The sequence below is a fragment of the Nocardioides sp. 503 genome (assembly GCF_004522095.1).
Classification (GTDB): domain Bacteria; phylum Actinomycetota; class Actinomycetes; order Propionibacteriales; family Nocardioidaceae; genus Nocardioides.
The window spans coordinates 560,579-675,921 of record NZ_SPUI01000003.1; the positions used below are offsets into that span (position 1 = coordinate 560,579).

A 115,343-nucleotide genomic window follows, 5' to 3' on the forward strand; every position below is an offset into this window, starting at 1 on the left:
TCGCCGACTCCGACGGTGACGGCGTGGGCGACCTGCCCGGCATCACCTCGCGGCTGCCCTACCTGCGCGACCTCGGCGTCGACGCCGTGTGGATCACGCCGTTCTACCGCTCGCCGCAGCACGACCACGGCTACGACGTCGCCGACTACGTCGACGTCGACCCGCTCTTCGGCACCCTCGCCGACGCCGACACCCTGGTCGCGCGCGCCCACGAGCTCGGGCTGCGGGTGATCGTCGACCTGGTGCCCAACCACACCTCCTCGGACCACGCATGGTTCCAGGCCGCGCTGGCGGCGGAGCCCGGCAGTCCGGAGCGCGCGCGCTACCTGTTCCGCACCGGCCGCGGTGCCGACGCGAGCGAGCCGCCCAACAACTGGCGCTCGGTCTTCGGCGGGCCGGCGTGGACCCGGGTCGGCGACACCGACCAGTGGTACCTCCACCTCTTCGACTCCACCCAGCCCGACCTCGACTGGCGCAACCCCGAGGTGCCGGCGATGTTCGCCGACGTCCTGCGCTTCTGGCTCGACCGCGACGTCGACGGCTTCCGGGTCGATGTGGCCCACGGGCTGCTCAAGGCGGAGGGGCTGCGCGACCAGCGCGGCCAGGAGGCCTCCTCCGACACCTTCGACGTCGGCGGTCTCGCCGAGGACGCCCCGATGTGGGACCAGCCCGAGGTCCACGACGTCTACCGTCAGTGGCACGCGATCCTGGCGGACTACGACGGCGACCGCATGGCCGTGGCCGAGGCCTGGACCAAGACGGTGGAGTCCAACGCCGCCTACGTCCGACCCGACGAGCTGCACCAGGCGTTCAACTTCGACTGGGTGATGGCCCCGTGGTCGGCCACGGCGTTCGCCGAGGTCGTCGAGCGCACCCTGCCCGCCCTCGCGGCGGTCGGCGGCACCCCCACGTGGGTGCTCAGCAACCACGACGTCCAGCGCCACGCCACCCGCTACGGCGGGGGTGCCGCGGGCCGGGCGCGGGCGCGCGCCGCGACCCTGCTGTCCCTGACCCTGCCCGGCTCGGCCTACCTCTACCAGGGCGAGGAGCTCGGCCTCGAGGACGTCGAGGTCGCCCCGGAGCACCGGCAGGACCCGTCGTGGTTCCGCACGGGCGAGCCCGGCCGCGACGGCTGCCGGGTGCCGATCCCCTGGGCGGGCGACCGCGCGCCCTACGGCTTCGGGCCAGGTTCTGAGCAGCCGTGGATCCCGCAGCCCGACGGGTGGGCGGCGCTGAGCGTCGCGGCCCAGGACGGCGACCCCACCTCGACGCTGGAGTTCTACCGGCGGGCGCTGGCGCTGCGGCGCGAGTGGCTGCACGACGCCGGCGACGAGGTGTCGGTCAGCGTGCACGACGACGTCCTGACGGTGCGCCGGGGCGACGTCACGCTGGCGGTCAACTGCGGCACCGCCGCGGCGGTGCCGCCGGCGGGCGAGCCGCTGCTGGCCACCGGGCCGGCCGACGGCGGGCTGCCGCCCGACACGGCGATCTGGGTCAGGACCGGCTGAGCGCCTCGTTGTAGGCGGCCAGCTCGGAGGCGAACTCGTCGAGCCGGGCGTCGGTCCAGTCACCGAGCTGCTCGCCCAGCCACTTGCGGCGGTGGCGGGCCACCTCCTCGAGTCGGCTGACGGCCTCGTCGGTCGCGGAGACCAGCGAGGCCCGTCGGTCGTCGGGGTCCGGGACCCGCGCCACGAGACCGAGGTCGACCAGATGCTGCACCTGCCGGCTGATCGCGCCCTTGTCGGTGGCGAAGATCTCCGCCATCGACGAGGCGCGCAGCGGGCCGTGCTCGGCGACGTAGCCGAGCATGAGGTAGGAGGCCGGCTGCAGGTCCTCGTGGACCAGCTGGGCCCGCACGCCGACCACGCGACGCACGCGTCGGATCATCACGCCCACCTCCTGCTCGAGGTGGCGCAGGGACTCGGCTCGGGTCATCGCACGACCGGCTCCTCGGCCTGGGTGGGCTCGTAGTTGGAGGTCCGCAGCGGGACCTCCTTGATGAAGAGTACGCAGATCAGCGCGGCGACGGCGAACGGCGCGGCCACCAGGAACAGGTGCCCCACGGCGTCTCCGAAGGACGCCTCGTAGAGCGCGCGGATCGGCGCCGGGAGCTTGTCCAGGTCGGGGATCGAGTGGCTGGCGTGCGCGTCGGGCTTGATGCCCATCGTGGCCAGGCCGTCGCGGACGCTGTTGGCCACCTGGGTCGCGAGCACCGCGCCGAGGGCCGAGACGCCGATCGAACCACCCATCGAGCGGAAGAACGCCACGACCGAGCTGGCAGCGCCCATGTCCTCGATGCGGGTGTTGTTCTGCACCGACAGGACGAGGTTCTGCATGGTGGCGCCCAGACCCAGGCCGACCAGCGCCATGAAGGCGCCGACGAGGACCAGGTTGGTCTTCTCGTCGATCGTGCCGAGCAGGAACAGGCCGACGATCACGAGGACCATGCCGCCGACGAGCCAGCGCTTCCACAGGCCGGTGTCGCTGATGATGCGACCGGTGACGATCGAGGAGACCAGCAGGCCGCCGACCATCGCGATGGACATCAGGCCGGCCTCGGTGGGGCTCATGCCGCGGGCGAGCTGGAAGTACTGGCTGAGGTAGACCGTCGCGCCGAACATCGCGATGCCGACCATGACCGAGGCGCCGGTGGCCAGCGCGGTGGTGCGGTCGCGGAAGAGCCGCAGCGGGATGATCGGGTCGGCGGCGACGCGCGCCTCGACGTAGATGGCCAGCGCGATGATCGCGACGCCCGCGGCGAGCATGAGCGCGGTGGTGGTGGAGACCCAGTCGAAGTCCTGGCCGGCCAGCGACACCCAGATCAGCAGGATGCTGACGCCGCCCATGATGAGCGAGGCGCCGAGGTAGTCCACGTGCACCTCACGCCGTACGACGGGGAGGTGGAGGGTGCGCTGCAGCACGACGAAGGCGAGCGCGGCGATCGGCAGGCCGACGAAGAAGCAGCCGCGCCAGCCGAGCGGGCTGTCGACGATGAGGCCGCCGATGAGCGGGCCGCTGACGGTCGCGAGGGCGAAGACGGCACCGATGTAGCCGGAGTAGCGGCCACGCTCGCGCGGGCTCACCATCGTGGCGATGACCACCTGGACCAGCGCGGTCAGACCGCCGACACCCAGGCCCTGGACGGCGCGAGCGCCGATGAGGACGCCCATGTTGGGCGCGAACGCCGCGACCAGCGAGCCGATGGAGTAGACGACCAGCGCGCTCTGGACGAGCAGCTTCTTGCTGAACAGGTCCGCGAGCTTGCCCCACAGCGGCGTGGTGGCCGTCATCGTCAGGAGCGTGGCCACGACGACCCAGGTGTAGCCGGTCTGGCTGCCGTCGAGGTCGGTGATGATCGCCGGCAGCGCGTTGGTGACGACGGTGCTGGAGAGCATGGCGACGAACATCGCGAGCAGCAGGCCGCTGAGGGCCTCCAGGATCTCGCGGTGGGTCATCTGGTGGTTCTCCTCCGCCGTCGGGGCGACGGTGGAGGGCGGGGTCACGTCCTGGGACACGGGTGCTCGATTCATACCGACTAGAAGGTTGACTCCGGCAACTATATTCCGGAACTACCCCTCCTGGTATCCCCTGTGTCCGGGAACACTCCGCGTCCGGCCGGGTAGTCCCTGACGTTCGTGTCGGTTTCTGGGTCCGAGACTGGCACGTTCGTCAGGGACTACCCCGGACGACGGACCCCAGGAAAAAGCAGCGACCCGCAGGCGTGGCCTTCGTGTGAAGACCGCTCCGGGGGACGTGAAGCCCGGATCGCCTGCGGGTCGGGTAGCTGCTAGGAATTCGTCAGCAGCCTGCCGGGCATCTCGTCCCGGCATGATGCTGGGCTGCTAGCGGGCAGCCACCTCACGCGTCCTTGAAGAACTCATTCTTCGGACCACCTCCTTTCCCGTGTACGACAACCGTAGGTCGCCGTCGCCGGCCGGACAAGGGCTTTTCCACCGACCCTCACCCGACCCCTGTGCGGCCCCACGCGACACCTCAGGCCAGGGCCGCGGCGAACTGCGACTGGTAGAGCCGGCTGTAGGCGCCGCCCGCCGCGAGCAGCTCGTCGTGGGTGCCCTGCTCGACGATCCGGCCGGCCTCCATGACCAGGATCAGGTCGGCGTCGCGGATCGTGGAGAGCCGGTGGGCGATGACGAACGACGTCCGGTCGCTGCGCAGCGCGGCCATGGCCTGCTGGAGCAGCAGCTCGGTGCGCGTGTCCACCGAGCTGGTGGCCTCGTCGAGGATCAGCAGCGCCGGGTCGGCGAGGAACGCGCGGGCGATCGTCACCAGCTGCCGCTCGCCGGCCGACAGGTTGCCGCCGTCCTCGTCGACCATCGTGTCGTAGCCCTCAGGCAGCGAGTGCACGAACCGGTCCACGAACGTCGCCCGCGCGGCCTCGAGGATCTCCTCCTCACCGGCGTCCGGCCGGCCGTAGGCGATGTTGTCGCGGATGGTGCCCTCGAACAGCCAGGTGTCCTGCAGCACCATGCCGATGCCACCGCGCAGCGTCGCGCGCGGCATCGAGGTGATGTCGACCCCGTCGAGGGTGATCCGGCCGGCGTCGAGCTCGTAGAAGCGCATCACCAGGTTGACCAGGGTGGTCTTGCCCGCCCCCGTCGGCCCGACGATCGCGACCGTCTGCCCGGGCCGGGCGACCAGGGACAGCCCGGAGATCAGCGGCTCGTCGGGGTCGTAGGAGAACGCGACGTCCTCGAAGGCGACCTCGCCGCGCCCGGCGTGCGGCCCCTGACCGTCGCCGACGGCGGGGACCGCGTCAGGAGTCTGCTCCTCGGCGTCGAGCAGCTCGAAGACCCGCTCGGCCGAGGCGACGCCCGACTGGAGCAGGTTCATCATCGAGGCCACCGTGGTGAGCGGCTGCGTGAACTGGCGGGTGTACTGGATGAACGCCTGCACCTCGCCCAGCGACAGCGAGCCGTTGGCGACGCGGAGCCCGCCGACGACGGCGATGACGACGTAGTTGAGGTTCCCTACGAACATCATCAGCGGCATGATCAGCCCGCTCACGAACTGCGCCTTGAAGGAGGCCTCGTAGAGCTCGTCGTTCTCGACCGCGAAGGTGCGCTCCACCTCGGGGCGGCGGCCGAAGACCGTCACCAGCGCGTGGCCGGAGAAGGTCTCCTCGATGTGCGCGTTGAGCCGGCCCGTACGCCGCCACTGGGCGATGAACTGGCCCTGGGAGCGCTTCATGATCTTGGCGGTGGCGTACATCGAGACCGGTACCGAGACCAGGGCGATCAGCGCCAGCGTCGGGGAGATCCAGAACATCATCGACAGCACGGCCAGGACCGTCAGCAGCGAGGTGAGCAGCTGGCTCATCGTCTGCTGCAGGGTCTGGCTGACGTTGTCGATGTCGTTGGTCACCCGGCTGAGCAGCTCGCCGCGGGGCTGGCGGTCGAAGTACTGCAGGGGCAGGGCGTTGACCTTGTCCTCGACGTCGGAGCGCATGACGCTGACGGTCTGCTGCACGACGTCGTTGAGCAGGTAACCCTGCAGCCAGCCGAGCACCGACGCGCCGGCGTAGATCCCCAGGACGCCGAGCAGCACGTCGCGGACGCCGTCGAAGTCGATCGGCTGCCGGGAGAGGTAGCCGTCGAAGATCAGGTCGGTCGCGTGGCCGAGCAGCCGGGGTCCGAGCGCCATCAGCGTGACGCTGACGACGGCCAGCGCGACGACCGCGATCGCCTTGTGGCGCTGAGGTGTCAGCAGTCCCACGAGCCGCCGGGCCGACGGCCCGAACGTCATGGCCTTCTGGCCGACCATGCCGCCGCCCATCGGGCCGCGACCGGGGCCGCCGACCGGCGCCTCGATGCGCTCGGTCTCCTTCATCGTGCCCGCGGGCTTCTCGTCGCTCATTCGGGGTCCCCGCAGAAATGGGTGCGTAGCGAGCATTTGTGTGGGGTGTTCATGCTGCCTCCTCCGCGCTCAGCTGGGACGCGACGATCTCCTGGTACGTCGCGTTGCCGGCGAGCAGCTCGTCGTGGGTGCCGCGGCCGACGACGCGGCCGTCCTCGAGCACCAGGATCAGGTCGGCGTCGCGGATCGAGGAGACCCGCTGGGCGACGAGGACCACGGTGGCGTCGCGGGTCTCCGGCCTCAGCGCGGCGCGCAGCCGCGCGTCGGTCGCGAGGTCGAGCGCGGAGAACGCGTCGTCGAACAGGTAGATCTCCGGGCGGCGCACGAGCGCGCGAGCGATCGCGAGCCGCTGGCGCTGGCCGCCGGACACGTTGGTGCCGCCCTGGACGATCGGGGCGTCCAGGCCCTCCGGCATGGCCTCCACGAAGTCACGCGCCTGCGCGATCTCCAGCGCGCGCCAGAGCTCCTCGTCCGTGGCGTCGGGCTTGCCGTGGCGCAGGTTGGTCGCGATCGTGCCGGTGAAGAGGAAGGCCCGCTGCGGCACCAGGCCGATCTTGGCCCAGAGCAGGTCGGGGTCGAGGTCACGGACGCCGACCCCGTCGATGCGCACCTCCCCGGCGGTGGCGTCGAAGAGCCGCGGCACCAGGTTGACCAGCGTGGACTTGCCGGCGCCGGTGGAGCCGATGACGGCGACGGTCTGCCCGGCGTGCGCCTCGAACGTCACGCCGCTCAGGACCGGCTGCTCGGCGCCGGGGTAGGTGAAGCCGACGTCCTCGAGCTCGAGCCGGCCGCGGCCGGTGACGTCGCGCACCGGAGCGGCGGGCGGGACGACCGAGGACTCGGTGTCGAGCACCTCGCTGATGCGGTCGGCGCAGACCGAGGAGCGCGGCACCATCATCAGCATGAACGTCCCCATCATCACCGACATGAGGATCTGCATGAGGTAGCTGAGGAACGCCGTCAGGGCGCCGACCTCCATCTGGCCCTGGTCGACGCGGTGGCCGCCGAACCAGATGACCGCGACGCTGGAGACGTTGACGACCAGCATCACCAGCGGGAACATCGTCGCCATCCAGCGTCCGGCGCGCACCGACACCTCGGTGAGGTCGGCGTTGGCCCGGCCGAAGCGGCGGGTCTCCTGCGGCTCGCGGACGAACGCGCGGACGACCCTGATGCCCGTGATCTGCTCGCGCAGCACGCGGTTGACGCCGTCGATGCGCTCCTGCACCAGCCGGAAGCTCGGCACCATCTGGGACACGACGACGCCGACGGACAGGAAGAGCGCGGGGACGACGATCGCGAGCAGCCAGGACAGCCCCAGGTCCTCGCGCATCGCCATGAGGATCCCGCCGACCATCATGATCGGCACCGAGACCGCCATCGTGCAGGTCATCAGCGTCAGCATCTGGACCTGCTGGACGTCGTTGGTGTTGCGGGTGATCAGCGACGGCGCCCCGAACTGCGCGAGCTCGCGCCCGGAGAACGACCCGACCCGGTGGAAGACGTCCGCGCGCAGGTCGCGCCCGAACGACATCGCCGTGCGCGCCGAGAACCAGACGGCCACCACCGAGCAGGCGATCTGGAGCAGCGAGACGCCGAGCATGATCGCGCCGACGCGGACGATGTAGTCGGTGTCGCCGGTGGCGACGCCGTTGTCGATGATGTCGGCGTTGAGGCTGGGCAGGTAGAGCATCGCGACCGTGGCCGTGAACTGCAGGGCCACGACGATCGTGAGCCAGGTGCGGTAGGGGCGCAGGTAGGTGCGCATCAGGCGGAGCAGCATTCAGTCCCTCTTCCGGAGCCCGAGGAGGACGGTCTCGACGATCTGCTCGGGCGTGAGCAGCCGTCCGTCGGCGATCCTGGGGTGGCTGCCGGCGAAGGTCAGCAACCGCAGGACGTGCAGGAAGTGCTCGACCGGCACGGCGAGCTGGTCGGCGTCGTCACCGACGACGTCGATGAGCAGGAGCGTGAGCCGGGCCCGCCACGCCTCGGCCTCCTCGGAGTCGTGCAGGTGACCCGGAGGCCCGACCAGCTCGACCTTGAGCATCAGGTCGAACGTCGCGCGGAAGCGCTGCTGGAGCAGCGCGACCAGGGAGAGCAACCGGGCGCTCAACGGCTGGTCGCGGTCGATGCCCTCGATGCGGGCCACGACGTCGCCGGGCTCGAAGGCGCGGGCCAGCGCCGCGTCGACCAGCTCCTCCTTGGACTCGAAGACCCGGAAGATCGTCCCCTCGGCGACCTCGGCCGCCTCGGCGATCTGGCGCGTGGTCACGGCGCGCCCGTGGACGCGCAGCAGCCGCAGCGTCACGTCGGTGAGCTGCTCGCGGCGCTCCTCGGGCGAGAGCGGTCGGGCACGGGGTGGCATGCCGTCGACGATAACTGAGTGAGCACTCACTCACAACTGGGATTCCGACGCGGTAGGTTGCGCCGGTGCGCAGGCGGTCGGCGGGGGTCGTGGTCGTCCTCGTCCTGCTCGCGCTCATCGGGACGCTGCTGGCGCTGGGGATCTCGGCCACGCTCGGCATCCGCAGCGAGACCAAGCAGGTGCCCGTCGAGCACGCCGCCGTCGCGCCCGCACGTCCGAGCGCCCCCGCTCCCCGGCTCACCTCGGTCGACGCACCCCACGACCTGCGCACCCGCACCGCGGTCGCCGAGCTGCGCGACGCCGTGGCCGACGCCGCCGGCACCCGCGGCACCCGCGGCACCGCGACGCTCGTGGTCGAGCACGGCGACGGGCCCGACGACGACGAGACCTACCGGGTCACCGGCACCCCGAGCGCCCTGCGGGTCACCGCGTCCAGCCGCACGGGCGCCGTGCGCGGGGTCTACGACCTCGCCCTCGACGTGCGCGAGGGTCGCTCGCCCGCCGACCGGATCGGCACGCGGGTCGCCTCGCGACTCCCCTTCCGGATGGCCGACCTCGGCGCCGCCGGCGTCCTCCCCGACCCCGAGACCTGGCGGCGGGGGACCGACTACTCCCACCGCTCGGGCGCCTTCGAGGACGTCATCCTGCCCGGCGCCCCCTACGTCGACACCGCGGCGATGGCGAGGGCGGCCGCCTCGGTCGAGGAGTACGTCGAGCACGTGCTGGCCGAGGGCTACACCGCCATCGCGGTGCCGGGGTTCCTGGAGTACCTCACCTTCTCGGAGGTGCCCGGCGTCTACGACGATGCGGACGAGCACGTGGCCCGCGCCGAGGCGATGCGCGCGGCCTTCGGCCCGGTGTGGCGGCACGCGCGCGACCTGGGCCTCGACGTCTACCTGCGCACCGACATGCTCGCGCTCAGCACGCCGCTGGCCGACTACTTCGAGCGCGAGCTCGGCGGCCTCGACACCGAGGACCCCGCCCTGTGGGACGTCTACCGTGCCGGACTCGAGGAGCTCTACGCCGCCATGCCCTCCCTGTCCGGCGTCGTGGTCCGGATCGGCGAGGCCGGGCGCGTCTACGACCTGCCGGGGTGGGACTACTACTCCGAGCTCGGCGTGACGACCGTGCCGGCGGTGCGGCGGATGCTGACCGCCTTCACCGACCAGGCCGAGGCGGCCGGCAAGGAGGTCGTCTTCCGCACCTGGAGCGTGGGGGTCGGGGCGGTCGGCGACATGCACACCGACCAGGCGTCGTACGACGAGGTGCTGGCGGGCCTGGACTCCCCTGCCCTGGTCGTGTCGACCAAGTACACCCTCGGCGACTTCTACAGCCACCTGCCGCTCAACGACACCCTCACCCACGGCGAGCAGCGACGGATCGTGGAGCTGCAGAGCCGACGCGAGTTCGAGGCGTTCGGGTCGCTGCCCAACGACCTCGGCGACCTCTACCGGACCGCGCTGACGACGTTCCTCGACGCCAACCCGCACGTCGAGGGCATCTGGACGTGGACCCAGGACGGCGGTCCGTGGCGAGCCGGTCCCATGAGCCTGGAGCTGACCAGCGGCTTCTGGCAGCTCTACGAGCTCAACACGGTGCTGGCCGCCCGGCTGGCGCGCGACCCCGGCACCGACGTGTCCCAGGTGACGGCCGACTGGGTGCGCCGCTGGTTCACCGACGACCCCGCCGCGGTCGTCGCCGTCGCCGGCGCCATGGCCCGCTCCCGCGAGGCGGTGACCCGGGGCCTCTACATCGGTCCCTACGCCGAACAGCGCGTCTTCGCGCTCGGCCTCGAGCCGCCGCCGATGATGTGGCTCTTCGAGTGGGACATCCTCACCGGCGACAGCGGCGTGCTGGACATCGTCTACGCCGTCAGCCGCGACCGTTTCGACGAGGCGGTGTCCGAGGGCGACGAGGCCGTCGCCGTGGCCACGCGCATGCGCGACGCCGTGGCGGCAGTACCCGACACCAGCTTCAAGGACCCCGTCCTGCGCGACCGGCTGCGGGCGACGCTCGACTACCAGGTCGACCTCTTCACCGTGCTGGGCGCCTACCGCACGATGGTGCTCACCCACGCGCGCTGGCTCGACACCGGTGCCGGCCGCGACGACTGGGCCGACGCGCGGGACCGGTTCGAGGCGGCAGCCGCCGCCCACGAGACCCGCTACGCCGGCGACCTGGACCTGCCGGCGTTCAACCTGACCGCGGCGCGGATCGGGACCGAGCGCGCCGCGCGCGACCTGCCGATGGCCTGGCTCGCCCGCGCGGGGCTGCTGCTCGTGCTCGGCTGGCTGGTCCTCGGCGCCACCGGTCGGGTCAGGGCGGCTCGGGCGACCTGGCTGGCCGGCACCCGGCCGTGGCGGGCGGTCGAGGCGGTGCGCGACCTGACCGGGCGCGATCGCGCGCTCGTGGCCGCGGTGCCGCTGCTCGCACTGGTGTCGAGCCGGCTGGTCCTGACGTGGGCCGCCGCGCCCGCGCACCTGCTCGTGACCGGGCTGGCCTGGACCGTCCTGCTCCTGGGGCTGGCGCTGGCGCTGCGCGGTCGGGACCCCTGGCCCGTCGTGGCGGCGCTCGGCGGGGCGGTGCTGCTGCGCGTGGTGCTGCTGCTGGCGGCGCTCGCGCCGCGCGGCCCGGGTGGCTACTGGTTCTGGTTCTGGACCGACCCGACCCGCCGCACGGCGTACGTCGTGGTGGCGTCCATGGCCTTCGGGTGGGTGCTCGTGGCGGCGACGTGGGCGCTGCGCGTCTCGCTGGGCCGGCGGCGGGCGGCCGCCGCCGTGCTGGCGACCGTGGGTGCAGCGCTCGGCGCGAGCGGCGCGCTGGTCGGCGCGATCGGCCTCGAGGAGGCGCTCACGACGTGGAACGACCAGATGGCGCTGCTGCCCTGGGGGCTCTCGCGCATCCTGGGGATCACCGTCTACCTCGGCATCCCCACCGCGCTGCCGTGGTGGGTGGCCGGCCTCGGCGGGAGCCTGCTGCTGGTCGGGCTCGCCACCGGCCGGCGCCGGCCCGCGGTCACGGCGCCAGGCGCTCCGTGACCCACCCGTGCGCCGTGCGCCGATAGACCAGCCGGTCGTGCAGCCGGCCGCGCCGGCCCTGCCAGAACTCCACGAGCTCGGGCGCCACGAGGTAGCCGCCCCACTCGGGCGGCACCGGGACCTCGTCGGGGAAGCGGCGCTCGGCCTCGGCGTAGGCGGCGTCGAGCTCCTCGCGGCCCGCGACCGGCGACGACTGGTGGGAGGCCCAGGCGCCCAGCTGCGAGCCGCGGGGCCGTGAGGCGAAGTAGGCCTCGACGTCGGCGCGGGGCAGCAGCGAGGCGGTGCCGTCGACCCGCACCTGGCGCTCCAGCAGGTGCCACGGGAAGAGCAGCGAGCAGGCGGGGTTGGCCGCGAGGTCGGAGCCCTTGTGCGAGGAGGTGTTGGTGAAGAACCGGAAGCCGTCGTCGGCGACGCCCTTGAGGAGGACCATCCGCGAGGACGGGCGACCCTCGGCCGAGACCGTCGACACCACCATCGCGTTGGGCTCGTGCAGGTTGGCGGCGCGTACGTCGGCGAACCAGCCGCCGAACATCGCGACCGGGTCCGCGGCCAGGTCGTCCTCGGCGAGACCGCCGGCGGCGTACTCCTGGCGGAGCGCCGCGATGTCCCCGTCGTCGTGCGTGTTGTCTCCCATACGAGCCACGGTAGGGCGTGGTGCACAATGCCTGCGGCGCGCCCACACACCCGGGCGCCGGACGAAGGGGCACGTCATGACCGAGGTACACCACGGGCTGGAGGGCGTCGTCGCCTTCGAGAGCGAGATCGCCGAGCCCGACAAGGAGGGCTCCGCGCTGCGCTACCGCGGCGTCGACATCGAGGACCTCGTCGGCCGCGTGCCCTTCGAGAACGTCTGGGGCCTGCTGATCGACGGCTCCTACACCCCCGGCCTGCCGCCGGCCGAGCCCTACAACCTCCCGGTCCACACCGGCGACGTCCGCGTGGACGTGCAGGCGGCCGTCGCGATGCTGGCGCCGGCGTTCGGCTTCGGCCAGACCTACGACATCTCCGACGAGCAGGCCCGCGAGGACCTCAGCCGCGTCGCCGTCATGGTGCTCTCCTACGCCGCCCAGTCGGCGCGCGGGCTGCAGCAGCCCGTGGTCCCGCAGCGCCTCGTCGACGCGGGCGGCACGCTCGCCGAGAAGTTCCTGATCCGCTGGAAGGGCGAGGCCGACCCGGCCCACGTGCAGGCCATCGACGCCTACTGGTCCTCGGCCGCCGAGCACGGCATGAACGCCTCGACCTTCACCGCCCGCGTCATCACCTCGACCGGCGCCGACGTCGCCGCCGCCTTCTCCGGCGCGATCGGCGCCATGAGCGGCCCGCTGCACGGCGGGGCGCCCTCGCGGGTGCTCGGCATGATCTCCGACGTCGAGGAGTCCGGCGACGCCACGGGCTACGTCAAGGGCCTGCTCGACCGCGGCGAGCGGCTGATGGGCTTCGGTCACCGCGTCTACCGCGCGGAGGACCCGCGTGCGCGCGTGCTGCGTCGTACGGCCAAGGAGCTGGACGCGCCGCGCTACGAGGTCGCCGAGGCGCTCGAGAAGGCCGCGCTCGCCGAGCTCAAGGAGCGCCGCCCCGACCGCGTGCTCGAGACCAACGTGGAGTTCTGGGCCGCGATCGTGCTCGACTTCGCCGAGGTGCCGCCGCACATGTTCACCTCGATGTTCACGTGTGCGCGCACCGGCGGCTGGTCGGCGCACATCCTCGAGCAGAAGCGCACGGGCCGCCTGATCCGCCCGTCCGCGATCTACACCGGCCCGAGCGCCCGCTCGGCCGACGAGGTCGACGGCTGGAAGTCGGAGTGGGCCGGCTGAGCCGACCCGGCTGAGGCCGAGCGGCTCGCCCGAGCCGCTCACGGTCGCGCCCCCACTGCTCGCGCACGCGCGAGGGGTGGGGGCTTTCGGCGTCTTGAGGGTTGCTTGAGCCAACCTGCGGGCTTTGCCCCCGAGGGGCTTGATCTGAGGGCGGCAGAGTTCTGGTCATCAAGCACCGGCCACCCAGGGCCACCTCAGACCAGAAGGAAACGTCACCATGAAGAAGTCGGCCCTCACCGCCAGCTCCACCAAGATCCTCGCCTCCGTCGTCCTCGTCGCCGGCGCCGCCTCCGTGGCCGGCCTGGGCACCTTCGGTGCCTTCACCTCCACCACCTCGGCCAGCGAGGCCGTGGGCACCGGCAAGGTCGTCCTGGGCCTGACCCAGCACGCCACCCTCGGCACCACCGTCGCCGCGACCAACCTGGTCCCCGGAGACACCGTGCAGCGCGCCGTGGTCCTGACCCGCTCCAGCGACACCGAGGCCTTCGGCTCGGTCAAGCTCACCACCGCCGGCGGCACGGCCAACAAGCTCACCACCGAGCAGACCGACGGCCTGCAGCTCGCCGTGGACCAGTGCTCGATCGCCTGGACCAAGGCCTCGGGCAGCAACGACCTCGTCTGCGGCACCGGCGGCACCGTGACCAACGTCGTGGCCTCGCGCCCCGTGGTCGGCACCAACCTCGACCTCGCCGCGGCCACCACCGCCCTCAACTCCGGCGCCGCGGCCGCCAACCTGCGCGTCACCCTCACGCTGCCCCCCGCCGCGGACAACACCTTCCAGGGCCTGTCCAACACGGTCGCCTTCACCTTCGACGCCACCCAGCGCGCCGCGCAGGCCAAGTAGCCCCTGACCACCCGCACCCTCACCACCGCCACCACAGACCAGGGACAGGAGCCACGCCATGAGTGCCACCACCGCCGCCCCACACACCGGCATGGTCGGACGCCACCGCGTGGCTCCTGCTCCCGCCCCCGTACGGCGCGCCTCCACCCGCCCCGCCGTCGCGCCCGGCACGACCGGCGGCACGCCGCAGCAGGCCGCCGCGCAGGACCTCGAGCAGGTCGACGCATGAGCGCCCTGGACCGCACCTGCCTGGAGCGCCTGGCCCACGACGTGGCCAGCCACCCGTTCATGGTCACCTTCGCCGAGAAGTACCGCCTGCTCCTGCCCCAGCGGATCCGCCGGGTCCTGGCCGCCCTCGCCGAGGGCGACCTCGAGGCGGCGCTCGACGCCGCCTTGTCGCTGCGCGTCGCCTCGGCCTACGTCGGGGCGCTCGAGCTGGTCGAGATCGCCCGCCACCTCGAGTCCCACCTGCGCACCGGCGACCTCACCGGCGCCGTCGTCCGCGCCGGCACGATGGACGCCGCCGCGCACCGCACCGAGCTCGCCCTCTCGACCTACCTCGCCGAGCTCGCCCTCGCCGCCTGAGGCCCCGGCGACCGTTCGAGCGGTCCTCCTCGACGGGTCCAGACCACTGGATCCGTGGGGTCGATCCTCTTGACAGAGGTTTGTTAGTCCGCTGAACTAACAAACGTGACCCAGCTCTCACCCCTCGGCCGGCCGCTGCGCCCCAGCGGCAAGCTGCTGCAGGAGGACACCCGGCGCCACCACCGGGCCCTGCTCCTGCAGCGCCTCTTCCGGGACGGCCCGGCCAGCCGGGCCGACCTCGCGCGCACCACCGGGCTGACCCGGGTCACGGTCTCCGAGCTGGTCGGCACGATGGTCGCCGACGGCCTCGTCGAGGAGCTGGGCGCTCCGGCCGAGAGCCGTGTGGGCAAGCCCCCGACGCTCGTGGGAGTGGCCGCGGAGTCCACCCACATCGTCAGCCTCGACCTCTCCGCCGACGACCGGCTCACCGGCGCGGTCCTCAACCTGGCCGGCCACGTCGTGGCCCGCTGCGAGCGGCCGCTGGCGGGACGCAAGGGCGCGGCGGCCACCGCACTCGTGCACGAGCTGGCCGACGAGCTGGTCGCGATGACGTCGCGGCCCGTCCTGGGCATCGGCGTGGGCTCCCCCGGCGTGGTGGACGCCCTCGGCACGGTGCTCGACGCGCCCAACCTCGGCTGGCACGGGACCGCCCTCGCCGAGGGCCTGCGCGAGCACACGGCCCTGCCGGTCTTCGTCGCCAACGACGCCAACACCGCCGCGCTCGGCGAGCACACCTTCGGCCACGCCCAGGGCGGCGGGCTCATGGTGCTGCGGGTCGGCAACGGCGTCGGCGCCGGGCTGATCCTCGAGGGCACCCTGCTGCACGGGCACCGGGCGGCGGCCGGCGAGATCGGCCACGTCGTCGTCGACCCGCGCGGCGAGCCGTGCGCCTGCGGCCGCACGGGCTGCCTGGAGACGCTGCTCGCCGTACCCCACCTGCGCCGCCGCCTCGCGGCGTCCACGTCGCGCACCCGCGTGCTCGCCGACACCGGCCGGCGCCTGGGCGCCGCGCTCGCCCCGGTGGTGGGCACCCTCAACCTGCACGAGCTGGTCCTCAGCGGACCGGTCGAGCTCCTGGACGGACCGCTGCGCGACGCGGTCGAGAGCACCATCCGGCGGCGCACGATGCCGGTGATCGGCGACGAGCTGGTGGTCCGCACCTCGACCCTCGGCGACGACGTCGTCCTGGCGGGGGCGGCCGTGCTCGTCCTCGCCGGCGAGCTGGGCGTCTCGTGACCCGCCTCCCCACCAGCCCCGTTGCTGACCACAGCCGACGGCAGATGAAAGGAACCATCCGGTGCGCATGAAGACAACCCTGGGCCTGGCCCTGTCGGCCGTCCTGGCCCTGTCCGCCTGTGGCGGAAGCGATGACGAGAACAGCGCAGGCGGCGGTCCGGACAAGGCCGACATCCGCGTGTGGCTCAACGGCGCCGACACCCCGCAGGCGGCCCGCGACTGGCTGAAGAAGACCTTCGAGGAGCAGCACGACGGCTCCACCCTCACCATCGAGGAGCAGCAGTGGGAGGGCCTCGTCGAGCGCCTGACCACCGCGCTGTCGAGCGGGGACGAGACGCCCGACGTGGTCGAGGTCGGCAACACCCAGAGCGCGACGTTCACCACCGCCGGCGCCTTCTCCGACCTGACCGGCGAGCTGGGCGACCTCGGCGGCGACGACCTGCTCCAGGGGTTCGTCGAGGCCGGGACCGTCGACGACAAGACCTACGCCGTGCCCTACTACGCGGGCGGCAAGTACATCTTCTACCGCAAGGACCTGCTCGAGAAGGCGGGCCTCGAGGTGCCGACGACCATGGAGGAGTTCGTGGACGCCGCGGTCGCGCTCAAGAAGGACAACCCCAAGCCTGCGAGCTTCTCGGGCTTCTGGTTCCCCGGGCAGGACTGGCGCAACGCGGTCAGCTTCGTCTGGGCCTCCGGTGGCGACCTCGCGGTGGAGGACGGCGGCCAGTGGCAGGGAGCCCTGTCCACGCCCGAGTCGCAGGAGGGCCTCGAGGTCGTGCAGCGGCTGATGACCGAGGCCTCGGGCGCCGCCAAGGACGGCAACGAGACCGACCCGCAGGTGCCGTTCTGCAACGGCGAGGTGGGCATGATGTCCACGCCCAGCTGGATCAAGGGCCTGCTCGAGGACCCCAAGACCGGGTGCCCCGAGATGATGGACAAGGTCGGGGTCTTCGCCCTCCCCGGCGCCGAGGGCGAGCCGGCCCCGGTGCTGCTCGGCGGCTCCAACATCGCCGTGGCGGTGAAGTCCCCCCACCAGGACCTCGCCAAGGACGCCGTGGCGCTGATGCTGAGCGAGGACTACCAGACGATCCTGGCCGAGAACGGTCTCACGCCGGCCAAGCAGTCGCTCGCCCCGCTCCTGGGCGACGACGAGTTCGCGGCCGCCACCATCGAGGCGGCCAGCAACGCCCGGCTCACTCCCCCGGCCGCCGGCTGGGCCGGCGTGGAGGGTGCGCGCATCCTCGAGGACCTCTTCGTCGCCATCGCCAAGGGCGGCGACGTCGCCGAGCTCGCGGGCAAGGCCGACGAGGCGATCACCGAGCAGCTCGGCTCCAGCTGAGGCCACCGTCCTGACCGACCGGGGCGGCGGTGACGCCGCCCCGGTCCGGTCGCGCCCAGAAGGGTCGAGAATGACCAGCACGACCGTGACGGCCGCCGCCGTCGACGCTCCGTCCGAGCCCGCGAGGGGAGGGACACCCGTGGCCCGACCCGGCCGGCGACGTACCCGCCGCGCACCGCTGCCCTACGTCCTGGTCCTCCCGGCCCTCGTCGCCCTCTGCGTCGGCCTGGGCTACCCGCTGGGGCGCCAGCTCCTCCTGTCCTTCCAGGACTACGGCCTGGCCCAGCAGTTCGGACAGCCCGCCACGTGGGTGGGGCTGGACAACTACCGACGGCTCGCCGGTGACGGCTACCTGTGGAGCCTGGTCCTGCGCTCGGTGCTGTTCTGCTTCGTGTGCGCCGCGGTGACGATGGCGCTCGGGGTCGGCGTGGCCCTGCTGCTGCGGCTGATGTCGCGGCCGGTGCGGCTCCTGGTGCAGACCTCCCTGCTGCTGGCGTGGGCGATGCCCGTGCTGGCGGTGCTCACGGTGTGGCAGTGGCTCTTCGACAGCCAGTACGGCGTCGTCAACTGGGTGCTGACGCGGCTCGGCGGCGACTTCGCCGGTCACTCGTGGCTGCTCGAGCCGATGTCGTTCTTCATGGTCGCGGCCGTCGTCGTGGTGTGGATGAGCGTGCCGTTCGTGGCCTTCACCGTCTACGCCGGCCTGACCCAGGTCCCCGAGGAGCTGCTCGAGGCGGCGGCTGTCGACGGCGCCGGACCCCGGGCCCGGCTGCGGCACATCATCGTCCCGGTCATCCGCCCGGTGCTGCTCGTCGTCGGGCTGCTCCAGGTCATCTGGGACCTGCGCGTCTTCACCCAGATCTACGTCCTCCAGCAGGCGGGCGGCGTCACGCGCGACACCAACCTGCTGGGCACCTACATCTACCGCTCCGGCATCGGCGAGGGCCGCTTCGGCACCGCCGCGGCGGTGGCGGTCTTCATGCTGGCGCTGACCGTCGTGCTGACCTCGCCCTACGTCGTCCGCATGCTGCGCGAGGAGGAGTCATGAGCCGCGTGTCCCCCACCGCCCGGACGGCCGCCAACCTGGTCGGCCTGGCGATCCTGCTGGTCTTCGCGTTCCCGGTCTACTGGATGGTGTCGACGTCGTTCCAGACGCGCGCCGAGATCCGCGCCCCCGAGCCGACGTGGCACCCCTTCGGCGGCAGCCTGGACAACTACCGCCGGCTCTTCACCGACGGGGGCGGCTTCACCGACGCCCTGCGCGTCAGCCTGTCGGTGACGGTGCTGACCGTGGTCGTCGCGCTGCTCTTCGCCTTCCTGGCGGCGCTGGCGGTCTCGCGCTTCCGCTTCCGCGGCCGCAAGAGCTTCGTGGTCGTGCTCCTGCTCGTGCAGATGATCCCGACCGAGGGCCTGTTCATCTCCCAGTACAAGATGCTCGAGGCGGCCGACCTGACCAACACCGTCATCGGCCTGACCGTGCTCTACGTCGCCGCGGTGCTCCCCTTCACCATCTGGACCCTGCGCGGCTTCGTCGCCGGGCTGCCGGTCGACCTGGAGGAGGCGGCGATGGTCGACGGCTGCACGCGCACCGGCGCCTTCTTCCGCATCACCTTCCCGCTGCTCGCGCCCGGCCTCGTGGCCACCGGGGTGTTCGGCTTCATCCAGGCGTGGAACGAGTTCACGGTCGGCCTGGTCGTGATGACGCGCGAGGACAGCAAGACGCTGCCCGTGTGGCTGAGCACGTTCACCGACGTCAACCGCGGCACCGACTGGGGTGCGGTCATGGCGGGGTCGACGCTGATCGCGATCCCGGTGATCGTCTTCTTCCTGCTCGTGCAGGGGCGGATGGTCGGCGGCCTGACCAGCGGCGCGGTGAAGGGATGAGCCGCGACCGGCTCGAGCGGCTCGCGCTCGCGGTCCAGCTCCCCGGGTTCCCCGGCACCACCCTCGCCGACGACGTACGGCGGATGCTCGCCGACGGCCTCGGCGGGATCTGCCTGTTCGCCGGCAACACCGCCGACGGCCCGGACGCGGTCGCGCGCCTGGTGGCCGACGTCCACGCGACGGCCGACGGGGCCGTGGTCGCGACCGACGAGGAGGGCGGCTCCGTGACCCGCCTGCACGTCGGGGCCGGCAGCCCGGTGCTGGGCCCGGCCGCGCTCGGCGTGGTCGACGACCCGGACCTGACCGCGGCCGCCGGCCGCGCGGTCGGTCACGACCTGGCCGCCCTCGGGATCGACCTGTGCCTCGGCCCGGTCGCCGACGTCAACAGCAACCCCGACAACCCGGTCATCGGGGTGCGCAGCTTCGGGTCGGCCGCGGGGCCGGTGGCCGCCCACGTCGCCGCGTGGGTCGGCGGGCTGCAGTCGACCGGCCCGGCGGCGTGCGTCAAGCACTTCCCCGGGCACGGGGACACCGCGGTGGACAGCCACCTCGCGCTGCCGGTCCTCGAGGCCGACCTCGACCTGCTGGCCCGGCGCGAGCTGGTCCCCTTCGCCGCGGCCGTGGAGGCCGGGGCCGCCGCGGTGATGACGTCCCACCTGGTGGTGCGCGCCCTGGACCCGGATCGGCCGGCGACGACCAGCCCGCCCGTGCTGGCGCACCTCCGCGAGCGGCTGGGCTTCGAGGGCGTCGTCGTCACCGACGCCCTCGACATGGTGGGCGTGTCGGGCCGCACGGGCGTGCCCGAGGCCGCCGTCCTCGCGCTCGCGGCCGGCGCCGACCTGCTGTGCCTGGGCGCGGACAAGGACCCGGCGCTCGTGCGGGCGGTGCAGTCCGCGATCGTGGAGGCCGTGCGAGGCGGGCGGATCGACGAGGAGCGGCTCGCCGACGCCGCTGCGCGTGCCACCTCCCTGCGCCGCCGTGGCCACCGAGGCCCGGCCGGGCACGCCGAGGAGGACGAGCACGCGCAGTCGCTCGCCGCGCCGCGCTCGCTCGTGGTCGACGGCACGCTGCCGGACCTGGCAGGCGCGGTGCTGGCGCGGGTCGACACCGCCCCCAGCATCGCGGTGGGGCCGGGGTCGTGGGGGCTGCCGACAGCACTGGCCGTGCGCCCGGACGAGGCCGGTGCCGCCACCCGTCTGACCCGCGCCGCGGGCGGTCGTCCGCTCGTGCTGCAGGTGCGCGACGCCCACCTCGAGCCGGCCACGGCCCGGCTGGTGGCGGACCTGGCGGCCACCACGACGGTGGTGGTCGTCGAGCTCGGGTGGCCGGGCCCGCTCCCGGTGCCCGTCACCAGGATCCGCACCCACGGCGTCTCGCGCCCCACCCACGCGGCGCTCGCCCGGCTGCTCTCGGAGAAGGGATGGTCCGCGTGACCAGCTTCGGACTCGACATCGGTGCCACCAAGACCCTCGGCATCGTCCTGGACGCCGACGGGGCGGTGCTCGCGCAGGTGCGCGAGCCCACGCTGCTGGGCGCCGCCGGGGTCCTCGAGACGACGGCGCGGGTGGTGCACCGGCTCCGCCAGGTCGGCGAGCCCCACGGGCCCATCGGGGTCGGGGTGCCGGGGCTCGTCGACGTGCGCACCGGCTCGGTGACCCACGCGGTCAACCTCGGGCTCGACGGCGAGGTCCTGCCGCTGGAGAGCCTGCTGGCCGAGCGCCTGGGCCACCCCGTCGTGCTCGAGAACGACGTCAACGCCGCGACGCTCGGGGCGGCCTCGCTGACCGGCGCCGACGACCTCGCCTACCTCAGCATCGGGACCGGCCTCGCGGCCGGGCTGCTCCTCGACGGGCGCCTGCGTCGCGGCACCCGGGGCGCCGCCGGCGAGATCGGCCACCTGCCGGTCGACCCGGCCGGCGCCCGGTGCCAGTGCGGGCAGCGCGGCTGCCTGGAGACGGTGGCCTCGGGTGCGGCCCTGTCCGCGGCCTGGCCCTCGCCCGACCGGCCCGCGGCCCAGAGCCTGTTCGCGGCCGCCGCCGCCGGGGACCCGGCCGCCGTCACCGCACGCCGTACCTTCGTCGGGGGTGTCGCGCAGGCCGTGATCATGCTGGGCCTGACCGTCGACGTGGACACCGTCGTGCTCGGAGGCGGCGTCTCGCACCTCGGGGAGTCCCTGCGCGCGGCCGTGGCCGAGGAGCTGCACGAGCGCGGGTCGACCTCGCCGTTCCTCGCCTCCCTCGGGCTCGCCGACCGGGTGCGGGTGCTGCCCGACGACCTGCCGGTGGCGGCCGTCGGCGCGGCGCTGCTCGGCGACGACCGTCGCCTGGCGCTCGGGTGAGCGGGACGCGTCAGGGGCGGGTGGTCCGCGCGAGGTAGGCCACGCCGCGCGGCGACAGCTCGTAGCCCACGTCGAAGCTGCGCGTCAGCCCGAGCCGCTTGAGCTTGCGGACGTCGATCTTGAAGGGGTCGCGCTCGCGGCCCACCTCCGCGGCGAGGTCCGGCGCCCGCACGCGCGGCCTGCGGCCGATGAGCTCGAGGGTCTGCCGGGTCCACGGCCCGTGGCTGCTCGCGCGGTCGAGCCGGGTCAGGCGGGCGTCCAGGTCGGTCACGTCGGCCTCGCTCAGGTCGGCGTCCTCGCGCAGCGCGATGCGGGGGTCCTCGCCGGCCCACACCATCCGCACGCGGTACGTCGCCAGGCTGGTGTCGGGGGCCAGCCGGGCGCGCAGCCGGTCGGCGTCGGGGTGCCCGGCGCGGCGGGCGTCCTCGTCGCTGATCGTGTCCGGGTCGACGACGCCGACCTCCTCCACGCGCACCATCCCGGGCACCGTGGTGAACGTGTGGCCCGGCTGCACGTCCTGGCGCCGCCAGCGTCGGAACGCCAGGTCCATCGACCCGTCGGCCACACCGTGGGCCACCTTCACCGGGAGCAGCACCGGGGCCTCCTCAGACGAGTCGCTTGCCGAGCGTGCGGCTCAGCGGTGAGCCACGGTAGTAGCCGTAGCCGGGGATCGCGACGTAGCCCGACGACTCGTAGAGCGCGATCGCCTCGGGCTGCTTCATGCCGGTCTCCAGCACCAGCGCCTCGGCCCCCGCCGCGCGGGCCGACTCCTCCAGGTGCGCCAGCATCCGGCGCGCGTGGCCGTGGCCGCGTGCCGCCGCCACGACGTACATCCGCTTGATCTCGCAGGTGACGGTGGTGCCGAACGCCTCCACCGTGGAGCGCCGCCAGGCGCCGGTGGCGACCGGCTCCCCGTCGACGTAGCCGACGAAGAAGCTGCCGTGCGGTGGCTCGAACTCCAGCGGGTCGACCGGGGAGTCGTCCTGGCTGCCGTAGCGCACGACGTACTCGGCCTGGACGTCGGCGACCAGGCGGACGGCGTCGGGGTGGCCGTAGCCGACGCGCTGGAACAGCACAGGGGACCTCCGATTTATCGCGGGCGCAACGGTGCTGACACACTAGGGCCGTACCTGACAGCGTCGTCAGCACCCACCCCTCCCACCCGGAAGGTTGCCACGTGAGCGACGCCCTTCAGATCCCCGCCGACCTCCTGCCCGCCGACGGCCGCTTCGGCGCCGGCCCCTCGAAGATCCAGACCAGCCACCTCGACGCGCTGGCCGCGACCGGCTCCTCGCTGATGGGCACCTCCCACCGCCAGGCGCCCGTGCGCGACACCGTCGGCCGCGTGCGCGAGGGCCTGGCGGCGCTGTTCGCGCTGCCCGAGGGCTACGAGGTCGTGCTCGGCAACGGCGGCGCGACGGCGTTCTGGGACATCGCGACGTTCGGCCTGATCCAGCAGAAGAGCCAGCACCTGTCGTTCGGGGAGTTCTCCTCCAAGTTCGCCAAGGCCGCCGCGGACGCCCCGTGGCTGGACGCGCCCTCGGTGCTGAAGTCGGAGCCCGGCTCGCGCCCCACCCCCGAGGCGGAGGCCGGCGTGGACGTCTATGCCTGGGCCCACAACGAGACCTCGACCGCCGTGATGGCGCCCGTCGTCCGCCCCGAGGGGACCGACGAGGGCTCGCTGGTGCTCGTCGACGCGACGTCCGGCGCGGGCGGCCTGCCCGTCGACCTGACCCAGGTCGACGCCTACTACTTCGCCCCGCAGAAGTGCTTCGCCTCCGACGGCGGCCTGTGGGTCGCCCTGATGTCGCCGGCCGCGCTCGAGCGGGCCGCCGCGATCGCGGCCACCGACCGGCACATCCCGGCGTTCTTCGACCTGCCGACCGCCATCGACAACTCCGGCAAGAACCAGACCTACAACACCCCGTCGGTCGCGACGCTGTTCCTCATGGCCGAGCAGCTCGACTGGATGAACGCCCAGGGCGGTCTCGACGGCATGGTCGAGCGCACGACGGCCTCCTCCGACGCCCTCTACGGCTGGGCGGAGAAGACCTCCTACACGACGCCGTACGTCGCGGACCCGGCCTCCCGCTCGCTGGTCATCGGCACCATCGACTTCGACGACGCCATCGACGCCGCCGCGATCGCCAAGACCCTGCGCGCCAACGGCATCGTCGACACCGAGCCCTACCGCAAGCTCGGCCGCAACCAGCTCCGCATCGCGATGTACCCCGCCGTCGACCCTTCCGATGTCCAGGCCCTCACCGCCTGCATCGACCACGTCGTCGAGCACACCGCCTGAGCCGCACCGCCGGGATAGTCCCTAACGAATTCGTGGTTGTTCGTGGTCGCGGACCACGATTTTGTTAGGGACTATCCCGACGGCGACGCCCCTCAGGTCTGCTTGAGGAGCTTGAGGGTGGCGCGCTCGAGGGCGGCCTGGCGCTCGTCGGGGGTGTCGTAGGTGCGCCGCGTGGTGCCGCGGATGGTCTTGCCCTCCTCGTAGGCCTCGATCACCCGCGGGTCGACGTAGGAGGAGCGCGCCAGCGTCGGGGTGTTGCCGAGGAACTCCGAGACCTCCTTCATCGCGCCGGCCACCGCTCGCTTGCGCGAGGCCTGGGTCTCGCCGTGCTCGGTGGTCTCGGCCAGCGCGGCCGCGGCGAGGACCGTGGCGTGCCAGGTGCGGAAGTCCTTGGCCGTGGCCTCGAGGCCGGTGCTGGCGCGGACGTACTCGTTGACCAGGTCCGGCAGGATCGAGCGCCAGGACCGTCCGTTGCGGTACGCCAGCAGCCGCAGGTCGCCGCCCCGGCGACGGCGCATGATCTCGATCGCCTCGATGACCGTGACGTCGTCGATCTCGATGCGGTGGTCGACGCCGGACTTGCCGACGAAGGTGAACACCAGCCGGTCCTGGTGCTTCTTCACGTGCCGGCGCTCCAGCGTCGTCAGCCCGAAGCTGCCGTGGGTGTCGGCGTAGACGTCGTTGCCGATGCGGAAGTAGCCGAGGTCGAGCAGCCGCACGGCCGCCGCGCAGGCCCGCTCCAGCGGCATGCCCTCGCGGCCGAGGTCGGTCAGGACGAGCTCGCGGGCCTTGACCAGCGCCCGCCCGAACTCCTGCATCCGGTCGAACTTCTCCGCGTCCCGCTTGGCGCGCCAGACCGGGTGGTAGAGGTACTGACGCCGCCCGGCGTCGTCGGTGCCGACCGCCTGCAGGTGGCCGTTCTCGTGGGGCGTGACCCACACGTCCTTCCACGCCGGCGGGATCACCAGGTCGCGCACGCGCTGCGCGTCGTCGGGCGGGAGCCGGTCACCGGCCTGGTCGAGGTAGACGAAGCCCTTGCCGGCTCGGCGGCGGGTCCAGCCCGGCTGGTCGGGCGACGTGCGGCGGAGTCGTGGCACCCCGCGAGCCTATGTCGCAGGGCCCCGGGCCCTGCTCACCCGCAAGGGTTCAACGACGACGCAGGGAGCGGAGCAGGACGACCAGCGCGCCCGCCCCGAGCACCCCGGCGAGCAGCCACGGCCACACCGGCGCGTCCGTCGAGACGCTCTCCGGCAGCTCTTGGCCCTCGCGGGTCGTCGGCTCGGCCGAGGGCGTCGGCGAGGGTGTCGGCGTCGGAGAGGCCACCGGCGCCGGAGGCAGGACTACGTCGCGCAGCGCGCGCGGGAGCGCGACGCGCAGCACCGCGCTCCGCTGCCCCTCGGTGCTGACGTAGACGGTGCCGTCGTCGTCGACGGCGATGCCCTCGCCCTGCTCCTGGTCGGGCAGCTCGACCTCCGCGACCCGCTCGAGCGCGGGGTAGGAGTAGACGACCGCCCGGCCGTAGTCGCGCAGCACCAGATGTCGCCCGTCGGGGAAGAAGGCGCCGTCGGTGACGAAGCCGATCACCGGGCCGAGCGGCCGGAGCACGTTGTCGCGCGACGCGCTCAGCTCGCGCGGTGCGGCGTACAGCGTGCCGCCCAGGAGCTCCTTCGACGCGACGAGCACCTGCCGCGTGACCGGGTGGACGAGCAGCGCCTCGGCGTCGCGCGGCCCGCCGGGGTAGCGCAGCGCGAAGACCTCCGGCTCGACCTCGCGGGTCTCCCGCTCGACGGGCACGCGCAGGAGCCGGACCGAGTCGCGGTTGCCGCGGTTGTCCCCGATGTCGCCGACGAGCACGCGGTCCTCCCCCCAGGGGGCGACGGCCTCCACGTCCGTGGCCTCGCCCCAGGTGGCGCCCCCGACGGTGTCGCCCGCGCCGTCGACCACGAAGGTGCGGCCCGTGTCGCCGGAGTCGTTGACGGTGACGAACAGCGGACCGGTCGCGACCAGGCCGCTGGACTCCACGATCTGCGGGTCGGAGAAGCGGAACGCCACGTCGCGGCGCGCGCCGTCGCCGGAGGTCATCCCGAGCACGAACGGCACCACCATCACGCCGGCGAGCAGCCGCTCGACGACGAGCATCACGCGTCGAGCAGCGCGGCCAGGCGGGGGCTGATGCCCCAGGTCGCGACGAGCTCGTCGTACTCGCCGCGCACGCCCGGGTCGGCGTCACCGGCTCCGGTGCGCACCGCCCGGAGCAGGGTGTTGCGCGGGGTGTGCTTGCTCTCGACGAACTGCACGACGTCGACCCGGTAGCCCCGGGTGCGCATCAGCGTCGACCGCAGCCCGTCGGTGAGGGTGTCGGCCAGGCGCTCGCGCAGGATCCCGTGGCGCGTGAGCATGGAGTACGGCGTGGGGGTCGCGGTGGTCCGCAGCTGGGCCGCGATGTCGTGGTGGCAGCACGGGGCGGCGAGGACCAGGCTGGCCTGCCACTCCACGGCGCGGGCCAGTGCCTCGTCGGTGGCGGTGTCGCAGGCGTGCAGGGCGAGGACCACCTCGGGGGCCGGGTCGAGGGCGACGCCGGAGATCGAGCCCACCACGAACTCCGCGGCGACGCCGAGCTGGGCGGCGATCGCGTTGTTGTGGTCGCGCGACTGCTCGCGCACGTCGACCCCGGTGACGTGCACCGGCAGCCCGCGGACCTCGGTCAGGAACCGCTCGGCCGCGAAGGTGAGGTAGGCGTTGCCGCAGCCGAGGTCGGCGATGCGCAGGGGCTCCTCGACCGTGGGGCGGCGCAGGTGGCCCTTCGCGACGGCTTCGGTGACCGAGGAGTCGAGGAGCCGGAGGAACTCCTCGACCTGGCGGTACTTGGCCTGCCGGCTGGGCTTCATCCGGCCCTCGGCGTCGCTGAGCCCCAGCGCGCGGAACACCGGGTCGCTCTCGGGGAGCAGCCGGTCCTTGCCGCGGTCGTGGTCGCGGTCGACCTCGGGTGCGGCGGAGCGGGCGCTGGTGTGCACCATCGCCTCGAGCTTCTTGGTGACCCGCACCTGGTGGGTCTGCGTCATCGTCTCGACGTGCCAGTTGCCGAACGGCTCGCGCAGCAGCTCGTCCACCGCCGAGGCCGCGGCGTCGACGGCGTGGTTGCTGGTGTGGGCCTGGGTGTCGTCGTAGGCCACGACCTGGAGGTGCCGGCCGGCCTTGAGGTCGACGTAGCGCAGCTCGACGCGGCGCCAGCGCGGCGGCGCCTGGCCCTTGTGGCGACCCGAGGCCACCGCCCGCACGAGCGACTCGGGGTCGAGCAGCCACGCGCGGACGCGGTCGAGCGCGACCAGCAGCGGCTCGCTCATCCGCGCACCACCGCCATCACGACGACGAGGAGCAGCAGACCCACGAGCGCGACCGGGATCACGAGCCGGCGGTGTCGTGGGTTCATCGCCCCAGTCTAGGTTCGGACCGCTCGCCCGGACGCATCGTCGAGTCCCCGACGGGGACCCTCACCAGTGCTCCATCGACCCCCGGAAGACGGCCGCGAGGTCCTCGGGCGTGACCGGCTTGGGCGCGGTCGCCAGCAGGCGCTGCTGCTGCATCGACCCGGCCACGAGGTCGTCGACGTCGGCCTCGCCGTAGCCGACCTCGGCCAGCCCGTTGGGGATCGCGATGTCGCGCATGAGCCGCGCCAGCACGCCGGGCAGCACGTCCGGCCCGTCGCCGGCGACGTCCGGCTCGAGCAGCCGCGCAGCGTGCAGGTGCCGCTCGGGGGCGGCGTCGAAGGTGAACCGGAAGGCCGCGGGCGCGGTCAGCGACACCGCCATGCCGTGCGGGACGATCGGCTCGTCGTCGGGGTAGCCGTCGGGCCGGAAGGAGCGCACCCGTCCGGCGACCGGGTAGGCGTTGGCGTGGGGGACGTGGACGCCCGCGTTGCCGAAGCCGAGCCCGGCGAAGGTCGCGGCCATCGCCATCTGCTCCCGCGCGCCCTCGTCCGCCCCGTCGCGCACGGCGCTGCGGAAGGCACCGGACAGCAGCGAGAGCGCGCGCTCGGACCACATGTCGGCGATCGGGTTGGCGCCGCAGTAGGGCACCCGCTGCTCGGGCCGCTTGGCGTCGAAGTCGCCGAACCACCGCGCGGTGTAGCTCTCCAGCGCGTGGCACAGGATGTCCATCCCGGCAGCCGCCGTCACCATCGCCGGCTGGGTCGCGGAGAGCGCGGGGTCGACCACCGCGAGCCGCGGGCGCAGCGCCGGGTGGCTGATCCCGGTCTTTACCTTCAGCGACAGCACGTCGAGCACGCAGATCGTCGTGCTCTCGCTGCCCGTGCCGGTCGTGGTGGGCACCGCCACCAGCGGCAGCAGCGGCGCGACCGGGGTGCGCGCCTTGCCGACGGGGGCGTTGACGTAGTCCATGAGCTCGCCGGGGTTGGTCGTCAGCAGGTTGACGGCCTTGGCGGTGTCGATCGCCGAGCCGCCGCCCACGGCCAGGATCGCGTCGAAGGGGCCCGCGTCGCGCGCGAACGCGATCGCCTCGCCCAGCGACGCGTCCGTCGGCTCCACCCGCGCGCCGTCGTACGTCGTGACGTCGATGCCCTGCGCGGCGACCTGCTCGGCGATCCGCGCGGGGTGCCCCGTCGCGGCGACCCCGGCGTCGGTGACGAGCAGGACCCGCCGGGCGCCGAAGCCGGCGAGGTCGTGGCCGATCTCGCCCGAGGCCCCTCGGCCGAACTTCAGGGCCGGGGCTGCGTAGGTGAAGACGGTCTCGGTCACACCGTCAAGGTATCCCCGGAGCGGCGCGCAGCGCCGAGCGCACCAGCGGCACCACCGGCACCGCCCCGCTCTCGACGTCGGCGCGGGGCACCCACGCGACGGCGTCCGTGGTGCCGTCGACCTCGGTGGTCAGCGGGCCGGGCTCGCCCACCACGCCGGCGGCGAAGACCAGCCCGATGGCGTGCAGCTCCTCGTCGCGGCCGGACGGCGCCGTCCCGCGGACCCGCTCGTCGTCGACGGTGACCAACCCGCCCACCTCGACCGCCAGGCCCGTCTCCTCGCGCACCTCGCGGACGACCGCCTCGCGCGGCGGCTCGCCGTGGTCGATCCCACCGCCGGGCAGCGACCAGAGGCCGGTGTGGAAGCCCCGCGGCGAGACCCGCGTCAGCAGCACCGCGCCCTCCCGCTCGACCAGCGCGTAGGCCGCGACGCGCTGCAGCCGGAAGGGCTCGTGCACGGCCAGCGCCTCACGGACCAGCGACACGGTGGGCACGGTCCCGTCGACCACGTCGGCCACGGGGTGCCAGGCGGCGTCGACCGTCGAGCCGTCGACCTCGACGACGTGCGGCTCGGGCGCGTCCACCGGCACCCACCCGTCGTAGACGATGCGCACGCTGTGGGCGTCCGCGCGACGCCCGTGGCGCCAGGTGTCGGGCAGGTGCAGGGAGAAGGTGTGGGCCGTGTCGCCGATGCTGACGGGCAGGCCCGTCTCCTCGTGGACCTCGCGCACGACGGCCTCGCGCGGGTCCTCCCCGTGGTCGATCCCACCGCCGGGCAGGGTCCACATCTCGCCGCGCGACAGCCGGGGGGAGAGCCGGCTGAGGAGGATGCGCCCCTCGCGCAGGATGACGGCGTACGCCGCCACCCGCTGCACCTGGTCGCCGGAGCGGCTCATGTGAAGGGCGGCCGACTGTCGCGGGCCAGCGAGCGGCGCCCGGCCCAGCGCCACACGCGGGCCGCCCGGTCGCGGTCCTCGTCGGTGACCAGGTTGCCCATCCAGCGCAGCGCCAGGGTCATCAGCCAGTCCGACCGCATCCCGGCGGGACCGAGCGCGGGGAGCAGTCGCGGCACGGTCACGAGCCCGGCCAGCCGGCGCGCGATCGAGAACGACTCGCCGTAGTGCTCGCGCAGCAGCGCCGGCCACACCGTCGCCAGGTCGTCGGTCTCGGTCATGACCTCCGCCAGCAGGCGGCCGGTCTCGAGGCCGTAGTCGATGCCCTCGCCGTTGAGCGGGTTGACGCAGCCGGCGGCGTCGCCGATCAGCGCCCAGTTGGCCCCGGCGACGTGCGAGACCGCGCCGCCCATCGGCAGCAGGGCCGAGGTCGGCAGCCGCAGCTCGCCGGACAGGCCGAACTCCTCGCGGCGCTCGTCGGCGTAGAAGGACATCAGCGGCTTGATCGCGATGTTGGCCGGACGCTTGGCGGTGGCCAGCGTGCCGACGCCGACGTTCACCTCACCGGTGCCGAGGGGGAAGATCCAGCCGTAGCCGGAGAGGATCTCGCCGTCCTCGCCGCGCAGCTCGAGGTGCGAGCTGATCCACGGGTCGTCGGACATCGTCGAGCTCACGTACGCGCGCCCGGCCACGCCGTAGACGGTGTCGCGGTGCCACTCGCGACCCAGGATCTTGCCCAGGGGCGAGCGCACGCCGTCGGCGACGACCAGGCGCCGGCAGGCGATCTCGAAGCGCTCCTCGCCGCGCTGGAAGACCACTGCCGCGACGCGCGCGCCCTCACGCCGTACGTCGACCGCGCGGACGCCGTCGATCGCGTTGGCGCCGGACTTGATGGCGGTGGTGCGCAGGTGGTCGTCGAGCTCGGTGCGCGCGACCGCGCTCCCCCAGTCCGGCAGCGTGCCGCCGGGCCAGGGCAGCAGCAGCGTCTGGCCGAAGCCGTGGGCGCGCAGGCCCCGGTTGACGGTGTGGGCCCGCAGCCAGTCCTCCAGCCCGAGCCGCTGCAGCTCGCCGATGGCGCGCGGGGTGAGCCCGTCGCCGCAGGTCTTGTCGCGCGGGAAGACCGCCGCGTCGGCGAGGACCACGTCCGCGCCGCCCCGCGCCGCCCAGGCCGCGGCGGCCGAGCCGGCGGGGCCGGCGCCCACCACCAGCACGTCGGTCCGGGTGGGGGGCGTGGTCACCCCTCGATTCTCTCAGCCGGGCGGTGAGGGCGCCGAATCAGGGCGTGATCTGGCCGTCGTAGCGGCAGTAGGCGCCGTCCTTCGCGCCGTTGAGGGTCAGGTGCACGCTGGTGCCGGACGCCAGGTCGGTGACGATCCCGTCGAAGTACGTCGTGGGGTGGTAGCTGCCGGCGGCGTACGGCAGGAACAGCGACAGCTCGCTGCTCTCCTGGCGGTAGACGCTGGGCGCGGTGGTGCCGTAGCCGACCATCCCCGCCACCCGCATGTCGGTCGTGTTGTCCTTCTGGAGCAGGTAGAACGTGGCGCCGTAGACGTTGCAGTTGGCGTAGACGCCGAACTTCTCGGTCTGCGCGATCGAGTAGGGACCCTCGGTGAGGTAGACGTCGAAGTCGGTGCTCCCCGGGCCCTGCGGTCCGGTGGGTCCGTCGGGTCCGACCGGCCCACGGGGGCCTGCGGCGCCGCGGGGGCCCTGGACCGAGATCGCCTTCAGCTTCGCCCCCTTCGCGCACCGGCCGTTGGTCTTCGGCGCCACGACCAGCGACGACCCGGTCACGCAGGCCTTGACCGTGCCGCCGGAGGCGACGGCGTAGCCGACGGTCGAGGCGCCGGCGACGAGCACGGCGGCGGCGAGCACGATCAGGGCGGGCCGCGAGAGGGAGGTGTTCACCTCCGCACGCTAGCCACGCCCGGACGTCGTCGTCATGGGTGTTCTGGGCTATTCACGGGCCCGATGGCTGAGGAGGTTGCGCAGCAACCGTCTCGACACCACCTTCGCGAACGACGAAGCCCCGCCACCGTACTGGTGGCGGGGCTGGTCGTACTGCTGACGCCGGTCGGTTTCGAGACGTGTCGCACGGCCCGCGCTGACGCGCGGTCCGTGCCGACACTCCTCAACCTTTGCGGCTAGGTCTCTCCCGCCGCGAGCGGCGGGAGAGGCCGCTAATTCTGGTAGGACCCGAAGTCGAAGTCGTCGAGGGCGACGGCCTGACCCGAGGCGGCGTTGCCGAACTCGTAGTCGTAGGAGTCGTAGCCGGTGACGGAGTACGCCGCGGCGCGGGCCTCCTCGGTGGGCTCCACCCGGATGTTGCGGTAGCGCTCCAGTCCGGTGCCCGCCGGGATCAGCTTGCCGATGATCACGTTCTCCTTCAGGCCGCGGAGCGAGTCGGAGCGACCGTGGATCGCCGCGTCGGTGAGGACGCGGGTGGTCTCCTGGAAGGAGGCCGCCGACAGCCACGACTCGGTGGCCAGCGAGGCCTTCGTGATGCCCATGAGGACCGGACGGCCCGAGGCCGGCTTGCCGCCCTCGGAGACGACCCGACGGTTCTCCTCCTCGAAGCGCACCCGGTCGACCAGGTCGGAGGGGAGCAGGTTCGTCTCCCCCGACTCGATGACCGTGACCCGGCGCAGCATCTGCCGCACGATGATCTCGATGTGCTTGTCGTGGATGGACACGCCCTGGCTGCGGTAGACCGCCTGGACCTCGTCCACCAGGTGCTCCTGCGCCTTGCGGACGCCGAGGATGCGCAGCACGTCCTGCGGGTCCGGCGTACCGGACGTCAGGTGGTGACCGACCTCGATGTGCTCGCCGTCCTCGACGTTGAGGCGCGAGCGCTTCGAGACGGGGTACTCCTGCACCTCGGAGCCGTCGTCGGGGGTCACCAGGACCTTGCGGGCCTTGTCGGTGTCCTCGATCTCCACGCGACCGGCGGACTCCGAGATCGGGGTCCGGCCCTTGGGCGAGCGGGCCTCGAAGAGCTCGACCACGCGGGGCAGACCCTGCGTGATGTCGTCGGCCGAGGCCACACCACCGGTGTGGAAGGTACGCATGGTCAGCTGCGTGCCGGGCTCACCGATCGACTGGGCGGCGATGATGCCGACCGCCTCGCCGATGTCGACGAGCTTGCCGGTGGCCAGCGAGCGGCCGTAGCACTTGGCACACGTGCCGGTCTTGGCGTCGCAGGTCAGCACGGAGCGGACCTTGACCGTCTCGATGCCGGCGGCCACGAGCTCGCCGATCTTGACGTCACCGAGGTCGCCGCCCGCCTCGACCAGCACGTCGCCGGTCTCGGGGTGGGTGACCTCGCTGGACGCGGACCGGGCGTAGGCCGCGGTCTCGGCGTTGTCGTCCTTGCGGACCACACCGTCGGAGCCCTTGACGCCGATCACCTTCGGCAGGCCACGCTCGGTGCCGCAGTCGTCCTCACGGATGATGACGTCCTGCGACACGTCGACGAGACGACGCGTCAGGTAGCCCGAGTCCGCCGTGCGGAGCGCGGTGTCGGCCAGACCCTTGCGGGCACCGTGGGTCGAGATGAAGTACTCGAGCACCGACAGGCCCTCACGGAAGTTGGCCTTGATCGGGCGCGGGATGATCTCGCCCTTCGGGTTGGCCACGAGGCCACGCATGGCGCCGACCTGGCGGATCTGGTTCATGTTTCCGGACGCGCCCGAGTCGACCATCATGTAGATCGGGTTGGAGCGCTCGAACGTCGCCTCCATGGCGTCGCCGACCTCCTTGGAGGCCTCCGTCCAGATCTCGATGAGCTCCTGGCGACGCTCGTCGTCGGTGACCAGACCGCGCTCGAACTGCTTCTGGACCTTGGCGGCCTGCTCCTCGAAGCGCGAGAGGATCTCGATCTTGTTCGTCGGCGTCGTGACGTCGTCGATGGAGACCGTGACGCCCGAGCGGGTCGCCCAGGTGAAGCCGGTGTCCTTGAGGGCGTCGAGCGAGGCGGCGACCTCGACCTTGGTGTAGCGCTCGGCCAGGTCGTTGACGATCGCGCCCAGGGCCTTCTTGCCCACCTCGTAGTTCACGAAGGGGTAGTCGGCCGGCAGGGTGTCGTTGAACAGCGCGCGTCCCAGGGTGGTGTCGAGGGTCAGGGTCTGACCCTCCTCCCACTCCGAGCCGAGCTCGAGGTCCAGCGGCGGCACGATGTCGTTGAAGCGGATCTTGACCTTGCTCTGGACCGAGATCTCGCCCTTGTCGTAGGCCATGATCGCCTCGGCCGGCGAGGAGAACGCGCGACCGGCGCCCGGCTCGTCCTCACGGTCGGTCGTCAGGAAGAACAGGCCGATGATCATGTCCTGGGTGGGCATGGTGACCGGACGGCCGTCCGACGGCTTGAGGATGTTGTTGGTCGAGAGCATCAGGATCCGCGCCTCGGCCTGGGCCTCGGCCGACAGCGGCAGGTGCACCGCCATCTGGTCGCCGTCGAAGTCGGCGTTGAACGCCGTGCAGACGAGCGGGTGGATCTGGATGGCCTTGCCCTCGATCAGCTGGGGCTCGAAGGCCTGGATGCCGAGGCGGTGCAGGGTGGGCGCACGGTTGAGCAGCACCGGGTGCTCGGTGATGACCTCTTCGAGGACGTCCCACACGACCGGGCGGGCGCGCTCGACCATGCGCTTGGCCGACTTGATGTTCTGCGCGTGCGACAGGTCGACGAGGCGCTTCATCACGAACGGCTTGAAGAGCTCCAGCGCCATCTGCTTGGGCAGACCGCACTGGTGCAGCTTGAGCTGCGGGCCCGAGACGATGACCGAGCGGCCGGAGTAGTCCACGCGCTTGCCGAGGAGGTTCTGACGGAAGCGACCCTGCTTGCCCTTGAGCATGTCGGAGAGCGACTTGAGCGGGCGGTTGCCCGGTCCGGTCACGGGGCGACCACGGCGACCGTTGTCGAATAGCGAGTCGACGGCCTCCTGGAGCATCCGCTTCTCGTTGTTGACGATGATCTCGGGCGCGCCGAGGTCCAGCAGCCGCTTGAGGCGGTTGTTGCGGTTGATCACGCGACGGTAGAGGTCGTTCAGGTCGGAGGTGGCGAAGCGGCCACCGTCGAGCTGGACCATCGGGCGCAGGTCCGGCGGGATGACCGGGACGGCGTCCAGGACCATGCCACGCGGCTCGTTGCCGGTCTTGCGGAAGGCGTCGACGACCTTGAGGCGCTTGAGGGCGCGGACCTTCTTCTGGCCCTTGCCGTTGGCGATGGTGTCGCGCAGCGACTCCACCTCGGCCTCGATGTCGAAGCTCTCGAGGCGCTTCTGGATCGCGGTGGCGCCCATGTGGCCCTCGAAGTACTTGCCGAACCAGTTCTTCATCTCGCGGTAGAGCAGCTCGTCGCCCATCAGGTCCTGGACCTTGAGGGACTTGAAGGTGTTCCACACCTCGTCGAGGCGGTCGAGCTCGCGCTGGGCGCGGTCGCGGACCTGCTTCATCTCGCGCTCGGCACCGTCGCGCACCTTGCGGCGCGCGTCGGCCTTGGCGCCCTCGGACTCGAGGGTCGCCATGTCCTCCTCGAGCTTCTTCATGCGGTCGTCGAGCGTGCTGTCGCGACGCTTCTCGAGGCGCTCGCGCTCGAGCTGGACCTTGCCCTCGTTGGAGGACAGGTCGCGGTGGCGGGCGTCCTCGTCGACGGCGGTGATCATGTAGGCGGCGAAGTAGATGACCTTCTCGAGGTCCTTCGGCGCCAGGTCGAGCAGGTAGCCCAGTCGCGACGGGACACCCTTGAAGTACCAGATGTGGGTCACGGGGGCGGCCAGCTCGATGTGGCCCATGCGCTCACGGCGCACCTTGGAGCGGGTCACCTCGACGCCGCAGCGCTCGCAGATGATGCCCTTGAAGCGCACGCGCTTGTACTTGCCGCAGTAGCACTCCCAGTCCCGGGTGGGACCGAAGATCTTCTCGCAGAAGAGGCCGTCACGCTCGGGCTTGAGCGTGCGGTAGTTGATGGTCTCCGGCTTCTTGACCTCGCCGTGGCTCCACGTACGGATGTCGTCCGCGGTGGCCAGGCCGATCTTGAGCTGGTCGAAGAAGTTCACGTCGAGCACGATGGCTGCAACCCTTCGTAGTACTTAAGAGAAAAGAAGAAATGGGGGGCGGAGGCCGGCGCCCCTGACGGTGCAGGGGCGCCGGCGGCTCACACCTCTTCGACCGAGCTGGGCTCGCGGCGCGACAGGTCGATGCCGAGCTCCTCGGCGGCGCGGAAGACGTCCTCCTCCGCGTCGCGGAGCTCGATCTGCGAGCCGTCCTGGCTGAGCACCTCGACGTTCAGGCAGAGGGACTGCATCTCCTTGACGAGCACCTTGAACGACTCGGGGATGCCCGAGTCGGGGATGTTCTCGCCCTTGACGATCGCCTCGTAGACCTTGACGCGACCGGGCACGTCGTCGGACTTGATGGTCAGCAGCTCCTGCAGCGCGTAGGCGGCGCCGTAGGCCTCCATCGCCCAGACCTCCATCTCGCCGAACCGCTGGCCGCCGAACTGGGCCTTACCGCCCAGGGGCTGCTGCGTGATCATCGAGTAGGGGCCGGTGCTCCGCGCGTGGATCTTGTCGTCCACGAGGTGGTGGAGCTTGAGGATGTACATGTAGCCCACCGAGACCGGGTCCGCGAACGGCTCGCCGGAGCGGCCGTCGAAGAGGTTGGCCTTGCCCGTGTCGCCGATCATCCGCACGCCGTCACGGTTGGGCGTGGTCGCGCCCAGCAGGCCGGTGATCTCGTCCTCGCGGGCGCCGTCGAACACCGGCGTCGCCACCTTGGTGTTGGGGGCGGCCTTGTCCGCGTGGATCTTGATCAGGCGCTGCTTCCAGTCGGCGTCGGACTTGTCGTCCATGAAGTCGAGGTCCCAGCCCTGCTTGGCGAGCCAGCCGAGGTGGAGCTCGAGGATCTGACCGATGTTCATCCGTCGCGGGACACCGAGCGGGTTGAGGACCACGTCGACCGGGGTGCCGTCCTCCATGAAGGGCATGTCCTCGACCGGCAGGATCTTCGCGATGACGCCCTTGTTGCCGTGGCGACCGGCGAGCTTGTCGCCCACCGAGATCTTGCGCTTCTGGGCGACGTAGACCCGCACCAGCTGGTTGACGCCCGGGGGCAGCTCGTCGCCGTCCTCGCGGTCGAAGACGCGCACGCCGATGACCGTGCCGGACTCACCGTGGGGCACCTTCATCGAGGTGTCGCGCACCTCGCGCGCCTTCTCGCCGAAGATCGCGCGCAGCAGGCGCTCCTCGGGGGTGAGCTCGGTCTCGCCCTTGGGCGTGACCTTGCCGACCAGGATGTCGCCCGTGGTGACCTCGGCGCCGATGCGGATGATCCCGCGCTCGTCGAGGTCGGCCAGCATCTCCTCGGAGACGTTGGGGATGTCGCGGGTGATCTCCTCGGGGCCCAGCTTGGTGTCGCGGGCGTCGACCTCGTGCTCCTCGATGTGGATCGAGGTGAGGACGTCCTCCTGCACCAGACGCTGGCTGAGGATGATCGCGTCCTCGTAGTTGTGACCCTGCCACGGCATGAACGCGACCAGCAGGTTCGTGCCGAGCGCCATCTCGGCGTTGTCGGTGCACGGGCCGTCCGCGATCGGGGAGCCGATCTCGAGCCGGTCGCCCTCGGCGACCAGCGGGCGCTGGTTGATGCAGGTGCCCTGGTTGGAGCGCTTGAACTTGGCCAGCTTGTAGGTGGAGTAGGTGCCGTCGTCGTTCATCGTCTCGATGAGCTCGGCGGAGACCTCCTTGACTACACCGGCCTTGTCGGACACGACCACGTCGCCGGCGTCGACCGCGGCGCGGTACTCGATGCCGGTGCCGACCAAGGGCGAGTCGCTCGTGATGAGCGGCACGGCCTGGCGCTGCATGTTGGCGCCCATGAGCGCGCGGTTGGCGTCGTCGTGCTCGAGGAACGGGATCAGAGCGGTCGCGACCGACACCATCTGACGCGGCGAGACGTCCATGTAGTCGACCTCGCCGGCCAGGATCTCGGAGACCTCGCCGAAGCGCTGGCGCACCAGCACCCGCTCCTCGACGAACTTCTTGTTCTTGTCGAGGGCGGCGTTGGCCTGGGCGATGACGTAGCGGTCCTCGTCGTCGGCCGTGAGGTAGTCGATCTTGTCGGTGACGGTGCCGTTCTCGACCTTGCGGTAGGGCGTCTCCACGAAGCCGAACGGGTTGATCCGTCCGTAGGAGGCGAGCGAGCCGATCAGGCCGATGTTGGGGCCTTCCGGGGTCTCGATCGGGCACATGCGGCCGTAGTGCGACGGGTGGACGTCGCGGACCTCCATGCCGGCGCGGTCGCGGGACAGACCACCGGGGCCCAGCGCCGACAGGCGACGCTTGTGCGTCAGGCCGGAGATGGGGTTGGTCTGGTCCATGAACTGCGAGAGCTGCGAGGTCCCGAAGAACTCCTTCAGCGCCGCGACGACGGGGCGGATGTTGATCAGGGACTGCGGCGTGATCGCCTCGACGTCCTGGGTCGTCATCCGCTCGCGCACCACGCGCTCCATGCGGGCCAGGCCCGTGCGGAGCTGGTTCTGGATGAGCTCGCCGACCGTGCGCATGCGGCGGTTGCCGAAGTGGTCGATGTCGTCGGGCCCGATCTCGAGGTCGCCCTGGGGCGTCTCGAGCTGCTCGCGGCCGTCGTGCAGCGCCACGATGTAGCGGATGGCGGCGACGACGTCGGCGATCGTCAGCGTCTGGTGGTCGAACGCCTCCAGCAGGCCGAGCTTCTTGTTGATCTTGTAGCGGCCGACCTTCGCGAGGTCGTAGCGCTTGGGGTTGAAGTAGTAGTTCTTCAACAGCGTCAGCGCGGCCTCGCGCGTGGGCGGCTCGCCCGGGCGCAGCTTGCGGTAGATGTCCAGCAGCGCGTCGTCCGGCCCCTGGGTGTTGTCCTTCTCCTCGGTCAGCTGGATCGACTCGTACTGGCGCAGCTCGGCCATGACGGCGTCGTAGTCGTACTCCTCGCCGATGTCCTCGGCGACGGCCTGGAGGGCCTTGAGGAGCACGGTGACGTTCTGCTTGCGCTTGCGGTCGAGGCGGACGCCGACCAGGTCGCGCTTGTCGATCTCGAACTCGAGCCAGGCGCCGCGCGAGGGGATCAGCTTGGCGGTGTAGATGTCCTTGTCGGACGTCTTGTCGGCGGTGCGCTCGAAGTAGACGCCCGGCGAGCGGACGAGCTGCGAGACGACGACGCGCTCGGTGCCGTTGATGACGAAGGTGCCCTTGGGCGTCATGAGCGGGAAGTCGCCCATGAAGACCGTCTGGCCCTTGATCTCACCGGTGTCGTTGTTGGTGAACTCCGCCGAGACGTAGAGCGGAGCGGAGTAGGTGAAGTCCTTCTCCTTGCACTCGTCGACGGTGTACTTGGGGTCGTAGAAGACGGGGTTCTCGAAGGCGAGGGACATCGTCTCGGAGAAGTCCTCGATCGGCGAGATCTCCTCGAAGATCTCGGTCAGACCGGACTTGGCGGAGACGTCCTCGCCCTCGGCGCGGCGGCGCTCGACGACGGCGTCCCACTTCTCGTTGCCGATCAGCCAGTCGAAGGCGTCGGTCTGGAGTGAGAGGAGCTGAGGAACCTCGAGGGGCTCATCGATCTTTGCGAAAGAGATGCGAGGGGAGTAACCGGAAGTGCTGCGCGCGGCCAAGATTTGTCCTTCGACGTGTCGCTGTGAGAGACGCGCCCACCCACCACAGGCTCAACCACCGGGCAGGATGACAAGTATTTGAGGGCAGGCGCAATGCGCTACCATACACGACTCACGGGCGCACAACAACCTCTGCATGCACCGCAACGATGAGCGTCGCGAGGATCATGCGCCAGCAGCGCGCTCAGGTCAAGCACCCGGGCCGGGTGCGGTGCATCGGCGCGTCCCCACGCCGCTCCCCCGCGCCTGCCGGCGGCCCGCTACCGCTGGGCGCGGTCGGTGCGCAGGTCGTCCACGAGCCACTTCCCGTCGACCAAGCGCATGCTCAGCGTCACCTGGTTGCGGAAGGTCACCGAGCCCTGCGCGTTGCTGGTCGGCTGGTTGACGTAGAGCAGCACGTCGACGTGGTCCTCGCCGGAGCGCACGACGGCGTCCGCCAGCGGCTCCTCGACCGACACCACCGTCTTGGTGCGCGGTGCGTTCTCCTCCAGGAGCGTGAACGTGTCGTCGTAGTCCTTGCGGAAGGAGGGGGTGAGGTAGGTGCGCGCTGCGGCGGCGTCCTCGTCGAGCGTCCGGTAGTCGTAGGACAGCACCGGGACGACGGCGGCCCGGGCGGCCGCGCGGGCGGCGTCCTCGTCCACGGGGCCGGGACGGGTCCAGGCGAAGACCGTCGCGGCGACGACGGCCAGGGCCAGCACGGCCAGCGCCGCCGCCAGCCACACCGGCACGCCGGAGCGGGCGGTGTCGTCGTCGGCCGGGCGCTCCTCGGGTCCAGCGGCGGACGGGGGTACGCCGTCGTCGGGGCCGTCGGGGCCGTCGGGGCCGTCGCGGTCGAGCCCGTCGTCCTCGGACCGCTCGCGGTCGAGCAGCGGCCCCTGCGGCGCGGCCGCGACGGGCTCGTCCTGCTCGGGCACGACCGGCGCGTCCTGCTCACGCACGTCCTCGTCGAGCTCGACGGGCTCCTCGGGCTCGTCCGGCGGCAGGGTCGCGTCGTAGGCGGCGCGGCGCTCGGGGTCGAGCAGGACCGCGCCGGCCTCGTTGAACACGCGGAAGCGCCGGTCGTCGGGCTCCAGGTCGGCGATGGCGGCGCGCCAGGCGGCGCGGATCTCCTCGGGCGTCGCGTCGCGCTCGACGTCCAGCAGGTCGTACCAGTGCGGGGTCACGGCGCGACGCTCCCCTGAGGCGCCTGCGGCTCCTGGGGCTGGCCCCCCGCGGGCTGCTCGGGCTCACCGGTCAGGTCCTGGAAGGAGTCCACCAGCCACTCCCCCTCGATCTTCTTCAGCGAGACCTCGTAGCGGAACGGGATCGCGTCGGTGTCGATGCGCTTCTCGGAGTCCTCGGGGGCCTTCGGGTCGGGGTAGGAGGTGGTGAACGAGCCGGCCACGAGCACCGAGGCGGAGTCGCTGTCGATCGTGGAGGTGCCGTAGGAGAACACGTCGGCGGTGCGGGCCACCCCCGCCTGGGCCACGGTCGCCTCGGCGAGACCGGCCTGCTCCTCGAAGTCGGCGGCGAACTTGGGCGTCATCACCTCGGTGACCAGCTCGCGGTACTTCGGCATCGCGTTCTTCTCGTCGAGCAGCTGGGGTCCGTAGGTGTGCACGCGCAGGACGAACTGCTCGGCCTGGGACATCGCGCTCTCCCGCTCGCGCACGTCCCCGTCGGTCTGGCCGAAGACGGCGTCGAGCCGCTCGCCCAGGGACGCGCCGTCCTCGGGGCGGGACACGGCCAGGAAGGCGAGCGAGACCAGGCAGCCCACGATGAGGACGACGGAGACGGCGAGCACGAGCACGACCGCGCGCCGCGCACCGGAACGGCGGTCGGGCGGGCGGGACGTGGAGGGCTCGGAGCTGTCGGTCACCGGCGGTTCGTCGCCAGCGGCTGGAGGTACAGCCACTTCCACGACTCCTCTCCCAGTGACGGCGGGGCCACGCTACCGGTCGGAGCCTCGGTGCCGGGGTCGCCCCAGGTCAGCCGGCCCGTCCCCTGGTCGAACGAGCCGACCACGCGGTTGAGGTTCTGCGAGCCGCGGGCGTTGCTCTGCGCCGCGGCCTCCGCGCACCGGGCCTTCTCGTTCATGGGGCGGTTGGAGCCGTCCTGCGGCTCGCGCCGGTCGGTGCTCTCGTAGCCCTTGCGGCACACCGGCTCGGTGGTCAGGATCATGCCGAAGTGCGCGTCGTAGAGGCCGCCGGGCGACTTGGAGACGACGGTGAAGCCGCCCTCGACGACGTAGGGGTAGATCACGAGCACCTGCGCGATGCCGTCGAGGTGCTTGACGATGACGTTGCCCGTCGTCACGAGGTTGTTGATCAGGCTGCCCAGCTCGACCCGGTTGTCCTCGAGGAAGGTCCGCAGCTGCGTCGCGGTGGCCGAGCCGGTGTCGATGACCTTGCGCAGGTCGCCGTCGGCGTCGGCGAGGGTGCCGCTGAAGAGCGCGAGCTCGCGGGCGAAGGTGCGCAGCGCGCTCTCGGAGCGGATCTGGCCGTTGAGGACGACGTTGCTGTCCTCGATCAGGCGGGAGGTGACGTCGAAGTTGCGGTTGGCGACCTCGATGAACGACGTCCCGGAGTCGATGATCGTCTGGAGGTCGTCGCCGCTGTCGGCGAAGGCCAGGCCGAACTCGTCGACGGTCGTGCGCAGGGCGTCCTGGTCGACCGAGGAGACGGTGTTGGAGAGGTTGGTGAGGAGCTGGTTGGTCGAGATGGGGACCCGGGTGTCCGCCACGGCGATCTCCGAGTCGGCCTCGAGGTAGGGGCCGTCGTCGACCTTCGGCTGCAGCTCGACGTACTGCTCGCCGACCGCGGAGCGGTTGCCGACGACCGCGAGGGTGTCGGCGGGGATCTCGTCGAACTCGTTGTCGATGCCGAGGTGGACGTCCACCCCCTCGTCGGTGAGCACCAGCTCGTCGACGGTCCCGACCTTGACGCCGCGGTAGCTGACCTCGCCGCCCGCGAAGATGCCGCCGGACTCGTCGAAGTGGGCGACCACGGTGTAGCTGTCGTCGACCAGCAGCCGGTCCAGCTTGGCGTAGCGCGCACCGACGTAGGTCACGCCCAGGAGCGTGATGACGACGAAGATCAGGAGCTGGACCTTGGTGCGGCGGGTGATCACCGGATCACCATCCCCGGCACGAGCAGCGACACCAGGTCGGGGTCGTAGGCCTCCATGAGCTGTCCCATCGTGGGTCCGCCACCCTTCGGTGGGGCGTCGTCGCCGAAGCCGGTGCGCCCCAGCCCGCCGAGCGCGCCGGGCAGGTCGGGCAGCGGCAGCGGCAGGTCGGGCAGCGGGATGGTGCCGCCGCCGCCGGAGCCCGTGCCCCGGGGGCACAGGACGGGGATCGGGATCGCGCTGGCGGCGCACACGGCAGAGACGACGCCGCCGGGCAGACCCTGGCAGGCCGCCACCGTCTTCTCGGTGAGGCACTTGTTGATCGCGTCCGAGGCGCCCTGGCACAGCTTCGGCAGGTCCAGGATCTGGTCGAGCGGCAGGTTGTTGGGGATCTCGTTGAGCGCGGTGCAGGGCACCCCGACCGACGGCAGGCCCGCGCCCAGGTCGAGGTCGAGGGTGATCGAGAGGTTCGTGTAGTCGCCCATGTGCAGGTTGCGTGCGACCTGCGGGTCGCGGCCGACGACCTCGTCGACGAACGGGTAGGTCAGGAAGACGTTGAAGGCCTTGACGAAGCTGTCGCCGGAGTTGGCCAGCTCGGTCAGGACCGGCTGCAGCTGGCGGATGGAGTCGATCGTGACGTCCTTGGACTCGCGGATCACCCTCACGCCGACGTCGCCGAGTCGGTTGAGCGCCTGGAGCATCTTGACCAGGTCGCCGCGCTGGGCGTCCAGCGAGGTGAGGGCGCTCGGCAGCTCCGCGAGCGCGGAGTTGATGACGCCCTGCTGCTTGTTGGCGGCGACCGAGAGCCGGTTGAGGGACTCGATGGCGTCGACGATGCCGTCCTTGTTGTCGGCCAGCTGCCCCATCAGCTGGTCGATCTGGGTGAGGACCGACTTCGCGCTGTCCTCGCGACCCTCGAGCGCGAGGTTGAGCTCGCGGGTGATCGTCTTGAGCTGCGCCACGCCACCGCCGTTGAGCAGGAGGCTGAGCGCGCCCAGGACCTCCTCCACCTCCGGGTTGCGACCGGTGCGCTCGATCGGGATGACGTCGCCGTCGCCGAGCTCGCCGGTGCCGCCGCCCTCCGGCGCCTTGAGCGACACGAACTTCTCGCCCAGGAGGCTGGTCTGGCGGATCTCGGCGATGGGCTTGTCGGGAAGCTCGGTGTCACCGCGCAGCTCGATGGTCACCTTGGCGACCGTGCCCTCCAGCTCGACGTCGGTGACCTGGCCGACGCTGACGTCGTTGACCTTGACCGTCGACTGCGGCACCAGGTCGAGGACGTCGGCGAACATGACCTCGACCCGGATCGCGTCGTCGCCGGCGCTGGTGCCGCCAGGCAGCGGCAGGCTGTAGACGTCGAAGTCGCAGGCGCTGAGGAACAGGCTGCCGAACATCAGGGCCACGAGCAGCCGCAGCCTGACCTTCATCGGGGCCCTCATCGGTCCACCTCCACGAGACCGCCGAGGGTCGGGTCGAAGGAGGCGCCGTAGCCGGTACCGGTGCCGGCGCCGAACGGGGCGCGCTTGGGGAACGGCAGCGACTTGATGAGGTCGCACAGGCGGCCGTTGCCGTCCTGCTCGGCCACGAGGCTGCACAGCAGGACCTCGGGGTTGCTCACGATCTCGTTGGCCAGGTTGCCGATGTTGGCGTTGGTGTCGAGCGTCCCCGCGTCGGGGTTGTAGGTCAGCGCCAGGTTGTTCAGCGCGAGCGGGGCGAGCTTGAGGGTCTCGTCCAGGGCGCCACGCTGCTTCACCAGCACCTTGGCGACCCGGTTGATCTTCTTGATGTTGCGGCCCAGCACGTCCTTGTTGTCGCGCACGAAGGTCCCGACCTGGCCCAGGGCCTCGGCCAGGTTGCTCAGGGCGGCCGCCAGCTCCTGGCGCTCGCCCGACAGCATCGTCGACACCGAGCCGAGCGAGGAGTTGAAGCGCTGCACCGTGGCGTCGTTGTCGGCCAGGGTCTCGATGAACTTGCCGAGCTGCTCGGCGGAGCCGAAGAGCTCCTCCTTGTTGTTGTCCAGCGTCTTGGTGAGCGTGCTGAAGTCCTCGATGGTCTGGTTGAGCTGCTGGCCCTGGCCGCCGAAGTTCTCCGCGGTGGTCTCGAGCAGGTCGGTCAGCGCGCCGTCGGCGTTGGCGCCGTCGGGGCCGAGGGCGACGTTGAGCCGGTCGAGGCTGGAGTAGATCTGGTCGAGCTCCAGCGGCACCGCGGTGCGCTCCTCCTCGAGCTCCACGTCGTCGGCCAGCACCTTGCCCTCGGTGTAGACCGGGGTGAGCTGGATGTAGCGGTCCCCGACGATGGACGGCGCGATGATGACGGCCTTCGCGTCCGCGGGGATCTTGACCTCGGCGTCGTAGGTCATCGTGACCTCGACGTCGGTGCCCGAGGGCTTCACCCGCTCGACGGTGCCGACCGGGACGCCGAGGACCCGCACCTCGCTGCCCTCGTAGACCGAGATCGTGCGCGGGAAGTGGGCGGTGAGGCGCTTCTGGTCGTCGCCGCCGGTCATGGCGAGGACCGCGGCCACGACGAGGCCGAGCACCAGCAGGGGGACGAGGTACTTCTTCAGCGTCGTCATGGCTGGACCGTCCCGACCGGCGGCAGGTTCTGGATGTAGGTGTCGAACCAGGGACCGTTGCCGAGCGTGTTGGCGAAGACCCGGTAGAAGGGCGCCATCAGCCGCAGGCTGTTGTCGAGGTTGTCCTCGTTCTTGTTGAGCACGTCGACGACCTCCTCCAGCTTGAGCAGGGCCGGCTTGAGGTCCTGGCGGGTCTGCCTCACGAGCAGCGTCAGCTCGCGCGAGAGCGTGGAGGTCGAGACCAGCAGGTCGTGGACCGCCTCGCGGCGTGCCACGAGCGCCCGGAAGAGGACGTCGGAGTCGCGCATCAGGCCGATGATGTCCTCGTCGCGCTCGTCCAGGACCGTGGTGACCCGGTCGAGGTTCTGCAGCAGGGAGTTGATCTGGTCGTCGCGCGAGGCGATGGTGCGCGACAGCGCGGAGACGCCGCCGAGGGCGGCGCGGAACTCCTCGGGGGTGTTGCGGGTCAGGTCGGCCAGCGTGGTCAGCGAGGCGGCGAGCCGGTCGGTGTCGATGTCGGCGGAGGTCTCGGCCAGGCCGGAGAAGGCCTCGACGACGTCGAACGGCGAGCTGGTGCGCTCGACGGGGATCTCGCTGCCGTCGTCCAGCTGGCCCTTCCCGGCAGGCTCGAGGGCCAGGAACATGGCGCCGAGCAGCGTCTTGACCTTGATGGCGGCCTGGGTCTGCGTGCCGAAGTCGGAGTCGGTCTTGACCCGGAAGGTGACCTTGACGTGGTCGCCGGCCAGCTCGACCTTCTCGACCTTGCCGACGCGGACACCGGCGATGCGGACCTCGTCGTTGGCCTTGAGGCCCCCCGCCTCGGTGAAGGCGGCGTAGTAGGTGTCGCCACCGCCGATCAGGGGCAGGTCCTGCGCGCGGAAGGCGGCGACGAGCATCAGCAGCAGCACGGTGATGCTGACGGCGCCGATCATGACGGGGTTGCGCTCGCGGAAGGGCTTCATCCGAGGTCACACCTCGCAGCTTCGGTCTGGTACCCGACAGTGATCGGGTCCACGCCGGGCAGGCGGATCTGGCCCTTGAAGTTGCAGAGGTAGAAGTTGAACCACGAGCCGTAGATCGCGGTGCGTCCCACCTTCTCGAGCTTGATCGGCAGCACCTGGAGCGCGCGGTCCAGCTCGCCCTTGTTGCGGGCGACGTTCTCGGTGAAGCGGCGCAGCTGCTTGATGTCCTGGACGAACGGCGGCCGGATGCCCTTGACCAGGTCGGCGGTCTCCACCGAGAGCGAGGAGATCTGGTCCAGCGAGTCCAAGATGGCGTCCCGGTCCTTGTTGAGCCCGCTCACGAAGGTCCGGAAGGTCTTGATCAGGTCGGTGAGCTGGTCGTCGCGGTCGGCGAGGTTGTCGAGCACCTGGTTGAGGTTGGTGATCAGGTCCCCGATGACCTGGTCGCGCGCGGCGAGGGTGTTGGTGATGGAGGCGGTGTTGCCCAGCAGGCTCTCGAGCGTCCCGCCCTCGCCCTGGAAGACCTGGACGATCTCGTAGGAGAGCTTGTTGACGTCCTCGGGCGAGAGCGCCTCGAAGAGCGGCTTGAAGCCGTTGAAGAGCACGGTCAGGTCGAGGGCCGGCGAGGTGCGCTCGACCGGGATGGTGTCCCCCTCGTCGAGGGTGTCGCCCTCCCCGATCTCCGTGGTGAGCGAGATGTAGCGCTGCCCGACCAGGTTGCGGTACTTGATGAGGGCGTGGGTCGACTCGGTCAGCCGGGTCTCGTCCTCGACCGAGAACGACACCCGGGCCCGGGTGCGTCCGACGATCTCGACGCTGTTGACGGTGCCGACCTTGACCCCCGCGATGCGGACGTCGTCGCCCTTGACGACGCCGGTGGCGTCGACGAACTCGGCCTCGTAGTCACGCGAGCCGCCGAACGTGAGGTTGCCGATGGTGACGACCAGGACGCCGGTGGCCAGCGTCGTGATGACGATGAAGACCATCAGCTTGACCAGGTCGTTGAGGGTGCGCTTGTCGAGGTAGGCCATCAGCGCAGGCTCACTTCGGCGCCGCGCGCCATCGGGGCGACCAGCATGACGCTCAGGTCGGAGACCTCGGACGCGGGCACACCGAAGCCCGGCCCGATGAGCGACTTGAGCAGGTCGGCCTCCTCGACGCTGCCGGGCTCACCGGCGCCGTCGAAGAAGTAGCCCGGCGACACGCGCGAGGTGCCCTTGCCCGTGGGCTCGTCGACGCCGTCGTCGAAGTCGGGCTGGCGGCGCAGGGGGTTGGACTGGCTCCACGGCGGGTTGGGCAGGTGGAGGCAGTCGGGGCCGCGGTCCTCGGCGACGCGCGGCTTGTCCTGCGGGCCGTAGGCGCGCGGCTGGCGCGGCAGGGTCTCCAGGACGATGTTCAGCGTGAAGCCCCGGAACGCCTCGGCCTGCAGCTTGCCGGCATTGACGATGCCGGCGGTCAGGCAGGGGAAGACCGGGGAGTAGCGCGCCAGGACCCGCAGCTGGGCGGAGCCGACCTCGCCGAGCCGGACGAGGTTGTCGCCGTTGTCCTGGAGGAACACCTTGGCGGTGTCGGAGAAGGACGCGACGTCCTTGAAGAGGGCGTTGAGCTGGACCGAGCGGTCCTCGAGGGTCCCGGTGGTCGTCACCGTGTTCTCCAGGATCTGCGCCACCTCGGGCAGGACGTCGGCGTAGATGTCGGAGACCTGGGCGGTGAGTCGGAGGTCCTCGACCAGGCCGGGGATCTGCGGGTTGAGGCGCTTGAGGTAGGCGTCGACCGTCTCCAGGTTCTCGCCGATGAGCTCGCCGCGGCCCTCGAGCGCGGTGACCAGCGCGTTGAGGGTCATGTTGATGTCGGCCGGCTGGACCGCACGCAGCAGCGGGTAGAGGTCGGAGAGGACCTCCTCCACCTCCGTGCTGACCTCGGTGCGGGTGATGACGTCGTCGGTCGTGAGCTGTCCCTCGGGGCCCGACTCGGGGATCTCGAGGCTGACGTACTTCTCCCCGAAGAGGGTCTTGGGCACGATCGAGCCCGTCACGTTGGCCGGGATCGTGTCCATCTTCTCCGGGAAGATGCCGAGGGTGATCTCGGCGCCGTCGGAGCGGGTGTCGGTGGCGAGCACCTCCCCCACGATGACGCCGCGGATCTTGACGTCGGCGCGGGTCGGCAGCTGCAGACCGATCGAGGAGGTCTCGAGCTTCACCTCGTCGTAGTCGACGTACTTCTTGGTGAACACCGCGAACGTCGCGTAGACGCCCAGGACCAGCAGCGCCAGGAAGGCGACGCCGAGGACCTTGTGGTTGGCGAGGATCTTCACGCGCTCACCCCGCCAGTCTCACGGTGGTGGTCGTGCCCCAGATGGCCATCGACAGGAACAGGTCGATGACGTTGATGGCGACGATGCTCGTCCGCACGGCGCGGCCGACGGCCACGCCCACGCCGGCGGGACCGCCGGAGGCGTTGTAGCCGTGGTAGCAGTGGATGAGGATCACGACGACGGCGAAGACCAGCACCTTGCCGAAGGACCACAGCACGTCGCCGGGCGGCAGGAACTGGTTGAAGTAGTGGTCGTAGGTGCCGGAGCTCTGGCCATAGAACTGGGTGACGATCAGCCGGCTGGCGAAGTACGACGACAGCAGGCCCACGACGTAGAGCGGCACGATCGCGACCAGCCCGCCGACGACGCGGGTGGCGACGAGGAACGGCATCGAGGGGATGGCCATCGTCTCGAGCGCGTCGACCTCCTCGGAGATGCGCATGGCGCCGAGCTGGGCGGTGAAGCCGCAGCCCACGGTGGCGGCCAGGGCGATGCCGGCGACGAGGGGCGCGATCTCGCGGGTGTTGAAGTAGGCCGAGACGAAGCCGGAGAAGGCGGCGGTGCCCAGCTGGTTGAGCGCGGCGTAGCCGGACAGGCCCACCTGGGCGCCGGTGAAGAACGTCATGCCGGCGATGACGCCGACGGTGCCGCCGATGACGGCCAGCGACCCGGACCCGAGGGTGACCTCGGCCAGGATCCGCAGGATCTCCTTGGGGTAGCGCTTGACCGAGCGCGGGATCGCGCGGAGCACGCCGAGGTAGAACGCCAGCTGGCCGCCGAGCTCGTTCAGCGAGCCCAGCGGCTTCTCGTAGACCGCCCGGAGGTGGACGGAGCTCTTCCCCATGTCCGTCACCCCGTCTTCGGTGGGATGACTTGGAGGTAGATCGTGCTCATGACGAAGTTGACGACGAACAGCAGCAGGAAGGTGATGACCACCGACTCGTTGACGGCGTCGCCGACGCCCTTGGGGCCGCCGCCGGCGTTCATGCCCTTGTAGGCGGCGACGATCGCGGCGATGAAGCCGAACACCAGCGCCTTGAGGAGCCCGACCCACAGGTCGGGCAGCTGGGCCAGCGCCGTGAAGCTCGCGAGGTAGGCGCCCGGGGTGCCGTCCTGGAGGACGACGTTGAAGACGTAGCCGCCGGCGACGCCCACGACGCTGACGAGGCCGTTGAGGAAGAAGGCCACCATCATGCAGGCCAGGACCCGGGGCACCACGAGGCGCTGGATGGGGTCGATGCCCAGGACCATCATGGCGTCGAGCTCTTCGCGGATCTTGCGCGCGCCGAGGTCAGCGGCAATCGCGGACCCACCGGCGCCCGCGATCAGCAGCGCGGTCGCGATGGGCCCGGCCTGCTGGATGACCGCCAGCACCGACGCGGAGCCCGTGAACGACTGGGCGCCGAACTGCTTGATCAGCCCACCCACCTGCAGCGCGATGACCGCGCCGAACGGGATGGCGACCAGCGCCGTCGGGATGATGGTGACCGAGGCGATGAACCAGGCCTGCTGCAGGAACTCCCGCATCTGGAAGGGTCGCCGGAAGAGCGCTCGCCCGACGTCGAGGCCGAAGGCGAACAGCTTGCCGGCGGTGCCGACCGGGGCGAGGACCCGGGTCGCGGTGGATGCCACGAGGTGTGTGTCCCCCCGTCACTTACCGATAGTCATGTTCATGTTCTCCTCGAACGACCCCGGAGGCGGCGTCACTCCGTGGTCGCGGCACCACGCACCGGGCTCGCGCTGGCTGCGCCGCGGGATCCCGTTGGAGGGCTCCTGCTGGAGCGGGATCGGCGGCAGCGGGGGCAGCTCCTGGTCCTTCTCGGACTCCAGCTCGTCGGCGTCCTTCTCCTCGGACATGCCGATGGGCCCGACGCGCTGGGCGTTGAGGAACTGGCGCACCACCGGCTCCTCGGAGCTGAGCAGCATCTCGCGAGGCCCGAACATGGCCAGGTGCTTGTGGTAGAGCAGGCCGATGTTGTCGGGCACCGTGCGGGCGGTGTTGACGTCGTGGGTGACGATCAGGAACGTCGCGTCGATCTGGGCGTTGAGGTCGATGATCAGCTGGTTGAGGAACGCCGTGCGCACCGGGTCCAGGCCGGAGTCGGGCTCGTCGAAGAGCACGATCTCGGGGTCCAGCACCAGGGCCCGCGCGAGGCCGGCGCGCTTGCGCATGCCGCCGGAGATCTCACCGGGCAGCTTGTCCTCGGCGCCGAGGAGGCCCACCAGGTCCATCTTCTCCATGACGATGTCGCGGACCTCGGACTCGGACTTCTTGGTGTGCTCGCGCAGCGGGAAGGCGACGTTGTCGTAGAGGTTCATCGAGCCGAACATGGCGCCGTCCTGGAACAGCACGCCGAAGAGCTTGCGGATCTCGTAGAGCTCCTTCTCGGAGCAGCTCGCGATGTCGGTGCCCTCGATGATGATCGAGCCCTTGTCGGGCTTGAGCAGGCCGATGAGGGTCTTGAGGAAGACCGACTTGCCGGTTCCGGAGGGCCCGAGCATCACGCAGATCTCGCCGGCCGGGATGGTCAGCGAGACGTCGCCCCAGATGAGCTGCTTGCCGAACGACTTGGTCAGGTCGTCGACCTTGATCTCCACGCCCATGCCGTCCCTCTCCCCCTCGGACCCTGCGGTCCGTCCCCTGATGCGGGCGCGTCAGTGCACACACGACCCCACTCGTCAGTAACAACGGTGCTACGGCGGCGAGGTTACGCGGCTTTGTGCTTCCCGTCACTGACCGGGTCGGTCTTGAGACCGAGGCGTGACCCGGGGGGTCACCTGCGCAAACGCGATCCGGGCCCCGGGAAGCACGAAGGGCGGCCACCCCCGGAGGGATGGCCGCCCGTCGTGGCGGTGCGGTGCCCGTCGAGCGGCTGGATCAGCCGCCGGCGAGCGGGCGGGTCACTTGAGGGTGACGGTGGCCCCGGCGCCCTCGAGCGCCTCCTTGGCCTTCTCGGCCGTGGCCTTGTCGACCTTCTCGACGACAGCCTTCGGCGCGGCCTCGACCAGCTCCTTGGCCTCCTTCAGGCCGAGGGAGGTCAGGGCGCGCACCTCCTTGATGACGTTGATCTTCTTCTCGCCGGCAGCCTCGAGGATGACGTCGAACTCGTCCTGGGCAGCCTCCTCCTCGCCACCGCCGGCGCCGCCGGCAGCAGGGGCGGCGGCAACCGCGACGGGAGCAGCGGCGGTCACGCCGAAGGTCTCCTCGAACTGCTTCACGAACTCGGAGAGCTCGATGAGGGTCATTTCCTTGAACGCGTCGAGCAGCTCGTCAGTGCTGAGCTTCGCCATGGTGGCGTTTCCTTCCATTCGGTGGCCGGTCGCAGCGCGACCGTCCGGGTTTCAGGTGGTGGGTACCGAGGTCCTGGGTCAGGACTCGGTGGCTTCGCCCTCATCGGAGGTCTCGGCGTCGGCGGCGGGGGCCTCCTCGGCTGCGTCAGCAGCCGCGGGGGTCTCGTCGACCGGAGCCTCGGCCTCGTCTGCGGGGGCCTCGTCGGCAGGGGTCTCGACCTCTGCCTCGGGAGCCTCCTCGGCGGCGACCGGCCCAGTGTCTGATTCCTGGGAAGCACCACCTGCGAGGATCGAGGGGTCCTGCTCGGCCTTCGCCTGGAGTGCGCCGGCGAGCCGGGCAGCCTGGGCGAGGGGGGCGTTGAGCAGGTAGACGGCCTGGCTGAGCGAAGCGAGCATGGCGCCCGCGAGCTTGCCCAGGAGCACCTCGCGCGACTCGAGATCCGCCAGCTTGGCGATCTCCTTCGCGTCGAGGATGTTGCCGTCCAGGACCCCGCCCTTGATGACCAGGGTGGGGTTGGCCTTGGCAAAGTCACGCAGACCCTTGGCCGCCTCGACGACGTCACCGCTGATGAAGGCGATGGCGGTCGGGCCGGTCAGCAGGTCGTCGAAGCCGGAGATGCCCACCTGGTTGGCGGCGATCTTGGCCAGCGTGTTCTTGACCACGGCATAGTTGGCGTTCTCACCGAGGGAGCGGCGCAGGTTCTGCAGCTCCTTGACGGTCAGACCGCGGTACTCGGTCAGCACGGCACCGGCGGAGTCGTTGAACGAGTCAACGATCTCCGCGACGGCGGCGTCTCTGTCTGCCCGCGCCATGGGTCTCCTTCCGGACTGGGAGACCACCGCGCCGGGTCCGTCACAATGACGAACGCCCTGAGCGCAGATGCTCAGGGCGTGGACTGCGGCGGACCGCGGGTCTTGCTCTGTCACCTGCGCAGGCCGTCCGCATCGCTGCGGAACCTTCGGTCTGGCTGCTGATGCAGCCGGACAACCGGCGGTCTCTGGATTCAGGTACGAACTGTACGGCGGTCCGGGGCGGGCGCCAAATCGCGTCAGGTCAGGAGCCGGACCGGCTCCCCCGCCCTCCAGGCGGCGACGTCCTCGACCGCCTCGGTGAAGTAGGTGCGGTAGTTGCCGGCGCTCACGTAGCCCAGGTGGGGCGTGGCCAGCACCTGCGGCAGCGAGCGCAACGGGTGGTCCACCGGCAGCGGCTCCTCGTCGAACACGTCGAGCCCCACCCCGGCGATCGCGCCCCTGCGGAGCACCTCGACGAGCGCGTCGGTGTCGACCAGCCCGGCGCGCGAGGTGTTGACCAGGCGCGCCGCCGGCCGCATCGCGGCGAGCTCGGCGGCCCCCACCAGCCCTCGGGTGCTCTCGGACAGGACGAGGTGCAGGGTGACGACGTCGGAGGAGCCCATCAGCTCGAGCAGGCTGCCGGCCCGCCGCACGCCCGCCTCGGCGGCGCGCTCGTCGGTCAGGTGCGGGCTCCAGGCGAGCAGGTCCATGCCGAACGCCCGCCCGACCTCGGCCACGCGGGTGCCGAGCCTGCCCAGCCCCACCACGCCCAGCGTCGCCCCCGCCAGGTCGACGCCGACCGTGCGCTGCCACGGCCCGCCCTCGCGGAAGGCCGCGGACTCCGTCGTCAGGTGGCGCACCAGCCCCAGGATCAACGCCCACGTCAGCTCGACCGGCGGCGCCGAGCCGCTCGCCGTACCGCACACGGCGACGCCGCGCTCGCGGCACGCCTCCAGGTCGATCGAGGCGTTGCGCATCCCGCTGGTGACCACCAGCCGCAGGTGCGGGAGCCGCTCCAGCAGCTCGCGGGTGAGCGGCGTCCGCTCCCGCATCACCACCACGACCGAGGCTCCCGCCAACGCCCCCACCAGCGCCTCGCCGGCGAGGTGCTCCGACACCGAGCTCACCTCGACCCCCTCGAGCACCGACCAGTCGGCGTACGACGTAGCCACCTGCTGGTAGTCGTCCAGGATCACGCAGCGCATGGGGCCAGCCTGCCAGGGGCCGGCGTCTCTTGGGTTGCCGGTGTGAGGGGCGCGCGGCGTCCACCCTTCCCGCGCTGCGCTCGGGCGCGGCAGGTGCGCAGGGTCACCGGGTCTCGACTGGCGCTCCTCGCTGGCGCTCGTCGCTGCTCGACCACCGGCGCGGGGAAATGGCGGACGGCCGCCACCCCTGGGGGGTGACGGCCGTCCGGCGTTCGTCGGGAGGGTGGCCTCAGGCCGGGCCCTCCTCCTCCGCGGCGACGTTGCGCGTGCGGTTGGGGTCGACCTGGACGCCGGGGCCCATGGTCGTGGAGACCGTGACCTTGCGCAGGTAGCGGCCCTTGGAGCTGGCCGGCTTGAGCCGCAGCACCTCCTCGAGGGCGGCGGCGTAGTTCTCGGCCAGCTGGGCCTCGTCGAACGACGCCTTGCCGATGATGAAGTGCAGGTTGGCGTGGCGGTCGACGCGGAACTCGATCTTGCCGCCCTTGATGTCCGTCACGGCCTTGGCCGGGTCGGGCGTCACGGTGCCGGTCTTCGGGTTCGGCATGAGGCCGCGGGGGCCGAGCACGCGGCCGAGGCGGCCGACCTTGCCCATCATGTCGGGGGTCGCGACGACGGCGTCGAACTCGAGCCAGCCGCCGTTGACCTTCTCGATCAGCTCGTCGCCACCGACGACGTCGGCGCCGGCCTCACGGGCGGCCTCGGCCTTGTCGCCGTTGGCGAAGACCAGGACGCGGGCGGTCTTGCCGGTGCCGTGGGGGAGGTTGACCGTGCCGCGGACCATCTGGTCGGCCTTGCGGGGGTCCACGCCGAGACGCATGACGACGTCGACGGTCTCGTCGAACTTCTTCTTGCTGGAGGACTTGGCGATCTTGATCGCGGAAAGCGGGCTGTACAGCTCGTCCTTGTCGAACGTGTCTGCCGCCGCGCGGTAGGTCTTGCTGCGCTGCATGTCTGGTTCTCTCGATTCTTTCGGTGCCAGTCGTGGTCAGGTGAGCCAGCGCGGCTCTGCCACAGGTGCGGGATGGTGCCTGGGGCGGGCCCTCGCGGGCCCGGTCAGGGCTGTCAGTCGGTGGTGACGCCCATGGAGCGAGCGGTGCCCTCGACGATCTTCATCGCGGCGTCCAGGTCGTTGGCGTTGAGGTCGGGCAGCTTGGTCTGCGCGATCTCGCGGATCTGGTCCTTGCTGAGCTTGCCGACCTTCTCCTTGTGCGGGACGCCGGAGCCCTTCTTCAGGCCGGCGGCCTTCTTGATCAGCTCGGCGGCCGGCGGGGTCTTCGTGATGAAGGTGAAGGACCGGTCCTCGTAGATGGTGATCTCGACGGGGATGACGTTGCCGCGCATGGCCTCGGTCTGGGCGTTGTACGCCTTGCAGAAGTCCATGATGTTGACGCCGTGGGGACCGAGGGCGGTACCGACGGGCGGGGCCGGGGTGGCGGCACCGGCCTGCAGCTGCACCTTGACCAGCGCAGCGATCTTCTTCTTGGGAGGCATCTGTTCTGTTCTCTTCCTGTTCTGTGGTCATGACGAGGACGTCCGGCGCCCTCTGCCACTTGCTGTTCTGAGCAGCCGGACCATTCTCCGCTGTCCGCGGTGAATGGCAAAACTGCGGTCTTGGTGTTGCTCGTGCTGCACTTCGACTGTGGTCTCGACAGGCTCGACCGCAGCGCGGGACTCTGACTCCTGAGCTCCGCTCAGGGGTCAGACGCGCTGGATCTGCGAGAAGCTGAGCTCGACGGGGGTCTCGCGACCGAAGATCTCGACGAGGGCCTTGACGCGCTGCGACTCGGCGTTGATCTCGGTGATCGTCGCGTGCAGCGTGGCGAAGGGGCCGTCCACGACCATGACCGAGTCGGAGATGTCGAAGTCCGCGACCTCGACCTGCTTCTTGGCGGCGGTGGTGCTGCCGCCCTTGGCGGGCGTGCCGGCGGCGACGGCCTCGGCCTCGGCGCGCGCGATGACGCTCGGGGCCAGCATGTTCTCGACCTCGGACATGCTCAGCGGCACCGGCTGGTGGCTGTGGCCGACGAAGCCGGTGACCGACGGGGTGTGGCGCACGGCCGACCAGGACTCGTCGGTGAGGTCCATGCGGACCAGGACGTAGCCGGGCAGCGAGGGCTTGGTGCGGGTGCGGCGCTGGCCGTTCTTGATCTCCACGACGTCCTCGATGGGGACGACGATCTCGTGGATGTAGTCCTCCATGTTCAAGGAGATGATGCGGTTCTCCAGGTTGGACTTCACCCGGTTCTCCATGCCGGAGTAGGTGTGGACCACGAACCAGTCACCCGGCTTGGCCCACAGCTCGGCGCGGAAGGCCTCCAGCGGGTCGACGTCCTCGTCGTCCTCGGTGGCCTCCGCCTCGCCCTCGGCGTCCTCGTCGGACGGCGCGTCCGTGGGCTCGGACGGCTCCACGGCGGAGTCGTCGACGGCCTCGTCGGGCGCGACGTCCACGGGCGCGTCGTCGGTGGCCTCGTCGACGTCAGGCGTCGCCTCGGCGTCCGCCGCCAGCGGCGTCTCCTCGGTCTCGACCTGCTCGTACTGCTCCGACACGTGTTGCTCCATCACATTGCTCGCTGAGTTGCGGGGTGCTGTCTTGGTGCCCGGCGCGTCCGGACCGAGGTCACGGGCCGCCGGGGCGGGGTCAGGCGTCCGGGCCGTCGAAGACGGCGAGCGCGAGCTTGCCGAGACCGAGGTCCAGCGCCGAGATCAGCGCCATCATGAAGACCACGAAGATCATGACGACGAAGAAGTACGTGACCAGCTGCTCCTGCGTCGGGTAGACGACCTTGCGGAGCTCGGCCACGACCTGGCGGTAGAACGTCGGGAGGCTGGTGCGCTTGTCGGTCTTGGTGTCGCGCGGTCGGGGACCGCCGCCGACTGCCTTGCTGTCCGACACGCTCTCACCTCTCTCTTCTCGTCCTGCCGGGTCTTGCCTGCTGTCGTGCTGCTACGCAGGGCACGAGGGACTTGAACCCCCAACCTTCGGTTTTGGAGACCGATGCTCTGCCAGTTGAGCTAGTGCCCTCCGAGGATCCCCACTCGCGAGACCCAGGATCAGGGCGCGCGACAACATGTGGGAAACCACCAAACGTGGAGTCTACGGTGCGGGTGCTGACCTCGTCCAAACGACTCCGCCGAACGACTCCGACCACGCCCCGGATCTCGGGTGAGACACCTGGGCGGACGCCTCTACGATGACAGACATGTCAGACGCGCCCACGTCCCCGTCCCCCGCCACCCCGGCCGAGAGTCCCTCCGACATCCCGGAGGTCGCCGTCGGCACCAACCCGCGCGAGCGCCGGGTGTCGCGCCGCATCGGTGCGATCGCGGAGTCGGCCACGCTGAAGGTGGATGCGCGGGCCAAGGCGCTGAAGGCCGAGGGCCGGCCCGTCATCGGCTTCGGCGCCGGCGAGCCCGACTTCCCCACGCCCGACTACATCGTCGACGCCGCCGTCGACGCCTGCCGCGACCCCAAGAACCACCGCTACACCCCTGCCGGCGGTCTCCCGGAGCTGAAGAAGGCGATCGTGGCCAAGACCCGGCGCGACAGCGGCTTGGAGGTCGAGCCGAGCCAGGTCCTGGTCACCAACGGCGGCAAGCAGGCGATCTACGCCGCCTTCGCGGCGATGATCGACCCCGGCGACGAGGTGATCGTGCCGGCGCCCTACTGGACGACGTACCCCGAGGCGATCCAGCTGGCCGGCGGGGTGCCCGTCGAGGTGCTCGCCGACGAGACCCAGGACTACAAGGTGACCGTCGAGCAGCTCGAGGCGGCCCGCACCAAGCACACCAAGGTGCTGCTGTTCGTGTCCCCCTCCAACCCCACCGGCGCGGTCTACACCTCCGAGGAGATCCGGGCGATCGGCCAGTGGGTCGAGGACCACGACCTGTGGGTGCTCACCGACGAGATCTACGAGCACCTCGTCTACGACGGCGCGGACACCGGGTCGATGCCCGTGCTGTGCCCGTTCCTCCAGGACAACTGCGTCGTCGTCAACGGCGTCGCCAAGACCTACGCCATGACCGGCTGGCGCGTCGGCTGGATGATCGGCCCGGCCGACCTCGTCAAGGCCGCGACCAACCTGCAGTCGCACGCCACCTCGAACGTCGCCAACGTCGCCCAGCGGGCGGCCATCGCCGCCCTCGAGGGCGACCTCTCGGCCGTCGACACCATGAAGGCCGCCTTCGACCGGCGCCGCAAGACGATCGTGGCGATGCTCAACGAGATCGACGGCGTCGTCTGCCCCACGCCCGGTGGCGCGTTCTACGCCTACCCCCAGGTCAAGGGGCTGCTCGGCAAGGAGCACGGCGGTCAGCTCGTCGAGACCTCCGCCGACCTCGCCGCCTACATCCTGGACGCCGCCGAGGTGGCGGTCGTCCCCGGCGAGGCCTTCGGATCGCCGGGCTACCTGCGGCTCTCCTACGCGCTCGGCGACGACGACATCGTCGAGGGCATCACCCGCCTGCAGAAGCTCTTCGCTTGAGGGACCTGCACGCCCTTCCCAAGGCCCACCTGCACCTGCACTTCACGGGGTCGATGCGGCACGCGACGCTGCTCGAGCTCGCGGAGCGCGACGGGATCGCGCTGCCCGACTCGTTGGTCTCGGAGTGGCCGCCGCGGCTGAGCGCGGCCGACGAGAAGGGCTGGTTCCGCTTCCAGCGGCTCTACGACGTCGCGCGCTCGGTCCTGCGCACCGAGACCGACGTACGTCGCCTGGTCCGGGAGGCCGCCGAGGACGACGTGCGCGACGGCGGGCGCTGGCTGGAGATCCAGGTGGACCCCAGCGGCTACGCCGCCCGCTTCGGGGGCATCACCGCCTTCACCGACCTGGTCCTGGACGCGGTGCGCGAGGCCTCGGAGCTGACCGGGCTCGGGATGGCGGTCGTGATCGCGGCCAACCGGACCCGGCACCCGCTCGACGCCCGCACGCTGGCGCGGCTCGCCGGGCAGTACGCCGGTCGCGGGGTCGTCGGCTTCGGGCTGTCCAACGACGAGCGCCGCGGCCGCACCGCGGACTTCGCCGGCGCCTTCCAGATCGCCGAGCGGGCGGGGCTCCTGCTCGCGCCCCACGGCGGCGAGCTGCTGGGACCCGACAGCATCCGCACCGTCCTGGACTCCCTGCACGCCCACCGGCTGGGTCACGGCGTGCGAGCGGCCGAGGACCCCGAGCTGCTCGACCGCATCGTGCAGGCCGGGGTGGCCCTCGAGGTCTGCCCGGTGAGCAACGTGGCGCTGGGCGTCTACAGCGACCTCACCTCGGTGCCGCTGCCCACGCTGCTCGCCGCCGGGGCCACCGTGGCGCTCGGTGCCGACGACCCGCTGCTGTTCGGCTCCCGCCTGGCCGGGCAGTACGCCACGATGCGCGCCGCCCACGACCTGAGCGACGACCAGCTCGCGGAGCTCGCCCGGATGTCGGTGCGCGCCTCGCGCGCCCCGGACGACGTGCGGGCAGCGGTGCTGGGCGACATCGACGCCTGGGCGGCCTGACCACCGTCGTTTGTCCCGAGGGGCACCGGGGAAGATGCTCCTCGTGACCACCCAGGGGCCCGACGAGCCGGACGAGACGCAGCCGTTCACCCACCGCCCCTACGGCGAGCGCCACGACGAGCCGTTCGCCTCCCCCTCGGGCACCGACCGGCCGCAGCCGGAGTCGCCCGCGTGGCCGACGTACGGGCAGCCCACGACGCCGGTGCCCGAGACCCCGGCGCCGCCGGCGGGCGGGCCCACCCCGACGCCGTACGCCCCGCCCGCGGGCCCGCCGAACCCCTACCTGCAGCAGCCCTACGGGCAGCCGCCGTACGGGCAGCCGGCATACGGCCAGCCGCCGTACGGCGTCCCGCCGGGCTTCTCGGGCTACGGCCAGGCGGCTCCCGGCTACAGCTACGCCCAGTCGCTGGGCACGGCCACGACGTCGATGGTGCTGGGGATCGTCGCCCTGGTCTCGCTCGCGCTGACGCCCTTCTGCTGCGTCACGCTGCCCGGCCTGCTCGTGGGGCCCTTCGCCCTGTGGACCGGGTGGAGCGCCAAGCGGGAGATCGACCGCAACCCGGGCGCCTACAACAACCGGGGCCAGGCGCTCGCGGGCTTCATCATGGGCATCGTCGCGAGCGCGCTGGCCGTCCTGGCGGTCATCCTGATCATCGTCTTCGTCGGCAGCTGGTCCAGCAGCTACAACAACCTCTGAGCCGCACCTCGCCGTCGCCACGCCGTCGCCGTCGCCGTCGCCGAGGAGATTCACCGGGTACCCGGTGAAACTCACGCTCCCGGCATGAAGCTTCGTACCGGAAGCATGAGTTTCGGGCGGGCAGTGGGACGTGGGGGGTCGGCTCAGAGCTCGCAGCCGACGAGCACCGGCTCGTTGACCAGCGTGATGCCGTACGCCGCCGCCACGCCGTCGCGCACCTCGCGAGCGAGGTCGAGGAGCTCGGCGGTGGTGGCGCCGCCGCGGTTGGTCAGCGCCAGCGGGTGCTTGCCGGACAGGGCGACCCGCGCGTTGCCGTGGCCCTTGTCGAACCCGGCGTGCTGGATCAGCCAGGCCGCGCTGGTCTTGACCCCGCCGTCGGCGGGCCACGACGGCGCGCCGGCGGGCACGGCCTCCGGCGCGACCACCGGGTTGGTGAAGAAGGACCCCGCGCTCCAGGTGTCGTGGTCGGCGGCGTCCAGGACCATGCCCTTGCCCCGGCGCAGGCCCAGCACCGCCTCGCGGACCTCGGCCAGCGGCGCGCGGGCGCCCTCCTCGATGCCGAGCGTCCGGGCGAGCTCGGCGTAGCGCACCGGGGCGCTCAGCGGCCCCTGGGCGAGCTGGAAGGTCACGTCCAGCACGACGTGGCGGCCCGGGTCGGCCTTGAAGCGCGAGTGGCGGTAGCCGAAGCCGCAGTCGGCGTTGGCGAAGGTCCGGACCCCGCGCAGGGTGCGGTCCCACACCCGCACCGACGCGATCGTCTGGGCGACCTCCTGGCCGTAGGCGCCGACGTTCTGGATCGGGGTCGCCCCGACCGCCCCCGGGATGCCCGAGAGGGCCTCGACGCCCACCCAGCCGCGCGCCACGGCCGTGGCGACCAGCTCGTCCCACGACTCCCCGGCCGCGACCTTCACGAGCACGCCGCCGCACGAGGCGTCGTCCTCGGCGTCGGGGGTCACGCCGCGGGTCGCGACCCGGACGACGACGCCCGGGAAGCCCTCGTCGGCGACCACGAGGTTGCTGCCGCCGCCGAGCACGAGCACGGGCTCGCCCGCGGCGTCCGCGGTGGAGACCGCCTCGACCAGCTCGGCCTCGGTGGTCGCGGTCACGAGGAGGCCGGCAGGCCCCCCCAGGCGCAGCGTGGTGAGGTCGCGGAGCTCAGGCACGGACCACGGCCTTGGGCATGCCCAGGACCTTCTGGCCGCCGCTGGTGACCGTGAGCGCCACCGTGGTCAGGTCGCCCTCGGTGCCCTTGACCTCACCGGCGATCTCCAGCTCGACGCCGCCCTCGGCGGGCACGACGACGGGGTTGGTGAACTTGCAGGCGAGGCTCACCACCTGGGCGCCGGGGAACCAGTCGCCGACGGCGCGGGCCGCGAGTGCCATCGTGTACATGCCGTGGGCGATGACCCCGGGCAGGCCGACGCTGAGCGCGACCGTCTCGTCCTGGTGGATCGGGTTGTGGTCGCCGCTGGCCTGCGCGTAGCCGACGAGGTCGGCGCGGGTGATCGTGAACGTGCGGGTCTCGAGGCTCATGCGTCGGCTCCCCGGTGGACGAGCGTGGCGGAGGTGCGGCACACGACCGCACCCGTGGCGTCGGCGATCTCGCTGGTGGTCCCGATGATGTCGTTGCCGCCGATCTGGCGCAGGCTCGCGACGGTCAGCGTCGCGCTCAGCACGTCGCCGGGCAGGACCGGGCGCTCGTAGACGAAGTCCTGGGCGCCGTGGACGATGCGGTGCAGCTCGATCGCCTCCGCCTCGAGGAAGGCGTTCATGGCGTCGAAGGCCAGGACGATCGGGAACGTCGCGGGGGCCGGCCCGCCGGCGTACTCCCCGCCCGTGGCGGCCACGAACTCACGCACCCGGTCCTCGGAGACCTCGAGACGGGGGGTCGGCGGGAAGACCCGGCCGACGAGGGACTGGTCGACTGGCATGGCTCGAATCTAGTCGCTGCACGGGGCGCCGCTAAATGCGACCGACCCGCCGCGGGTCAGCGGCGGGTCGGTCGGCAGGTCTGGATCAGCGGGTCTCGCGGTGCGCCTTGTGGCAGCGGCAGCGCGGGCAGAACTTCGCCAGCTCCAACCGGTCGGGGTCGTTGCGGCGGTTCTTCTTGGTGATGTAGTTGCGCTCCTTGCAGTCCACGCACGCGAGCGTGATCTTGGGGCGAACGTCGGAGCTCTTGCTGGCCACGGGAAGTCCTTTGTCGTATTCAGTCGTCTTGCGTAGCGGGGGCGGGACTCGAACCCGCGACACCACGATTATGAGCCGTGTGCTCTAACCACCTGAGCTACCCCGCCATGGGGAAGGGATCAGGCTCATCAGAGCCTACCCAGAGCCCCTTTACGGAATCGAACCGTAGACCTTCTCCTTACCATGGAGACGCTCTGCCGACTGAGCTAAAGGGGCAACGACGGAGAACGATACACAGGGGGGTGACGGAAGGAGAAATCGGTCCGGCCGCCGCCCCGACGCCCCGTTCTCAGGCCTGGATGCGGGCCCACGGACGGGCCTGCTCGAGCTCGTAGGACAGCTCCAGCAGCGTCGCCTCGCGACCGGCCCCGGCGCCGAACATGACGCCCAGCGGCAGCCCGTCGGAGGTGCTCGCGAGCGGCAGCGAGACGGCCGGGTCGCCGGTGGCGTTCTGCAGCGGCGTGAAGGCCACCCAGTCGAGGAGCCGGCCCATGATCGTGTCGAAGTCCTGGGTGGGGTCGAGGTGCCCGACCTCGGGGGTCGCGGTGGCCAGGGTGGGCGTCAGGAGGACGTCGTAGCGGCGGAAGAAGACCTCCGACTGGGACTTCGTGCGGCGCAGCCGGGCGATCGCGCGCGGGAGCCGGTGCAGGTTGCGCCGGCAGTGGCGGTCCAGTCCGAGCGTGAGGTTGTCGAGGTTCTGCGGAGCCCAGGAAGCACCGTGGGTGCGGCGCCCGGTGCGGACCAGGAACATCGCCAGCATCGACCAGTAGAGCAGGAAGTCGTCGGGGAACGTCGACGGCACCATCATCGCCTCGACCGGCTCCACGTGGTGGCCCAGGTCCTCCAGCAGCGACCCGACGTCCTCGGTGAGCGCGGCCACCTCCGGGCTGGCCGGCATCCCCATCCCCGTGGTGTTGAGGGCGACCCGCAGCCGACCCTTGCCGGGCCTGGTGATGTCGCCGATCGGGGGCAGGTGGAGCGCGCGGTAGACCTTCTCGGCCTCCCGGAGGAACGCCGCCGTGTCGCGCACGGAGCGGGTCAGCACCCCGTCGGAGACGATCCGGATCGGCATGTCGCGGGCCATCTTGTCCTGCGCCAACCGGTCGCGGGTCGGCTTGAGGCCGACCAGCCCGTTGACGGAGGCCGGGATGCGGATGGAGCCGCCGCCGTCGTTGGCGTGGGCGAGCGGCACCGCGCCGGCCGCCACGAGCGCCGCGGACCCGGCCGAGGACGCCCCGGCCACGTGGTCGGTCGACCACGGTGAGCGCACCGCCCCGAGACGGGGGTGCTCCGCCGCGGCGGAGAAGCCGTACTCGGACAGCTGGGTCTTGCCCAGCGGCACCAGTCCGGTCGCGAGGTACATCCGCGCGAAGTCCCCGTCGGCCGCCTGCGGGCGAGCGACGTAGGAGTCGGTGCCGGCCTGGGTCGGCATCCCCTGCACGTCGACGTTGTCCTTGACGAACGTCGGCACGCCGGCGAAGTAGCCCGGCCGCGGCGCCCGGGCCTCCGTCCGCGCCCGGTCGTAGGCACGGAACGCCACCGCGTTGAGGTCGGGGTCGACCCGCTCCACCCGCGCGACCGCGGCCTCCACCACGTCCGGCACCGACACCGCCCCCGCGTGCAGGGCCTCGACCAGCCCGACCGCGTCGAGCTCTCCCAGGGCGTCGTCGGTGAAGGCGTGGATGCGGTTCATGCAGTGCAACCTAGTCGCGTCCGGCGCTCGAGGAGGGGCGAATCCGGGTCGCGGCCCCGCGGCGGTGGCAGCCGACCAGGTGGGGGTCGAAGAGGCCGATGGCCTCGCTCAGCGCGTACATCGTGGTGGGGCCGACGAAGGCGAAGCCGCGCTTCTTCAGCGCCTTGGAGAGCGCGACCGACTCCGGGGAGGTCGTGACCATCTCCTCGGTCGTCGCCGGCGACGGCGCGACCTCCGGACGGAAGCCGAGGACGAACGCCTCCAGGCCCATGTCGTCGCGCAGCGCCACCGTGGCCCGGGCGTTGGTGAGGGTCGCCTGGATCTTGAGCCGGTTGCGGACGATGCGCGGCTCCTGCATGAGCCGCTCGACGTCGCCCTCGTCGAAGGCAGCGACCGCGTCGGCGTCGAAGCGGTGGAAGACCTCGCGGAAGGCCTCGCGCTTGTGCAGGATCGTCGACCAGGACAGGCCGGACTGGAAGGCCTCGAGGGTCAGCCGCTCGAGGTAGGCGGCCTCGCCGCCGACGGGGTCGCCCCACTCGGTGTCGTGGTAGTCGCGCATGACCCCGGGCCCGCCGGCCCACGGGCACCGCAGCACCCCGTCCTCACCCTGCACCGGTCCCATGACCGGCATCCTGCCACCGCGCCGACGGCTCAGCGGCGCTCCCGCAGGCGGGCGTTGGGCAGGCTCGGCGCCGGGATGGGGGCGAGGTGCTCCCCGACGACGACGCCGAAGCGGCCGTCACGCACCTGCTGGCCGTCGGGCACGACCCGCTGCCGGCCGTCGCCCTCGCGGAGGCCGCCGGCCTCGTCGGGGTCGACCGGGACCCCACCGTCGTCCAGGATCTGCGCCTGCCACTGCTCGCGGAAGCCGACGATCTCCTCGTGGCTGCGCCCGACGAAGTTCCACCACATCACGATGGCCTCGCCGAACGGCGGTCCGCCGAGCAGCAGCACCCGGACCGGCTCGTCGTGGGCAGCCAGCCGGAGCCGGTCCTGGCCCGGCGGCACGAACGCGAGGTCGCTGCGCTCGGCGGTCGTGCCTGCGACGTCGAGCCGGCCGAGGTCGACGAGCACGGCGAGCTCGTAGGAGGGGTCCACGTCGAGCTCGAGCGCGGCGCCGGGCTCCAGCAGCAGCTCGGCCCCGAGCAGCGGCGTCGCGGTCGGCACCGGGGAGGTGTCGCCCAGCAGCGAGCCCAGGAAGACCCGCGCCTCCCAGCCCTCCCCCGACACCGGGGACGGCGCGTGGTGGGCGAAACCGGGCGGCTGGTCGCGGGCCGCGTCGGGCAGGGCCACCCACAGCTGGGCGCCGTGCAGCGTCCGGGTCTCGGCGGTGGACACCTCCGAGTGGCTGATCCCGTGACCGGCGGTCATCAGGTTGACCTCGCCGGGGCGGACCATCGCCTGGTTGCCGGCGCTGTCGCGGTGCTCGATCTCGCCGGTGAACAGCCAGCTCACGGTCTGCAGGCCGGTGTGGGGGTGCGGCGCCACCGACATGCCCCCGGAGTCGGCGACGTCGTCGGGGCCGTAGTGGTCGACGAAGCACCAGGCGCCGACCAGCGAACGCTCCCGCTGCGGCAGGGTACGGCGCACGGTCATGGCCCGCGGGCCGCCGAGCGGCACCTCCCGCGGCGTCAGCAGCTGCACCCCCGCGCCCTCCTCGGCGGCGCACGTCACGACGTCGGGCCGGTCGTCGAGGTTGCTCATGCTCGGCACCCCTGCGCCACGACCCGCACGGTCGAGGCCGGGTTGGTCGTCAGCAGCGCGGCCGGTCGGATCGGGCGCGGCACGAGGTTGCCGCCGCAGTTGCGGCAGGCGCCGCGCAGCACGGTCTCGGCGCAGTCACGGCACCACGTGCACTCGAACGTGCAGATGACGGCGTCGGGCGAGTCCGGCGGCAGGTCGCGGTCGCAGCACTCGCAGTTGGGACGGAGCTCCAGCATGCCCCCAGTCTGCCCGACGGGTCAGGACAGCTGGGGCGGCTCGATGTAGCGCTTGGTCTCGTCGCCCCTCGCGTAGGAGTGGGCGTCGCTGGTGTGCACGACACCCGTCCGGCCCCCGTCGGACTTCTTGAGGTGCACGATCACCGACTTGTACGCCGGCTGGTTGCTGCCCTCGGCGGTGTGCTCGAGCGCGACCAGCGGGTTGGCCTCGGGGTAGTAGGCCGCCGCGCAGCCACGGGGCTGGTCGTAGGCGACGATCCGGAAGGTCGGCACCTGGCGGACCGAGCCGTCCTTCCACTCGCTGATGATGTCGACGAGGTCGCCCTCCTCGAAGCCGAGCGAGGTGATGTCGTCGCGGTGCAGGAAGACCACCCGGCGGCCGCCCTCGATCCCGCGGTAGCGGTCGCTGAGGCCGTAGATCGTGGTGTTGAACTGGTCGTGGGAGCGGATCGTCTGCAGCACGAGCTTGCCCTCGGGGATCTGCAGGACCTCGAGCGGGCTCACCTGGAACATCGCCTTGCCCGCGTCGGTGGGGAAGGTCCGGGTGTCGCGCGGCGGGTGGGGCAGCACGAAGCCCCCGGGCTGGCTCGACTTCTCGTCGAAGGCGGCACATCCCGGGACGACGCGGGAGATGGAGTGGCGGATCTCGCTGTAGTCGGAGCGGAACCTCGCCCACGGGACCGGGCTCGACTCACCGAGCGTGGCCAGCGCGAGCGAGCAGACGATGTCGACCTCGGAGCGCAGGTGCGGCGAGGCCGGCTTGAGCGGGCCGTGCGAGGTGTGCACCGCCGACATCGAGTCCTCGACGGTGACCTTCTGCAGGCGCCCGCCGGTGAGGTCGCGCTCGCTGCGGCCCATCGCCGGGAGGATCAGCGCCTCGCGCCCGTGGACGACGTGGGACCGGTTCAGCTTGGTCGAGACCTGCACGGTGAGGTCGGCCGAGCGCATGGCGTCCTCGGTGACGGAGGTGTCGGGCGCGGCGGAGACGAAGTTGCCTCCGAGGCCCATGAAGAACTTGGCGTCCCCGTCGTTGAGGGCCTTGATCGAGGCGACGCTGTCGAGGCCGTGCTCGCGCGGCGGGTCGAAGCCGAACTCGGCCTGCAGCGCGTCCAGGAAGTGGTCGGGCACCCGCTCCCAGATGCCCATGGTGCGGTCGCCCTGCACGTTGGAGTGGCCGCGCACCGGGCACAGGCCGGCGCCGGGCTTGCCGATGTTGCCCTGGAGGAACGCGACGTTGACGATCTCCTTCACCGTGGCCACCGCGTTGTGGTGCTGGGTGATGCCCATCGCCCAGCAGGTGATGGTCTTCGACGACGCCTGGAACATCCGCGCCGCCTGCTCGATCTCCTCGCGGGGGAGGCCGGTGGACTCCAGGACCTGGTCCCAGTCGAGCTCGCCCAGCGCGGCGGCGTACTCCTCGAAGCCGGAGGTGTACTGCTCGATGAAGTCGCGGTCGACGCTCCCCCACTCGAGCAGCAGGGCGCCGATCGCCTGCATGAGCGCGAGGTCGCCGTTGGTGCGCACCTGGAGGTAGAGGTCGGCGAGGCCGGTGCCGGGGCCGACCATCCCGCGCGCGGTCTGGGGGTTCTTGAACCGCACCAGCCCCGTCTCCTTGAGCGGGTTGACGGCGATGATCTTGGCGCCGTTCTGCTTGGCGATCTCGAGCGCCGAGAGCATCCGCGGGTGGTTGGTGCCGGGGTTCTGGCCCATGATCACGATCAGCTCGGCCTTGTGCACGTCGTCCAGCGACACCGAGCCCTTGCCGATGCCGATGGACTCGGCCAGGGCGACCGAGGTCGACTCGTGGCACATGTTGGAGCAGTCGGGCAGGTTGTTGGTGCCGTAGGCGCGCACGAAGAGCTGGTAGAGGTACGCCGCCTCGTTGGACACCTTGCCGGAGGTGTAGAAGATCGCCTGGTCGGGCTCGATGGCCCGCAGGTGACGTGCCATGAGGGCGTAGGCGCCGTCCCAGTCGATCGGCTCGTAGTGGGTGCCGCCGGCGCGCAGCACCATCGGCTCGACGACCCGGCCCTGCTGGTTGAGCCAGTAGTCGGTGTGCTCGGCCAGGTCGGCCACGGAGTGCGCGGCGAAGAACTCGCGGCCGATCAGGTCACGGGTCGCCTCGTCGGCCACGGCCTTGACGCCGTTCTCGCAGAACTCCGCGGCATGGCGGTGGTCCGGGCTCGGGTCGGGCCAGGCACAGCCCTGGCAGTCGAAGCCGTCGGTCTGGTTGAGCTTGAGCAGGGTCCGCCCCGAGCGGACCACCCCCATGTGCTCGACCGCGCGCTTGAGCGCCACCGCGACCGCGACCGGTCCCGCGGCCGCACTCGATCGGTGACCGACCTCGACGTCGGCCTCGTTGATCTCGGTCTCTCGTGCCCGTCGTCCCATGCTCCGCATGTACCCATCCTGACAAGCCTCCATGAGCACGACCCCGACACGTCGTCCCGGACCCTGTCGGGCGGGGCCCGGAACCGCTAGTTTCAGGCTCAGCCCAGCGCACCCCCGACCCTGCGCGGGCCCACCGAAGGAGCCTCGATGTCGAACTACGGACCCGCAGGAGACAACCCTCCCCCCGAGACGCCCAGCGGCGGTGGCGAGACCCCGCCTCCCCCGCCGCCGCCGGCCGAGGGGTACGCCGCCCCGCCGCCGCCCCCCGCGGGCGGCTACGGCGCACCGCCCCCGGCCCCGGGCTACGGCGCGCCCCCTCAGCCCGGCGGCTACGGCGCGCCCCCGCCGGGCGTCGGCGTGCCCCGCCCCGGCGAGCTCATCGACCGGTTCCTGGCCCGCCTCATCGACGGGCTCCTGATCGGTGTCGTCTACGGCATCCTCTTCACGGTGCTCGGCGCGATCCTCATCGTCGACGCGAGCGTGAACTTCCAGACCGGTGAGGTCGACGACGGCAGCAGCCTGCTCTTCTACATCGTCTGGGGCATCGTCTCCGCCGCCCTGGGCCTGGGCTACTTCGCCTTCATGGAGTCCTCGCGCGGCGCCACGGTCGGCAAGCAGGTGCTCAAGCTCCGGGTCTACGGCCCCGACGGGGTCAGCAACCCGACGATGGAGCAGGCGATCCGCCGCAACATCTTCAACGCGTTCCCGATCGCCTACGTCGTGCCCGTGGTCGGCCCGGCCATCGGCGGCCTGGCCGCGCTGGTCGGCGAGATCCTGATCGCCGTCGGCATCAACGGCGACCCGGTCAAGCGCCAGGGCTGGCACGACAAGTTCGCCGGCGGCACCACCGTGATGAAGGTCGGCTGAGCCTCTCCGAGGGAGCCGCTAGGAGTTCGAGAAGACGGCGGGGTCCGCTCCGCCGTCCTCTCGCCCCTGACCGAGGGAGCGACCCGCCCACGTCCAGGCGTAGGCGGGGTCCTCGCACGCCAGCGCGGCCTCGCCGAGATCCAACGGCGCGAACGTGTCGACCATGACAGCCGACTCCTCGAAGAACTCCACGCCCAGGGACGCCTCGATCGCGGAGGGCTGCGGCCCGTGGGCGTAGCCGCCGGGGTGCAGCGAGATGGAGCCCAGCCCGATGCCTGAGCCCTTGCGCGCCTCGTAGTCGCCGCCGACGTAGAACATGACCTCGTCGCTGTCGACGTTGGAGTGGTAGTAGGGCACCGGCACCGACAGCGGGTGGTAGTCGACCTTGCGGGGCAGGAAGTTGCACACCACGAAGCGGTGGCCCTCGAAGACCTGGTGCACCGGCGGCGGCTGGTGGATCTTGCCGGTGATCGGCATGTAGTCCTCGACGTTGAACGTGTAGGGGTAGAGGCACCCGTCCCAGCCCACGACGTCGAAGGGGTGCGTCGCGTAGGTCATCCGGGAGCCGAGGACCCGGCCGCCCGCGCGGTGCTTGACCAGCACCTCGACATCCGTGCCCTCCTCGAGGTGTGGCGACGTGGGGCCGTGCAGGTCGCGCTCGGAGTACGGCGCGTGCTCGAGCAGCTGCCCGTAGCGCGAGAGGTAGCGCTTCGGCGGCGCGATGTGGCTGTTCGACTCGATGGCGTAGAGCCGGCTGGACTCCGAGGGCACCCATCGGTGGGTGGTCGCGCGGGGGATGACGACGTAGTCGCCGGTGCGGTAGGGCACCACCCCGAAGACGGTCTCGACCGTGCCCGAGCCCGACTCGACGTAGACGCACTCGTCGCCGGTGGCGTTGCGGTAGAGCGCGGAAGGGTCGGTGCCGGTCACGACGTAGCCGATCCGGACGTCGCTGTTGCCGAGCACCAGGCACCGCCCCGTGACGGCGTCCCCGGTGGTCTCGACGTCGTGCAGCCGGAGGTGGCGTGGCTTGAGGGGGTGGTTCGGGGTGGTGGTCTGGTCGGGCAGCTCCCAGACCTCGCTCGCCACGATCGCGGAGGGCACGCCTCGGTGGTAGAGCAGCGCAGAGTCCGAGGAGAACCCCTCCTCGCCCATCAGCTCCTCGTAGCGGAGGCGACCCTCGGGGTCGCGGAACTGGATGTGCCGCTTGGGGGGCACCTCGCCCACCTGCCGGTAGTACGCCATCGCCGTCTCCGTCCCATCCGCCCGCGTTCGCTGAGCGGACGCTTGCGTCCGCTATCTGATCTCTGGCTAGAGTAGCCCGGTGTCCTCCTCCTCGGAACCCGTGCTCGACGACCGCTGGGCAGGCCTGGTCGACGACGCCGCCATCTTCCCGCCGGGCGACGCGCCGCTGAGCGAGGCGACGGCCGCCTTCACCGCGCGCACCGCCGCTGAGGGCGCCGGCCTGGTCGGCACCTTCGTGCTCCGCGACACCGACCTGCCGCAGGTGCGCGGCCTCGACGCGCCGCTCTCGGTCGTCGTGACCGGCGGCGCCGGCCAGGTCGCCGGCCCGGCCGCGCTGTGCCGTCGCCTCGGCCTGCGCCTGGCTGGGCTGGAGATCGCGCTGCGCGACCTCGACGACCTGGCCGGCAACGCCCGCCGTGTCGTCGCGGCGGTCGACGCGGCCCGCGCCGAGGGCTCGCTCGACGAGGACGTGCCCGTGTTCGTGGAGCTGCCGCAGACCGAGCCGGGCCACTCCTGGCTCCTGGCCGCCGACGAGGTGGCGGGCGCCGAGCTGCGGCTCAAGCTCCGCACGGGCGGGCTCGAGGCGCACCAGGTGCCCTCGGCCGCCACGCTGGCCTCCTGGATCGACGCCGCGCTCGACCGCGAGACGCCGTTCAAGTGCACCGCCGGGCTGCACCACGCGGTGCGCCATCGCTCAGGCCACGGGTTCGTGAACGTCCTGGCGGCGACCGGGCTGGCCTTCGACGGGGCGGCGCCGGACGAGGTGGTGGCCACGCTCGAGGAGCGCGATGCCGACGCCCTCGTCGGCCTCGACCTGACCGGCGCGCGGCGCTGGTTCACGTCGTTCGGGTCCTGCTCGGTCGCCGAGCCGCTCGCCGACCTGCGCGCCCTGGGGCTCCTCCCGTGAGCCCCGAGCTCAGCCATCTGCCCTACGGCGTCTTCTCCCCCGCCGGCGAGGAGCCGCGGGTCGGGGTCCGGGTCGGGAGCCGGGTCCTGGACCTGCACGTCGCCACGGGCCGCCGCGAGCTGGCCACCGGCTCGCTCAACGCCCTCATGTCACAGGGACCCGACACCTGGGCCGAGGTGCGCGAGCAGGCGCGCGCCGCCGTCGAGGCCGACACCAGGTCCTACGCCCTCGACGAGGTCTCGCTGCACCTGCCGTTCGAGGTCGCCGACTACGTCGACTTCTACGCCTCGCTGCACCACGCCTCCAACGTCGGCCGCATCTTCCGCCCCGACCAGGAGCCGCTGCTCCCCAACTGGCGCCACCTCCCGGTCGGCTACCACGGGCGCGCCGGCACGGTCGTGCCCAGCGGGACCCCGGTGGTGCGCCCGAGCGGCCAGCGCAAGGCGCCGAGCGACGACGCCCCGGACTTCGGGCCCAGCCGCCGCCTCGACATCGAGGCCGAGCTCGGCTTCGTGGTCGGCGCCGGCTCGCCGCTGGGCACGTCGGTGTCCCACGACGACTTCGCCCGCCACGTGTTCGGCGTCGTGGGGCTCAACGACTGGTCGGCGCGCGACATCCAGGCGTGGGAGTACGTCCCGCTCGGGCCGTTCCTCGGCAAGTCCTTCGCCACCTCGATCTCCCACTGGGTCACCCCCCTGGCCGCCCTCGACGCCGCGTGGGTCGACCTGCCCGGCCAGGACCCGCGCCCGCTCGACTACCTCGCCCCCGACCGGGCCCGAGGCCTCGACATCGACGTCGAGGTGGAGATCGGCGGCGAGGTCGTGAGCCGACCGCCGTACGCGTCGATGTACTGGTCACCGGCGCAGATGCTCGCCCACCTGACCGCCAACGGCGCGTCGCTGCGCCCGGGTGACCTGTTCGCCTCGGGGACCATCAGCGGACCCGAGGCCCACCAGCGCGGCTCGCTGCTCGAGCTCAGCTGGGGCGGGCAGGAGACGTGGGGCGACGGGCGGACCTTCCTCGAGGACGGCGACGAGGTGGTGCTGCGCTACTCCGCCCCGGGCACCGAGGGCGGTCGCATCACGCTGGGCGAGGTCCGCGGACGCATCGAGCCGGCCGTTCACTAGAACAGGTTCTCGTTTCCGCCCTACGCTGAACCCCATGGGACTGCTGACTCCGCTCGCCGTGCGCATCGGCGCCCTCTCCTGGATGCCGAAGCTGCTGCCCCAGGTGGTGTGGACCGACACCCGGCTGCAGCGGCTCACGCGGGGGCGGGTCACGATCCTCGACGTCGCCGGGCTGCCCAACCTCGCGTTGACCGTGCCCGGCCGCAAGAGCGGGATCCCGCGCACCACCCCGCTGCTCTGCGTGCCACATCTGGACGGATGGCTGGTGGCGGGGTCCTACTTCGGGGGGCCGAAGACACCGCTGTGGGTGGCCAACCTGCGCGCCACGACGACCGCGACCATCCGGTTCAAGGGCGTCGAGCGCGAGGTCACCTGGCGCGAGGTCGAGGGCGAGGAGCGCGCCGAGCTCTGGCAGGTCATGCTCCGGACCTGGCCCAACTTCGCCAAGTACGAGGAGCGCACGACCCGCGTCATCCCGGTGTTCTACCTCCAGCCCGCCTGACTAGGGTTTCGGGCATGTACTCGCAGTTCGGCCAGTACGCCGCTCCCTCGCACGTGATCGCGCACCTGAGCGACCCGCACCTGCTGGCCGGCGGCGTGCGGCAGTACGGCGTGGTGGACCCCGAGGCCGGCCTGCGCCTGGCGCTCGAGCGGCTCGGCAACCTCGAGCTGCCGCCGCAGGTCCTGGTCTTCACCGGCGACCTCGCCGACAAGGCCGAGCCGGCGGCGTACGCCCGGCTGCGCGAGCTGGTCGAGCCGGCGGCGGAGGCCATGGGGGCCCAGGTCGTCTGGACGATGGGCAACCACGACGAGCGCTCGGAGTACGCCGCCGCGCTGTTCGGCGAGGAGGCCCACGGCCCCCAGGACCGGGTGCACGAGGTCGCCGGGCTGCGCATCGTCGCGCTCGACACCAGCGTGCCGGGCTACCACCACGGCGAGCTCGAGGAGGGTCAGCTCGCCTGGCTCGCCGACGTGCTCGCCACCCCGGCCGAGCACGGCACCGTGATCGCCATGCACCACCCGCCCATCCCCGTGCCGATGCTGCGTGCCGCCGAGCTGATCGAGCTGCTCGACCAGGAGCGGCTGGCGGAGGTCGTGCGCGGCACCGACGTGCGCCAGATCCTGGGCGGCCACCTGCACTACTCGACGTACTCGGAGTTCGCCGGCGTGCCGGTCAGCGTCGCGTCGGCCTCCTGCTACACCTCCGACCCGGCGCCGGACAGCCGCTTCGTGTCCGGGGTCGACGGCCACACCGCCCTGACCATGACCCACGTCTACGCCGACCGGCTCGTCCACACGGTCGTCCCTCTGGCCCACGCCCCCGAGGTCAGCGGCTACCCCTCCGACGTCATCGCCCAGCTCGAGGCCCTGACGCCGGAGGAGCGCCGCGAGGCGCTGTCGCGCAAGGACTCCGACTTCAACAACCAGCACGAGGACCACGCCCCGCGCTGACGCGCGTCAGGCGGCCGGCGCGACGTAGTCGGACGAGTCGCCGGTGAGGATGACGTAGAAACGCTTGTGGTTGTTGGGGTTGGCCGCGGTGCCGTCGCCGGTGACGGTCACGGTCCCGTCGCTCATCCGGGGGCTCACGACCAGGTGCTGGTCGTTGTCGGCGCCGGTGGGAGCGCACGCCACGATCGACGGGATGTTGCACTTCGTCGCACTGATCTCCCCGGCGAACTCGGGGTTGGCGTCGGCCAGGGGCGCGCGCCCGTTGAGGACCGTGTCGTTGTTCTGGTCGAGCTTGTTCTGCAGCGCGATGGAGACGACGATCCCGTTGTCGCCGAGGTCCTCGTTGGCGTCGAGGTAGACGTTGCCCAGGGCGCCGCCCGGCACGGGAGCGCCCGTGTTGTTGACGAGGTCGTAGCCGGAGCGCACCTCGAAGCCGCCCGACTGCGCCACGATGCCGGCCTCACGGTCGACCAGCGCCCAGCGCCCGATCCCCGCCGCGCCCGGCTCACCCTGGGCGCCCTGCGCGCCCTGCGGCAGCTGGCCCCGGGCGAAGTCGCGGGCGCGCAGCGCACCGTCCTTGACGTCGCGACTCAGCAGCGACTCGTTCTGCACGTCGACGGAGCGGATCGAGTTGTTGCGGATGTCGGCCGAGCCGATGGTCGCGACGGCGTAGGACGTGCCGCTGGCGGCGACGACGAGGGCGGCGACGCTGACGAACATCGAGGGACTGGGCAGCTTCATGGTGGACCTTCCGGTCGTCCCGGTGGCCCCGAGTGGGCCGCCGTACCCCCTCTTCGTCGCGGGTGCCGCCACGGATTGGCCCCCGGGCCGAGTCGCGCAGGCCGAGCGCTCAGCCGACCGCCTGCGCCGCGGCGCGACCGGCGACCCGGCCGGAGAAGAGGCAGCCGCCGAGGAAGGTGCCCTCCAGCGCGTTGTAGCCCATCATTCCGCCGCCGCCGAAGCCGTTGACCTCACCAGCGGCGAACAGCCCCGGGAACGGCGAGCCGTCGGCGCGCAGGCAGCGGCCCTGCAGGTCGGTCTCGAGCCCGCCCAGGGTCTTGCGCGAGAGGATGTTGAGCCGGACGGCGATGAGCGGGCCTGCCTTCGAGTCCAGGATCTTGTGCGGCGTCGCGACCCGGATCAGCTTGTCGCCCCGGTAGCTGCGGGCGCCGCGGATGGCGGTCACCTGCGCGTCCTTGGTGAAGTCGTTGTCGAGCTCGCGGTCGCGCGCCTCGATCAGGGTGCGCAGCGAGGCCTCGTCGATCAGCGGCCCGTCGCCCACGCGGTTCATGCCCGCGACCAGCTCGCCCAGGGAGTCGGCGACCACGAAGTCCTCGCCGTGCTCCTTGAACCTCTCGACCGGGCCCGGCGCCCCCTTCTTCACCCGCGACAGCAGCAGCTTGACGTCCTTGCCGGTGAGGTCGGGGTTCTGCTCGGAGCCCGACAGCGCGAACTCCTTCTCGATGATCTTCTGGGTCAGCACGAACCACGAGTAGTCGTAGCCCGTGGTGCGCAGGTGGGTCAGTGTGCCCAAGGTGTCGAAGCCCGGGAAGTACGGCGCCGGCAGCCGCTTGCCGGTGGCGTCGAGCCACAGCGACGAGGGGCCGGGCAGGATCCGGATCCCGTGGTTCTCCCAGATCGGGTCCCAGTTGCGGATCCCCTCGACGTAGTGCCACATGCGGTCGGGGTTGATGACGTGGGCCCCGGCGTCCTGGGTGATCGCCAGCATCCGGCCGTCGACGTGCGCGGGCACGCCCGACACCATCGTCCTCGGCGGCGCCCCGAGCCGCTCGGGCCAGGCCTTGCGGACCAGGTCGTGGTTGCCGCCGATGCCGCCGCTGGTGACGACGACGGCCTGGCCGCGGATCTCGAAGTCGGCGACCTCGACCCGCGAGCTCGCCCGGCCGCGGTCGACCGAGCTGGGCTCGAGCACACGGCCGTGGACGCCGACGCAGGCGCCGGCCTCGACGACCAGCCCGTCCACGCGGTGGCGGAAGGCGAAGGTGATCCGGCCCGCGGCGACGTGGGCGCGCACCCGCCGCTCGAAGGGGTCGACCACACCGGGGCCCGTCCCCCACGTGATGTGGAAGCGGGGCACCGAGTTGCCGTGCCCGTCGGCGCGGCCGTCGCCGCGCTCGGCCCAGCCCACGACGGGGAAGAAGCGGTGGCCCATCTCGCGCAGCCACGAGCGCTTCTCGCCGGCCGCGAAGTCGACGTACGCCTCGGCCCAGGCGCGCGGCCACCGATCCTCCTCGCGGTCGAACTGGGCGCTGCCGAGCCAGTCCTGCCAGGCCAGCTCGTGGGAGTCCTTGACCCCCATCCGGCGCTGCTCGGGGCTGTCGACGAGGAAGAGACCGCCGAGGCTCCAGAAGGCCTGCCCGCCGAGGTTCTGCTCGCCCTCCTGGTCGACCAGCGCGACCGTGCGGCCGGCGTCGGCGGCCTCCGCGGCCGCCACCATCCCGGCCAGGCCGGCTCCCACCACCACGACGTCTACGTCCACCAGAACTCCTTGTCCTCCGAGCCGTCACGGATCGTCCGCGGGTCCGGTCTCGTCACGCGAGGCACCCTCGAGCCCCCGCCGTCGCGCCTAGCATGCCGTCCCGCGGGCCCACGAGGACGAGCGGCCCGCCCACCCTCATCCTCGAGATCCGTTCGCCGGTACCTGGGACGGAGGCGCGGCGCGCGAGGCGCGTCGAGGATGGTGTCCACGGCCGCCACCCCGGCGCGCCCGAGTGAGAGCAGGAGCCCCACGACGTGTTCGACGAGGTCCCGGTCCTCCCGGTGGTCATCCCGCTGGCCCTGGCGACCCTGGCGGTCCTGGTGTGGCACCTGCGGCGCAGCGGCCTGCTCTCGTGGCCCCGGGCCACGGTGGCGCTCGCGCTGTGCGTCTACGTCGCCGGGGTGGTCGCCAACACGGTGTTCCCGATCTTCCTGGACAAGCCGTCCGCGAGCGTGCCGTGGCACGCCTACATCTCCCTCACGCCGCTGGGCGGCTACGAGGCCGTGGACGCCGCCGTGAACGTCTGCGTCTTCCTCCCGCTCGGGGTGCTCCTGTCCCTGGCACTGCCGCGGTGGTCGTGGTGGGGCGTGCTCGCGGCCGCCGCGGCGTTCAGCGTCGGCATCGAGCTCACCCAGTACGTCACGGCGCACCTGCTGGGCGGCGGTCACGTCGCCGACGTCAACGACCTCGCCTTCAACGTGGTCGGCGCCGCGCTCGGGATCGGGCTGCTCGTGGCGCTGGTGCGCGGACCGCGTGCGACGCGGCTGGCCGACCGGTTCCGCTGGGCCTGAGGGGCCCAGGACGTCCGAGAAGCACAGAACCCCCACCGGAGGGTGGGGGTCCGCGGCCAGAACAGCTGGTGCTCTGTGGCAGGTGCAGGATTCGAACCTGCGTAGGCATAAGCCGACGGATTTACAGTCCGTTCCCATTGGCCGCTCGGGCAACCTGCCGGGTGTTCGACGACCGGGTGTTTGGCTGGTCGGCAACGAGGCGAAACAATAGCGCAGCCACAACCGCGAACGAAAAACGCACAGACCAGGAGCAGGTGAGCCAGATGGGCGACTCGTCCTTCGACATCGTGAGCAAGTACGACCGGCAGGAGGTCGACAACGCGCTCGGGCAGACCGCCCGCGAGATCGCCACCCGCTTCGACTTCAAGGGGACCGGGGCGAGCATCGAGTGGCAGGGCGACGAGGCGATCGAGATCACCGCCTCGGCCGACGACCGCGCGAGCGCGGTCCTCGACGTGTTCAAGGGCAAGCTGATCAAGCGCGACGTGTCCCTCAAGGTCCTCGACCCCTCCGAGCCGCGGCAGTCCGGCACGGTCTCCAAGATCGGCATCGCGCTGAAGGAGGGCATCTCCTCGGAGGACGCCAAGAAGATCTCCAAGCTGATCCGCGACGAGGGCCCCAAGGGTGTCAAGGCGCAGATCCAGGGCGACGAGCTGCGCGTCTCGTCCAAGAAGCGCGACGACCTCCAGGCCGTGCAGGCCCTCGTGAAGTCGCAGGACTACGAGTTCGCGGTGCAGTTCACCAACTACCGCTGACCGGCTGCGTCGAGCCCGGCGGCCTCACGGCCACCGGGCTCGACGGCGATCAGCTGGTCTCGCAGACGAAGCTGCCCTGGTTGGGGTACGTCGTCACGCGCTCGCTCCCCGGGATCGACAGCTCCGCGGAGCCCACCGAGCCACCGGCCAGCGCCAGCTGGCGCAGCGCCGACGTCATGGACGAGGTCGGCAGGTTCTGGACCTTGCCGAGACCGAAGCCCGACTCGCAGAGCTTGTAGAAGTTGATCGACCCACGCCAGTCGATCAGGCGGTCGCCCTGCACCCGGCGGGTGCCGCCCTCGTCGCCCTGGTCGGCCTGGAACGCGTCCGGACCGGCGCCGCCGAAGAGCACGTCGACGCCGTTGAGGGTGCGACGGCGTCGGTCGGTGTCCTCGACCGGCGCCACGAGCTGCCACACCTTCGCGTCCTGCGTACGCCGCTTGACGTCGAGCACGTCGCTGCCGGCCCCGCCGAAGAGCCGGTCGTGGCCCACGCCGCCCCAGAGGGCGTCCGCGCCGTCACCGGCGAACACGACGTCGTCCCCGGCGCCTGCGTTGGTGACGTCGTTGCCGGCGCCACTGTGCACCGAGTCGGCCCCCGCGGAGCCCAGGACCACGTCGTCGCCGCCCAGCGTGGGCTGCGTCTGCGTGACCACGCGGACCAGCGTGCCGGCCGGTCGCACGAGCTCCTTGATGAAGCCCGCGCTGTCCGACACGGTGCGGTCGACCGCGCCGAGCGCGGCCGCCGGGGTCGGCACGTCGACGCCCTGGTCGCCGACGAGGGCGTCGTCGCCCTCACCGCCGTCGAGGATGTCGCCCTGCACCAGCTGGCCCAGGAAGGGCTGCTTGGGCCGCGACGTACGCGTGTTGTCGAACTGCCCGTAGAGGTCGTCGTCGCCCAGCCCGCCCAGGAGCCGGTCGCTGCCGGACCAGACGCCCGGACGCTCGTCGGCCATGGCCACCTGGCGCACCACGTGCACGCCGGACGCGCCGCCCGCGAGCGTCGTGTTGGGGCCGTCGCGGGTGACGCGGCCGTTGTCGCCCAGCAGCACGTCGCGGGCGTCTCCGCCGGTGAGCGCGTCGTTGCCGTCGACCAGCCCGGCCGCGGAGCGGTCCCCGGTCCCCGTCACCGGGGTGAGCAGCCGGTCCACGGTGGAGGCGCCGTCGACCGTGATGACGGCGCCGGTATTGACCGAGCCACCGCCGACCAGGTCGTCCTCGCCCGCGTCGCCGCCGAGGGTGTCGTCGCCGGCGTTGCCCTCGAGGTAGTCGTCGCCCGTGCCGCCGAGCAGCCGGTCGTTGGCGGCCTGGCCGAAGACCAGGTCACGACCGTCGTCGCCGCCCATCACGTCGGCCCCGCCGGTGCCCGCGGCCGCGGGCTTGGCGGCGGTCACCACGTCGAAGAGCAGCACCGAGCGCAGCAGGGTGCCGTCGGCCCGCGCCCTGGACGTCGGGTCGAGGCGCGCGTTGTCGCCGGCCATGACGTCGTCGCCGAGGCCGCCGTGCATCTGGTCGATGCCGTCGCGCTGGCCGTCGGCCACCCGGGTGGGGCTGATGACCCCGTCGTTGGAGGAGCCGCCGCCGGTGAGCGCGTCGTGGCCGCCGTCGCCCCACAGGGTGTCGGCGCCGGCGTCGCCCTCGACCGCGTCCTGACCGTCGCCGCCGTGGGCGGTGTCGTTGCCGCCCTGGCCGAAGATCCGGTCATCGCCCGGGCCCCCGCCCAGCGTGTCGGAGCCGAATGTCGTGGCCGGGGCCACGGCGCCGGGCGCCGGGGCGTCCAGGAGCCGCACGTACGGCGACCCGTCGGTGACCGGCGTGCCGTTGTCGCCGAGGACGAGGTCGTCGCCCTCGTCGCCCTCGACCGTGTCGCCCGCGCCGCCGTCGTAGGAGCCCGCGGTCCAGGACCCACCGAGGAGCTCGTCGGCGCCCAGGTTGCCGTGGATCAGGTCGCCGTCGGCACCACCCTCGATCCCGTCGGCGCCGTCACCGCCCTGGATGTCGTCGTCGCCGCCCTGACCCAGGATCAGGTCGTCGGCGCCACCTCCGCGCATCGCGTCGCCGGCACTCGTGGCCCCGGCGGGGGGTGCGGTCGTCGCGGGGTCGAACAGGACGATCTCGACCCCGGGCCTGATCCGCGCCCAGCGGGCGCGGGCCGGGCCGGTCGCCGACGGGTTCAGGCGGGCGTTGTCGCCGGCCATCACGTCGCGACCGTCGGCGTGGTCGACACCCTCGTCGCCCACGACCTCGTCGTTGCCGTCAGGGGTGCCCTCACCCGAGCGCGTGAGCGTCACCGCTCCGCTGGTGGAGGACCCGCCGACCAGGAGGTCGGCGCCGTCGTCGCCCTGCACCCGGTCGGAGCCGGGACCGCCCTCGACGACGTCGTCGCCGGGGCCGCCGTAGACGCGGTCGTCGCCGTTCTGGCCGAAGACCCAGTCGACGCCGTAACCGCCGTAGGCGACGTCGTCGGTGCCGGACGCGGTGGTCGCCAGGAGGGTGACCCCCACGCCGGCGACGGCGGTGTCCGCCGGAGCCGTGCGCGAGAGGGCCGCGTTGCCGCCAGCCAGGACGTCGTCGCCGCCGTCACCGAGCAGCTCGTCGGCGCCGTCGTCCGCGCCGGCGGTCCCGCCGCCACCGGCGATGAGGTCGTTGTCCGAGCCACCGCGGACGGTGTCGTCACCGGCGTCGCCGAAGAGCACGTCGGCCTGGGCGTCACCGACGACGAGGTCGTCGCCGGTGTCGCCGTGCACCGTGTCGGGGCCGTCGCCGCCGCGGACCAGGTCCGGCCCGGGGCCGCCGTGGACGTTGGTCTCGTCGCCCGCGCCGGCGTCGACGTAGTCGCCACCGAGCTGGCCGTCCAGGCGCGGGTCGACCCCGTCGCCGCCGAGGAGGCAGTCGCCGTTGCCGACGGCGCCGGTCAGGCTCGCCAGGTCGGCGACGCCGGTGTCACCGGTCCGGGAGCCGTTGCGCCCCTGGATGGACCCGTTGCCGTCGAGGTCGGCCTTGCCGTCCGCGATGACCAGGCCCACCAGGATGCCGGTGTAGCTGGCGCCGGTGGAGTCGCGCACCAGTCCGTCGACGACCTCCATGCCCTCGAGCTGGCCGTCGTCCAGGTTGTTGCCGCTGAGGTCGCCGTTGAGGTCGACCATGCCGTTGACGATGCTCGTCGTCGGGCCGCACACGATGGAGCGTGCCGAGTCGATCGCGGCCTCGGTGCTGCCGGCGTCGTCGCCGAGCAGGGTGTCCTCGCCGTTCTGGCCGACCAGGAGGTCGCGACCCTCGCCACCGGCGATGGTGTCGTCACCCTCGCCGCCGCGGGCGAGGTCGTCGCCCGCGTCGCCGTGCAGGTCGTCGTCCTTGCCGTCGCCCTGCAGGCGGTCGCGACCGCCGCCGCCGCGGATCTCGTCGGCGCCCTGCAGGCGCTCGACCACGTCGCTGCCGTCGCCGTCCAGGACGTCGTCGCCGCCGCGCCCGCAGACGAGGTCGTCCCCGGCACCGCCGGAGAGCTGGTCGGCCCCGGCGCCACCGATGATGTAGTCGCGGTCGGGCCCGCCCGTCACGCTGTCGTGGCCCTCGGGGGTCGCCCCACCGGCCGCGGCGCACTCCGTGCGCGCGGCGTCCAGGGTCGGCACGGTGACGGTCTCGACCGTCACCTCCACCTCCTGCATGACGTTGGACTCGGTGACGCCGAAGACCTTGGTCTTCTGCGTGTTCTCCCACGTGGTCGCCGACGTGTCGAAGGCGCCGCCGACCGCCACGTCGGAGCCGTCGCCGCCCCCGACCTGGTCGGAGCCGTCGCCGCCGACGAGGAGGTCGCCGGCGTCGAGGAGCGGCCCGACCACCTCGGGACGCGTGGAGGGGAAGATCATCGTGGGCAGCGCGCCCACGCCCCCGTCGATCACGTCGTCGCCGCTGTCGCCGTTGACCTGGTCGCCACCGGGGCCGCCGCTCACGCTGTCGTCACCGGGTCCGCCGGAGACGATGTCGCGGCCCTGGCCGCCGTCGATGAGGTCGTTGCCCGCACCGCCGGAGACGACGGGGTCCGCGCCGGCGCCGACGTCGATGGAGTCGTTGCCGTCGCCACCCCGGACGTCGTCGCTGCCGCCCGCGGTGACGAGGGTGTCGTCGCCCTCACCACCGGTGACGGTGGCCGGGACGGTGAACGGGATCTCCTGCAGCGTGGTGGTGTCCCCGTCGACGGTGAGCAGCTGGCCAGGGTACAGACGCACCGCGTCCTTGCCCTCGAGCCCGTCGGCGAGGATCCGTCCCCCTGCGGGGACGGTGTAGTCCTGCACGAGGTTGAAGGCGCTCACCTGCACCTTGGTGCCGCTCGTCCCCGACGGCGCCATCTGACGCACGGTGTACTGCTCGTCCGTCGTGAGCGGGTAGGCGTTGCGGGAGCCGGAGGCCGAGCCCATGGTCAGCCTGAGGTCGTTGCCCGCGGCGATCGCGAGCTTGGGCTCGACGGTGGCGCAGTTGAACTCGAAGAGCTTCAGCCGCGGGCTGCGGACGATGTCGAACTCCTTCTCGATGCTGAAGAGGAACAGGTCGACCGAGAAGTAGAAGGTCAGGAAGAACACGATGCCCGAGGACACGTTGAAGGCGCAGTCGGGTCCGCTGGCGGAGCCCGCGAACTCCGTGGAGTAGATCTTGCCGTCGTTGTCGGGGTCGAAGGCGTCGAGGGACAGGTCGAGCGTGACGCCACCCCTGATCCCGGCCTCGGCGAAGCCGATGCTGATCGAGGCCCCTGCCTGCACGGTGAACGTCAGCTGGATCTCCGGGACGTCCTCACCGTCCTCGAGGTCGTCGATGTAGAAGCCGTCGCTGAAGACCTGGCTCTGCGAGGACTCCGGCAGCCCGCGCACGTCGCCGGGCTCGGCCGCCTCGATGGTGCGCGTCAGGCCCTTGGTGTCGAAGCCGAAGGCGAAGCGGCCGTCGAGTCCGACCGTGCCGCCGATGGAGGCGACGACCGGGACCGGACCGATCGCGAACGGCCCGAACTTGCGCACGATCGAGGCCGAGGCACCGGCGTGACCCAGGTCGACGTACAGCATCGTGGCGTCGCCGGCGTCGAGCAGCAGGTCGTAGACCTGCGTGGAGTCCTCGAGGACCGGGACCGTGATGCTGGGCAGGCTGAAGTAGACGTCCTTGGACATCTCCTTCTTGACGTTCTTGCCCGCGGGGGCCGGCGCCGGGGTGCCGGGGGTGCCGGCAGGGGCGCCCGCGGCGACCGGGGCGACGGCGGCGCTCGCGGCGCGCGCCTTCTTGATGTCGGACAGGCTCGCCTCGTCGCACGGCGGCTTGGCCGGCTTGGGCGCAGCGGGGGTGCCGGGGGTCGGCGTGGGGGTCGGGGTCGGGGTGGTGGTGCCGGCCGCGGACTTGGCGACCGCCTTGGTGCACGAGCCGGCGCCGAGCTGGGCGGCGGGCAGGTGGAAGGCGCCGGGGACGCCGGCACCGAGCGAGACGAGCTCGGCCTCCGTGCCCGCGCCGGGAAGGCGGGCCAGCAGCTGCTGGAACTGCAGCAGGTTGGCGATCAGGCCGACCGCGGCGTGCTGCTTGACCAGGATCGACATGAGCGAGACCTCGCCGCCGCCGACGAGCTCGGACAGGTCGCTGATGACCGGGATCGGCTTGGCGAGCACGTCGACCACGGGGTTGAGCGGTGCCAGCCACTTGCGGGCCTTGGAGTAGCCCGTGTCGAGCGCCTGGTAGACGGTGCGGGCGTCGATCTGGAGCTGGTCGAACTTCAGCCCCGCCTCGGCGAACTCGCCGTCCTCCCACGCCAGGTCGATGGCGCCCAGGACGTCGAAGAAGCCGAGCTTGGAGGCGTAGGACTCGAAGTAGACCGCCAGGCGGCCCTCACCCTCGGCCTCGGTCGCGAAACCCAGCAACTTGTCGAAGAGCGCCGGCAGGTAGACGCGGTGCTCGGAGTCGGCGGCGTCCCCGGGGGTCAGCCGGACGGTGAGGTCGGCGGCGAGGCCCGTGCCCTCCCCCGCAGCGGCCTTGCGGTCCACGAGGACCGAGGGCAGCTTGCCGACGAAGGCGTCGATGCAGGTCGCATCGGGGGACTTGCTGGCGACGACCTTGGAGGTCACCGCGGCACTCTGCTTCTGCTCCCACTTGCCGGACCGGTCCCAGTCGTGGCAGGTGTCGGCCGCGTAGTCGGGCAGCGAGGCCTCGACGTGGGCGGTCAGCACGGAGACGGCGTCCTCCCCGGACGCGGGGTCGAGGACGACGTACGGGCCGGTGCCGCGCTCGATGCCGACCTCGACGGCGAGCTTCCACGTGGTGCTCGCGGGGATCTCGAGGTTGGTGGAGATGGCGATGCCGGCCAGGCCGGGCTCGAAGCCGACGTCGCCGCTGGTGCTGCCCTCGACCTTCAGCTCGGCCTTGACGGCGCTCACGTCCTTCACCTTGTCGGTGCCGGAGCAGGCGCCGCCGCAGGTCACGGTGACCGTCGTGTCCGGGATGGTCAGGCCCTGCACCGTGACGCCGTTCAGCGCCGTGGTGAGGGCCGTCGCCAGCGAGCTGGCCGAGTCGGTCTCGGGGACGGTCACGTCGGTCAGCGCGGTGCGCGCGGCGCCGACGTAGCTCGAGACCGCGTCGGGGATCTCGGCCGCGGCGTCCAGGTCGGTGCCGACGAGCGGCAGGCTCTGGCCCGACAGGTTGCCGTCGAGGGAGTCGCCCAGCGTGCGGCTCAGGCCGGCGAGGCCGTCGGTGAGGAAGCGGTAGGCGAGCGGCTGGGAGGCCAGGTCGGCCCCGGTGCCGCCGGAGCTGTCCTCGGCCTTGAGGGCCACCTGGACCGTGGTCGGCGTGGGGGTGGTCGTCAGCGGCAGGTCGATGCAGGCCGCGATGTCGTCGCCCGTGGCTCCGCCACAGGTCTGCGCCGGGCCGTTGAGCGAGCGCTTGTGCTCGAGGGAGTCGCGGAAGCCCGCGATCGGGATCCAGTCGCCCGCGGACGAGGACGGGGAGGTCTCGCTCCGGACGCCGATGCCGATGGCGATGCCCGCGGGGGCGCCGGTCCGGGTCTGCGTGGCGCCGTACTCGGTGGCGAGGTCGGCCAGCGAGGCCTTCATCTGCGAGGCGGTGGCGGCGAAGCCGGAGACCTTCTCCTCGACGGTCGTCTCGTTGCCGACGTAGGACGTGGCGTCGGAGAGGTCGACCGCCAGCCGGACGTCGGCGCGCGAGGAGGTCTTCAGGGGGACGGCGACGCGCTTGGCGAGGCCCTCCTCGTCGACGCCCCCACCGAGCACGCGGACCTCGCTGTCGCCGGCGGTCACGCGCAGGGGCACGACGCTGGTGACGTCGGGGGTGCTGAGGGCGGTGCTGAGCTCGAGGCGGTCACCGGTCGCGGCCAGGCCGAGGTCGGTGGTGCCGGCCGGCAGGTAGTGCTCCACGGCGTCCGCGAAGGCCTGCATGGTCGAGACGTCGACGTCGGGGGTCTCGTCCGTCGTCGCGGCCTGGACGTCGGCGAGCATGTCGGTCAGCTTGACCCGGGCGGCGCTGATCTCGGACGGCTTCAGGTCCACCAGCGGCAGGGTGCGCTCGCTGTCGAGGGCGGCCGCCGGGCTGTCGTAGGTCGTCAGCACCGCGGCGAGGTCGTCGATCAGCACGTCGCGCAGGGCCTCGGGGTCGCCGTTGATCACGTAGCGGTGACCGGCGGACATCGACCCGTCGGCGGTCAGGGTGCCCGCGGTGCAGGTGAGCGTGTGCTCGTCGACGACGGTGAACGCCGTGCAGACGGTGTTCTCGGCGTCGCTGGGGTCCTGGTCGTAGAGCTGGCGCGTGACCTCGCGCTCGCCCGCGGGCATCTGGTCGTCGACCCCGAACTGGCGGTAGAAGTCGGCGCCCGTGTCGACGAGGGTGTCGTCCTCGGAGCCGTCGCCCATCACGCCCTGGCGGGACGGGACGAGGTCGAGCAGCCGCAGGCGGTCGTAGTCGCCGCCGGTGACGACGGTCGGCAGCCGGCCCGGCGCGAGGTCCGCCCAGGTCGCGTCGATCGTGCCCTCGACGTTCAGGGGCCGCGTCAGGCTCTCGTCACGCTGGGCGGAGTCCTTGACGAGGAGGCTGGCGGTGGCGGTGAGGCCGCGGGTGGTGACGGGGTCGACCGGGTCGCCGGCGCCCTGGTCGGGGTCGGCACCCAGGAGCTGACGGATGTCGACGGCGTCCGCGACGGTGCCGCCGTCGATCGCGACGTCCTCGGTGGGGACGGTGACGCGGGCGGCGACCTCGTCGGTCGTCAGCGCGTAGTCCGCGACGTCCACGTCCACCTGGAGGAAGCCGATCCGGGCCACCATGGCGGCGTCCTCGGCGAGCTGGGCGCTGACGTCCTGGACCTGGTAGAGCACGCCGTCCGTGCCGGGCTTGACGTAGGTCACCGGCTCAGGGGCCGGCTCCTCACCGGGAGCGGGCGCGGGGGCGAACGGGACCAGCCCGATGCCGAAGGTGGCGCCGAAGGCGCGCCCGGTGGTCGTGACGTCGGCCTGGCCGGACTCCGGCTCGGCGTACTGAGCGCCGTCCGGGCGGTCCCCCGTGCGCGGGCAGACGCGCGGGACCGTGCCGGCCTTGGCCTGGCAGAGCCCCGTGAGGCCGGTCAGCGGCGCGAGGCTGCCGCTGCCGCCGGTCTGCAGCTCGGTGACCTCGGCGGCGGGGCGGTCCTCCTGGACCGCGACCTCGAGCGAGCGGTTGGCGGGGTCGTAGCTGAGCGTGCCGTCGAGCCCGAGCTGGGCCACGGCCTGGGCGAGGTCCTGCACGGAGCCCATGAGGGTGCGGGCGCGGTGGCGCTCGCCGTCACTGACGAAGGAGACCTTCAGGACCGGGAAGCCGTCGCCGCCCTCGACCGCGACGTTGGCCGTCGGGGCGGTCCCCACGGTGTCGTCGCCGCCGCCGGTGATGGTGACGCCGTCGTCGGGGCTGGACCACTCGATCGTGCCGGGCTGGGGCGTGAACCCGCTCGTGGTCGCCTGGCAGTACTGGACCTGCCCGGGGCGCAGGGCGCCCGACGGCGGAGAGGTGTCGGCCGCGCCGCACGTGATGGTGGCCGTCGCCTGCTCGGTGAGCAGCTCCAGCAGCCGGTTGCCCGGGGAGTACAGGTCAGTCAGGTGGGCGTCGAGCAGGGGCAGCTCGGCGTCCACGGCGCCCTCGGCGGCCAGGATCGCGGTCGTGTACTGCGCGAAGCCGGTGACCGCCTGGTTGCGCGTCAGCGCCGTCAGCTCGTCGAGGCCGGGGTCGCGGGTGACGACCGGGGTCGCGTACGGCGCCTTCGTCTCGTCGGCCTCGGGGTTGCGCGTCCCGACGACGACGGCACCCGCGGCGGGGGTCAGGTCGCTGGTCAGGTCCACCCGGATCGCCACGTCGTCCGCGCCGGGCAGCGTCTGGGTGGCGAACAGCTCGGCGGGGGTGGAGAAGCGCAGGTCCTCGGTCGTGATCGCGGGACGGCCGTTGGGGTCGCGCAGGCGCAGCACCGTGGTGGTGTCGACCGTGCCGGCACCGGCGCCCTGGAGCTCGACGAAGCCGTCGATGGCCGGGAACGCCGGGATCTGCAGCTCCTGGCCGCTCTGGGCCGAGCCGCCGTCGGCGCGGGTCCACACGTGGGTCGTCAGCTGGGACTCCCCCACGACCGAGAAGGTGCGCAGCGCCTCGGCGGCCGCGTCGTAGCGGATCCGGATCTGGCCCCGGAGACGACCGGCGAGCTCCCCGTCCAGCTCGGCCGCGCCGAACTGCAGCCGCTCGTCCTGGTAGCTGAGCGCGACCGGGACCGCCGCCTTGAGGTCGATGTCGAGCAGCCACTCGACGCTGCCGGCGGGGGCGCCGGGGAGGGGCTGGGTCTCGGTGAGCTCGAGCGCGGGGTCGGAGGCGAAGACGTCGTCCAGGGTGCTGAGGGTCGGGTTGGCGCCGGTCACGGCGTCGGTGACGTGCTGGCCGATGGCGGTCCGCAGCTGCAGGACGTCGCGCACGGACTGGTCGGTGAGGGGCAGGTCCGTGGCGAGGGCCGGCTGCTCGGCGGCCGCGCCGAGCGCGTTGCCGAGCTGGATCAGCCCGACGACGACCTCGGAGGCACCCTGGTCGGCCACCGCGGGGGCGGCGACGGCAGGGGCCGTCCCGGACAGCATGGAGGCCAGCAGGGCGGCGACCGTGGAGACGGCGAGAGTCCCGCCGATGCGCCGGTTCCGGACGGGGGCAGGCACACGAGACACGAGAGATCCTCAGCTGGACGTCGACAGAAGAGGTCTCAGCACCACTCCTCCCGCGAGTCAACTAGAACCGCGAGTGCACTACCGGCGAACCGCCAAAGAGGCGAGGTGGTCTAGCCCACCTCCGGGGGTGGGATCCGGGTCGTGTGCCGCCGGCAGCGCCAGGGCGCGTCCTGCGGCACACGACCCGCCGTCGAACATGGGGCGTCAGACCGCCACCATGGCCGGGACCGTGGTCGCGCCCGACGCCGCCGTGAGCCAGACCGTCGTCCCCTCCACGAGCTCGAGCTGGCGCGCGTGCGTGCGGGTGAGCACGACGGTCACGTCACCGCCCGCGGTGGCGACGGTGACCCGGACCTCGAAGCCCACGCGCAGCACGCGCGTCGCCGTGCCCTCGATGGCACCCGCGAGACCCGGGGTGACGGCGACCTCGATGTCGTGGGGCCGCAGGCGGACGTCCCCGAGCTGGGTGACCTCGCCGAGGAAGCCCATGACGAAGTCGTTGGCCGGCTCGTCGTAGAGCTGGTCGGGCGTGCCGATCTGCTCGACCCGACCCTCGTTGATGACCACGATCTCGTCGGCGACCTCGAGGGCCTCCTCCTGGTCGTGGGTCACGAAGACGGTGGTCACGTGGACCTCGTCGTGGAGGCGGCGCAGCCAGTCGCGCAGCTCCTTGCGCACCTTGGCGTCGAGGGCGCCGAACGGCTCGTCGAGCAGCAGCACCTTGGGCTCCACGGCCAGCGCCCGGGCCAGCGCCATGCGCTGGCGCTGGCCTCCGGACAGCTGGGAGGGCAAGCGGTGCGAGAACTGCGAGAGGTGCACCAGCTCGAGGAGCTCCTCGACGCGGCGCTTGACCTCGTCCTTGGGCCGCTTGCGGATCTCGAGCCCGAACGCGACGTTCTTGGCGACGGTCATGTGCTTGAAGACGGCGTAGTGCTGGAAGACGAACCCCACGCCGCGCTTCTGGGCCGGCAGCCGGGTGGCGTCGGTCCCCTCGATGTTGATGGTGCCGGAGTCGGCGCTGTCGAGACCGGCGATGATCCGCAGGAGCGTCGACTTGCCGCCGCCGGACGGGCCGAGCAGGGCGGTCAGCTGACCGGTGGGCAGGGACACGGAGACGTCGTCGAGGGCGACGAAGTCCCCGAACTTCTTGGTGACGTTCTTGACTTCGATGCTCATGGTGGGTCCTTCGGGTCGAACGAGTCAGTGGGAGCGCTTGGGGCGCAGGAAGGCGACGACGACCAGGCAGGCGATGCTGACCAGGATCAGCAGGAACGACGTGGCGTACGCCGTCTGCTGCTGGAAGTTCTGGTACTTCGCCTCCACGACGAGCGTGGCGGTCTGGGTCTGCCCCGTGATGTTGCCCGAGACGATCTTGACGGCACCGAACTCGCCCAGGCTGCGGGCGAGGCTCAGGACGACGCCGTAGACGACCGCCCACTTGATGCTCGGCAGGGTGATGCGCCAGAACGTCTGGCGGGTGCTGGCTCCCAGGCTGCGCGCAGCCTGCTCCTGGTCGTCCCCGATCTCGTGGAGCACGGGGACCACCTCCCGGATGATCAGTGGCAGCGCGACGAAGCACGTGGCCATGATCATGCCCGGCGAGTCGAAGATGATCTGGAAGCCGCGACTCTCCGCGGTCGGCCCGATCCAGCCGTCGCGCCCGTTGTAGACGAGCAGCAGGGCCAGTCCGACCACGACCGGCGAGACCGACAGCGGCAGGTCGATCAGCGCCGAGAGGACCCGCTTGCCGGGGAACTCGAAGCGCACGAGGAGCAGCGAGATGCCGACGCCGAAGACCAGGTTGATGATGACCGCCCAGACGGCGACCATCAGGGTCAGCCGGAGCGCACCCACGACCTGCTCGTCCGAGAGGGCCTCGGTGAGGTTGTCGAAGCCGGCGTCGAAGGTGTGCTGGACGACGAGCCCGACCGGCCAGGCGACGAGGAAGAAGACGTAGCCGACCGCGACCAGGCGCAGCAGCCACTTGACGGGCGTCGAGACCCTAACCACGGCGGGCCACCCGTCGCTGGACGAGGTCGAGCGCGACGATGACGACCAGGGCGACGACGAGCATCACCGAGGCCAGCGCCGCGGCCGAGCCGTTGTTGCCGTTCTCGATGAACGTCAGCACGCGCACCGAGACCACCTCGGTCTCGAACGGCCGGTTGCCGCTCAGGAGCACCAGCGAGCCGTACTCCGAGATCGCGCGGGCGAAGGACAGCGCGGCGCCGGCGGCGATGGCCGGGGCCAGGCTGGGCAGGATGATCCGGCGCAGGATGGTGCCCCGGTTGGCGCCCAGCGAGGCCGCGGCCTCCTCGACGTCGGCCTCGAGCTCCTCGAGGACCGGCTGCACGGTGCGGACCACGAAGGGCAGCGTGACGAACGCCAGCGCGAGCGTGACGGCGTTCTCCGTGAAGGCCCAGTGGATGCCGAGCGGGCTGTTGGGCCCGTAGAGCGAGAGCAGCACCAGCCCGGCGACGATCGTCGGCAGCGCGAACGGCACGTCGATGATGACGTCGAGCAGCCGCTTGCCCCAGAACTCGTCGCGCACCAGCACCCAGGCGATGACGGTGCCGATGACGATGTTGACGAGGGTCACGATGGCCGCCTGGCCGACCGTGAGCGTGACGGCGGCCCAGGTCTGGTCGTTGCCCAGGACCGAGAAGTAGCGGTCCCAGCCGCCCGAGCCGGCCGCGGCGATGACCGCGGACAGGGGGATCAGGACCAGCAGGCTGAACCAGATCATGGCGATGCCCAGGCCGAGGCCGGCACCGCGGGTCAGGGTGTTGCGGGGGGTCGAGCGACGAACGCGCCGCGGCCGGCGTCCCTCAGGGGACGCCGGCCTGGCTACTTCACTCGCCCCGATGAGGGCAGAGGTCATTCCTCGTCAGCCGTTCCGGTCTGCTGCTGGAGCTCGGTGATGATGCCCAGCGGGTTGCCGTCCTCGCCGTCGCCGAAGAACTTGTCGGCGGCCTCGCCCCAGCCGTTGAAGTCGGTGTCCATGGTGAACAGCTTCTCCGGGGTGGGGAACGGGTCGGAGGGGTCGTTGGCGCCCTCGACCTCGTCGACCTCCACGCCGTCGACGACCGGACGGAAGCCGGACTGGGCGTAGTCGGCCTGGGCCTCGGGGGTGGTGATGAACTCCAGGAACGCCTTGGCGGTGTCGTCGGCGTCCTTGGTCACGGCGGCGGGGTTCTCGATGAGCAGCGTGTCCGGCGGAACGACGTAGTCGATGTCCGCGCCGCTCTGCTTGGCGAGGATCGCCTCGTTCTCGTAGGACAGGAGCACGTCGCCGGAGCCGTCGGTGAAGGCGGTCGTGGCCTCGCGGCCGCTGCCAGGGAGCGCGATGGTGTTGTCGAGGAGCTTGGTGACGAAGGCGCGAGCCTCGTCCTCGGTGCCGCCGTTGCCGGTGATGTGCGCCCAGGCCGCCAGGATGTTCCAGCGGGCGGAGCCGGACGAGCCGGGGTTGGGCGTGATGATGTCGACGCCGGACTTGACGATGTCGTCCCAGGTCTCGATGCCCTCGGGGTTGCCCTTGCGCACGACGAAGACGACGACCGAGGACGTCGCGATGCCCTTGGTGGCGTTGTCCTTCCAGTCCTCGGCGACGAGGCCCTCGCCCACGAGGCGGGTCACGTCGGTCTCCAGCGAGTAGTGGACGACGTCGGCGTCCGCGCCGGACACGACGGCGCGGCTCTGGTCGCCGGAGGCGCCGTAGGAGGTCTTGAACGACACTCCGTCACCGTCGTCGGTGCCCTTGAAGTCCTCGAAGACGGGCTCGTTGGCCGCCTCCATCACCGAGAATGCGTTCACGCTGATCGTCTCGCCGGAGTCGCTACCGTTTGAAGTAGAGCACCCGGTCAAGGCCAGCACCCCGGTGGCTGCTGCAGCCACCGCGGCCTTGATCGTCTTCTTCATCGTTTCTCTTCCTGTCGTGCCGAGGCATGGAGCGCCGCGACGTGTAATCCAGTTATGTCGAGCAGAGTAGTCGGATTACGACGCTAAATGCGAATGCCACGTCGTGTGTCGCGCCTCACTGTCCAGACCGGGAGATGGGCATGGCTGCCTGAGATCGCGGACTATCGTGGAGAGCCGTGAAGGGCTGACGTGCAAAACTGAAACGTGTTCCAGTTCTCGCGATGTCCCGAGTAGCATCGCGGGGCAGGTCCAGGTCAACGGTGGCAGTCGAAGGTGGCGCAGTGTCCAAGCAGGTCAAGCAGCTCGATCGGGTGATCATCCGGTTCGCGGGCGACTCCGGTGACGGCATGCAGCTCACGGGCGACCGCTTCACCCAGGAGTCCGCGGTCTTCGGCAACGACCTCGTCACCCTCCCCAACTTCCCGGCCGAGATCCGGGCCCCCCAGGGCACCCTGCCCGGGGTCTCGTCGTTCCAGGTGCACTTCGCCGACCACGACATCCTCACCGCGGGCGACGCCCCCGACGTGCTGGTCGCGATGAACCCGGCGGCGCTCAAGGCCAACCTGGCCGACCTGCCCAAGGGCGCCTCGATCATCGTCGACACCCATGACTTCACCGGCCGCAACCTGACCAAGGCCGGCTACGACAGCAACCCGCTCGACGCCCTGGCCGACGGCAACGCCGGCGGGGAGCTCGGGGAGTTCCACGTCCACCCGGTCGACCTGACCGGCATGACGGTCGAGGCCGTCAAGGAGTTCGGCCTGTCCCGCAAGGACGCCGCCCGCGCCAAGAACATGTTCGCCCTGGGCCTGCTGTCGTGGATGTACGGCCGGCCCACCGAGTCGACCATCGCCTTCCTCACCAAGCGCTTCGCCAAGGTCCCCGACATCCGCGACGCCAACATCACGGCGTTCAAGACCGGGTGGAACTTCGGCGAGACGACCGAGGCGTTCGCGGTCTCCTACGAGATCAAGCCGGCGAAGGTCTCCGCGGGCACCTACCGCAACATCACCGGCAACCTCGCCCTGTCCTACGGGCTGGTGGCCGCGGGCGTGCGCTCCGGCCTGCCGATCTTCCTCGGCTCCTACCCGATCACCCCGGCCTCCGACATCCTCCACGAGCTGTCGAAGCACAAGTCCTTCGGCGTGACCACGCTCCAGGCCGAGGACGAGATCGCCGGTGTGGGCGCCGCGATCGGCGCCTCCTTCGCGGGACACCTGGGCGTGACCACCACCTCCGGGCCCGGCATCGCCCTGAAGTCCGAGGCGATCGGCCTGGCCGTCATGACCGAGCTCCCGCTGCTGGTCATCGACGTGCAGCGCGGCGGGCCCTCCACGGGGCTGCCCACCAAGACCGAGCAGGCCGACCTGCTGCAGGCGATGTTCGGCCGCAACGGCGAGGCGCCCGTCCCGATCGTGGCGCCGCAGTCCCCTGGCGACTGCTTCGACGCCGCCGTCGAGGCCGCCCGCATCGCGATCACCTACCGCACGCCGGTGATGCTCCTGTCTGACGGCTACCTCGCCAACGGCTCGGAACCCTGGCGCGTCCCGGACGTCGACGACCTGCCGCGCATCGACCCCGCCTTCGCGACCGAGGCCAACCACGTCGTCGCCCCGGCCGGCACGGCCGACGACGGCACGGCGACCCCGGAGGAGCGGGACTTCTGGCCCTACCTCCGCGACGAGGAGACGCTGGCCCGCCCCTGGGCGATCCCGGGCACCCCCGGCCTCGAGCACCGCATCGGCGGGCTGGAGAAGGGCGAGGGGCACGGCAACATCTCCTACGACCCTGCCAACCACGACCGCATGGTCCGCACCCGGCAGGCGAAGGTCGACCGGATCGCCGACTCCCTGCCCCCGCTCGAGGTCGACGACCCGAGCGGCAAGGCCAAGGTCCTGGTGATCGGCTGGGGCTCGACGTACGGCCCGATCGGCGCCGGCTGCCGCCGCGTGCGCAAGGCCGGCTACGACGTCGCCCAGGTGCACCTGCGCCACCTCAACCCGTTCCCGAAGGACCTCGGCGAGATCCTCCGGCGCTACGACAAGGTCCTCGTCCCCGAGATGAACCTCGGACAGCTGTCGCTGCTCCTGCGCGGCCGCTACCTCGTGGACGCCATCGGCTACAACCAGGTCAACGGCATGCCCATCAAGGCCGCTGTCCTCGCGGACGCCATCGGCGCGCTCGTCGCGGACGCCGAGGGCATCGAGGTCGACCTGACGCCCCCCTCGACCACCACGGAGGTCACCTCGTGAGCACCGAACAGCTGCCCTTCCCCGGTGTCCGCTCGGGCATCGAGCTCGTCCCGACGAACGACGAGCCGCAGACCGGCAAGGAGTACACCTCCGACCAGGAGGTCCGCTGGTGCCCCGGCTGCGGCGACTACGCCGTGCTCAAGGCGGTGCAGGGCTTCCTGCCCCAGCTCGGCCTGCGCCGCGAGAACATCGTCTTCGTCTCGGGGATCGGCTGCTCGAGCCGGTTCCCCTACTACCTCGACACCTACGGCATGCACTCGATCCACGGGCGCGCCCCCTCGATCGCGACCGGCATCGCCACCGCACGCGAGGACCTGTCGGTGTGGGTGGTCACCGGTGACGGCGACGCGCTGTCGATCGGCGGCAACCACCTGATCCACGCGCTGCGCCGCAACGTCAACATGACGATCCTGCTCTTCAACAACCGGATCTACGGCCTGACCAAGGGTCAGTACTCCCCCACCTCCGAGGCCGGCAAGGTCACCAAGTCCACCCCGATGGGCTCGGTCGACCACCCGTTCAACCCGGTCTCGCTCGCGCTGGGGGCGGAGGCGTCGTTCGTCGCGCGCACGATCGACTCCGACCGCAAGCACCTCACCCACGTGCTGTCCGCGGCGGCCGCGCACCGCGGCACCTCGCTGGTCGAGATCTACCAGAACTGCCCGATCTTCAACGACGGCGCGTTCGACGCGATCAAGAAAAACGACACCAAGGCCGACGCGATCATCCCGCTGGTGCACGGCGAGCAGATCCGCTTCGGCGCGCTGTCCTCCACGGGGGAAGGCACCAAGGGCCTGATCCGCGACAGCGCCACCGGCGGCGTCAAGGTCGCCCTCGTGGACGAGGTCGGCGCCGACCAGCTCCTGGTCCACGACGCCCACAACCCCGACCCGTCGACGGCGTTCGCCATCAGCCGGCTCACCGACTCGGGCTACCTCAACCAGTCGCCGATCGGGATCTTCCGCCAGGTCGAGCGCCCCACCTACGACGACCAGGCCCGCGCCCAGATCGAGACCGCCAAGGAGGCCGCCCCGGGCGACCCCCAGCAGCGCCTGGACGCCCTCATCAACTCCGGCGACACCTGGACCGTCGTCTGAGCGCGGGGGCCGAGCTCGCTCGGACCCCGATCAGCGAAGAGGTTGAGGAGGCGAGGGCAGACCCGAGCTTGCTCGGGGTTGCCCTCGCCGTCTCGAAACCCAGTGAGATGCGCGCCTCCTCGGGCACACGGGGTACCACGCGCCTAGCAGCCCTCCGTGGGGGCCGGTGTGACTGGTGGGGCGGCTACCGACACTCAGCGTCGGAAGTTGGTCGCTGCGCCGGCCAAGCCAAGCGTGGCGAGGCCGGCGTCAGGCGCGAACTGCCGACGTAGGTGACCGATAGGCGGGCCCCAGCAGCGTCCAGAAATGCGACCAGGGCCCAGCCGAACGGCTGGGCCCTGGTCGGGTGACGTACGTCGATCAGGCGCGGACGATGCGGCCGATGTAGACGTTGGTGTTGCGGTAGCGCTTGTTGCCCGGCACCGCGATGCGGAAGTGGGTGCCGATCTTGCCGCCGAACGTCATGCGGAAGGCGCCGGTGCGCGAGGTGCGGTCCTTCTTGTAGGTCTTGTAGGGACCACCGCGACGGTTGGCCTTCTGCAGGATGACCTTGCCGCGGAAGGTGGAGACCTTGCCCTTCACCACGAACGTGTTGCGGGAGATCTTCCCGGCCTTGCTGATCACGACGTTGTGCTTGGGCTTGGCGCGGGCGGCCGTCGCGGCCGGGGCGGCGGCGCTCTTGCTGCTGATGGTCTTGAGGCTGGAGCCCTCGGTGGCCGAGGCCGAGCCGACGGACAGCGAGGCGCCCAGCATGACGAGGGCGGCGATGAGGGCGGTGATGAGGCGGGTGGGCCGCATGGGTTCTCCTAAGAATGGTGGATGGCGCCCCCTATTCCTATCCCAACGGGACCCGCCTCAAACACGCGGGTCGGGTGAGTTTTCCACCCAAGTGCCCAGGTCAGCGCACTCGCTTGGAGCTGGAGGTGTCCGCGACCGTCCTGCTGGTCGCCCGCACCAGCGCGACGTAGACCGTGGCGCGCGACCGGTTGCGGTCCTTGGCCTTCATCTGCACCTGCCCCGTGGCGTCGAGCTTGCGGGTGGCGACGGGGACCCGCTTGCCCTTGACGACCTTGTAGAGCGTCACTCGGGCGCCGGCGGCGGCCTTGCCTGCCTTGACGGTCAGCACGTCGGCGGCGCGGCCGTTGTTGGCCCCGGTCAGCCTGGCGTTGATCGGCGCCCCGAACGCGACGACGTCGGTGAGGGTGCGCAGGCGCAGGCCGTCGCTGACCTGCGCGGTGATCCGCGCCTTGCCGACCGCGCCGCCCACGAAGGTGTAGAAGGCCCGGCCCTGGGCGTTGGTGACGCGGGTCGCGCGCGGCTCGCCGTTGCCGGCGCCGTCGGGACCGGCCCGGAAGAAGTCCACGCGGTAGCCGCGGACCGGGTTGCCGCGCTGGTCGAGGACCCGCACGGTCTCGGTGACCGCACTGCCGGTCGCGACCACGCCTCGGGCGGAGGACGAGACGGCGAACGTGGAGCGGTCGAAGTCGAGCTCGTAGAACACCGCGGTGGCGTTCCCGGAGACCAGGGCCGACGAGCCGGCGCTGGCGTTGCCCGCGGCGTCGTCGTAGAGGTACGTCGGCGCGTCCCAGGTCCCGGTGAGCTTGATGGCGCCCGGCTGGAAGGAGACGAGCCACAGGTCGCCGGACCGGTCGAAGTCGGAGGTGACGAAGTCCTCGCTGTAGTCGAAGTTGTCGACGTCGCCGCTGTAGTCGATCGGCACGCTCTGCTCGGCGACGGGGTTGCCGAACTGGTCGAGGGTGAAGACGTCGTAGTAGGTGCGGTTGCCCTCGAGCGCCGGGTTGACGGCGGCGTCCTGCTCGCTGGCCGGGGAGAGGACGATCCGCACCTGGCCGCCGTTCAGCGCCTGGGCGGTGTCCCAGTCGGCCTCGGCGGTGCGGGTGCTGTCGCCGGCGGTGGCCGTGACGGTGGCCGTCACGAGCCCGTCGTCGTCGAAGCCCGGGTCGCGCTCGATGCCGGCGGCGAAGCCGACCAGGCCGTCGGCGTCGGTGAGGCCGCTGAGGGAGTCGCCGAGCCCCTCGAGGTTGCCGGCCTTCTCGAACGGGACCGAGGGCGTCTCCTCGGCGCCGGTGGTGAAGAAGCCCTTGTCGATGTCGAGGGTGTAGACCTGCCCGACGACCGGGTCGCGGTCGGTGTCGCCGTCGCCCTGGACGCCCGGCTGGCTGTCGTCGGTGTCGAAGGTGTCGTCGGGGGCGGTGACGAGGAGCTGGCTGGACAGCGGCAGGCCGGGGGTCCCGCTGCCGAGGTCGCCGATGACCATCGTGCCGCCCGCGGGCAGCGTCTCGCTGACCAGGTCGAGGGACAGCGTCGCGTCGGCGTCGGCGTCACCCACGTCCGGGGTCGCGGCGGTGTCCGCGAGGACCGAGCCGCCCAGCTCGGTGCCCTGACCGGCCTCGGCGGGGTCGCTGACCACGGCGGAGAACGCGCCGTCGGCACCGGTCCTCACCTGGCGGGTCAGCACGAGGGTGCCCGTCGGCGGGTCCTCGAGGAACCCGGCGTCGGCGACCGGGTCGTTGCCTGCGGTCCCGCGGACCAGCTCCAGGTCGATCACGCGGTCGGCCAGGCCGGTGCCGTCCTCAAGCTCGAGGCTGCCCTCGACGGGCGTGTCCTTGCCCGCGGGAGCCAGCAGGGGGCTCTCGTCGAAGACGACCTGGGCCTCGCCGGCCTTGACCGTCAGCAGGGTCTTGCTGGGGATCGCCTTGGCGCCCAGCGCGTCCGGGCCGAGCCCGCCCGACAGGACGTAGGTGCCCGGCTCCTGGCTCGGCAGGGGGACGACGAACTCGCCGGCGACCTCGGTCGTCTCCACGTCCGTGCCGGCGACCGGGACGCGGACGGTGGCGGGGCTGCCGTCGAAGGGGGTGACGGTCCAGAAGTACTGGAGGTCCTGGGCGTCGTCGACGTCGACCGCCGCACCGAGCGCGTCCGTGACGGTGACGGTGATGTCGCCGGCGTCGTACTCGTCGAGGTCGAACGCGAGCCCGTCCTCGGACGCCGCGACCAGCGTCGGGTCGCCGGGAGCGGCCGAGGCCGCCGGTCCGACGAGGGCGGCACCGGAGGCCGCCAGTGCCGTGATGGCGGACAGGGCGAGGCCCCGCTTGATGCCGCTGGTGTTCATGTGGTCCCTAGCTGTCGAGAAAGAGGTGAGGACGTCGTCCACCAGCGCAGAGGGTCCTGGGCCGTGCTGCTCAATTTAGGCAGGGCCCGGCTCGTGCGCAGTCGTTTCGGATAACTGCTCGACGACGGGCCCTCGAGATCCACGGCTCCCACCCGTCACTAGGGTGAGCCCGTGGCGGAGTCGAGGCGGGGGCTGCTCCTCGGGGTCGCCGCCTACCTCATGTGGGGCGCCTTCCCGCTCTACTGGCCGCTGCTGGAGCCGGCCGGCGCGCTGGAGATCCTGTCGCACCGGATCCTGTGGTCACTGGCCACGATGGGCCTGCTGGTCCTGGCGCTGCGCCGGGGCTCGCGCGTGCGCGCCCTCGCGCGCGACCGGCGCGTGGTCGCCCTCCTCGTCGTGTCCGCCGCCGCCGTGACCGTCAACTGGGCGATGTACATCTGGGGCGTCAACAACGGCCGCGTCGTGGAGACCTCGCTGGGCTACTTCATCAACCCCCTGGTGACGGTGCTGATGGGGGTGCTGCTGCTGGGCGAGCGGCTGCGCCGGCCGCAGTGGCTGGCGCTCGGGGTGAGCCTGGTCGCGGTGCTCGTCCTGAGCTGGGACTACGGTCGGCTGCCCTGGCTGGCGCTCGTGCTGGCGTTCAGCTTCGGCACCTACGGCCTGGCCAAGAAGACCGCGGGCGTGGGCGCCATCGAGGGGCTCATGGCCGAGACCAGCCTGATCGCCCCCTTCGCGGCGGCGTACGTCGCCTGGCTGGCCGCCACCGGCGGCGCCGACTTCGGCGCGCACGGCGTGGGGCACGCCCTGCTGCTCACGACCACCGGCATCGTGACGGCCGTCCCGCTGCTGTGCTTCGGCGCGGCCGCGACCCGGATCCCGCTGGTGTCGCTGGGTCTGCTGCAGTACCTCGCCCCCGTGCTGCAGTTCGGGCTCGGCGTCTTCTGGTTCCACGAGGACATGCCGGCCGGGCGCTGGGTGGGGTTCGTCCTGGTCTGGGTCGCGCTCACCGTCTTCACCGTGGACGCGCTGCGCCACCGCCGGCGCCAGCTGGCGCTCGCCGCCCACGCCTCCGGCGGCGCGTAGCGCATCCACCAGCCGCCGGCCGGGGTCCCGCAGGGTCAGGCGGAACGGACCGCCACGACGTCCGCGAAGGCCTCCAGGGCCGTGCGCACCGACCCCTCGGGCAGCGCCACCAGCAGCGCCTTGGCCTCCTCGGCACGCGCGACGACGTAGGCCCGGGCCTCCTGCATGGCGGGGTGCTTGCGGAGCAGGTCGAGCGCCTCGGCGTGCAGGGCGTCGTCGGTGAGGTCGGCGTCGAGCAGCTCGAGCAGCCGCGCGTCCGCGGGGTCCGTCGAGGCCCGCGCCATGAGGACCGGGAGCGTCGGCACGCCCTCGCGCAGGTCGGTGCCGGGGGTCTTGCCCGACTCCACCGACTCCGAGGCGACGTCGAGGATGTCGTCGGAGAGCTGGAAGGCCGCGCCGACGATCTCGCCGTAGGCGGTGAGCGCCTCCTCGACCTCGGCGCTGGCACCGCCGAAGCGGGCGCCGTAGCGCGCGGACGTCGCGATCAGCGAGCCGGTCTTGCCGGCCACCACGTCGAGGTAGTGCTGGAGCGGGTCGTCGTCCGGGCCGGGTGCGACGGTCTCCAGGATCTGGCCCTCGACGAGACGGGTGAAGGTCTCGGCCTGGATGCGGACGGCGTCGGCGCCCAGCCGGGCGGTCAGCTCGGAGGACTTCGCGAACAGGAAGTCCCCGGTCAGGATCGCCACGTGGTTGTCGAAGCGGGAGTTGGCCGAGTCGGCGCCCCGTCGCAGCGACGCCTCGTCCATCACGTCGTCGTGGTAGAGCGAGCCGACGTGGGTGATCTCCACGACGCACGCGGCCGTGACGACCTCCTCGGAGGCCGCGCGGTGCCCCGCCTCGGCGGCCAGCAGCACCAGCAGCGGCCGGAACCGCTTGCCGCCCGCGGAGAGCAGGTGGCGCGCCGCCTCGGTGACGTACGGCGCGCGGCTCTGCGCGTGCTCGAACAGCGCCGCCTCGACCACCGCCATCCGCTCGCGCAGGCGTGCGGCCAGCGCGTCGTCACTGATGGGCAGCGCCAGCTCCGCGGCGGGGTTCGAGCTCACCTGATGAAGTCTCCCGCATTGGTCACGAGATCGAGCACCGGGCCGGGCACGACGCCGAGGACCAGGGTGGCGACGGCGCAGACCGCGACCGTCACGGTGGTCAGCGGCGAGGCCGAGGTCACCGCGGCGACCTCACCCTCCGGCTCGGAGAAGAACATCAGGCGGATGTGGCGGATGTAGAAGTAGACCGCCACGATGCTGGCCACGATCGCGACCGCGACCACGGGCCACGCGCCGGCGGACATGGCCACCGTGAAGACCGCCCACTTCCCGACGAAGCCCGCGGTCAGCGGGATGCCGGCCATGGAGAGCAGGAAGAACGCGAACGCCCCGGCCACCCACGGCGAGCGGCGGCCCAGGCCGGCCCAGCGCGGGAACGTGGTCGCCTCGCCGCCGGAGTCGCGCACGAGCGTCACCACGGCGAAGGCGCCGACGGTCGCGAAGCCGTAGGTCGTGAGGTAGAACAGCACGGCCTGGAGCGAGGTGACCTGGCCGTCGGCCAGCTCCCCGCTGGCCTGAGCACCGAGGACCCCGGTGAGCAGGAAGCCCGTGTGGGAGATGGCGGAGTAGGCGAGCATCCGCTTGACGTCGGTCTGCACGATGGCGAGCACCGCGCCGACCAGCATCGTCAGGATCGCGATGACCCACATCATGGGCTGCCACGTCCAGCGGTCCGAGCCGAAGCCGACGTAGAACAGGCGCAGCAGCGCACCGAACGCCGCGACCTTCGTGCAGGCCGCCATGAACGCGGTGACCGCGGTCGGGGCGCCCTGGTAGACGTCGGGGGTCCAGGCGTGGAACGGCACGGCGCCGACCTTGAAGAGCAGGCCCACGGCGAGCATCCCCATGCCGATCAGGAGCAGCGACTCGTTGCCGACGTCGTTGCGCACGGCCTCGTTGATCTCCGCGAGCTGCATGGAGCCGGCGAAGCCGTAGATGAGCGCGACGCCGTAGAGGAAGAAGCCGGAGGAGAACGCGCCGAGCAGGAAGTACTTGAGCGCCGCCTCCTGGCTCAGCAGGCGGCGCCGGCGGGCGAGCCCGCACAGCAGGTAGAGCGGCAGCGACAGGACCTCGAGCGCCACGAACATCGTGAGCAGGTCGTTGGCTGCCGGGAAGAGCATCATGCCGCCGACGGCGAACATCAGCAGGGGGTAGACCTCGGTGTGGTCCAGCCCGCGGGTGGACGCCTGGCGCTCCGCCTCGGTGCCGGGCAGCGCGGCGGCCTGGCCGGCGAACGCCGACACCCCGCCCTCGAGCCGGCGCTCGGCGAACAGCGCCACCCCGGCGGCCGCGAAGACCAGGACCAGGCCCCAGAGGTAGACCGTGGGGCCGTCGATGACCAGTGTCCCGGAGGCGGCGAGCCGCCCGCGGGCCGCGCCGCTGGCGCGCGAGGTGAGGTCGGTCGCGACCCAGATGGTGAAGCCGAGGGCGGCGAGCAGGCCGAGCCCGGCCACCACGACCTGGACCACGTGCCGGCGGGCGCGGGGCAGGAAGCCCTCGACGACCACACCGAGGCAGGCGGCGCCGAAGACGATGAGCATCGGGGCGAGCTCGAAGTACTGGAGCGTGGGCTTGACGAACTCCATCAGTGATCGCCCCCTTCCTCGGTCGCGGCATGGTCCGGCACGGAGTCGGCCGGTACGTCGGGCTCCTGGTCGGTGACGCCGACGTGGGACATCAGGTTCTTGACGGTGGGGTTGGCCACGTCGAGCAGCGGCATCGGGTAGAAGCCGAACAGCACGAGCGCCAGCAGCAGCGGGGCGACCGCGCCGATCTCACGCCGGTCGAGGTCCGGGGTGCCGTCCAGCTCGGGCACCCCGGGGCCGGTGAAGACCCGCTGGTACATCCAGAGCACGTAGATGGCCGCCAGCACGATGCCGGTGACCGCGACGGCACCGACGTACCAGGCGTAGTCGAAGGCCGACAGCAGCACGAGGAACTCCGACACGAACGGACTCAGGCCCGGCAGCCCCAGGGTCGCCAGGCCGGCGACGAGGAAGAGCCCGGCGAGCACCGGGGTGACCTTCTCGAGGCCGCCCATCTGGCTGATCAGGGTGGTCCCCCGACGGCGGACGAGGTAGCCCGCGAGCAGGAACAGCGCGGCCGTGCCGAGGCCGTGGTTGACCATGTAGAGGATCGCGCCGGAGCCGCCCTGGCTGCTCATCGCGAACACGCCGACCGTGATGAAGCCGAAGTGGCTCAAGGACGTGAGGCCGATCAGGCGCAGGACGTCGTCCTGGCCGATGGCGACGAGCGCGCCGTAGACGATCGAGATGAGCGCGAGCACCATCACCAGCGGCGTGGCCCACTTCGAGGCCTCGGGGAAGATCCCCAGGCAGAAGCGCAGCATCCCGAAGGTGCCGATCTTGTCGAGCACGCAGACCAGCAGCACGCTGACGCCGGGCGTCGCCTTCTCCGTGGTGTCGGCCAGCCAGGTGTGCACCGGGAACAGCGGCGCCTTGATCGCGAAGGCGATGAAGAAGCCGGCGAACAGCCAGCGCCCGGCGTCGGTGGAGATGTCGAGCTCGGTGAGGTCCGACAGGAGGTAGGACGGCTTGCCCTGCTGGGCGGAGACGACGTAGAGACCGATGACCGCACCGAGCAGGATCAGGCCGCCGGCCAGCTGGAACATCAGGAACTTCACGGCCGCCGCGCCCCGGCCGGCCCGGCCGAAGCCGCCGATGAGGAAGTAGGCCGGGATCAGCGTCGCCTCGAAGACGACGTAGAAGAGGAACACGTCGGTCGCGCAGAACACCGCGAGCGAGAGGCCCTCGAGGGCCAGCGCCCAGGCGAAGAACGCCCGCGTGTTGCCGTCGTCGCTGTCGAACCAGCCGGCCACGAGCACGATCGGCACGAGGACGGCCGTGAGCAGGACCATGAGCAGGCCGAGACCGTCGACGCCCAGCGCGTAGTGCACGCCGAAGGCCTCGATCCAGGTGTGCTGCTCCTCGAGCTGCATGCCGCCGGAGTCGAGGTCGAACTGCAGGGCCACCGCGATCCCGAGCGCGAGCGTGAGCAGCGAGAAGCCGACCGCCGCGAGCTTGGTGAGCGTCGGCGGCGCGAAGCCCACGACCAGCGCGCCCACCAGGGGTGCGGCGTTCAGCAGGGTGAGCCAGGGGAAGTCGTTCATCCGAGGTTCACCGCCAGGAGGGCCAGGACGACGATGAGCACGCCGGCGAGGAGGGAGAGGGCATAGGAGCGCACGAAACCGTTCTGGACCTTCCGGAGCTGGCCGCCGATCCCGGAGACCGCGGACGCGCCCCCGGTGAAGACGCCGTCGGCGCCGTGGCGGTCGAACGTGAGCAGGCCGCTGACGAGGTGACGGCCGGGCGAGACCACCAGGCCCTCGTTGATCGCGTCGCCGTAGAGGTCGGCACGCGCCGCGCGGGTGGCGAACGAGACGTCCTCGGGCGGGGTCAGCGCGATCTCGCGGCGGGCGACGAGGAACCAGGCCGCGGCGACACCGAGCGCCACGACGACGACCACGATGCCGGTGATCGCCAGGGCGGGCAGCGGCGGCTCCTCGTGCTCGACGTGGCCGACGACCGGCGTGAGCCACTCGACGATCCAGTCGCCGAGCAGCAGGACGCCGGCGAGGACCGACAGCGCGGCGAGCACGATCAGGGGGACGGTCATGACCGAGGGCGACTCGTGCGGGTGCACGTCCTCCTTCCACCGCTTGTTGGTGAAGAAGGTCATCAGCATCAGGCGGGTCATGTAGAAGCCCGTGATGCCGGCACCGAGCAGCGCGGCGAGGCCGACCAGGAGGTTCTCGGTGAGCGCGACCTCGATGATCTTGTCCTTCGACCAGAACCCGGAGAACCCGGGGAAGCCGATGATCGCGAGGTAGCCCATGGCGAAGGTCAGGAACGTGATCGGCATGGCGTGACGCACCGCGCCGTAGCGGCGCATGTCGACGTCGTCGTTCATGCCGTGCATCACCGAACCGGCGCCGAGGAACATGTTGGCCTTGAAGAAGCCGTGCGTCAGCAGGTGGAAGATCGCGAACGCGTAGCCGGGGGTGCCGAGGCCCGCGGCCAGCATCATGTAGCCGATCTGGCTCATGGTGGAGCCGGCCAGCGCCTTCTTGATGTCGTCCTTGGCGCAGCCGAGGACGGCGCCCCACAGCAGCGTGACGGTGGCGACGATGACGACCACGGTCTGGGCGGCGGGGGCCAGCTCGAAGACGAAGTTGGAGCGGACGATGAGGTAGACGCCCGCCGTGACCATGGTCGCGGCGTGGATCAGGGCGGAGACCGGGGTCGGGCCCTCCATGGCGTCGAGCAGCCAGGCCTGGAGCGGCACCTGGGCGGACTTGCCGCACGCGCCGAGCAGGAGCAGCAGGCCCAGCGCGTTGAGCGTGGCCTCCGAGGCGCCGGACGAGGCGGCGCTGATGCCGCTGAAGCTGGTCGTGCCGAAGGTGACGAAGAACAGGAAGATCGCCAGGGCCATGCCCATGTCGCCGACGCGGTTCATCACGAAGGCCTTCTTGGCGGCGGCCGCGGCGGTGGGCTTGTGCTGCCAGAAGCCGATCAGCAGGTACGACGCCAGGCCGACGCCCTCCCAGCCGAGGAAGAGCCCGACGTAGTTCTCGGACATGACGAGCATCAGCATCGCCGCGACGAAGAGGTTGAGGTAGCCGAAGAAGCGGCGGCGACGGGGGTCGTGCGCCATGTAGCCGATGGAGTAGACGTGGATCAGCGTGCCCACGCCGGTGATCAGCAGCAGGAACAGCGCCGACAGCGGGTCGTAGAGCAGGTCCATGCCGACCTCGAGGTCGCCGACGTGGATCCACTGGTAGAGGTGCTGCGAGATCTGCCGTGACCCCTCGTCCCGGTCCATCAGGGAGAGGAACATCAGCAGGCTGACGACGAAGGACCCGGCGGCGGTCGCGGTGCCGAGCAGGTGACCCCAACGGTCGGTCAGGCGGCCGCCGAGCAGCAGCACGGCGGCGCCGGCCAGCGGCAGCGCGATCACGAGCCACATCAGGGAGAAGATCCCGTCGGCGGACGAGGGGTCGACCACCGGGACGTGGGCAGACTCAGTCAAAAGGTGCATCTCGGACGTGGCCCTCTCAGAACTTCAGCAGGCTCGCGTCGTCGACCGAGGCCGAGCGACGCGTCCGGAAGATGGTCATGATGATCGCGAGCCCGACGACGACCTCGGCGGCGGCCACGACCATGACGAAGAACGCCGCGATCTGCCCGTCGAGGTTGCCGTGCTGCTTGGCGAACGTCACCAGCGCGAGGTTGGAGGCGTTGAGCATCAGCTCCACGCACATGAACACCACGATGGCGTTGCGCCGGGTCAGGACCCCGACGCACCCGATGCTGAACAGGATCGCCGACAGGACGATGTACTCATTCACGGCTGCTCCTCCGTGTGGGCCGTGGCGCCGCTCTTGCCACTGGTCTCGGGCGTGGCGTCGGCCCGCGACTGCGCGTCGAGGCCCAGCGAGCGCTGGACCTCCTCGATGTCGTCGGCGAGGTCGGGGGCGCTGCGCACGGTGCCGCGCGCCGAGAGGACCCGCGAGACCGACGCCCGCGACGCGGTGCCGTCGGGCAGCAGGGCGGGGGTGTCGACGGCGTTGTGGCGGGCGAAGACGCCCGGCGGGGGCAGCGGCCCGGGGTGCGTGCCCTTGTCGGCGTAGTCGCGCATGCGCTGCTGCGCCAGCTCGGCCTGGCCGGGCTTGGGCGTGAGGCGCTCGCGGTGAGCGAGCACCATCGCGCCGACGGCGGCGGTGATGAGCAGCGCGCTCGTGGCCTCGAAGGCGAAGACGTAGCGCGAGAACAGGATGTCGGCCAGACCCTGGATGTTGCCGCCGGAGTTGGCCTGCTCGAGGCCGACCGTGGTCCCCAGCGTGATCTGACCGAGGCCGAGGACCAGCACCAGACCCAGCACCAGCCCGCCGACGATCGCGAGCACCCGCTGGCCGCGGATCGTCTCCACCACCGAGTCGGAGGCGTCGACGCCGACGATCATCATCACGAACAGGAAGAGCATCAAGATGGCGCCGGTGTAGACGATGATCTGCACCGCGAAGAGGAACGGCGCCTCGAGCACGGCGTAGAGCACCGCCAGGCTGATCATCACGACGGCCAGCAGCAGCGCGGCGTGGACGGCCTTGCGCACGAAGAGGATGCCGAGCGCGGCCAGCACCATCACGGGAGCGAGCACCCAGAACGCGATCACGGGGCGGCCTCCTCGCGCGCCGCCGGCGCTGGGGCCGAGAACTCGCCGCGGTAGTAGGCACCCTCGTCGTCGCCGAGGAGCATCGCGTGCGGCGGCTGCTCCATGCCGGGCAGCAGCGGCGCCAGCAGGTCGGACTTCTCGTAGATGAGGGCCTCGCGGTTGTCGTCCGCCAGCTCGTACTCGTTGGTCATGGTGAGGGCACGCGTGGGGCAGGCCTCGATGCACAGCCCGCACAGGATGCAGCGCAGGTAGTTGATCTGGTAGACGCGGCCGTAGCGCTCACCGGGCGAGAAGCGGCCGTCCTCGGTGTTCTGGTCGCCCTCGACGTAGATGGCGTCGGCCGGGCAGGCCCAGGCGCACAGCTCGCAGCCGATGCACTTCTCGAGGCCGTCGGGGTAGCGGTTGAGCTGGTGCCGCCCGTGGAAGCGCGGCGCGGTCGGCGACTTCTCGAAGGGGTACTGCTCGGTCACGACCTTGCGGAACATGGTGCGGAAGGTGACGCCGAAGCCCGCGATGGGGTCCCAGAACTGCTCCTTCACGCCGCGTGACTCAGCCATCTGCGTGTGCCTCCTTGCCCGCGCCGGCAGGGGCGGGGCTCGAGATCGGGGTGTCGAAGGTCAGCGGCGCCGCGGCGCCGCGCACGGCGCCACCGGCGGGCATCGCCGGGACCGGGAAGCCGCCGGGGGTCGTCGTGGCGGCGGGCGCCTCCTCGGCGGCCTCGCGCTCCTCACCGAAGAAGAACAGCAGCAGGAACGCGACCACGAGCACGCCGATGCCCATGAGGAGGTAGCGCCGGTCGATGCCGTCGCCGTCCAGGGAGATGGTGCGGATGGTCGCGACCGCGATGATCCACACCAGCGCGATCGGGATCAGCCGCTTCCAGCCGAACGCCATGAACTGGTCGTAGCGCAGGCGGGGCAGCGAGCCGCGCAGCCAGATGAAGAAGAAGACGAAGAACAGCACCTTGCCGAAGAACCAGATCAGCGGCACGTAGCCCTCGTTGGCGCCGGCCCAGATCTCGTCGATCCAGAAGGGCGCGTGCCAGCCGCCGAGGAAGAGCGTCGTGGCCAGGGCCGAGACCGTCGCCATGTTGATGTACTCGGCGAGGAAGAACAGGGCGAACTTCAGCGAGGAGTACTCGGTGTGGAAACCGCCGACGAGCTCGCCCTCGGCCTCGGGGAGGTCGAAGGGCGCACGGTTGGTCTCGCCCACCATGGCGATCACGTAGATGACGAACGACGGCACCAGGATCAGGCCGAACCACAGGTCGTCCTGGGCCTCCACGATCTCCGAGGTGGACATGGAGCCGGCGTAGAGGAACACCGCGACGAGCGCGAGGCCCATCGCGACCTCGTAGGAGATCATCTGCGCGCTGGAGCGCAGGCCGCCCAGCAGGGAGTAGGTCGAGCCGCTCGACCAGCCGCCGAGCACGATGCCGTAGATGCCGACCGACGCGATCGCCATCACGAACAGCACCGCCACCGGCATGTCGGTGAGCTGCAGCGGGGTCGTGCGGTCGGTGAACGGCAGCCCGACGTTCTCGGGGCCGAAGGGGATCACGCTGAAGGTCACGAACGCCGGGACCACCGCGATGACCGGGGCCAGCAGGAAGACCACCTTGTCGGCGGCCTTGGGGATGATGTCCTCCTTGAGCGCGAGCTTCACGCCGTCCGCGAGGGACTGCAGGAGGCCGAAGGGGCCGTTGACGTTGGGGCCGATGCGGTGCTGCATCCGGGCCACGACGCGTCGCTCCCACCAGATGTTGAACAGGGTGAGCAGCACCAGCACGAGGAAGATCAGCACGGCCTTGACGATGACCAGCCACCACGGGTCCTTGCCGAAGGCGCTGAGGTCGTCGGCGGCCAGGACCGAGACGAGGGTCGGGCTCATGCGGGGTCTCCCTTCACGGTCACGCGGGAACCGGGCGAGGCGACGTCGGCGAGGACGCCCCGGCCGAAGGACCGGGCCGGGAGCCAGACGACCCCGTCGGCGAGGTCGTCGGCCACGACGGCCGGCAGCGTGACCGAGCCACGGTCACCGGTGACGGTCACGGTCGGCCCGACGGCGTCGAGGACGGTGCGCGAGACACGCGCGACGCTCGGCCGCGCAGTGGCCGCGAGGTGCTTGTCGCCGTCCTGCATCGAGCCGTCGTCGATCATCTGCTTCCAGGTCGCGAGCGCCAGGCCCGACCCGCCGTCCGTGGGTACGGCGGACACGGTCGGAGCGGCCGGGCGGTCGCCGTCCCAGGGACCCATCTCGACCAGCTGGGCGCGCGCTTCGGGCACGGTGCGGAAGCCGAGCGGACCGCCGGCGCCGAGCTGTGCGAGCTCCTCGGCGATGCCGGAGAGGATGCGCAGGTCCGGGAGGGATGCCGGGTTGGACAGCACTGCCTCGAACGGCCGCGGGCGGCCCTCCCAGGTGACGAACGTGCCGGCCTTGTCGGTCACCGGTGCGACCGGGAACACGACGTCGGCGGCGCGGGTCACGTCGGTCTCGCGCAGCTCGATGGCCACGACGAAGCTGGCAGCCTCGAGCGCGGCACGCGTCGCCTCGGGGTCGGCGGTGTCGTCGGGGTCGATGCCGCCGACGACGACGCCTCCGAGCTGACCGGACGCCAGGGCGGCGACGATGCCGTCGAAGTCGCGGCCGGCGGTCTCGGGCAGCGAGTCGACGCCCCACGTGGTGGCGGCGTCGACGCGGGCGGACGCGTCGGCGACGGGCCGGCCCCCGGGGAGCAGGTTCGGCAGGCAGCCGGCCTCGACCGCACCCCGGTCGCCGGCGCGACGCGGCACCCAGGCGAGCCGGGCGCCGGACTTGGCGGCCAGGGCGGCGGCGGCCGACAGGGCGCCCGGCACGGAGGCCAGGCGCTCGCCGACGAGCACGACGCTGGTCGCGTCGACGCCGTGGTCGGCGTGGCCGAGCAGGCCGTCGATCGCGGCGGGCTCCTCGCCCGGCACGGTGGCGACCAGGTGACCGCCGAGCTTCTCCAGGCCGCGCGAGGCGAACGGCGCGATCGCGATGACGCGGGTGCCGTGCTTGATGGCCTTGCGCAGGCGCAGGAAGATCGCCCCGGCCTCGTCCTCGGGCTCGAGGCCCACCAGGACGACGGTCGCGGCGCGCTCCAGGTCGGCATAGGTCACGGCGCCGCCCTCGGGGCCGGTCACCACGACGTGCGAGGCCAGGAAGTCGGCCTCCTCGGCGGAGTGCGGGCGGGCCCGGAAGTCGATGTCGTTGGTGCCGAGCGAGACGCGGGCGAACTTGCTGTAGGCGAAGGCGTCCTCGACGGTGTGGCGTCCGCCCATGAGCACGGCGGACGGTCCGGCGGCGCGCAGCCCGCGGGCGGCGACGGCGAACGCCTCCGGCCACGAGGCGGGACGCAGCGAGCCGTCCTCGTCACGCACCTGCGGGTAGCCGATCCGGTCGTCCTGCGTGGCGTAGTGGAACGCGAAGCGGTCCTTGTCGGTGATCCACTCCTCGTTGACCTCCGGGTCGTTGCCCGCGAGGCGGCGCATGACCTTGCCGCGGCGGTGGTCGACGCGGATGGCCGAGCCGCAGGCGTCGTGCTCCCCGACCGACGGCGACGACACCAGGTCGAAGGGCCGCGAGCGGAAGCGGTACTCGGCCGACGTGAGCGCGCCGACGGGGCAGATCTGGATCGTGTTGCCCGAGAAGTAGGACTGCAGGGGCTCCTTCTCGTAGATCCCGACCTGCTGCAGCGCGCCACGCTCGATCAGCGCGATGAAGGGGTCGCCGGCGATCTCCTCGGAGAAGCGCGTGCAGCGCGCGCACAGCACGCAGCGCTCGCGGTCGAGGAGCACCTGCGCGGAGATGTTGATCGGCTTGGGGTACGTGCGCTTGACGCCGCCGGAGGCGGAGAAGCGGGACTCGGCGCGGCCGTTGGACATCGCCTGGTTCTGCAGGGGGCACTCGCCGCCCTTGTCGCAGACCGGGCAGTCGAGCGGGTGGTTGATGAGCAGGAACTCCATGACCCCCTGCTGCGCCTTGTCGGCGACCTCGCTGGTGGCCTGGGTGTTGACGACCATGCCCTCGGCGACGGGCAGCGTGCACGAGGCCTGCGGCTTGGGGAAGCCGCGCCCGTTGCCGGCGTCGGGGACGTCGACCAGGCACTGGCGGCACGCGCCGACAGGCGCCAGCAGCGGGTGGTCGCAGAAGCGCGGGATCTGGACGCCGACCTGCTCGGCCGCGCGGATCACCAGGGTGTCCTTGGGAACGCTGACCTGGATGCCGTCGATCGTGACCGAGACCAGGTCGACGTCGGTCTTGTCGGGTGTGGTCGTCATGCTGTCGCTCCGGCGGTGGCGAAGGTGGTCGAGGCGGCCGGGTCGAACGGGCAGCCGCCGTGCTGGAGGTGGGCGAGGTACTCGTCGCGGAAGTGCGCGATCGAGCTCGAGATCGGGCTCGTCGCCCCGTCACCCAGGGCGCAGAAGGAGCGGCCCAGGATGTTGTCGCACTGGTCGACCAGCAGGTCGAGGTCGGCCTCGGCGCCCTGGCCCTTCTCGAGCGCGGCCAGGGTCTGCACCAGCCACCACGTGCCCTCGCGGCACGGCGTGCACTTGCCGCAGGACTCGTGCTTGTAGAACTCCGTCCAGCGCAGGACGGCGCGCACGACGCAGGTGGTCTCGTCGAAGATCTGCAGCGCGCGGGTGCCGAGCATGGAGCCGACCGCGCCGACGCCCTCAAAGTCGAGTGGCACGTCGAGGTGGTCGGCGGTGAGCAGCGGGGTGCTGGAGCCGCCCGGCGTCCAGAACTTCAGCGAGTGCCCCTCGCGGACGCCGCCGGCGAGGTCGATGAGCTCGCGCAGCGTGATGCCGAGCGGCGCTTCGTACTGGCCCGGCCGGGTGACGTGGCCGGACAGCGAGAAGATGCCGTAGCCCTTGGACTTCTCGGTGCCCATGGAGGAGAACCACTCGGCGCCGTGCTCGAGGATGCTGGGCACCGACGCGATGGACTCGACGTTGTTGATGACCGTCGGGCTGGCGTAGAGACCGGCGACCGCGGGGAACGGCGGGCGCAGGCGCGGCTGGCCGCGGCGGCCCTCGAGGCCCTCGAGGAGGGCGGTCTCCTCGCCGCAGATGTAGGCGCCGGCGCCGGCGTGGACGACGAGGTCCAGGTCGAAGCCGGACCCGTGGATGTCCTTGCCGAGGTGGCCGGCGGCGTACGCCTCGGCGACGGCGGCCTGGACCCGGCGGATGACGTGGAGCACCTCGCCGCGGATGTAGATGAACGCGGTGTTGGCCCGGATGGCGTAGGAGCTGATGATGACGCCCTCGACCAGCGTGTGCGGCGTCGCCATCATCAGCGGGATGTCCTTGCAGGTGCCCGGCTCGGACTCGTCGGCGTTGACGACGAGGTACTTGGGCTTGGGGTTGTCCTGCGGGATGAAGCTCCACTTCATGCCGGTCGGGAACCCGGCGCCGCCGCGGCCGCGCAGGCCGGAGTCCTTGACCGCCGCGATCACGTCGTCGGGCGCCATCGCGAGCGCGTTCTTGAGCGCGCCGTAGCCGCCCTGGGCCTCGTAGGCCGCCAGCGTCCAGCTGCGCTCGGAGCCCCAGTTGTCGGTGAGGACCGGGGTCAGGGTGTCGATCGTGGCTGAGCTCTCGGTGCCGCTCATTGGGCCTCGTCCTTGTCTGCGGCGGTCTCGCCGCTGGGGCTCGTGTCCTCGACGACGGCCTGCTGGGCCACCTTGTCGTCGCTCTCGGCCACCGCCTGCTCGCGCTCGGCGGGCTCCTCGGGCACCGCGGTGGCGGTGCCGTCGTCGTGGCGCTCCGCGGACGGCGCGGTCCAGCCGCGCTCGCGGGCGATCTCGCGCCCGGCCAGGCTGGCCGGCCCGGCGGAGGGACCCTCGTCGGCACGGCCGTCGGGGAAGCCCGCGAGCACCCGCTCGGCCTCGCGCCAGGTGCCGAGCCGCGGGCCGCGCGTGGAGCTGACCTCGGCGCCGGAGCGCAGGTCGTCGACGAGCTGCGTGGCCGACTGCGGGGTCATGTTGTCCATGAACTCCCAGTTGACCATCATCACCGGGGCGTAGTCGCACGCCGCGTTGCACTCGATGTGCTCGAGGGTGATCTTGCCGTCCTCGGTGGTCTCGTCGTTGCCGACGTCGAGGTGGCCCTTGAGCCGCTCGAAGATCAGGTCGCCGCCCATGACCGCGCACAGCGTGTTGGTGCAGACGCCGACGTGGTAGTCGCCGACCGGCTTGCGCTTGTACATCGTGTAGAACGTCGCCACGCCGCTGACCTCGGCCGCGGTGATGTCGAGGATCTCGGCGCACGCCTCGATGCCCTCGGGCGTGACCCGACCCTCCACCGACTGCACGAGGTGCAGCATCGGCAGCAGGCCGGAGCGGGCCTCGGGGTAGCGGGCCGCGATCTCGCGCAGCTCGGCGTGCGTCTCTTGCGTCAGCGTCATCGGGGTCCCCTCGACGTTGTGAGGCGGAGGAGCGAAGCGGAGGAGCCGAAGAACTTCGTGGGGTGGTTCATCTGTCGACGCCTCCCATCACGGGGTCGATCGAGGCGATGGCGACGATGACGTCGGCGACCATGCCGCCCTCGCTCATCACGCTGGTGCCCTGCAGGTTGGTGAAGGACGGGTCGCGGTAGTGCACGCGGAAGGGGCGGGTGCCGCCGTCGGAGACGACGTGCGCGCCGAGCTCGCCGCGCGGCGACTCGATCGGGACGTAGGCCTGGCCCGGCGGGACCCGGAAGCCCTCGGTCACGAGCTTGAAGTGGTGGATCAGCCCCTCCATCGACTCCCCCATGATGTGGCGGATGTGGTCGAGGCTGTTGCCCATGCCGTCGCTGCCGATCGCGAGCTGGCTGGGCCAGGCGATCTTCTTGTCGGCGACCATCACCGGCGCGCCCTCGAGGCCGGCCAGCCGGTCGGCGGCCTGCTCGATGATCTTGAGCGACTCCCACATCTCGTTGAGGCGGATCCGGAAGCGGCCGTAGGCGTCCTTGGTGTCCCAGGTCTGGACGTCGAAGTCGTAGTCCTCGTAGCCGCAGTAGGGCTCGGTCTTGCGCAGGTCCCAGGCGTAGCCGGTGCTGCGGAGCACCGGGCCGGTGATGCCCAGCGCGAGGACGCCGTCCAGCTCGAGGTGGCCCACGCCCTCGAGGCGGGCCTTGAAGATCGGGTTGGCGTTGCACAGGGCGGCGTACTCGGGCAGGCGCTTCTTCATCAGGGCGACGAAGCCGCGGATCTCGTCCAGGGCGCCCGGGGGCAGGTCCTGGGCGACGCCGCCGGGGCGGATGAACGCGTGGTTCATGCGCAGCCCGGTGATCAGCTCGAACAGGTCGAGCACCAGCTCGCGCTCGCGGAAGCCGATGGTCATGACCGTGAGCGCGCCGATCTCCATGCCCCCGGTGGCGATGGCGACCAGGTGCGAGGAGATGCGGTTGAGCTCCATGAGCAGGACCCGCATGACGCTGGCCTTCTCGGGGATCTGGTCCTCGATGTCGAGCAGCCGCTCGACGCCCAGGCAGTAGGTCGCCTCGTTGAAGAACGGGCTGAGGTAGTCCATGCGGGTCACGAACGTCGTGCCCTGCACCCAGGAGCGGTACTCCATGTTCTTCTCGATGCCGGTGTGGAGGTAGCCGATGCCGCAGCGGGCCTCGGTGACCGTCTCGCCCTCGAGCTCGAGGATCAGGCGCAGCACCCCGTGCGTGGAGGGGTGCTGGGGGCCCATGTTGACGACGACGCGCTCGTCGGACTCCTCCGCGAGGCCCTCGACGATCTGGTCCCAGTCCTGGCCGGTGACGGTGAAGACGCGACCCTCGCTGGTGTCGCTCGCGCCTGCGTACATGTCCTGGTCGGTAGCCATCAGTTGTAGCTCCTGCGCTGGTCGGGCGGCGGGATGGTGCCGCCCTTGTACTCCACGGGAATGCCGCCCAGCGGGTAGTCCTTGCGCTGGGGGTGGCCCGGCCAGTCGTCGGGCATGAGGATGCGCGTGAGGGCCGGGTGGCCGTCGAACACGATCCCGAACATGTCGTAGGTCTCGCGCTCGTGCCAGTCGGTGGTGGGGTAGATGCCCACCAGGGACGGGATGTGGGCGTCGGCGTCGGGGACGCTGACCTCGACCCTCACACGACGGTTGTGCGTCATCGAGAGCAGGTGGTAGACCGCGTGCAGCTCGCGCCCGGCGTCGTCGGGGTAGTGCACGCCGCTGACGCCCGAGCACAGCTCGAAGCGCAGACGCGGGTCGTCGCGCAGGGTCTGCGCCACGTGGAGCAGCTCCTCGCGCGGCACGTGGAGGGTGAGCTCGCCCCGGTGGATCACCACGTGGCCGAGGTGACCCTCGAGCGCGTCGGCGACCTCGTCGAACCAGCCGCCGTAGGGGCGCTGGGCCGGGCCGGGGAACACGATCGGGGCGACCAGACCGCCGTACCCACTGGTGTCGGGGGTGCCGGAGGCGCCGAACATGCCGGTGCGGACACCGACCGCGGTGACCTCGCCCGGGGGTGCCGGGACGTTCTCCGGGGACTGCTCGACCGCGGGCTGCTCGGGCGGCTTGGGCTCGGGGACGACGTCCTTCTGGTCCTCGCTCATCGCAGCTGACCCCGCATGGCGGAGGTGGGCAGCGCGGTCAGGGCGGCGGTCTCGAGAGTCTCGATCTCCGCGAGGCGGTTGACGCCGAGCTTGGTGGCCTGGACCTGGTCGTGCAGCTTGAGGATCGCGTCGATCAGCATCTCGGGGCGCGGCGGGCAGCCGGGGAGGTACATGTCGACGGGCACGACGTGGTCGACGCCCTGGACGATGGCGTAGTTGTTGAACATGCCGCCGCTGCTGGCGCAGACGCCCATGGCCAGGACGTACTTGGGGCCGGGCATCTGGTCGTAGATCTGGCGCAGGACCGGGGCCATCTTCTGGCTCACGCGGCCGGCCACGATCATCAGGTCGGCCTGGCGGGGGCTGGCGCGGAAGACCTCCATGCCGAAGCGGGCGAGGTCGTACTTCGGGCCGCCGCTGGTCATCATCTCGATGGCGCAGCAGGCCAGGCCGAAGGTGGCGGGCCAGAACGACGCCTTGCGCATGTAGCCGGCCACGCCCTCGACGGTCGTCAGCAGGACGCCGCTCGGAAGCTTCTCTTCGATTCCCATGGCTTCAGTTCCCCTCGGTCAGTCCCACTCGAGTCCGCCTCTACGCCACACGTAGGCGTAGGCGACGAACACGGTGGCGATGAAGACGACCATCTCGACCAGACCGAAGAAGCCCATCGCGTCGAAACGCACGGCCC

General features: G+C 71.5%; 95 protein-coding genes and 4 tRNA genes (2 of these 99 running past the window's edge). 26 read left to right on the forward strand and 73 right to left on the reverse strand.

The features are described 5' to 3' along the window. A protein-coding gene (locus tag E4622_RS10035; RefSeq protein WP_134740053.1) for a glycoside hydrolase family 13 protein crosses the window boundary here: on the forward strand, positions 1–1,508 show its 3' portion. Its footprint begins 52 nt before the window's first position; 1,508 of the gene's 1,560 nt are visible here — the last part of the coding sequence; the start codon falls outside the window, past its left edge; its stop codon occupies positions 1,506–1,508. Here E4622_RS10035 and E4622_RS10040 read toward each other — a convergent pair. The 5 genes from E4622_RS10040 to E4622_RS10060 all read right to left on the reverse strand — a co-directional run bounded on the left by E4622_RS10040 (position 1,495) and on the right by E4622_RS10060 (position 8,239). Beyond that, the gene (locus E4622_RS10040) at positions 1,495–1,935 is read right to left on the reverse strand and encodes a MarR family transcriptional regulator (protein WP_134740054.1); all 441 of its coding nucleotides are present in this window, start codon (positions 1,933–1,935) and stop codon (positions 1,495–1,497) included. The two genes, E4622_RS10035 and E4622_RS10040, sit on opposite strands and share 14 nt — an antisense overlap. Then, positions 1,932–3,515, reverse strand: coding sequence for an MDR family MFS transporter (locus E4622_RS10045; protein WP_348536991.1), 1,584 nt, complete (start codon positions 3,513–3,515; stop codon positions 1,932–1,934). Before E4622_RS10045 ends, E4622_RS10040 begins: the two co-directional genes overlap by 4 nt. A 478-nt stretch (positions 3,516–3,993) precedes the next feature. Beyond that, complete coding sequence (locus E4622_RS10050) at positions 3,994–5,874, reverse strand: ABC transporter ATP-binding protein (RefSeq protein ID WP_134740055.1); 1,881 nt, start codon at positions 5,872–5,874, stop codon at positions 3,994–3,996. A 49-nt stretch (positions 5,875–5,923) separates the two neighbouring features. Next, positions 5,924–7,657: an ABC transporter ATP-binding protein gene (locus E4622_RS10055; protein WP_134740056.1), complete on the reverse strand. Its 1,734-nt coding sequence runs from the start codon at positions 7,655–7,657 to the stop codon at positions 5,924–5,926. Then, positions 7,658–8,239 (reverse strand): TetR/AcrR family transcriptional regulator, encoded by a 582-nt coding sequence (locus tag E4622_RS10060; RefSeq protein WP_134740057.1) that lies wholly within the window; start codon positions 8,237–8,239, stop codon positions 7,658–7,660. A 65-nt stretch (positions 8,240–8,304) separates the two neighbouring features. On the opposite strand from E4622_RS10060, the gene E4622_RS22750 reads away from it, so the two are divergent. Then, positions 8,305–11,277 (forward strand): hypothetical protein, encoded by a 2,973-nt coding sequence (locus tag E4622_RS22750; protein ID WP_167736043.1) that lies wholly within the window; start codon positions 8,305–8,307, stop codon positions 11,275–11,277. On the opposite strand, the gene pdxH is transcribed toward E4622_RS22750, so the two are convergent. Further along, complete coding sequence (pdxH, locus tag E4622_RS10070) at positions 11,255–11,911, reverse strand: pyridoxamine 5'-phosphate oxidase (protein ID WP_134740058.1); 657 nt, start codon at positions 11,909–11,911, stop codon at positions 11,255–11,257. The two genes, E4622_RS22750 and pdxH, sit on opposite strands and share 23 nt — an antisense overlap. 76 nt (positions 11,912–11,987) lie before the next feature. Here pdxH and E4622_RS10075 point away from each other — a divergent pair, with 76 nt between their 5' ends. The 10 genes from E4622_RS10075 (at position 11,988) to E4622_RS10115 (ending at position 21,317) form a co-directional block, all read left to right on the forward strand. Further along, positions 11,988–13,091 carry a citrate synthase 2 gene (locus E4622_RS10075; RefSeq protein WP_134740059.1) on the forward strand — a complete coding sequence of 368 codons (1,104 nt, stop codon included), beginning with the start codon at positions 11,988–11,990 and terminating at the stop codon, positions 13,089–13,091. Between the two features lie 217 nt (positions 13,092–13,308). After that, positions 13,309–13,935, forward strand: coding sequence for a TasA family protein (locus E4622_RS10080; protein ID WP_134740060.1), 627 nt, complete (start codon positions 13,309–13,311; stop codon positions 13,933–13,935). A gap of 58 nt (positions 13,936–13,993) precedes the next feature. Then, positions 13,994–14,164: a hypothetical protein gene (locus tag E4622_RS22755; protein ID WP_167736044.1), complete on the forward strand. Its 171-nt coding sequence runs from the start codon at positions 13,994–13,996 to the stop codon at positions 14,162–14,164. Continuing rightward, the gene (locus tag E4622_RS10085; protein ID WP_134740061.1) at positions 14,161–14,520 is read left to right on the forward strand and encodes an Hpt domain-containing protein; all 360 of its coding nucleotides are present in this window, start codon (positions 14,161–14,163) and stop codon (positions 14,518–14,520) included. Before E4622_RS22755 ends, E4622_RS10085 begins: the two co-directional genes overlap by 4 nt. Before the next feature lie 105 nt (positions 14,521–14,625). Further along, positions 14,626–15,756, forward strand: coding sequence for an ROK family transcriptional regulator (locus tag E4622_RS10090; RefSeq protein ID WP_134740062.1), 1,131 nt, complete (start codon positions 14,626–14,628; stop codon positions 15,754–15,756). Positions 15,757–15,823: 67 nt separating this feature from the next. Continuing rightward, positions 15,824–17,095, forward strand: coding sequence for an extracellular solute-binding protein (locus E4622_RS10095; RefSeq protein WP_134740063.1), 1,272 nt, complete (start codon positions 15,824–15,826; stop codon positions 17,093–17,095). Between the two features lie 70 nt (positions 17,096–17,165). Next, entirely contained in the window at positions 17,166–18,143 is a 978-nt protein-coding gene (locus E4622_RS10100) for a sugar ABC transporter permease (protein ID WP_134740064.1), read from the forward strand. Continuing rightward, positions 18,140–18,979 (forward strand): carbohydrate ABC transporter permease, encoded by an 840-nt coding sequence (locus tag E4622_RS10105; protein WP_134740065.1) that lies wholly within the window; start codon positions 18,140–18,142, stop codon positions 18,977–18,979. The genes E4622_RS10100 and E4622_RS10105 overlap by 4 nt, the downstream gene beginning before the upstream one ends. After that, complete coding sequence (locus E4622_RS10110; protein ID WP_134740066.1) at positions 18,976–20,412, forward strand: glycoside hydrolase family 3 N-terminal domain-containing protein; 1,437 nt, start codon at positions 18,976–18,978, stop codon at positions 20,410–20,412. The genes E4622_RS10105 and E4622_RS10110 overlap by 4 nt, the downstream gene beginning before the upstream one ends. Continuing rightward, complete coding sequence (locus tag E4622_RS10115; protein ID WP_245155972.1) at positions 20,409–21,317, forward strand: ROK family protein; 909 nt, start codon at positions 20,409–20,411, stop codon at positions 21,315–21,317. The genes E4622_RS10110 and E4622_RS10115 overlap by 4 nt, the downstream gene beginning before the upstream one ends. Positions 21,318–21,327: 10 nt before the next feature. On the opposite strand, the gene E4622_RS10120 is transcribed toward E4622_RS10115, so the two are convergent. Both E4622_RS10120 and E4622_RS10125 read right to left on the reverse strand, forming a co-directional pair. Beyond that, on the reverse strand, positions 21,328–21,912 hold the full coding sequence (locus tag E4622_RS10120) for a hypothetical protein (RefSeq protein ID WP_209021865.1): 585 nt from the start codon (positions 21,910–21,912) through the stop codon (positions 21,328–21,330). Between the two features lie 10 nt (positions 21,913–21,922). Continuing rightward, entirely contained in the window at positions 21,923–22,393 is a 471-nt protein-coding gene (locus E4622_RS10125; protein ID WP_134740068.1) for a GNAT family N-acetyltransferase, read from the reverse strand. 101 nt (positions 22,394–22,494) lie between these two features. On the opposite strand from E4622_RS10125, the gene serC reads away from it, so the two are divergent. Beyond that, positions 22,495–23,619 (forward strand): phosphoserine transaminase, encoded by a 1,125-nt coding sequence (gene serC, locus E4622_RS10130; RefSeq protein ID WP_134740069.1) that lies wholly within the window; start codon positions 22,495–22,497, stop codon positions 23,617–23,619. 92 nt (positions 23,620–23,711) lie between these two features. On the opposite strand, the gene E4622_RS10135 is transcribed toward serC, so the two are convergent. From E4622_RS10135 to E4622_RS10270, 28 genes are all read right to left on the reverse strand, one after another. After that, positions 23,712–24,716, reverse strand: coding sequence for a DNA topoisomerase IB (locus E4622_RS10135; RefSeq protein ID WP_134740070.1), 1,005 nt, complete (start codon positions 24,714–24,716; stop codon positions 23,712–23,714). Positions 24,717–24,765: 49 nt separating this feature from the next. Further along, positions 24,766–25,761 (reverse strand): WD40 repeat domain-containing protein, encoded by a 996-nt coding sequence (locus E4622_RS10140; RefSeq protein ID WP_134740071.1) that lies wholly within the window; start codon positions 25,759–25,761, stop codon positions 24,766–24,768. Continuing rightward, a complete protein-coding gene (locus tag E4622_RS10145; RefSeq protein ID WP_134740072.1) occupies positions 25,758–26,963 on the reverse strand; it encodes an SAM-dependent methyltransferase in 1,206 nt (401 codons plus the stop codon). Before E4622_RS10145 ends, E4622_RS10140 begins: the two co-directional genes overlap by 4 nt. A gap of 147 nt (positions 26,964–27,110) precedes the next feature. Beyond that, positions 27,111–28,373, reverse strand: a complete 1,263-nt coding sequence (locus E4622_RS10150) for a hydroxyacid-oxoacid transhydrogenase (RefSeq protein ID WP_134740073.1) — start codon at positions 28,371–28,373, stop codon at positions 27,111–27,113. A gap of 4 nt (positions 28,374–28,377) precedes the next feature. Further along, positions 28,378–29,268: an NUDIX domain-containing protein gene (locus E4622_RS10155; RefSeq protein ID WP_134740074.1), complete on the reverse strand. Its 891-nt coding sequence runs from the start codon at positions 29,266–29,268 to the stop codon at positions 28,378–28,380. Then, on the reverse strand, positions 29,265–30,503 hold the full coding sequence (locus E4622_RS10160; protein WP_134740075.1) for a geranylgeranyl reductase family protein: 1,239 nt from the start codon (positions 30,501–30,503) through the stop codon (positions 29,265–29,267). The genes E4622_RS10155 and E4622_RS10160 overlap by 4 nt, the downstream gene beginning before the upstream one ends. Before the next feature lie 37 nt (positions 30,504–30,540). Beyond that, positions 30,541–31,170: a collagen-like protein gene (locus tag E4622_RS10165; protein ID WP_134740076.1), complete on the reverse strand. Its 630-nt coding sequence runs from the start codon at positions 31,168–31,170 to the stop codon at positions 30,541–30,543. Between the two features lie 272 nt (positions 31,171–31,442). Next, on the reverse strand, positions 31,443–35,324 hold the full coding sequence (locus tag E4622_RS10170; RefSeq protein WP_134740077.1) for a DNA-directed RNA polymerase subunit beta': 3,882 nt from the start codon (positions 35,322–35,324) through the stop codon (positions 31,443–31,445). An 89-nt stretch (positions 35,325–35,413) separates the two neighbouring features. After that, the gene (rpoB, locus tag E4622_RS10175; RefSeq protein ID WP_134740078.1) at positions 35,414–38,905 is read right to left on the reverse strand and encodes a DNA-directed RNA polymerase subunit beta; all 3,492 of its coding nucleotides are present in this window, start codon (positions 38,903–38,905) and stop codon (positions 35,414–35,416) included. A 260-nt stretch (positions 38,906–39,165) separates the two neighbouring features. Next, positions 39,166–40,068: a DnaJ domain-containing protein gene (locus E4622_RS10180; protein WP_134740079.1), complete on the reverse strand. Its 903-nt coding sequence runs from the start codon at positions 40,066–40,068 to the stop codon at positions 39,166–39,168. Beyond that, on the reverse strand, positions 40,065–40,763 hold the full coding sequence (locus tag E4622_RS10185; RefSeq protein WP_134740080.1) for a hypothetical protein: 699 nt from the start codon (positions 40,761–40,763) through the stop codon (positions 40,065–40,067). The genes E4622_RS10180 and E4622_RS10185 overlap by 4 nt, the downstream gene beginning before the upstream one ends. Then, complete coding sequence (locus E4622_RS10190; protein WP_134740081.1) at positions 40,760–42,013, reverse strand: MlaD family protein; 1,254 nt, start codon at positions 42,011–42,013, stop codon at positions 40,760–40,762. Before E4622_RS10190 ends, E4622_RS10185 begins: the two co-directional genes overlap by 4 nt. Then, complete coding sequence (locus E4622_RS10195; RefSeq protein WP_134740082.1) at positions 42,010–43,449, reverse strand: MCE family protein; 1,440 nt, start codon at positions 43,447–43,449, stop codon at positions 42,010–42,012. The genes E4622_RS10190 and E4622_RS10195 overlap by 4 nt, the downstream gene beginning before the upstream one ends. Next, on the reverse strand, positions 43,446–44,585 hold the full coding sequence (locus tag E4622_RS10200; RefSeq protein WP_134740083.1) for an MCE family protein: 1,140 nt from the start codon (positions 44,583–44,585) through the stop codon (positions 43,446–43,448). The genes E4622_RS10195 and E4622_RS10200 overlap by 4 nt, the downstream gene beginning before the upstream one ends. Next, on the reverse strand, positions 44,582–45,547 hold the full coding sequence (locus tag E4622_RS10205; RefSeq protein WP_134740084.1) for an MCE family protein: 966 nt from the start codon (positions 45,545–45,547) through the stop codon (positions 44,582–44,584). The genes E4622_RS10200 and E4622_RS10205 overlap by 4 nt, the downstream gene beginning before the upstream one ends. Then, positions 45,544–46,578, reverse strand: coding sequence for an MCE family protein (locus E4622_RS10210; RefSeq protein WP_134740085.1), 1,035 nt, complete (start codon positions 46,576–46,578; stop codon positions 45,544–45,546). The genes E4622_RS10205 and E4622_RS10210 overlap by 4 nt, the downstream gene beginning before the upstream one ends. Next, entirely contained in the window at positions 46,578–47,861 is a 1,284-nt protein-coding gene (locus E4622_RS10215) for an MCE family protein (protein WP_134740086.1), read from the reverse strand. The genes E4622_RS10210 and E4622_RS10215 overlap by 1 nt, the downstream gene beginning before the upstream one ends. A 4-nt stretch (positions 47,862–47,865) precedes the next feature. After that, positions 47,866–48,705 (reverse strand): ABC transporter permease, encoded by an 840-nt coding sequence (locus E4622_RS10220; RefSeq protein WP_134740087.1) that lies wholly within the window; start codon positions 48,703–48,705, stop codon positions 47,866–47,868. A gap of 5 nt (positions 48,706–48,710) precedes the next feature. Continuing rightward, entirely contained in the window at positions 48,711–49,493 is a 783-nt protein-coding gene (locus E4622_RS10225) for an ABC transporter permease (protein ID WP_134740088.1), read from the reverse strand. Positions 49,494–49,511: 18 nt separating this feature from the next. After that, positions 49,512–50,465, reverse strand: a complete 954-nt coding sequence (locus E4622_RS10230) for an ABC transporter ATP-binding protein (RefSeq protein ID WP_134740089.1) — start codon at positions 50,463–50,465, stop codon at positions 49,512–49,514. Positions 50,466–50,762: 297 nt separating this feature from the next. Beyond that, positions 50,763–51,152, reverse strand: a complete 390-nt coding sequence (gene rplL, locus E4622_RS10235) for a 50S ribosomal protein L7/L12 (protein ID WP_134740090.1) — start codon at positions 51,150–51,152, stop codon at positions 50,763–50,765. 78 nt (positions 51,153–51,230) lie between these two features. Beyond that, positions 51,231–51,965 (reverse strand): 50S ribosomal protein L10, encoded by a 735-nt coding sequence (gene rplJ, locus E4622_RS10240; RefSeq protein WP_134740091.1) that lies wholly within the window; start codon positions 51,963–51,965, stop codon positions 51,231–51,233. Positions 51,966–52,201: 236 nt separating this feature from the next. Further along, complete coding sequence (locus E4622_RS10245; protein WP_134740092.1) at positions 52,202–53,149, reverse strand: D-2-hydroxyacid dehydrogenase family protein; 948 nt, start codon at positions 53,147–53,149, stop codon at positions 52,202–52,204. Between the two features lie 229 nt (positions 53,150–53,378). Next, positions 53,379–54,098 (reverse strand): 50S ribosomal protein L1, encoded by a 720-nt coding sequence (rplA, locus tag E4622_RS10250; protein WP_134740093.1) that lies wholly within the window; start codon positions 54,096–54,098, stop codon positions 53,379–53,381. 113 nt (positions 54,099–54,211) lie between these two features. After that, complete coding sequence (gene rplK, locus E4622_RS10255) at positions 54,212–54,640, reverse strand: 50S ribosomal protein L11 (protein WP_134740094.1); 429 nt, start codon at positions 54,638–54,640, stop codon at positions 54,212–54,214. A 207-nt stretch (positions 54,641–54,847) separates the two neighbouring features. Beyond that, positions 54,848–55,708 carry a transcription termination/antitermination protein NusG gene (nusG, locus tag E4622_RS10260; RefSeq protein WP_134740095.1) on the reverse strand — a complete coding sequence of 287 codons (861 nt, stop codon included), beginning with the start codon at positions 55,706–55,708 and terminating at the stop codon, positions 54,848–54,850. Between the two features lie 79 nt (positions 55,709–55,787). Further along, positions 55,788–56,042 (reverse strand): preprotein translocase subunit SecE, encoded by a 255-nt coding sequence (gene secE, locus E4622_RS10265; RefSeq protein ID WP_134740096.1) that lies wholly within the window; start codon positions 56,040–56,042, stop codon positions 55,788–55,790. Between the two features lie 56 nt (positions 56,043–56,098). Further along, a tRNA-Trp gene (locus E4622_RS10270) sits at positions 56,099–56,171 on the reverse strand. Between the two features lie 178 nt (positions 56,172–56,349). Between E4622_RS10270 and E4622_RS10275 the strand changes: the two genes are divergently transcribed. The 3 genes from E4622_RS10275 to E4622_RS10285 are packed head-to-tail and all read left to right on the forward strand — an operon-like array spanning position 56,350 to position 59,331. Continuing rightward, on the forward strand, positions 56,350–57,630 hold the full coding sequence (locus E4622_RS10275; RefSeq protein ID WP_134740097.1) for a pyridoxal phosphate-dependent aminotransferase: 1,281 nt from the start codon (positions 56,350–56,352) through the stop codon (positions 57,628–57,630). After that, a complete protein-coding gene (locus tag E4622_RS10280) occupies positions 57,627–58,634 on the forward strand; it encodes an adenosine deaminase (protein ID WP_134740098.1) in 1,008 nt (335 codons plus the stop codon). Before E4622_RS10275 ends, E4622_RS10280 begins: the two co-directional genes overlap by 4 nt. A 43-nt stretch (positions 58,635–58,677) precedes the next feature. After that, entirely contained in the window at positions 58,678–59,331 is a 654-nt protein-coding gene (locus E4622_RS10285) for a DUF4190 domain-containing protein (protein ID WP_134740099.1), read from the forward strand. A 143-nt stretch (positions 59,332–59,474) separates the two neighbouring features. Here the strand turns inward: E4622_RS10285 and E4622_RS10290 are convergent, their stop codons facing one another. The 11 genes from E4622_RS10290 to E4622_RS10340 all read right to left on the reverse strand — a co-directional run bounded on the left by E4622_RS10290 (position 59,475) and on the right by E4622_RS10340 (position 67,551). Next, positions 59,475–60,494: a UDP-N-acetylmuramate dehydrogenase gene (locus E4622_RS10290; protein ID WP_134740100.1), complete on the reverse strand. Its 1,020-nt coding sequence runs from the start codon at positions 60,492–60,494 to the stop codon at positions 59,475–59,477. Beyond that, entirely contained in the window at positions 60,487–60,864 is a 378-nt protein-coding gene (locus E4622_RS10295; protein ID WP_134740101.1) for a MaoC/PaaZ C-terminal domain-containing protein, read from the reverse strand. The genes E4622_RS10290 and E4622_RS10295 overlap by 8 nt, the downstream gene beginning before the upstream one ends. Beyond that, complete coding sequence (locus E4622_RS10300) at positions 60,861–61,262, reverse strand: MaoC family dehydratase N-terminal domain-containing protein (protein ID WP_134740102.1); 402 nt, start codon at positions 61,260–61,262, stop codon at positions 60,861–60,863. Before E4622_RS10300 ends, E4622_RS10295 begins: the two co-directional genes overlap by 4 nt. A gap of 85 nt (positions 61,263–61,347) precedes the next feature. Beyond that, positions 61,348–61,518 carry a 50S ribosomal protein L33 gene (rpmG, locus tag E4622_RS10305; RefSeq protein WP_134740103.1) on the reverse strand — a complete coding sequence of 57 codons (171 nt, stop codon included), beginning with the start codon at positions 61,516–61,518 and terminating at the stop codon, positions 61,348–61,350. Between the two features lie 33 nt (positions 61,519–61,551). Continuing rightward, a tRNA-Met gene (locus E4622_RS10310) sits at positions 61,552–61,625 on the reverse strand. A gap of 36 nt (positions 61,626–61,661) precedes the next feature. Next, positions 61,662–61,734, reverse strand: a tRNA-Thr gene (locus tag E4622_RS10315). 73 nt (positions 61,735–61,807) lie between these two features. Next, entirely contained in the window at positions 61,808–63,211 is a 1,404-nt protein-coding gene (locus E4622_RS10320; RefSeq protein WP_134740104.1) for an amidase, read from the reverse strand. A 10-nt stretch (positions 63,212–63,221) separates the two neighbouring features. After that, the gene (locus E4622_RS10325; RefSeq protein ID WP_134740105.1) at positions 63,222–63,833 is read right to left on the reverse strand and encodes a DNA-3-methyladenine glycosylase I; all 612 of its coding nucleotides are present in this window, start codon (positions 63,831–63,833) and stop codon (positions 63,222–63,224) included. Between the two features lie 29 nt (positions 63,834–63,862). After that, complete coding sequence (locus E4622_RS10330) at positions 63,863–64,915, reverse strand: pirin family protein (protein WP_134740106.1); 1,053 nt, start codon at positions 64,913–64,915, stop codon at positions 63,863–63,865. After that, on the reverse strand, positions 64,912–65,151 hold the full coding sequence (locus E4622_RS10335) for a DUF1272 domain-containing protein (RefSeq protein ID WP_134740107.1): 240 nt from the start codon (positions 65,149–65,151) through the stop codon (positions 64,912–64,914). The genes E4622_RS10330 and E4622_RS10335 overlap by 4 nt, the downstream gene beginning before the upstream one ends. 21 nt (positions 65,152–65,172) lie before the next feature. Then, positions 65,173–67,551: an FdhF/YdeP family oxidoreductase gene (locus E4622_RS10340; RefSeq protein ID WP_245155974.1), complete on the reverse strand. Its 2,379-nt coding sequence runs from the start codon at positions 67,549–67,551 to the stop codon at positions 65,173–65,175. A gap of 138 nt (positions 67,552–67,689) precedes the next feature. Here E4622_RS10340 and E4622_RS10345 point away from each other — a divergent pair, with 138 nt between their 5' ends. Continuing rightward, the gene (locus tag E4622_RS10345) at positions 67,690–68,409 is read left to right on the forward strand and encodes an RDD family protein (protein WP_134740108.1); all 720 of its coding nucleotides are present in this window, start codon (positions 67,690–67,692) and stop codon (positions 68,407–68,409) included. An 18-nt stretch (positions 68,410–68,427) separates the two neighbouring features. On the opposite strand, the gene E4622_RS10350 is transcribed toward E4622_RS10345, so the two are convergent. Next, complete coding sequence (locus tag E4622_RS10350; RefSeq protein ID WP_134740109.1) at positions 68,428–69,654, reverse strand: homogentisate 1,2-dioxygenase domain-containing protein; 1,227 nt, start codon at positions 69,652–69,654, stop codon at positions 68,428–68,430. Positions 69,655–69,733: 79 nt separating this feature from the next. Here E4622_RS10350 and E4622_RS22760 point away from each other — a divergent pair, with 79 nt between their 5' ends. Genes E4622_RS22760 through E4622_RS10370 form a run of 4 tightly spaced genes read left to right on the forward strand, consistent with a single transcriptional unit; the run spans position 69,734 to position 73,140 of the window. Continuing rightward, complete coding sequence (locus E4622_RS22760; RefSeq protein ID WP_167736045.1) at positions 69,734–70,561, forward strand: hypothetical protein; 828 nt, start codon at positions 69,734–69,736, stop codon at positions 70,559–70,561. Beyond that, positions 70,558–71,688, forward strand: coding sequence for a fumarylacetoacetase (fahA, locus tag E4622_RS10360; protein WP_134740110.1), 1,131 nt, complete (start codon positions 70,558–70,560; stop codon positions 71,686–71,688). Before E4622_RS22760 ends, fahA begins: the two co-directional genes overlap by 4 nt. Positions 71,689–71,722: 34 nt before the next feature. Next, positions 71,723–72,190, forward strand: a complete 468-nt coding sequence (locus tag E4622_RS10365) for a nitroreductase family deazaflavin-dependent oxidoreductase (RefSeq protein WP_134740111.1) — start codon at positions 71,723–71,725, stop codon at positions 72,188–72,190. Between the two features lie 14 nt (positions 72,191–72,204). After that, a complete protein-coding gene (locus E4622_RS10370; RefSeq protein WP_134740112.1) occupies positions 72,205–73,140 on the forward strand; it encodes a phosphodiesterase in 936 nt (311 codons plus the stop codon). 6 nt (positions 73,141–73,146) lie between these two features. Here the strand turns inward: E4622_RS10370 and E4622_RS10375 are convergent, their stop codons facing one another. Continuing rightward, positions 73,147–73,881 (reverse strand): hypothetical protein, encoded by a 735-nt coding sequence (locus E4622_RS10375; RefSeq protein ID WP_134740113.1) that lies wholly within the window; start codon positions 73,879–73,881, stop codon positions 73,147–73,149. A gap of 109 nt (positions 73,882–73,990) precedes the next feature. Beyond that, complete coding sequence (locus tag E4622_RS10380; protein ID WP_134740114.1) at positions 73,991–75,640, reverse strand: FAD-binding dehydrogenase; 1,650 nt, start codon at positions 75,638–75,640, stop codon at positions 73,991–73,993. Positions 75,641–75,894: 254 nt separating this feature from the next. Between E4622_RS10380 and E4622_RS10385 the strand changes: the two genes are divergently transcribed. Next, a complete protein-coding gene (locus E4622_RS10385) occupies positions 75,895–76,431 on the forward strand; it encodes a VanZ family protein (RefSeq protein WP_134740115.1) in 537 nt (178 codons plus the stop codon). A 76-nt stretch (positions 76,432–76,507) separates the two neighbouring features. Here E4622_RS10385 and E4622_RS10390 read toward each other — a convergent pair. Beyond that, positions 76,508–76,590: transfer RNA gene (locus tag E4622_RS10390), tRNA-Tyr, on the reverse strand. 104 nt (positions 76,591–76,694) lie between these two features. Between E4622_RS10390 and E4622_RS10395 the strand changes: the two genes are divergently transcribed. Next, on the forward strand, positions 76,695–77,186 hold the full coding sequence (locus E4622_RS10395; protein WP_134740116.1) for a YajQ family cyclic di-GMP-binding protein: 492 nt from the start codon (positions 76,695–76,697) through the stop codon (positions 77,184–77,186). A 49-nt stretch (positions 77,187–77,235) separates the two neighbouring features. Here the strand turns inward: E4622_RS10395 and E4622_RS10400 are convergent, their stop codons facing one another. The 5 genes from E4622_RS10400 to E4622_RS10420 form a co-directional block, all read right to left on the reverse strand. Next, entirely contained in the window at positions 77,236–87,378 is a 10,143-nt protein-coding gene (locus E4622_RS10400) for a calcium-binding protein (RefSeq protein WP_134740117.1), read from the reverse strand. 204 nt (positions 87,379–87,582) lie between these two features. After that, a complete protein-coding gene (locus E4622_RS10405) occupies positions 87,583–88,554 on the reverse strand; it encodes a sulfate ABC transporter ATP-binding protein (protein ID WP_134740118.1) in 972 nt (323 codons plus the stop codon). Between the two features lie 24 nt (positions 88,555–88,578). Then, entirely contained in the window at positions 88,579–89,388 is an 810-nt protein-coding gene (locus E4622_RS10410; RefSeq protein ID WP_134740119.1) for a sulfate ABC transporter permease subunit, read from the reverse strand. Beyond that, a complete protein-coding gene (cysT, locus tag E4622_RS10415) occupies positions 89,381–90,259 on the reverse strand; it encodes a sulfate ABC transporter permease subunit CysT (RefSeq protein ID WP_134740120.1) in 879 nt (292 codons plus the stop codon). Before cysT ends, E4622_RS10410 begins: the two co-directional genes overlap by 8 nt. Further along, the gene (locus E4622_RS10420) at positions 90,256–91,296 is read right to left on the reverse strand and encodes a sulfate ABC transporter substrate-binding protein (RefSeq protein ID WP_134740121.1); all 1,041 of its coding nucleotides are present in this window, start codon (positions 91,294–91,296) and stop codon (positions 90,256–90,258) included. The genes cysT and E4622_RS10420 overlap by 4 nt, the downstream gene beginning before the upstream one ends. Before the next feature lie 281 nt (positions 91,297–91,577). Between E4622_RS10420 and E4622_RS10425 the strand changes: the two genes are divergently transcribed. Continuing rightward, positions 91,578–93,548 carry a 2-oxoacid:acceptor oxidoreductase subunit alpha gene (locus E4622_RS10425; RefSeq protein ID WP_245155976.1) on the forward strand — a complete coding sequence of 657 codons (1,971 nt, stop codon included), beginning with the start codon at positions 91,578–91,580 and terminating at the stop codon, positions 93,546–93,548. A gap of 38 nt (positions 93,549–93,586) precedes the next feature. Then, positions 93,587–94,645: a 2-oxoacid:ferredoxin oxidoreductase subunit beta gene (locus E4622_RS10430; RefSeq protein ID WP_245156013.1), complete on the forward strand. Its 1,059-nt coding sequence runs from the start codon at positions 93,587–93,589 to the stop codon at positions 94,643–94,645. 360 nt (positions 94,646–95,005) lie between these two features. Here E4622_RS10430 and E4622_RS10435 read toward each other — a convergent pair whose 3' ends face one another. Both E4622_RS10435 and E4622_RS10440 read right to left on the reverse strand, forming a co-directional pair. Beyond that, the gene (locus E4622_RS10435) at positions 95,006–95,443 is read right to left on the reverse strand and encodes a hypothetical protein (RefSeq protein ID WP_134740124.1); all 438 of its coding nucleotides are present in this window, start codon (positions 95,441–95,443) and stop codon (positions 95,006–95,008) included. Positions 95,444–95,543: 100 nt separating this feature from the next. Beyond that, positions 95,544–97,778, reverse strand: a complete 2,235-nt coding sequence (locus E4622_RS10440) for a hypothetical protein (protein ID WP_134740125.1) — start codon at positions 97,776–97,778, stop codon at positions 95,544–95,546. A 171-nt stretch (positions 97,779–97,949) separates the two neighbouring features. Between E4622_RS10440 and rarD the strand changes: the two genes are divergently transcribed. Next, positions 97,950–98,861 (forward strand): EamA family transporter RarD, encoded by a 912-nt coding sequence (gene rarD, locus E4622_RS10445; RefSeq protein ID WP_134740126.1) that lies wholly within the window; start codon positions 97,950–97,952, stop codon positions 98,859–98,861. Between the two features lie 35 nt (positions 98,862–98,896). On the opposite strand, the gene E4622_RS10450 is transcribed toward rarD, so the two are convergent. From E4622_RS10450 to E4622_RS10520, 15 genes are all read right to left on the reverse strand, one after another. Then, a complete protein-coding gene (locus E4622_RS10450) occupies positions 98,897–99,829 on the reverse strand; it encodes a polyprenyl synthetase family protein (protein WP_134740774.1) in 933 nt (310 codons plus the stop codon). A gap of 71 nt (positions 99,830–99,900) precedes the next feature. After that, complete coding sequence (gene nuoN / locus E4622_RS10455; RefSeq protein WP_134740127.1) at positions 99,901–101,490, reverse strand: NADH-quinone oxidoreductase subunit NuoN; 1,590 nt, start codon at positions 101,488–101,490, stop codon at positions 99,901–99,903. Next, positions 101,490–103,034 carry an NADH-quinone oxidoreductase subunit M gene (locus E4622_RS10460; RefSeq protein WP_134740128.1) on the reverse strand — a complete coding sequence of 515 codons (1,545 nt, stop codon included), beginning with the start codon at positions 103,032–103,034 and terminating at the stop codon, positions 101,490–101,492. Before E4622_RS10460 ends, nuoN begins: the two co-directional genes overlap by 1 nt. Beyond that, positions 103,031–104,962, reverse strand: a complete 1,932-nt coding sequence (gene nuoL, locus E4622_RS10465) for an NADH-quinone oxidoreductase subunit L (RefSeq protein ID WP_134740129.1) — start codon at positions 104,960–104,962, stop codon at positions 103,031–103,033. The genes E4622_RS10460 and nuoL overlap by 4 nt, the downstream gene beginning before the upstream one ends. Before the next feature lie 16 nt (positions 104,963–104,978). Continuing rightward, the gene (gene nuoK / locus E4622_RS10470) at positions 104,979–105,272 is read right to left on the reverse strand and encodes an NADH-quinone oxidoreductase subunit NuoK (protein ID WP_134740130.1); all 294 of its coding nucleotides are present in this window, start codon (positions 105,270–105,272) and stop codon (positions 104,979–104,981) included. Next, positions 105,269–106,096, reverse strand: coding sequence for an NADH-quinone oxidoreductase subunit J (locus E4622_RS10475; RefSeq protein WP_134740131.1), 828 nt, complete (start codon positions 106,094–106,096; stop codon positions 105,269–105,271). The genes nuoK and E4622_RS10475 overlap by 4 nt, the downstream gene beginning before the upstream one ends. Next, positions 106,093–106,653, reverse strand: a complete 561-nt coding sequence (nuoI, locus tag E4622_RS10480; RefSeq protein ID WP_134740132.1) for an NADH-quinone oxidoreductase subunit NuoI — start codon at positions 106,651–106,653, stop codon at positions 106,093–106,095. Before nuoI ends, E4622_RS10475 begins: the two co-directional genes overlap by 4 nt. Continuing rightward, positions 106,646–107,986: an NADH-quinone oxidoreductase subunit NuoH gene (gene nuoH, locus E4622_RS10485; RefSeq protein ID WP_134740133.1), complete on the reverse strand. Its 1,341-nt coding sequence runs from the start codon at positions 107,984–107,986 to the stop codon at positions 106,646–106,648. The genes nuoI and nuoH overlap by 8 nt, the downstream gene beginning before the upstream one ends. Next, positions 107,983–110,397, reverse strand: coding sequence for an NADH-quinone oxidoreductase subunit G (locus E4622_RS10490; protein ID WP_134740134.1), 2,415 nt, complete (start codon positions 110,395–110,397; stop codon positions 107,983–107,985). Before E4622_RS10490 ends, nuoH begins: the two co-directional genes overlap by 4 nt. Further along, positions 110,394–111,728 carry an NADH-quinone oxidoreductase subunit NuoF gene (gene nuoF / locus E4622_RS10495; RefSeq protein ID WP_209021866.1) on the reverse strand — a complete coding sequence of 445 codons (1,335 nt, stop codon included), beginning with the start codon at positions 111,726–111,728 and terminating at the stop codon, positions 110,394–110,396. Before nuoF ends, E4622_RS10490 begins: the two co-directional genes overlap by 4 nt. Continuing rightward, positions 111,725–112,522 (reverse strand): NADH-quinone oxidoreductase subunit NuoE, encoded by a 798-nt coding sequence (gene nuoE / locus E4622_RS10500; RefSeq protein ID WP_134740135.1) that lies wholly within the window; start codon positions 112,520–112,522, stop codon positions 111,725–111,727. The genes nuoF and nuoE overlap by 4 nt, the downstream gene beginning before the upstream one ends. Positions 112,523–112,589: 67 nt before the next feature. Beyond that, positions 112,590–113,930, reverse strand: a complete 1,341-nt coding sequence (locus tag E4622_RS10505; RefSeq protein ID WP_134740136.1) for an NADH-quinone oxidoreductase subunit D — start codon at positions 113,928–113,930, stop codon at positions 112,590–112,592. Beyond that, positions 113,930–114,655, reverse strand: coding sequence for an NADH-quinone oxidoreductase subunit C (locus E4622_RS10510; protein ID WP_134740137.1), 726 nt, complete (start codon positions 114,653–114,655; stop codon positions 113,930–113,932). Before E4622_RS10510 ends, E4622_RS10505 begins: the two co-directional genes overlap by 1 nt. Further along, positions 114,652–115,206: an NADH-quinone oxidoreductase subunit B gene (locus E4622_RS10515; protein WP_134740138.1), complete on the reverse strand. Its 555-nt coding sequence runs from the start codon at positions 115,204–115,206 to the stop codon at positions 114,652–114,654. The genes E4622_RS10510 and E4622_RS10515 overlap by 4 nt, the downstream gene beginning before the upstream one ends. A gap of 18 nt (positions 115,207–115,224) precedes the next feature. Then, positions 115,225–115,343: the 3' portion of an NADH-quinone oxidoreductase subunit A gene (locus E4622_RS10520; protein WP_134740139.1), read on the reverse strand. The gene runs 241 nt beyond the window's last position; the window shows 119 of its 360 coding nt (coding positions 242–360); its start codon lies beyond the right edge, outside the window; it ends in the stop codon at positions 115,225–115,227.

Bases quoted from the DNA above. Each gene is read 5' to 3' on its own strand.
- E4622_RS10040 (WP_134740054.1), bottom strand. From the start codon at position 1,935: ATGACCCGAGCCGAGTCCCTGCGCCACCTCGAGCAGGAGGTGGGCGTG.
- E4622_RS10050 (WP_134740055.1), bottom strand. From the start codon at position 5,874: ATGAGCGACGAGAAGCCCGCGGGCACGATGAAGGAGACCGAGCGCATC.
- E4622_RS10055 (WP_134740056.1), bottom strand. From the start codon at position 7,657: ATGCTGCTCCGCCTGATGCGCACCTACCTGCGCCCCTACCGCACCTGG.
- E4622_RS10060 (WP_134740057.1), bottom strand. From the start codon at position 8,239: ATGCCACCCCGTGCCCGACCGCTCTCGCCCGAGGAGCGCCGCGAGCAG.
- pdxH (WP_134740058.1), bottom strand. From the start codon at position 11,911: ATGGGAGACAACACGCACGACGACGGGGACATCGCGGCGCTCCGCCAG.
- E4622_RS10075 (WP_134740059.1), top strand. From the start codon at position 11,988: ATGACCGAGGTACACCACGGGCTGGAGGGCGTCGTCGCCTTCGAGAGC.
- E4622_RS10080 (WP_134740060.1), top strand. From the start codon at position 13,309: ATGAAGAAGTCGGCCCTCACCGCCAGCTCCACCAAGATCCTCGCCTCC.
- E4622_RS22755 (WP_167736044.1), top strand. From the start codon at position 13,994: ATGAGTGCCACCACCGCCGCCCCACACACCGGCATGGTCGGACGCCAC.
- E4622_RS10085 (WP_134740061.1), top strand. From the start codon at position 14,161: ATGAGCGCCCTGGACCGCACCTGCCTGGAGCGCCTGGCCCACGACGTG.
- E4622_RS10095 (WP_134740063.1), top strand. From the start codon at position 15,824: ATGAAGACAACCCTGGGCCTGGCCCTGTCGGCCGTCCTGGCCCTGTCC.
- E4622_RS10100 (WP_134740064.1), top strand. From the start codon at position 17,166: ATGACCAGCACGACCGTGACGGCCGCCGCCGTCGACGCTCCGTCCGAG.
- E4622_RS10105 (WP_134740065.1), top strand. From the start codon at position 18,140: ATGAGCCGCGTGTCCCCCACCGCCCGGACGGCCGCCAACCTGGTCGGC.
- E4622_RS10110 (WP_134740066.1), top strand. From the start codon at position 18,976: ATGAGCCGCGACCGGCTCGAGCGGCTCGCGCTCGCGGTCCAGCTCCCC.
- E4622_RS10145 (WP_134740072.1), bottom strand. From the start codon at position 26,963: ATGAGCGAGCCGCTGCTGGTCGCGCTCGACCGCGTCCGCGCGTGGCTG.
- E4622_RS10155 (WP_134740074.1), bottom strand. From the start codon at position 29,268: ATGAGCCGCTCCGGCGACCAGGTGCAGCGGGTGGCGGCGTACGCCGTC.
- E4622_RS10195 (WP_134740082.1), bottom strand. From the start codon at position 43,449: ATGAGGGCCCCGATGAAGGTCAGGCTGCGGCTGCTCGTGGCCCTGATG.
- E4622_RS10200 (WP_134740083.1), bottom strand. From the start codon at position 44,585: ATGACGACGCTGAAGAAGTACCTCGTCCCCCTGCTGGTGCTCGGCCTC.
- E4622_RS10205 (WP_134740084.1), bottom strand. From the start codon at position 45,547: ATGAAGCCCTTCCGCGAGCGCAACCCCGTCATGATCGGCGCCGTCAGC.
- E4622_RS10210 (WP_134740085.1), bottom strand. From the start codon at position 46,578: ATGGCCTACCTCGACAAGCGCACCCTCAACGACCTGGTCAAGCTGATG.
- E4622_RS10220 (WP_134740087.1), bottom strand. From the start codon at position 48,705: ATGGGGAAGAGCTCCGTCCACCTCCGGGCGGTCTACGAGAAGCCGCTG.
- E4622_RS10230 (WP_134740089.1), bottom strand. From the start codon at position 50,465: ATGGGCGTGGAGATCAAGGTCGACGACCTGACCAAGTCGTTCGGCAAG.
- rplL (WP_134740090.1), bottom strand. From the start codon at position 51,152: ATGGCGAAGCTCAGCACTGACGAGCTGCTCGACGCGTTCAAGGAAATG.
- rplJ (WP_134740091.1), bottom strand. From the start codon at position 51,965: ATGGCGCGGGCAGACAGAGACGCCGCCGTCGCGGAGATCGTTGACTCG.
- E4622_RS10245 (WP_134740092.1), bottom strand. From the start codon at position 53,149: ATGCGCTGCGTGATCCTGGACGACTACCAGCAGGTGGCTACGTCGTAC.
- rplA (WP_134740093.1), bottom strand. From the start codon at position 54,098: ATGCAGCGCAGCAAGACCTACCGCGCGGCGGCAGACACGTTCGACAAG.
- rplK (WP_134740094.1), bottom strand. From the start codon at position 54,640: ATGCCTCCCAAGAAGAAGATCGCTGCGCTGGTCAAGGTGCAGCTGCAG.
- nusG (WP_134740095.1), bottom strand. From the start codon at position 55,708: ATGGAGCAACACGTGTCGGAGCAGTACGAGCAGGTCGAGACCGAGGAG.
- E4622_RS10275 (WP_134740097.1), top strand. From the start codon at position 56,350: ATGTCAGACGCGCCCACGTCCCCGTCCCCCGCCACCCCGGCCGAGAGT.
- E4622_RS10295 (WP_134740101.1), bottom strand. From the start codon at position 60,864: ATGAGCCTCGAGACCCGCACGTTCACGATCACCCGCGCCGACCTCGTC.
- E4622_RS10300 (WP_134740102.1), bottom strand. From the start codon at position 61,262: ATGCCAGTCGACCAGTCCCTCGTCGGCCGGGTCTTCCCGCCGACCCCC.
- E4622_RS10320 (WP_134740104.1), bottom strand. From the start codon at position 63,211: ATGAACCGCATCCACGCCTTCACCGACGACGCCCTGGGAGAGCTCGAC.
- E4622_RS10325 (WP_134740105.1), bottom strand. From the start codon at position 63,833: ATGGGACCGGTGCAGGGTGAGGACGGGGTGCTGCGGTGCCCGTGGGCC.
- E4622_RS10330 (WP_134740106.1), bottom strand. From the start codon at position 64,915: ATGAGCAACCTCGACGACCGGCCCGACGTCGTGACGTGCGCCGCCGAG.
- E4622_RS10335 (WP_134740107.1), bottom strand. From the start codon at position 65,151: ATGCTGGAGCTCCGTCCCAACTGCGAGTGCTGCGACCGCGACCTGCCG.
- E4622_RS10340 (WP_245155974.1), bottom strand. From the start codon at position 67,551: ATGCGGAGCATGGGACGACGGGCACGAGAGACCGAGATCAACGAGGCC.
- E4622_RS10345 (WP_134740108.1), top strand. From the start codon at position 67,690: ATGTCGAACTACGGACCCGCAGGAGACAACCCTCCCCCCGAGACGCCC.
- E4622_RS10350 (WP_134740109.1), bottom strand. From the start codon at position 69,654: ATGGCGTACTACCGGCAGGTGGGCGAGGTGCCCCCCAAGCGGCACATC.
- E4622_RS10365 (WP_134740111.1), top strand. From the start codon at position 71,723: ATGGGACTGCTGACTCCGCTCGCCGTGCGCATCGGCGCCCTCTCCTGG.
- E4622_RS10370 (WP_134740112.1), top strand. From the start codon at position 72,205: ATGTACTCGCAGTTCGGCCAGTACGCCGCTCCCTCGCACGTGATCGCG.
- E4622_RS10375 (WP_134740113.1), bottom strand. From the start codon at position 73,881: ATGAAGCTGCCCAGTCCCTCGATGTTCGTCAGCGTCGCCGCCCTCGTC.
- E4622_RS10395 (WP_134740116.1), top strand. From the start codon at position 76,695: ATGGGCGACTCGTCCTTCGACATCGTGAGCAAGTACGACCGGCAGGAG.
- E4622_RS10405 (WP_134740118.1), bottom strand. From the start codon at position 88,554: ATGAGCATCGAAGTCAAGAACGTCACCAAGAAGTTCGGGGACTTCGTC.
- cysT (WP_134740120.1), bottom strand. From the start codon at position 90,259: ATGACCTCTGCCCTCATCGGGGCGAGTGAAGTAGCCAGGCCGGCGTCC.
- E4622_RS10420 (WP_134740121.1), bottom strand. From the start codon at position 91,296: ATGAAGAAGACGATCAAGGCCGCGGTGGCTGCAGCAGCCACCGGGGTG.
- E4622_RS10435 (WP_134740124.1), bottom strand. From the start codon at position 95,443: ATGCGGCCCACCCGCCTCATCACCGCCCTCATCGCCGCCCTCGTCATG.
- E4622_RS10440 (WP_134740125.1), bottom strand. From the start codon at position 97,778: ATGAACACCAGCGGCATCAAGCGGGGCCTCGCCCTGTCCGCCATCACG.
- E4622_RS10450 (WP_134740774.1), bottom strand. From the start codon at position 99,829: ATGGCGGTGGTCGAGGCGGCGCTGTTCGAGCACGCGCAGAGCCGCGCG.
- nuoN (WP_134740127.1), bottom strand. From the start codon at position 101,490: ATGGAGTTCGTCAAGCCCACGCTCCAGTACTTCGAGCTCGCCCCGATG.
- E4622_RS10460 (WP_134740128.1), bottom strand. From the start codon at position 103,034: ATGAACGACTTCCCCTGGCTCACCCTGCTGAACGCCGCACCCCTGGTG.
- nuoL (WP_134740129.1), bottom strand. From the start codon at position 104,962: ATGCACCTTTTGACTGAGTCTGCCCACGTCCCGGTGGTCGACCCCTCG.
- nuoI (WP_134740132.1), bottom strand. From the start codon at position 106,653: ATGGCTGAGTCACGCGGCGTGAAGGAGCAGTTCTGGGACCCCATCGCG.
- nuoH (WP_134740133.1), bottom strand. From the start codon at position 107,986: ATGAGCCCGACCCTCGTCTCGGTCCTGGCCGCCGACGACCTCAGCGCC.
- E4622_RS10490 (WP_134740134.1), bottom strand. From the start codon at position 110,397: ATGACGACCACACCCGACAAGACCGACGTCGACCTGGTCTCGGTCACG.
- nuoF (WP_209021866.1), bottom strand. From the start codon at position 111,728: ATGAGCGGCACCGAGAGCTCAGCCACGATCGACACCCTGACCCCGGTC.
- nuoE (WP_134740135.1), bottom strand. From the start codon at position 112,522: ATGACGCTGACGCAAGAGACGCACGCCGAGCTGCGCGAGATCGCGGCC.
- E4622_RS10505 (WP_134740136.1), bottom strand. From the start codon at position 113,930: ATGGCTACCGACCAGGACATGTACGCAGGCGCGAGCGACACCAGCGAG.
- E4622_RS10510 (WP_134740137.1), bottom strand. From the start codon at position 114,655: ATGAGCGAGGACCAGAAGGACGTCGTCCCCGAGCCCAAGCCGCCCGAG.
- E4622_RS10515 (WP_134740138.1), bottom strand. From the start codon at position 115,206: ATGGGAATCGAAGAGAAGCTTCCGAGCGGCGTCCTGCTGACGACCGTC.